At 47.8% G+C, this 115,343-nt stretch carries 107 protein-coding genes (2 of these 107 cut by a window edge); 41 read left to right on the top strand and 66 right to left on the bottom strand.

Features of this window, described 5'->3' with window-relative positions:
• Nucleotides 1–1,395: the 3' portion of a GMC family oxidoreductase gene (locus GCE9029_RS13575; RefSeq protein WP_062663785.1), read on the top strand. Its footprint begins 219 nt before the window's first position; 1,395 of the gene's 1,614 nt are visible here — the last part of the coding sequence; its start codon lies off the left edge, out of view; its stop codon occupies nucleotides 1,393–1,395.
• Between the two features lie 118 nt (nucleotides 1,396–1,513).
• On the opposite strand, the gene GCE9029_RS13570 is transcribed toward GCE9029_RS13575, so the two are convergent.
• The 8 genes from GCE9029_RS13570 to GCE9029_RS13535 form a co-directional block, all read right to left on the bottom strand.
• The gene (locus GCE9029_RS13570) at nucleotides 1,514–2,281 is read right to left on the bottom strand and encodes an IclR family transcriptional regulator (protein WP_062663783.1); all 768 of its coding nucleotides are present in this window, start codon (nucleotides 2,279–2,281) and stop codon (nucleotides 1,514–1,516) included.
• 390 nt (nucleotides 2,282–2,671) lie between these two features.
• On the bottom strand, nucleotides 2,672–3,367 hold the full coding sequence (locus GCE9029_RS13565) for an ATP-binding cassette domain-containing protein (RefSeq protein ID WP_062663778.1): 696 nt from the start codon (nucleotides 3,365–3,367) through the stop codon (nucleotides 2,672–2,674).
• On the bottom strand, nucleotides 3,367–5,085 hold the full coding sequence (locus GCE9029_RS13560; RefSeq protein ID WP_062663776.1) for a branched-chain amino acid ABC transporter ATP-binding protein/permease: 1,719 nt from the start codon (nucleotides 5,083–5,085) through the stop codon (nucleotides 3,367–3,369). The genes GCE9029_RS13565 and GCE9029_RS13560 overlap by 1 nt, the downstream gene beginning before the upstream one ends.
• Entirely contained in the window at nucleotides 5,063–5,914 is an 852-nt protein-coding gene (locus tag GCE9029_RS13555) for a branched-chain amino acid ABC transporter permease (RefSeq protein ID WP_062663775.1), read from the bottom strand. Before GCE9029_RS13555 ends, GCE9029_RS13560 begins: the two co-directional genes overlap by 23 nt.
• Nucleotides 5,915–5,931: 17 nt before the next feature.
• Nucleotides 5,932–7,098: a substrate-binding domain-containing protein gene (locus tag GCE9029_RS13550; protein WP_062663774.1), complete on the bottom strand. Its 1,167-nt coding sequence runs from the start codon at nucleotides 7,096–7,098 to the stop codon at nucleotides 5,932–5,934.
• Nucleotides 7,099–7,129: 31 nt separating this feature from the next.
• On the bottom strand, nucleotides 7,130–8,536 hold the full coding sequence (gene iaaH, locus GCE9029_RS13545) for an indoleacetamide hydrolase (protein ID WP_062663773.1): 1,407 nt from the start codon (nucleotides 8,534–8,536) through the stop codon (nucleotides 7,130–7,132).
• A 417-nt stretch (nucleotides 8,537–8,953) separates the two neighbouring features.
• Nucleotides 8,954–9,412, bottom strand: a complete 459-nt coding sequence (locus tag GCE9029_RS13540; protein ID WP_062663768.1) for a MarR family winged helix-turn-helix transcriptional regulator — start codon at nucleotides 9,410–9,412, stop codon at nucleotides 8,954–8,956.
• Between the two features lie 2 nt (nucleotides 9,413–9,414).
• Complete coding sequence (locus tag GCE9029_RS13535) at nucleotides 9,415–10,377, bottom strand: MBL fold metallo-hydrolase (RefSeq protein WP_062663767.1); 963 nt, start codon at nucleotides 10,375–10,377, stop codon at nucleotides 9,415–9,417.
• A 301-nt stretch (nucleotides 10,378–10,678) separates the two neighbouring features.
• On the opposite strand from GCE9029_RS13535, the gene GCE9029_RS13530 reads away from it, so the two are divergent.
• The gene (locus GCE9029_RS13530) at nucleotides 10,679–12,349 is read left to right on the top strand and encodes an FAD-dependent oxidoreductase (RefSeq protein ID WP_062663766.1); all 1,671 of its coding nucleotides are present in this window, start codon (nucleotides 10,679–10,681) and stop codon (nucleotides 12,347–12,349) included.
• Nucleotides 12,346–12,531 (top strand): DUF2783 domain-containing protein, encoded by a 186-nt coding sequence (locus GCE9029_RS13525; protein WP_062663765.1) that lies wholly within the window; start codon nucleotides 12,346–12,348, stop codon nucleotides 12,529–12,531. Before GCE9029_RS13530 ends, GCE9029_RS13525 begins: the two co-directional genes overlap by 4 nt.
• An 84-nt stretch (nucleotides 12,532–12,615) precedes the next feature.
• Here the strand turns inward: GCE9029_RS13525 and GCE9029_RS13520 are convergent, their stop codons facing one another.
• Genes GCE9029_RS13520 through GCE9029_RS13505 form a run of 4 tightly spaced genes read right to left on the bottom strand, consistent with a single transcriptional unit; the run spans nucleotide 12,616 to nucleotide 16,284 of the window.
• Nucleotides 12,616–13,404, bottom strand: coding sequence for a response regulator transcription factor (locus tag GCE9029_RS13520; protein WP_231870101.1), 789 nt, complete (start codon nucleotides 13,402–13,404; stop codon nucleotides 12,616–12,618).
• Between the two features lie 22 nt (nucleotides 13,405–13,426).
• On the bottom strand, nucleotides 13,427–14,728 hold the full coding sequence (locus GCE9029_RS13515; RefSeq protein ID WP_062663762.1) for a TRAP transporter large permease: 1,302 nt from the start codon (nucleotides 14,726–14,728) through the stop codon (nucleotides 13,427–13,429).
• Entirely contained in the window at nucleotides 14,721–15,275 is a 555-nt protein-coding gene (locus tag GCE9029_RS13510; protein WP_062663760.1) for a TRAP transporter small permease, read from the bottom strand. The genes GCE9029_RS13515 and GCE9029_RS13510 overlap by 8 nt, the downstream gene beginning before the upstream one ends.
• Nucleotides 15,265–16,284, bottom strand: a complete 1,020-nt coding sequence (locus GCE9029_RS13505; protein WP_062663758.1) for a TRAP transporter substrate-binding protein — start codon at nucleotides 16,282–16,284, stop codon at nucleotides 15,265–15,267. Before GCE9029_RS13505 ends, GCE9029_RS13510 begins: the two co-directional genes overlap by 11 nt.
• A gap of 346 nt (nucleotides 16,285–16,630) precedes the next feature.
• On the opposite strand from GCE9029_RS13505, the gene GCE9029_RS13500 reads away from it, so the two are divergent.
• Together GCE9029_RS13500 and GCE9029_RS13495 are read left to right on the top strand one after the other, a co-directional pair.
• The gene (locus GCE9029_RS13500) at nucleotides 16,631–16,870 is read left to right on the top strand and encodes an aldehyde dehydrogenase family protein (RefSeq protein ID WP_062663756.1); all 240 of its coding nucleotides are present in this window, start codon (nucleotides 16,631–16,633) and stop codon (nucleotides 16,868–16,870) included.
• A 10-nt stretch (nucleotides 16,871–16,880) separates the two neighbouring features.
• A complete protein-coding gene (locus GCE9029_RS13495) occupies nucleotides 16,881–17,303 on the top strand; it encodes a hypothetical protein (RefSeq protein ID WP_062663755.1) in 423 nt (140 codons plus the stop codon).
• 48 nt (nucleotides 17,304–17,351) lie between these two features.
• Here the strand turns inward: GCE9029_RS13495 and GCE9029_RS13490 are convergent, their stop codons facing one another.
• The 8 genes from GCE9029_RS13490 to paaK all read right to left on the bottom strand — a co-directional run bounded on the left by GCE9029_RS13490 (nucleotide 17,352) and on the right by paaK (nucleotide 23,373).
• Nucleotides 17,352–17,687, bottom strand: coding sequence for a DUF3088 family protein (locus tag GCE9029_RS13490; RefSeq protein ID WP_046303176.1), 336 nt, complete (start codon nucleotides 17,685–17,687; stop codon nucleotides 17,352–17,354).
• A gap of 237 nt (nucleotides 17,688–17,924) precedes the next feature.
• Nucleotides 17,925–18,548, bottom strand: a complete 624-nt coding sequence (locus tag GCE9029_RS13485; protein WP_062663754.1) for a hypothetical protein — start codon at nucleotides 18,546–18,548, stop codon at nucleotides 17,925–17,927.
• Nucleotides 18,549–18,690: 142 nt separating this feature from the next.
• Nucleotides 18,691–19,350, bottom strand: a complete 660-nt coding sequence (locus GCE9029_RS13480; protein WP_062663753.1) for a hypothetical protein — start codon at nucleotides 19,348–19,350, stop codon at nucleotides 18,691–18,693.
• Nucleotides 19,351–19,539: 189 nt separating this feature from the next.
• Nucleotides 19,540–19,863, bottom strand: a complete 324-nt coding sequence (locus tag GCE9029_RS26535; RefSeq protein ID WP_062663752.1) for a hypothetical protein — start codon at nucleotides 19,861–19,863, stop codon at nucleotides 19,540–19,542.
• The gene (locus tag GCE9029_RS13470) at nucleotides 19,863–20,216 is read right to left on the bottom strand and encodes a DUF6864 domain-containing function (protein WP_062663751.1); all 354 of its coding nucleotides are present in this window, start codon (nucleotides 20,214–20,216) and stop codon (nucleotides 19,863–19,865) included. Before GCE9029_RS13470 ends, GCE9029_RS26535 begins: the two co-directional genes overlap by 1 nt.
• A gap of 172 nt (nucleotides 20,217–20,388) precedes the next feature.
• Complete coding sequence (locus GCE9029_RS13465) at nucleotides 20,389–20,985, bottom strand: phenylacetic acid degradation protein PaaY (RefSeq protein WP_062663750.1); 597 nt, start codon at nucleotides 20,983–20,985, stop codon at nucleotides 20,389–20,391.
• 24 nt (nucleotides 20,986–21,009) lie between these two features.
• Nucleotides 21,010–21,939 carry a phenylacetic acid degradation operon negative regulatory protein PaaX gene (paaX, locus tag GCE9029_RS13460; RefSeq protein WP_062663749.1) on the bottom strand — a complete coding sequence of 310 codons (930 nt, stop codon included), beginning with the start codon at nucleotides 21,937–21,939 and terminating at the stop codon, nucleotides 21,010–21,012.
• Between the two features lie 147 nt (nucleotides 21,940–22,086).
• On the bottom strand, nucleotides 22,087–23,373 hold the full coding sequence (gene paaK, locus GCE9029_RS13455) for a phenylacetate--CoA ligase PaaK (protein WP_062663748.1): 1,287 nt from the start codon (nucleotides 23,371–23,373) through the stop codon (nucleotides 22,087–22,089).
• Nucleotides 23,374–23,616: 243 nt separating this feature from the next.
• Between paaK and paaZ the strand changes: the two genes are divergently transcribed.
• The 10 genes from paaZ to GCE9029_RS13405 are packed head-to-tail and all read left to right on the top strand — an operon-like array spanning nucleotide 23,617 to nucleotide 33,950.
• Nucleotides 23,617–25,665: a phenylacetic acid degradation bifunctional protein PaaZ gene (gene paaZ, locus GCE9029_RS13450; protein WP_062663747.1), complete on the top strand. Its 2,049-nt coding sequence runs from the start codon at nucleotides 23,617–23,619 to the stop codon at nucleotides 25,663–25,665.
• Between the two features lie 2 nt (nucleotides 25,666–25,667).
• Nucleotides 25,668–26,471 carry a 2-(1,2-epoxy-1,2-dihydrophenyl)acetyl-CoA isomerase PaaG gene (gene paaG / locus GCE9029_RS13445; protein ID WP_082804353.1) on the top strand — a complete coding sequence of 268 codons (804 nt, stop codon included), beginning with the start codon at nucleotides 25,668–25,670 and terminating at the stop codon, nucleotides 26,469–26,471.
• 2 nt (nucleotides 26,472–26,473) lie between these two features.
• A complete protein-coding gene (gene paaI / locus GCE9029_RS13440) occupies nucleotides 26,474–26,917 on the top strand; it encodes a hydroxyphenylacetyl-CoA thioesterase PaaI (protein WP_062663746.1) in 444 nt (147 codons plus the stop codon).
• Complete coding sequence (gene pcaF, locus GCE9029_RS13435) at nucleotides 26,914–28,116, top strand: 3-oxoadipyl-CoA thiolase (protein WP_062663745.1); 1,203 nt, start codon at nucleotides 26,914–26,916, stop codon at nucleotides 28,114–28,116. Before paaI ends, pcaF begins: the two co-directional genes overlap by 4 nt.
• A gap of 30 nt (nucleotides 28,117–28,146) precedes the next feature.
• Nucleotides 28,147–29,115 (top strand): 1,2-phenylacetyl-CoA epoxidase subunit PaaA, encoded by a 969-nt coding sequence (gene paaA / locus GCE9029_RS13430; protein WP_062663744.1) that lies wholly within the window; start codon nucleotides 28,147–28,149, stop codon nucleotides 29,113–29,115.
• Between the two features lie 11 nt (nucleotides 29,116–29,126).
• Entirely contained in the window at nucleotides 29,127–29,414 is a 288-nt protein-coding gene (gene paaB / locus GCE9029_RS13425; protein WP_002538723.1) for a 1,2-phenylacetyl-CoA epoxidase subunit PaaB, read from the top strand.
• Between the two features lie 12 nt (nucleotides 29,415–29,426).
• Nucleotides 29,427–30,185, top strand: a complete 759-nt coding sequence (paaC, locus tag GCE9029_RS13420; protein ID WP_062663743.1) for a 1,2-phenylacetyl-CoA epoxidase subunit PaaC — start codon at nucleotides 29,427–29,429, stop codon at nucleotides 30,183–30,185.
• A gap of 3 nt (nucleotides 30,186–30,188) precedes the next feature.
• Nucleotides 30,189–30,728: a 1,2-phenylacetyl-CoA epoxidase subunit PaaD gene (gene paaD / locus GCE9029_RS13415; protein ID WP_062663742.1), complete on the top strand. Its 540-nt coding sequence runs from the start codon at nucleotides 30,189–30,191 to the stop codon at nucleotides 30,726–30,728.
• Between the two features lie 15 nt (nucleotides 30,729–30,743).
• Nucleotides 30,744–31,841 carry a 1,2-phenylacetyl-CoA epoxidase subunit PaaE gene (gene paaE / locus GCE9029_RS13410; protein WP_062663741.1) on the top strand — a complete coding sequence of 366 codons (1,098 nt, stop codon included), beginning with the start codon at nucleotides 30,744–30,746 and terminating at the stop codon, nucleotides 31,839–31,841.
• 24 nt (nucleotides 31,842–31,865) lie between these two features.
• Entirely contained in the window at nucleotides 31,866–33,950 is a 2,085-nt protein-coding gene (locus GCE9029_RS13405; RefSeq protein WP_062663740.1) for a 3-hydroxyacyl-CoA dehydrogenase NAD-binding domain-containing protein, read from the top strand.
• 189 nt (nucleotides 33,951–34,139) lie between these two features.
• On the opposite strand, the gene GCE9029_RS13400 is transcribed toward GCE9029_RS13405, so the two are convergent.
• From GCE9029_RS13400 to GCE9029_RS13385, 4 genes are all read right to left on the bottom strand, one after another.
• Nucleotides 34,140–35,468 (bottom strand): outer membrane beta-barrel protein, encoded by a 1,329-nt coding sequence (locus GCE9029_RS13400; RefSeq protein WP_231870100.1) that lies wholly within the window; start codon nucleotides 35,466–35,468, stop codon nucleotides 34,140–34,142.
• Between the two features lie 215 nt (nucleotides 35,469–35,683).
• A complete protein-coding gene (locus GCE9029_RS13395; protein WP_062663738.1) occupies nucleotides 35,684–36,703 on the bottom strand; it encodes a phenylacetaldoxime dehydratase family protein in 1,020 nt (339 codons plus the stop codon).
• Nucleotides 36,704–36,753: 50 nt separating this feature from the next.
• Complete coding sequence (locus GCE9029_RS25685) at nucleotides 36,754–37,698, bottom strand: PD40 domain-containing protein (protein ID WP_063856890.1); 945 nt, start codon at nucleotides 37,696–37,698, stop codon at nucleotides 36,754–36,756.
• A 13-nt stretch (nucleotides 37,699–37,711) separates the two neighbouring features.
• Complete coding sequence (locus tag GCE9029_RS13385) at nucleotides 37,712–38,788, bottom strand: carbon-nitrogen hydrolase family protein (RefSeq protein WP_062663737.1); 1,077 nt, start codon at nucleotides 38,786–38,788, stop codon at nucleotides 37,712–37,714.
• A 256-nt stretch (nucleotides 38,789–39,044) separates the two neighbouring features.
• Between GCE9029_RS13385 and GCE9029_RS13380 the strand changes: the two genes are divergently transcribed.
• Nucleotides 39,045–40,007: an AraC-like ligand-binding domain-containing protein gene (locus tag GCE9029_RS13380; RefSeq protein ID WP_062663736.1), complete on the top strand. Its 963-nt coding sequence runs from the start codon at nucleotides 39,045–39,047 to the stop codon at nucleotides 40,005–40,007.
• A gap of 194 nt (nucleotides 40,008–40,201) precedes the next feature.
• Here GCE9029_RS13380 and GCE9029_RS13375 read toward each other — a convergent pair whose 3' ends face one another.
• Together GCE9029_RS13375 and GCE9029_RS13370 are read right to left on the bottom strand one after the other, a co-directional pair.
• Nucleotides 40,202–41,401 (bottom strand): acetate/propionate family kinase, encoded by a 1,200-nt coding sequence (locus GCE9029_RS13375; RefSeq protein ID WP_062663735.1) that lies wholly within the window; start codon nucleotides 41,399–41,401, stop codon nucleotides 40,202–40,204.
• 231 nt (nucleotides 41,402–41,632) lie between these two features.
• Nucleotides 41,633–42,094, bottom strand: coding sequence for a TetR/AcrR family transcriptional regulator (locus GCE9029_RS13370; RefSeq protein WP_002538662.1), 462 nt, complete (start codon nucleotides 42,092–42,094; stop codon nucleotides 41,633–41,635).
• 459 nt (nucleotides 42,095–42,553) lie between these two features.
• Between GCE9029_RS13370 and GCE9029_RS13365 the strand changes: the two genes are divergently transcribed.
• Together GCE9029_RS13365 and GCE9029_RS13360 are read left to right on the top strand one after the other, a co-directional pair.
• Nucleotides 42,554–44,200 carry an AMP-binding protein gene (locus GCE9029_RS13365; RefSeq protein ID WP_062663734.1) on the top strand — a complete coding sequence of 549 codons (1,647 nt, stop codon included), beginning with the start codon at nucleotides 42,554–42,556 and terminating at the stop codon, nucleotides 44,198–44,200.
• 214 nt (nucleotides 44,201–44,414) lie between these two features.
• Nucleotides 44,415–44,705 (top strand): DUF406 family protein, encoded by a 291-nt coding sequence (locus GCE9029_RS13360; protein ID WP_062663733.1) that lies wholly within the window; start codon nucleotides 44,415–44,417, stop codon nucleotides 44,703–44,705.
• A 62-nt stretch (nucleotides 44,706–44,767) separates the two neighbouring features.
• On the opposite strand, the gene GCE9029_RS13355 is transcribed toward GCE9029_RS13360, so the two are convergent.
• A complete protein-coding gene (locus tag GCE9029_RS13355) occupies nucleotides 44,768–48,823 on the bottom strand; it encodes a response regulator (protein WP_062663732.1) in 4,056 nt (1,351 codons plus the stop codon).
• 231 nt (nucleotides 48,824–49,054) lie between these two features.
• Between GCE9029_RS13355 and GCE9029_RS13350 the strand changes: the two genes are divergently transcribed.
• On the top strand, nucleotides 49,055–49,939 hold the full coding sequence (locus GCE9029_RS13350) for a DMT family transporter (protein ID WP_197475364.1): 885 nt from the start codon (nucleotides 49,055–49,057) through the stop codon (nucleotides 49,937–49,939).
• A gap of 28 nt (nucleotides 49,940–49,967) precedes the next feature.
• Here GCE9029_RS13350 and GCE9029_RS13345 read toward each other — a convergent pair whose 3' ends face one another.
• The 3 genes from GCE9029_RS13345 to GCE9029_RS13330 all read right to left on the bottom strand — a co-directional run bounded on the left by GCE9029_RS13345 (nucleotide 49,968) and on the right by GCE9029_RS13330 (nucleotide 52,776).
• The gene (locus tag GCE9029_RS13345; RefSeq protein ID WP_062663731.1) at nucleotides 49,968–50,576 is read right to left on the bottom strand and encodes a DNA-J related domain-containing protein; all 609 of its coding nucleotides are present in this window, start codon (nucleotides 50,574–50,576) and stop codon (nucleotides 49,968–49,970) included.
• A gap of 372 nt (nucleotides 50,577–50,948) precedes the next feature.
• Entirely contained in the window at nucleotides 50,949–52,067 is a 1,119-nt protein-coding gene (gene gcvT, locus GCE9029_RS13335; protein WP_062663729.1) for a glycine cleavage system aminomethyltransferase GcvT, read from the bottom strand.
• Between the two features lie 76 nt (nucleotides 52,068–52,143).
• Nucleotides 52,144–52,776, bottom strand: coding sequence for a helix-turn-helix domain-containing protein (locus tag GCE9029_RS13330; protein WP_062663728.1), 633 nt, complete (start codon nucleotides 52,774–52,776; stop codon nucleotides 52,144–52,146).
• A gap of 617 nt (nucleotides 52,777–53,393) precedes the next feature.
• Here GCE9029_RS13330 and GCE9029_RS13325 point away from each other — a divergent pair.
• The 5 genes from GCE9029_RS13325 (at nucleotide 53,394) to GCE9029_RS13305 (ending at nucleotide 63,328) form a co-directional block, all read left to right on the top strand.
• Nucleotides 53,394–54,794 (top strand): L-serine ammonia-lyase, encoded by a 1,401-nt coding sequence (locus GCE9029_RS13325; RefSeq protein WP_062663727.1) that lies wholly within the window; start codon nucleotides 53,394–53,396, stop codon nucleotides 54,792–54,794.
• Nucleotides 54,795–54,909: 115 nt separating this feature from the next.
• Nucleotides 54,910–55,287, top strand: coding sequence for a glycine cleavage system protein GcvH (gene gcvH / locus GCE9029_RS13320; RefSeq protein WP_062663726.1), 378 nt, complete (start codon nucleotides 54,910–54,912; stop codon nucleotides 55,285–55,287).
• A 15-nt stretch (nucleotides 55,288–55,302) separates the two neighbouring features.
• Nucleotides 55,303–58,167: an aminomethyl-transferring glycine dehydrogenase gene (gene gcvP / locus GCE9029_RS13315; RefSeq protein WP_062663725.1), complete on the top strand. Its 2,865-nt coding sequence runs from the start codon at nucleotides 55,303–55,305 to the stop codon at nucleotides 58,165–58,167.
• Between the two features lie 380 nt (nucleotides 58,168–58,547).
• Complete coding sequence (locus GCE9029_RS13310) at nucleotides 58,548–60,773, top strand: methyl-accepting chemotaxis protein (RefSeq protein WP_062663724.1); 2,226 nt, start codon at nucleotides 58,548–58,550, stop codon at nucleotides 60,771–60,773.
• Between the two features lie 497 nt (nucleotides 60,774–61,270).
• Nucleotides 61,271–63,328, top strand: a complete 2,058-nt coding sequence (locus GCE9029_RS13305; protein WP_062663723.1) for a hybrid sensor histidine kinase/response regulator — start codon at nucleotides 61,271–61,273, stop codon at nucleotides 63,326–63,328.
• Nucleotides 63,329–63,371: 43 nt separating this feature from the next.
• Here GCE9029_RS13305 and cqsA read toward each other — a convergent pair whose 3' ends face one another.
• The 11 genes from cqsA to dctP form a co-directional block, all read right to left on the bottom strand.
• Complete coding sequence (gene cqsA, locus GCE9029_RS13300) at nucleotides 63,372–64,556, bottom strand: alpha-hydroxyketone-type quorum-sensing autoinducer synthase (RefSeq protein ID WP_062663722.1); 1,185 nt, start codon at nucleotides 64,554–64,556, stop codon at nucleotides 63,372–63,374.
• A 313-nt stretch (nucleotides 64,557–64,869) separates the two neighbouring features.
• Complete coding sequence (locus GCE9029_RS13295; protein WP_062663721.1) at nucleotides 64,870–65,868, bottom strand: alpha/beta hydrolase; 999 nt, start codon at nucleotides 65,866–65,868, stop codon at nucleotides 64,870–64,872.
• Between the two features lie 107 nt (nucleotides 65,869–65,975).
• A complete protein-coding gene (otnC, locus tag GCE9029_RS13290) occupies nucleotides 65,976–66,611 on the bottom strand; it encodes a 3-oxo-tetronate 4-phosphate decarboxylase (protein ID WP_062663720.1) in 636 nt (211 codons plus the stop codon).
• Nucleotides 66,612–66,628: 17 nt separating this feature from the next.
• Entirely contained in the window at nucleotides 66,629–67,891 is a 1,263-nt protein-coding gene (gene otnK, locus GCE9029_RS13285; protein WP_062663719.1) for a 3-oxo-tetronate kinase, read from the bottom strand.
• 2 nt (nucleotides 67,892–67,893) lie between these two features.
• Nucleotides 67,894–68,565, bottom strand: a complete 672-nt coding sequence (locus GCE9029_RS13280; RefSeq protein ID WP_062663718.1) for a GntR family transcriptional regulator — start codon at nucleotides 68,563–68,565, stop codon at nucleotides 67,894–67,896.
• Between the two features lie 40 nt (nucleotides 68,566–68,605).
• A complete protein-coding gene (locus GCE9029_RS13275; protein WP_062663717.1) occupies nucleotides 68,606–69,706 on the bottom strand; it encodes an isocitrate/isopropylmalate dehydrogenase family protein in 1,101 nt (366 codons plus the stop codon).
• Nucleotides 69,707–69,718: 12 nt separating this feature from the next.
• Nucleotides 69,719–70,015, bottom strand: a complete 297-nt coding sequence (locus tag GCE9029_RS13270) for a putative quinol monooxygenase (RefSeq protein WP_063856889.1) — start codon at nucleotides 70,013–70,015, stop codon at nucleotides 69,719–69,721.
• 17 nt (nucleotides 70,016–70,032) lie between these two features.
• Nucleotides 70,033–70,158 carry a hypothetical protein gene (locus GCE9029_RS26930; protein WP_269449276.1) on the bottom strand — a complete coding sequence of 42 codons (126 nt, stop codon included), beginning with the start codon at nucleotides 70,156–70,158 and terminating at the stop codon, nucleotides 70,033–70,035.
• Nucleotides 70,159–70,166: 8 nt separating this feature from the next.
• A complete protein-coding gene (locus tag GCE9029_RS13265) occupies nucleotides 70,167–71,480 on the bottom strand; it encodes a TRAP transporter large permease (RefSeq protein WP_062663716.1) in 1,314 nt (437 codons plus the stop codon).
• A complete protein-coding gene (locus GCE9029_RS13260; protein ID WP_062663715.1) occupies nucleotides 71,477–71,977 on the bottom strand; it encodes a TRAP transporter small permease subunit in 501 nt (166 codons plus the stop codon). Before GCE9029_RS13260 ends, GCE9029_RS13265 begins: the two co-directional genes overlap by 4 nt.
• A gap of 55 nt (nucleotides 71,978–72,032) precedes the next feature.
• Nucleotides 72,033–73,067, bottom strand: a complete 1,035-nt coding sequence (gene dctP, locus GCE9029_RS13255; RefSeq protein WP_197475362.1) for a TRAP transporter substrate-binding protein DctP — start codon at nucleotides 73,065–73,067, stop codon at nucleotides 72,033–72,035.
• Nucleotides 73,068–73,599: 532 nt separating this feature from the next.
• Here dctP and GCE9029_RS13250 point away from each other — a divergent pair.
• Nucleotides 73,600–74,004, top strand: coding sequence for a DUF4332 domain-containing protein (locus GCE9029_RS13250; RefSeq protein ID WP_062663714.1), 405 nt, complete (start codon nucleotides 73,600–73,602; stop codon nucleotides 74,002–74,004).
• 66 nt (nucleotides 74,005–74,070) lie between these two features.
• Here the strand turns inward: GCE9029_RS13250 and GCE9029_RS13245 are convergent, their stop codons facing one another.
• Nucleotides 74,071–74,754, bottom strand: coding sequence for a class II aldolase/adducin family protein (locus GCE9029_RS13245; RefSeq protein WP_231870099.1), 684 nt, complete (start codon nucleotides 74,752–74,754; stop codon nucleotides 74,071–74,073).
• A gap of 628 nt (nucleotides 74,755–75,382) precedes the next feature.
• On the opposite strand from GCE9029_RS13245, the gene GCE9029_RS13240 reads away from it, so the two are divergent.
• The 4 genes from GCE9029_RS13240 to GCE9029_RS13225 all read left to right on the top strand — a co-directional run bounded on the left by GCE9029_RS13240 (nucleotide 75,383) and on the right by GCE9029_RS13225 (nucleotide 77,520).
• The gene (locus tag GCE9029_RS13240) at nucleotides 75,383–75,607 is read left to right on the top strand and encodes a hypothetical protein (RefSeq protein WP_062663712.1); all 225 of its coding nucleotides are present in this window, start codon (nucleotides 75,383–75,385) and stop codon (nucleotides 75,605–75,607) included.
• On the top strand, nucleotides 75,607–75,951 hold the full coding sequence (locus tag GCE9029_RS13235) for a hypothetical protein (RefSeq protein WP_062663711.1): 345 nt from the start codon (nucleotides 75,607–75,609) through the stop codon (nucleotides 75,949–75,951). The genes GCE9029_RS13240 and GCE9029_RS13235 overlap by 1 nt, the downstream gene beginning before the upstream one ends.
• A 99-nt stretch (nucleotides 75,952–76,050) precedes the next feature.
• Nucleotides 76,051–76,878 carry an AraC family transcriptional regulator gene (locus tag GCE9029_RS13230; protein ID WP_062665665.1) on the top strand — a complete coding sequence of 276 codons (828 nt, stop codon included), beginning with the start codon at nucleotides 76,051–76,053 and terminating at the stop codon, nucleotides 76,876–76,878.
• A 33-nt stretch (nucleotides 76,879–76,911) separates the two neighbouring features.
• Entirely contained in the window at nucleotides 76,912–77,520 is a 609-nt protein-coding gene (locus tag GCE9029_RS13225; protein ID WP_062663710.1) for a LysE family translocator, read from the top strand.
• 47 nt (nucleotides 77,521–77,567) lie between these two features.
• On the opposite strand, the gene GCE9029_RS13220 is transcribed toward GCE9029_RS13225, so the two are convergent.
• Nucleotides 77,568–78,674 carry a M20/M25/M40 family metallo-hydrolase gene (locus GCE9029_RS13220; protein ID WP_062663709.1) on the bottom strand — a complete coding sequence of 369 codons (1,107 nt, stop codon included), beginning with the start codon at nucleotides 78,672–78,674 and terminating at the stop codon, nucleotides 77,568–77,570.
• 687 nt (nucleotides 78,675–79,361) lie between these two features.
• Between GCE9029_RS13220 and GCE9029_RS13210 the strand changes: the two genes are divergently transcribed.
• From GCE9029_RS13210 to GCE9029_RS13200, 3 genes are all read left to right on the top strand, one after another.
• On the top strand, nucleotides 79,362–80,156 hold the full coding sequence (locus GCE9029_RS13210) for a transcriptional regulator (RefSeq protein ID WP_062665663.1): 795 nt from the start codon (nucleotides 79,362–79,364) through the stop codon (nucleotides 80,154–80,156).
• The gene (locus GCE9029_RS13205; protein ID WP_062663707.1) at nucleotides 80,153–80,617 is read left to right on the top strand and encodes a hypothetical protein; all 465 of its coding nucleotides are present in this window, start codon (nucleotides 80,153–80,155) and stop codon (nucleotides 80,615–80,617) included. Before GCE9029_RS13210 ends, GCE9029_RS13205 begins: the two co-directional genes overlap by 4 nt.
• Before the next feature lie 159 nt (nucleotides 80,618–80,776).
• A complete protein-coding gene (locus GCE9029_RS13200; protein ID WP_062663706.1) occupies nucleotides 80,777–82,246 on the top strand; it encodes an aerolysin family beta-barrel pore-forming toxin in 1,470 nt (489 codons plus the stop codon).
• Nucleotides 82,247–82,314: 68 nt separating this feature from the next.
• Here the strand turns inward: GCE9029_RS13200 and GCE9029_RS13195 are convergent, their stop codons facing one another.
• Both GCE9029_RS13195 and GCE9029_RS13190 read right to left on the bottom strand, forming a co-directional pair.
• On the bottom strand, nucleotides 82,315–82,914 hold the full coding sequence (locus GCE9029_RS13195; RefSeq protein ID WP_062663705.1) for a glutathione S-transferase family protein: 600 nt from the start codon (nucleotides 82,912–82,914) through the stop codon (nucleotides 82,315–82,317).
• A 12-nt stretch (nucleotides 82,915–82,926) separates the two neighbouring features.
• On the bottom strand, nucleotides 82,927–83,586 hold the full coding sequence (locus GCE9029_RS13190) for a glutathione S-transferase family protein (RefSeq protein ID WP_062663704.1): 660 nt from the start codon (nucleotides 83,584–83,586) through the stop codon (nucleotides 82,927–82,929).
• A 122-nt stretch (nucleotides 83,587–83,708) separates the two neighbouring features.
• On the opposite strand from GCE9029_RS13190, the gene GCE9029_RS13185 reads away from it, so the two are divergent.
• Nucleotides 83,709–84,566 carry a LysR family transcriptional regulator gene (locus GCE9029_RS13185; RefSeq protein ID WP_062663703.1) on the top strand — a complete coding sequence of 286 codons (858 nt, stop codon included), beginning with the start codon at nucleotides 83,709–83,711 and terminating at the stop codon, nucleotides 84,564–84,566.
• A gap of 62 nt (nucleotides 84,567–84,628) precedes the next feature.
• Here GCE9029_RS13185 and GCE9029_RS13180 read toward each other — a convergent pair whose 3' ends face one another.
• From GCE9029_RS13180 to GCE9029_RS13160, 5 genes are all read right to left on the bottom strand, one after another.
• A complete protein-coding gene (locus GCE9029_RS13180; RefSeq protein ID WP_062663702.1) occupies nucleotides 84,629–85,252 on the bottom strand; it encodes a LysE family translocator in 624 nt (207 codons plus the stop codon).
• Between the two features lie 87 nt (nucleotides 85,253–85,339).
• On the bottom strand, nucleotides 85,340–87,271 hold the full coding sequence (locus GCE9029_RS13175) for a diguanylate cyclase domain-containing protein (protein ID WP_062663701.1): 1,932 nt from the start codon (nucleotides 87,269–87,271) through the stop codon (nucleotides 85,340–85,342).
• Nucleotides 87,268–87,831: a YfiR family protein gene (locus tag GCE9029_RS13170; RefSeq protein WP_063856887.1), complete on the bottom strand. Its 564-nt coding sequence runs from the start codon at nucleotides 87,829–87,831 to the stop codon at nucleotides 87,268–87,270. Before GCE9029_RS13170 ends, GCE9029_RS13175 begins: the two co-directional genes overlap by 4 nt.
• Nucleotides 87,828–89,990 carry a TonB-dependent receptor plug domain-containing protein gene (locus GCE9029_RS13165; protein WP_062663700.1) on the bottom strand — a complete coding sequence of 721 codons (2,163 nt, stop codon included), beginning with the start codon at nucleotides 89,988–89,990 and terminating at the stop codon, nucleotides 87,828–87,830. The genes GCE9029_RS13170 and GCE9029_RS13165 overlap by 4 nt, the downstream gene beginning before the upstream one ends.
• A gap of 340 nt (nucleotides 89,991–90,330) precedes the next feature.
• Nucleotides 90,331–90,864 carry an NUDIX domain-containing protein gene (locus tag GCE9029_RS13160; protein WP_062663699.1) on the bottom strand — a complete coding sequence of 178 codons (534 nt, stop codon included), beginning with the start codon at nucleotides 90,862–90,864 and terminating at the stop codon, nucleotides 90,331–90,333.
• A gap of 151 nt (nucleotides 90,865–91,015) precedes the next feature.
• On the opposite strand from GCE9029_RS13160, the gene efpL reads away from it, so the two are divergent.
• Both efpL and GCE9029_RS13150 read left to right on the top strand, forming a co-directional pair.
• A complete protein-coding gene (efpL, locus tag GCE9029_RS13155; RefSeq protein ID WP_062663698.1) occupies nucleotides 91,016–91,591 on the top strand; it encodes an elongation factor P-like protein EfpL in 576 nt (191 codons plus the stop codon).
• Between the two features lie 293 nt (nucleotides 91,592–91,884).
• Nucleotides 91,885–93,420, top strand: a complete 1,536-nt coding sequence (locus GCE9029_RS13150) for a trypsin-like serine protease (RefSeq protein WP_062663697.1) — start codon at nucleotides 91,885–91,887, stop codon at nucleotides 93,418–93,420.
• 34 nt (nucleotides 93,421–93,454) lie between these two features.
• Here the strand turns inward: GCE9029_RS13150 and GCE9029_RS13145 are convergent, their stop codons facing one another.
• The 6 genes from GCE9029_RS13145 to GCE9029_RS13120 all read right to left on the bottom strand — a co-directional run bounded on the left by GCE9029_RS13145 (nucleotide 93,455) and on the right by GCE9029_RS13120 (nucleotide 100,536).
• Nucleotides 93,455–94,168, bottom strand: a complete 714-nt coding sequence (locus GCE9029_RS13145; RefSeq protein ID WP_062663696.1) for a DUF3726 domain-containing protein — start codon at nucleotides 94,166–94,168, stop codon at nucleotides 93,455–93,457.
• Nucleotides 94,165–95,871 carry a hypothetical protein gene (locus GCE9029_RS13140; RefSeq protein WP_062663695.1) on the bottom strand — a complete coding sequence of 569 codons (1,707 nt, stop codon included), beginning with the start codon at nucleotides 95,869–95,871 and terminating at the stop codon, nucleotides 94,165–94,167. Before GCE9029_RS13140 ends, GCE9029_RS13145 begins: the two co-directional genes overlap by 4 nt.
• 98 nt (nucleotides 95,872–95,969) lie before the next feature.
• On the bottom strand, nucleotides 95,970–97,541 hold the full coding sequence (locus tag GCE9029_RS13135; protein ID WP_062663694.1) for a BCCT family transporter: 1,572 nt from the start codon (nucleotides 97,539–97,541) through the stop codon (nucleotides 95,970–95,972).
• Between the two features lie 92 nt (nucleotides 97,542–97,633).
• The gene (locus GCE9029_RS13130) at nucleotides 97,634–98,620 is read right to left on the bottom strand and encodes a membrane dipeptidase (RefSeq protein ID WP_062663693.1); all 987 of its coding nucleotides are present in this window, start codon (nucleotides 98,618–98,620) and stop codon (nucleotides 97,634–97,636) included.
• Between the two features lie 22 nt (nucleotides 98,621–98,642).
• Nucleotides 98,643–100,091, bottom strand: coding sequence for an aldehyde dehydrogenase family protein (locus tag GCE9029_RS13125; RefSeq protein ID WP_062663692.1), 1,449 nt, complete (start codon nucleotides 100,089–100,091; stop codon nucleotides 98,643–98,645).
• Between the two features lie 40 nt (nucleotides 100,092–100,131).
• Entirely contained in the window at nucleotides 100,132–100,536 is a 405-nt protein-coding gene (locus GCE9029_RS13120; protein ID WP_062663691.1) for a RidA family protein, read from the bottom strand.
• 134 nt (nucleotides 100,537–100,670) lie between these two features.
• On the opposite strand from GCE9029_RS13120, the gene GCE9029_RS13115 reads away from it, so the two are divergent.
• The 4 genes from GCE9029_RS13115 (at nucleotide 100,671) to GCE9029_RS13100 (ending at nucleotide 104,013) form a co-directional block, all read left to right on the top strand.
• Nucleotides 100,671–101,564: a LysR family transcriptional regulator gene (locus tag GCE9029_RS13115; RefSeq protein WP_062663690.1), complete on the top strand. Its 894-nt coding sequence runs from the start codon at nucleotides 100,671–100,673 to the stop codon at nucleotides 101,562–101,564.
• A 79-nt stretch (nucleotides 101,565–101,643) separates the two neighbouring features.
• Nucleotides 101,644–102,072, top strand: a complete 429-nt coding sequence (gene trxC / locus GCE9029_RS13110) for a thioredoxin TrxC (RefSeq protein ID WP_002538596.1) — start codon at nucleotides 101,644–101,646, stop codon at nucleotides 102,070–102,072.
• 154 nt (nucleotides 102,073–102,226) lie between these two features.
• Nucleotides 102,227–102,607: a hypothetical protein gene (locus GCE9029_RS13105; protein WP_002538595.1), complete on the top strand. Its 381-nt coding sequence runs from the start codon at nucleotides 102,227–102,229 to the stop codon at nucleotides 102,605–102,607.
• Between the two features lie 17 nt (nucleotides 102,608–102,624).
• Nucleotides 102,625–104,013 (top strand): class II fumarate hydratase, encoded by a 1,389-nt coding sequence (locus tag GCE9029_RS13100; protein ID WP_062663689.1) that lies wholly within the window; start codon nucleotides 102,625–102,627, stop codon nucleotides 104,011–104,013.
• Between the two features lie 136 nt (nucleotides 104,014–104,149).
• Here GCE9029_RS13100 and GCE9029_RS13095 read toward each other — a convergent pair whose 3' ends face one another.
• The 7 genes from GCE9029_RS13095 to GCE9029_RS13065 all read right to left on the bottom strand — a co-directional run bounded on the left by GCE9029_RS13095 (nucleotide 104,150) and on the right by GCE9029_RS13065 (nucleotide 108,180).
• A complete protein-coding gene (locus GCE9029_RS13095) occupies nucleotides 104,150–104,395 on the bottom strand; it encodes a hypothetical protein (protein ID WP_002538593.1) in 246 nt (81 codons plus the stop codon).
• Between the two features lie 76 nt (nucleotides 104,396–104,471).
• Nucleotides 104,472–105,653: an alpha/beta hydrolase gene (locus GCE9029_RS13090; protein WP_062663688.1), complete on the bottom strand. Its 1,182-nt coding sequence runs from the start codon at nucleotides 105,651–105,653 to the stop codon at nucleotides 104,472–104,474.
• A 131-nt stretch (nucleotides 105,654–105,784) separates the two neighbouring features.
• Complete coding sequence (locus tag GCE9029_RS13085; protein ID WP_062663687.1) at nucleotides 105,785–106,129, bottom strand: VOC family protein; 345 nt, start codon at nucleotides 106,127–106,129, stop codon at nucleotides 105,785–105,787.
• A gap of 107 nt (nucleotides 106,130–106,236) precedes the next feature.
• The gene (locus tag GCE9029_RS13080) at nucleotides 106,237–106,608 is read right to left on the bottom strand and encodes a nuclear transport factor 2 family protein (protein WP_231870098.1); all 372 of its coding nucleotides are present in this window, start codon (nucleotides 106,606–106,608) and stop codon (nucleotides 106,237–106,239) included.
• 192 nt (nucleotides 106,609–106,800) lie between these two features.
• Entirely contained in the window at nucleotides 106,801–107,274 is a 474-nt protein-coding gene (locus GCE9029_RS13075; RefSeq protein ID WP_062663685.1) for a GNAT family N-acetyltransferase, read from the bottom strand.
• 22 nt (nucleotides 107,275–107,296) lie between these two features.
• On the bottom strand, nucleotides 107,297–107,680 hold the full coding sequence (locus tag GCE9029_RS13070; RefSeq protein WP_062663684.1) for a Rid family hydrolase: 384 nt from the start codon (nucleotides 107,678–107,680) through the stop codon (nucleotides 107,297–107,299).
• Nucleotides 107,677–108,180: a GNAT family N-acetyltransferase gene (locus GCE9029_RS13065; RefSeq protein ID WP_062663683.1), complete on the bottom strand. Its 504-nt coding sequence runs from the start codon at nucleotides 108,178–108,180 to the stop codon at nucleotides 107,677–107,679. Before GCE9029_RS13065 ends, GCE9029_RS13070 begins: the two co-directional genes overlap by 4 nt.
• A 434-nt stretch (nucleotides 108,181–108,614) precedes the next feature.
• Between GCE9029_RS13065 and GCE9029_RS13060 the strand changes: the two genes are divergently transcribed.
• On the top strand, nucleotides 108,615–109,646 hold the full coding sequence (locus GCE9029_RS13060; RefSeq protein ID WP_062663682.1) for an extracellular solute-binding protein: 1,032 nt from the start codon (nucleotides 108,615–108,617) through the stop codon (nucleotides 109,644–109,646).
• Nucleotides 109,647–110,031: 385 nt separating this feature from the next.
• Here the strand turns inward: GCE9029_RS13060 and GCE9029_RS13055 are convergent, their stop codons facing one another.
• A complete protein-coding gene (locus GCE9029_RS13055) occupies nucleotides 110,032–111,183 on the bottom strand; it encodes a porin family protein (protein WP_062663681.1) in 1,152 nt (383 codons plus the stop codon).
• Nucleotides 111,184–112,033: 850 nt separating this feature from the next.
• Between GCE9029_RS13055 and GCE9029_RS13050 the strand changes: the two genes are divergently transcribed.
• Entirely contained in the window at nucleotides 112,034–113,752 is a 1,719-nt protein-coding gene (locus tag GCE9029_RS13050) for a hypothetical protein (protein ID WP_062663680.1), read from the top strand.
• Between the two features lie 67 nt (nucleotides 113,753–113,819).
• Here GCE9029_RS13050 and pcp read toward each other — a convergent pair whose 3' ends face one another.
• Entirely contained in the window at nucleotides 113,820–114,458 is a 639-nt protein-coding gene (gene pcp / locus GCE9029_RS13045; protein ID WP_062663679.1) for a pyroglutamyl-peptidase I, read from the bottom strand.
• A gap of 8 nt (nucleotides 114,459–114,466) precedes the next feature.
• Nucleotides 114,467–115,343, bottom strand: the 3' portion of a protein-coding gene (locus GCE9029_RS13040) for a DUF979 domain-containing protein (RefSeq protein WP_062663678.1). Its footprint extends 29 nt past the window's final position; the window shows 877 of its 906 coding nt (coding positions 30–906); its start codon lies beyond the right edge, outside the window; the stop codon is at nucleotides 114,467–114,469.

Genomic DNA, 115,343 nt, shown 5'->3' with positions numbered 1-115,343 from the left:
GGTATCAATTCTCGCCAATTGCAGTGGCCAAGAGGGAAAGTGTTAGGAGGTTCCAGTGCTCTGAATGGGCTGTTGTATGTTCGAGGACAAGCGGAAGATTATGATCATTGGGCAGCGCTCGGAAATCAGGGGTGGTCGTATCAGGAGGTGCTTCCCTACTTCAAAAAGTCAGAAGATCAGGAGCGCGGTTCCAATGATTATCATGGTGTAAATGGCCCACAGAAAGTCAGCGATTTGCGCTTACGCCGCCCGATTGCCGATCACTTCATCAACGCCGCGACCGCGTTGGGTATTCCCTATAACCCTGACTGCAATGGCGAAGTTCAAGAAGGTGTCGGTTACTTCCAACAAACCGCATATAAAGGCTTCCGCTGGAGTACAGCAAAATCCTTCTTGCGTCCCGCTAAGCATAGGGAAAACCTGGATATTCTCACCAATCACCATGTATCAAAAGTGCTCTTTGAGAACAAAGCTGCCACCGGCGTTGAAGTACTCAAAGAGGGTGCTAAAAAGCAAATTATGGCCAGTCGGGAAGTCATTCTTAGCGCAGGTGCCATTGGCTCGCCACAGTTACTTCAGCTTTCAGGAATCGGTCCAGCTTCTCTGCTTAACACTCTTGGCATTGCGATTGTTCATGACTTGCCTGGTGTAGGTGAAAACCTGCAAGACCACCTTCAGGTGAGATTGGTCTTTAAAACCAGCGAGCGCACACTCAATGACGAATTGAATAGTCTGACGAAACGAGTGATGGTGGCGCTGCAATACCTCTTTAACCGAACAGGTCCACTCACTCTGGCAGCAAGCCAAGTTACCATTTTCACACAGTCCGATACGAGCTTAACGCGTCCAGACATTCAGTTTCACATGCAACCGCTTAGCGCCGACAAACCCGGAGATGGCGTACACCCCTTTTCAGCGTTTACAGCGTCAGTGTGTCAACTTCGACCTTATAGCCGCGGGAGTGTAAAAATCACGTCGACAGATCCCTTAAAACATCCAGCCATTCAGCCCTGCTATCTGTCTGATGAGCGCGACCAGACTGTGATCATCAATGCAATTAAAGTCGCAAGAAAGATAGCGAGTACGCCTCCACTTTCAGAGCATGTGCTAAGCGAATATGTGCCGGGTGAAAAATTCCAAACCGATGAAGAATTGTTGGCAGCAGCCAGAGAATTCAGCCAAACCATTTATCACCCAACCAGTACCTGCAAAATGGGGGTTGATGAGATGGCGGTAGTAAACCCAAGATTGCAGGTTTATGGCGTTAAGAACCTACGTGTTGTAGATGCTTCAATCATGCCGGAAATTGCATCAGGTAACACAAATGCACCCACTATCATGATTGCAGAAAAGGCCTCTGATATGGTTTTGGAAGACCATGGTCTCGCGCAATAACCGGCTGTTTAGACCGCGTCGAAGAAAGTGTTCGTCATCAGGAATGGGGAGAGTCTGCTGGCTGTTTGGTTTCAATTTACCCTTTTCGCTCACCAGACTCTAAATTAGCGAGTTGTACTCAATCTTCGACGATGCCAAATTCTGCAACGGCTAACCGCTGGGCAGCACGGCGAAGCAGTGGCAAATACTGTCTTAACTCTTCTGTTGTTTTACGCGCAGAAGGTGCATGAACGGCGACAGTAAAAGCGACGCGGTTATCGTTGTTTATCACGGGAACTGCTATTGCCACCATATCATCAAGAAACTCGCCAGAGTCCACACCCACGCCATCTTCGGCTATCTTCGCCAAATGCGCTTCCAACTGAGTGAGATCCGTGATGGTTTGCGAAGTCTCGCGAGTCAGGTTCATGCTTTTTAACAGTCGTTTGCGCGTCGCTACTTTCATGTCTGCAAGGAACAGCTTACCCGATGCTGTGCAATGCAGAGGGTAATGCGCACCGACAGGCAAATGAATGCGATATGGCCAGTTAGTCTCAACACGTTCCAGATAGAGAATTTCATAGCCATCCAAAATCGTCAGATTACAGGTCTCACCTATCTCATCAGAGAGTTCTTTCAGAATGGTATAGCGATGTGCATTGATAGAAGAATTTTTAAGAGTGGCTCTGGCCAAATCTAACAAACGAGTGCCGGCGGTGAAGCGCTTTCCATCAGGTTCGCGCTGCAACAATCCATCCTCTTCCAGTTGTTGCGCGATGCGATGAACGGTTTGTTTTGGTAGCTCTAACTCTTCAGCAAGATAGACACTGGAAAGTGGCTTTTCGGCTTTCACAATTGTTTCAAGGATATGGAAGCCACGAATAAGCGTTGATTGCGTTTCCTTCATTCTGCTCCTCCGTTTGTTGTTTGTTCTTTTTAGGAACGCGAGAAATGAAATATAAAACTATCTTGATTTTATTAATTGGCGATGAAATCTTCCAATGCAGCTCTAATAATTGAGACATTGAGTCCTGAATATTTTCTTACTCGTATGATTAGGGGTAGCAGAACCTCCATAAAGAAGACTCTTGATTAGGCATCTCGCCGTTAGACTTCTCCAAAACTAGAGACCTCACTATTTTTTGAACTGACAAAAAAACCACTGACTCTCATCAGCGGCTTTTGGTGAAATAACCAACTCTTCGTTGGCTAGGTGCCTACTCGTAAGTTTCTAGTATTTTGTAATGTTTCACTTATTGAAGAACAAAGAAGGCCAACTTTAGTATTGATGACATCACTAAATAAGAAGCTCACTGACAATACGCTCCCTTAAATTTGGAGAAGCAGGGAAAAGAGACTTCAACTCACCATGGTCCATCATCCAACAGGCATCAGCGATCTGCTCAATCAGTGATAGATTCTGCTCTGCCACAATAAAGCTTCTTCCTTGTTTAGCTTGTTCGAGAATAACCTCTCCCATTCGCTCGATATTTTCGGGCTGTACCCCCTCTGTTGGCTCATCAAGTAATGTCATCAATCCATCTTCGACGACAGATCGGCAGAAAGAGACCAACTTCCTCTCGCCACCCGACAATTTTCCAGCCTGTACATCATAGCGCTTTTCTATGATAGGAAAGGCTTCAAGAAGGCGGTCTACGAGTGAGCTTTTACCCCATTTTCCTGTCAAAGAAAGGTTATCCCGAACAGTCAATCCACTAAATACTGACTGTTCTTGCAATCCATGGCTAATTTGCTTTTGCTGTCGCTCAAAAGCATTCAAGCCCGACAGATCTTTTCCATTAAGGCATATATGACCTTTGCCGGGCGCCAGAGCTCCCGACAAGAGTTTCATTAAAGTGGTTTTTCCCACACCATTGCGACCAGCAAGGCACACAACCTCTCCTTTCCCGATTGAAAAGTTCACATCCCTGACGATCGTAATATCTCCATACCCACCGGAAAGACCTTTCACATCCAGAATTTTGTCTGACATTACTTGGTTCCTCCTGTGTATATCGCTCGTACTTCCTCGTTCTCACGAACAAAATCAAAGCTGCCAAAACACAACATAGAACCTTGATTCATCACCAGCACTTCGTCAGCCAATTTCTCCACCACTTGCATGTCATGCTCGATAATCACACAAGGTTTCCTCTCTCTGGCGATGTAATTTTTGATGATGTCGATGAGCGTTTTTGTCTCGACAGGTGAGAGTCCCGCACAGGGTTCATCCAGCAATAACAAGTCAGGTTCAGCAAGACAGGTCATCGTAAAGTCCAGCATTTGACGTTGCCCTACCGATAGCGATCCGGCCAAGACTTCACCCTGTTCAAGAAATGGCATCGCTTCGTAAAGCGCGTTTAAAGATGCAGAACGTTTTCCGTATTTGGCGACTCGGAATAATGATTTCTTATTCGAACGGCTCGCCCACATCGCCAAATGAATATTCTCTTCAACGCTTAACGATGGGAACACACAGGGAATTTGCAATTTCCGACCTATACCCCGGCGTGCAGCATCATAAGGCTTACGTGGACTAAAGCGTTCTCCATTCCATACAAGCGTTCCGGAAGAAAGCGGCAGCACGCCAGTCATAGTGTTGAATGCCGATGTTTTTCCTGCGCCATTGGGACCAATTAAGCACTGAATACCTTTTCCGCCTAAACGCATCTCCAATGAACTGAGGATATTCACCGGTCCGATAGACACTGAAACATCGTTAATGGCTAGCGTCACCCGTTTTTCTGACGAGCCAGAAACCGCTTCTTCTAACTTGTCTTCCTCAATACGCTTTTTCGTCGCGGGCAACCAACCTAGCAAACCCTTTGGTAAAAAGAGCACCACAACAATGAAAATAGATGCGACTATCACTTCCCAATAAGGGAAGGACGCTTTCAACTCACTGGACACCATTCCCATCACCAAAGCACCAGCAATAGGACCAACTAGCGTAAAACGTCCTCCCACTGCAGCCCAGATAACAAACTCTGCCGAAAGGAAAAAGCCCAGAGCCTGTGGCGTAACGATGCCCTGATGGACACTGTACAACGCGCCCGCCAACCCAGAAACCGCTGCGCTTATGGCAAAGACAATACTTTTCAGTTGGTCACTTTTGTAACCCAGCAAGTCAACACGCTGTTCATTATCACGGATGGCATTAAGCAAAAGTCCGAATGGCGTGTTTTCTAAATACTGAAGGGACAAAAGCACAACTGCCACTGCGCCTGCAATCACCCAATACAGGTTTTCGTAACGATCTGTTCCTGGAATGTCATTAATGCCATTAAGGCCGTTAAACCCGCCTGTGACACCATCAAAAACCAGTGCTAATTGCGTTGCCAACATGGCAACCGCCAGTGTGATCAAAGAAAAATAGGGGCCGGAACTCGAAGTACGTGAGAACACCAGTTTTCCCAACGCGAAAGCTAACAGCGCCGGTACCAGAAGTGCCAAAAACAGTCCTTCTACGACACTGAACACCGATGCCTGCTCAACATTCACATAACCATAAAGATACGCGCCCAATCCAAAGAAAGCGGCTTGGCCAAGCGGCAAGAAACCAGCCTGTCCCCAACAAGACGCAACGCCCAGTGCTGCGAGTCCGAAGATTAAATAGAGACCAACCTCATATGCAGTAAAGCTATCGATAAACAGAGGCAGTGCGAAGATAAACGCGAGCGCGTAAAAATTAACGTTGCGAAATGATGCCATTGGGTTTCCACCATAAAAAGAAAATCGACAGCAGAAGCACACCTGTATAGCCGACGACCTTGTCGAACAGGTTGGAGAGGGACTGATCTAAGCCGCCAATCATGCTGCTTCCCAGAATCAGGCCTTCAACGCTGCCGAGGCCGCCAATCACAAGGGCGAAGAATGAGGAGAGCAAGTAATCCAGCCCCATGTAGGGGTCGACCCTCACCAGAGGTGCAATCAATGCACCGGCGAACCCTGCCGTACTGACACCGAAAACAAACGTGTAAAAGGCAACGCGTTCAGTGTTTATTCCCACCGCCTGCGCCAGTGCAGGGTTGTCTACCATCGCACGAATTTTGAGGCTGGCAGGGCTTTTTCTGAACCACAGGTAGATGCCTGTCATCAAGGCGGCAATCAAGACCACCAAGAGCAGTCGATAAACGGGGTAATCAACACCAACAACATCGACGGTGCCTGGCAAGTATTGAGGTACGTTTTGGTACTCCCTACCAAAAAGGGCTTCAATCCCTTTTCGGATGAGCATGGCAACACCCCAAGTAGCCAACAAGGTGTCAAACGGGCGCTGATAAAGGTGCCTGATGAGGCCCTTTTCCATTAGTGCACCGACTAAAGCACTCACAATGACAGCCAACAAAAGGCCCGCAGGCCAAGGCAGTGACCATTGACTTGCGAGCAGCGCGCTATAAGCGCCAAGCATGACAAACTCGCCATGCGCCATGTTCATCACACCTAGTAGTCCGAAAACAGCAGCAAGGCCTGTTGCAACTAACGCCAACACTGAGAGGCTGTAGATGACGTTCAAAATATACAAGGTCAACACATCCATGTGCGTCACTCTCTCCTTTAACTGCAGGTACTGCCGCTAGGCACGTTTTCAAAGGTTTCAACAACGCGGAATCTGCCGTCTACGGCTTCCGCAAGATAGATATCTTTATCAACATGTCCCTTCGTCAACGTCATGTTCCCACGAGGAGAAGAAAATGACGCGCCCTCAGAAGCGCTGGCAATTTTTTCAGCCGCTACGCCTTTTGCTTCGTTTGCCAAGGCTTTGAAGAGATAGACACCGTCATAGCAGGACTCACCTAATGCATTGAGTGCAGGTGCATCACTGCCAAACTTTTCGTAGTAGCGCTCAGCAAATGCGGCGGCTTTTGGCGAGTTAATGTTCTGAAAATAACCTGATGAAGAGTAAAGTCTTGCAGCATTTTCTGCCCCAATACCTGCTAGGGTATTTTCTTCTATTAAGGTGCCCAATCGCAGGGCTTGCTTGTCCAAACCGAAGTTTGCAAATGCGCGGTTAAAGCTCACTGATGCACCACCAACCAAAGTGATCAGTACTGCATCAGCGCCACTGGCTTTGATTTTTGCCAAGCTGGAGTCGAAGTTATCGGCTGAAAATGGCAGATATTCCTCGCCAACCACGTCACCACCTGCTGCTTTAATGTAATCTTTCGCCGCAGCATTCGAATCACGTGGCCAGTTGTAATCATTACCAATCAAATACCATTTACTGACCTTGTTATTTTTTGCTAACCAAGGAATGACCGGCGCCAATTGCTGAGCAGGGGTCTCACCGAGTACATAAGTTCCCTCTGCGCATTCACCACCTTCATAGATTGGCGTATAGATGTAAGGCACCTCGCCTTTGAACAAGTTGGTGAGTGCACCTCGCACAGCACTGTCATGCATGCCAATAAACGCATCCACTTTTTCGCCTTTGTACAGGCGCACCGCATTTTTCAGCGCCTCGGAAGGAGAACCGCCAGCATCGGCATAAAACACTTCAACCTGCTTGCCTAAAATGCCACCCGACTTATTGATTTCTTCAACCGCCATTTCTGTGCAGTTTTTACAGGAGGGGCCAAAAAGACCCGCGGGGCCTGACTGGGGAATCATCACACCGAGTTTAACTGTCTCCGCAGCGAGAGCCCGGGTTGAGACAAAAGTCGGTGAAATCGCTGCCAGCAGCGCAGCACTCATCGACGAAGTTAAAAATTCGCGTCTTTTCATTGTTGTGTTCCTTACATCTATGAAGAGTGGATCAGGGGCGTTGCGTAAAGTTGAAGACTGATTCCAGCGCTTCCGCGATCGATAGCAACCGCTCATCGCTGTTGAAAGGTCCATCAATTTCGATACCAACAGGCAAGCCGTCATGGGTTAGGCCAATGGGCAGGCTTATTCCTGGAATACCTGCATTGCTGCCTGGATCGGTGTTATGAATAAAAGTTGGAAAGGTAGGTAGGCGTTCGCAATTAAGCTCAACGGTTTCATCATCACCAATAGGTGTGGCGGGCAGCACAGTGGTTGGGAAGATGACAGCATCCACGCCTTGCTTCGAGAAATAGTCTGCGTAGGTTTGTTGGAGTTTAGGACGAACCACATTAATAGCGTCTCGATACACGGATTCTGGCATCGCGCCATCAGACATCAGCGAAGCCATCAATCCACTCACGTCAGGGCTTAAAGCATGGTCAGCGACGTCTTTAATACTGATATGTGATACATGAGCGGTAAGATAGGCAGGTAAGTCCTGCATAAATTCATAAAGCGCAATCGGGAAACTGCAGGCTTCATCAAGTTCACCAACATTGGGAATATCCGCCTCTACCAAGGTCACTCCCGCATCAGAAAGTTTCTTTAAGGCATCTTCAGATAATCTGCCTACTTCAGGGTCTAGATTGTCGAAGAAATAGGCTCGGGGAACACCCAGCTTGATAGAAGAAAGACTCGCTACTTCATCAATGGCGGAGTCGTTTTTACCCGCCATGATGGCATCCAAGATTCGGCAATCCTTGACAGTATTCGCCATTGGACCTGCCGTATCCCGGGTATGGCTGACAGGTACCAGCCCTTCTGATGGATAGCGCATCATAGAAGGTCTAAAGCCAACGATCCCACAGAGTGCAGAAGGTAACCTTACGGAGCCTCCTGTGTCCGTTCCAATGCCTGCTGGCATAATGCCAGCTGCAATCGCCACAGCGACACCACCGCTGGAGCCGCCAGGGATCCGCTCGGTATTCCACGGGTTTTTCGACGCGCCGCTATATCCATTGTTAGTCGTAATACCAAAGGCCAGCTCGTGCATGTTTCCCATGCCACCCACTAAGGCACCACTGCTCAACAGCCGCTCAGCCACGACGGAAGCACTGCTGATGTTTCCCGCTAATGCTTTAGTCGCAGCAGACGCAGCGAGAACGCCAGTCTGAATGTTATCCTTGAAGCAAAGAGGGATGCCATTGAGCCCTTCACCTGCTTTTCCACTCTGGTCAACGTCCCTCGCTGCCTTTCGAAGCATCTCCCAGTCAACCGTAATAAAAGCGTTAAGGTGGTTCAGACTTTCTGCGCGCTCGATAACCGCGTCGATGTAGGATTCGCAGGTTAACTCACCCGATTTAAATGCTGCCTGCAGCTTTTCTAACGTAAACGGTACATCTCTCTTATCCGTCATCTCTTGCTCCTGAGAATTATGCTTCCTTTCCTTCTCAGCATGAGACGAGCACGAAAAAACCGCCATCCTCAACAATGAGGATGGCGGCAGAGACGTGAACTCAATGACTTCTCAGAAGGGGTTTCTGCATTGCGGATTGTCAGCGCTGGATTATGGGCAAAGAAGTTGTGTGGCATGATGTGTACCGTTTTGCATTTCTGCGGTACATACTTACACACAAGAATAGGACGTTTGATAGTTAAGCAAAAACATGGACCCTAGGGGCTGTTGACCTTTGGTGGTTAAATTTTGTTCTAACCATAAGCATTTTAGGCGCGGCGAGGTGTGTGCCGCCTAGTCATTCTAAGCAAATACACCTCAACAAAGCATAAAATCCCCACAAACTGCTGCAAAATCATCACCAAAGGTCAACAGCCCCTAGCCTTTCATTTTCTCCAGGCGGGCATCCAACTTTTCCATCACGCGAAGGAAGTCGCGGTACTCAACGGTATCAAGTACATCAATAAGCTCAGCTTCCCAATCCAGCGCTTTGGGAGCGATTTTCGCATAGAGATCACGGCCTGACTCACTGAGCGAAAGGAAAGACGCACGATTGTCTGTGCTGTCTTTTACCTTCAGCAAAAGGCCTTTTTCTTCAAGCAATTTGACCGCGCGGGAGACCCGGGATTTGTCCATAAAAGTGAGATCACCGATGTCTTTGGCGTTCAGTTTTTCGTGCTCAGCCAACCGAGCAAGAATCCGCCATTCGGGAATAGAAACATCAAACTCTTCCCGATAGATTTTCGAGCAGGCGTTGCTGATACCATCAGCCAAATTCACCATCCGATAAGGAAGAAACTGGTTGAGCATTAATGTGCGATGTTTTTTCTGTGTCATTCCTAATCCTGTAAAGCGTCCCAGACTTCCCTATCTTTCTCTGCGGTCCAGATTTCGGGCCAGTCCTTACCTTCAAATTCGTCCCATAATCGTTTTACATCAAACGGTAAGCAATGCTCAAATATAGGCCATGCGCCAAACTTAGGAGCGAGCAATGTGTGGGTTTCCTCGAATGCTTCTTTCAGTGTTCCACCGCGCTTATGCACTGCTCCGACGGTGTCCAACATACCCGTTAAGAAGCCGCGGGTTTGCTCAATCGCAGCATTGACTGCATCGTTACCCCGCGCCACCGCGCCACGTCCTCCGACTAATATATCAGCTTGATATGATTTCACTTTATCCAGAGTTTGAGATGACCAGTCAAAGTGGAAGGCATCCCCAGTGTAAAGTGCTGCCTGGGCCTCAACCAAGTCCCCTGCAAACAGTATTTTTTGCTTAGGCAACCAAGCAACAATGTCTCCCGCAGTGTGCCCTCGGCCACAATGTTCAAGTATCAAGCTTCCGCGATCACCACCGAGCGGGATTTCAATGCGGCTGTCAAATACAACGTCCGGGTGTGTTAAACCCGGAATGCCTTCCGGCTCTCTGAACAAACGAGGCATACGCCCGAATTCACTTTCCCAATCCTGCTGGCCACGCTCTTCAATAAGCATTTTCGTGCTCTCATGCGCAATGATGGTTTCCGCGTCAAAAGCTGATGCACCTAATACCCTCACCGCATGGTAATGAGACAAAACCAAGTATTTCACGGGCTTGTCCGTATGCTCTCTCAGCATCGTCAGCCAGTCCTGAGCAGCTTTGGGTGTGGCTCTTGCTTCAAAGGCGATAATGAAGTCTTCTGCTTCTATCGCGCCTACATTGGGATCACCCTCTGCCGTTAACGCGTAAACGCCTTCGGCTAATACCTCAAGTGTTTCCTGTTTTTCACCTAAATCAGCAGATGAAGCAAATGGTTTGGTTGCCATGGTAGGTTCCTTTAACGTGATTTGATTCCTAAAACCAACATAGCAAATAATCTCATGCGAGAATTTATAGATTACCCTAATATCTTATAAATAGGACTCAGGGATACACGACCTACAAATCAGCACCTGTAAGTTATGATAGAAAAATAGCTTACATTCAGAACTATAACCACATCACCACGATAACACTTGACGACAAACCGCCAATTACTCTCATATTCGATACACCGACTTGCTTGATCCCTCATCAAATCGCGCATTAAATTTAATCTCATGAGAGAGCAATATTAAATGGATATTTATGTTATCGACGTATACCAATCCGGTTTATTCCTATTCGATGAGTAAAGACCAGCAATCAGACACAGTGACTCATCACAAGGTCGTGATTATCGGTGGCGGGCCAGCGGGCTTATCCATGGCTATTGATCTTGCAAAGCAAGGAGTCGAGTCCGTCGTACTCGATGACAACAACACCGTCAGCGTAGGGTCGCGGGCCATTTGCTTCGCCAAACGAACACTCGAAATCATGAATCGGTATGGTTGCGCAGAGCGGATGGTTTCAAAAGGCATCACATGGAAAAAGGGCAAGGTTTTTTTTGGTAACGAAAAGGTCTATGAGTTCGACCTACTACCTGAAGAACACCATAAGCTCCCAGCCTTTATCAACCTCCAACAATATTACTTTGAGGAATATCTGGTCGATGTGATTGAGACGCTATCAGAGGTCGATCTTCGCTGGAAAAACAAGGTTCAGGTTGTTGATGCGCAAACAGACATCAACCTTCTAACCGTCGACACACCCGACGGCACTTATCAGATTTCCTGCGATTACCTTATTGTTGCGGACGGCGCAAACAGCCCTATTCGCACCAAGCTGGGTTTGGAAAGTAAAGGACAGGTTTTTCAGGACAGATTCCTGATCGCTGATGTGGTCATGAAAGCCGATTTTCCTACTGAACGCTGGTTTTGGTTTGAACCACCCTTCCACCCTGAGCAGTCCGCATTATTACATCGTCAGGCCGACAACGTTTGGCGCATCGACCTGCAACTCGGGTGGGATGCAGACCCCGAATGGGAAAAGAGGGAAGAGAACATTCGCCCCCGTATCGAAGCCATGTTGGGGTCAGACAAAAACTTCGACCTGGAGTGGGCAAGTGTGTATACCTTCCAGTGCCGGAAAATAGATGACTTCATCCATAAACGGGTGATTTTTGTCGGTGATGCAGCACATCAAGTCAGCCCTTTCGGTGCACGCGGCGCAAACGGAGCAGTCCAATCTGTTGAAAATTTAGCTTGGAAGCTATGCCGGGTACTGAACCAAACGGCCTCTCCCTTGTTGCTTCGTACCTATAATGATGAGCGACAGTTCGCGGCAGAAGAAAACATCCTCAACTCTACCCGCGCGACCGACTTCATCACCCCCAAAAGTATCATGAGCAAGGTGCTGAGGAATGCGACACTAGAACTGGCAAAAAGCTACCCTTTTGCCCGCCCACTGATTAACAGTGGCAGATTATCGACACCCTGCACATACCGCAATTCAACGTTAAATACGCCCGACAAAGACACATTCAATAATGTGTTGATTCCGGGTAGTCCGATTCTAGATGCGCCTGTAAACAAACACGAAGTTGCTTCCTGGCTGCTCGATTGGGTGGGCAATCATTTCGTAATCATGATTGCAGAAGGTAGTACAGAACAGGATAAGCTTCTGGCTGAATTGGCAAAGATAAGCGACTTGGAAGTACTGCTAATCAGTCGCGACCAAAAATCTGCAAGCGTCCGAGGGATCAATAAACTGACAGACAAACAGGGATTGCTCCACCAGAGATATGACTTATCTGAAGGCACGGCTTATCTCTTTCGCCCTGATCAGGTGATCACCGCACGCTGGCGACAGCCGGCAATTAACGACATAACAGAAGCCATGCAGCGCGCACTTGGTCACCAACTGGAGAAAGCACAATGAAATTGAATATCGAGCCGAACTTCACCGATGGAGATGCATTCTATGCAGCACTCGCCAACATTTATAACTCTCTTCCTCCGGAAGAGGTCATGACGGTAAACGCCAAGTTGGTGTTGCTTCTCGCCAACCATATCGGCGAACAAGAAATTCTGGAACAAGCCATACTCTCTGCAACCCAATAATTGCCCGAGCCGCCTCTTTTAGATGCACCTTATACCCAAACAACCTAAGGAAAGAATCAGGTTGTTTGGGTATATCCTTCTCTATCAATGAGTCAGTACTTTGTGAATCAGTTGCGTTCTCCCCCTCACATTGAGCTTTTCAAAAAGATGCTTTATGTGAGTCCTTACCGTCGTGAATGAGACATTATATCGTCGGGCTATTTCCTTATCAGACAGCCCCTGTATCACCGCCAAGCACACGTCCACTTCACGCGCGGTCAGGTGATACTCTTCCACCAGAAAGTCTTCATCCATCCCCGATGATGCATTGATATCCGGGATAACATCGGGTCTGACATCCTCTTTCGAAAATGCATTAGGTCTTGCGTGCTTCATGGCATTGGTGAAAGCTGTGCCCATTGCACTAACAATTTCCACATCTCTTTTGGTGAAGTCATTGCGTCTGCGACTTCTCCAGATCCTGATGTCGCCGATGTTCTGGCGACCATCATGGGCATGGAAGTTTAGACCATACGTCAGTCCATCAATAGACAGGAAGTCGTTGAAGAACTCCGTCTGTTTCAACGCACTGTGTGGCATGATTTGACTCACTGCTGTTGCCTGTTTACGTTGCTGAAGCTTGGGCGTAATAGGATCGTGATACTGAAAATAGCTTTCATAGTGGGAAAGATTGTCGTCAGACATATTTATCGCCACGCGATGAGAAAAGCCGCACCGCGGCCCGTCCCATACATAGGAAGCAAAGTAATCAGCATCAAGAAGATCCAGCAAGCATTTACCCACTTGCTGGCGCATTTCCGAGCATTCCATGCCCGCATTCAAACACTCTGCAATCTGGAATACTGCATGAGTTTCTCGCATAGACAGGTTCACAACGTCCCCCTGTTACACAAATTTATCCATAAAGAAAATTAGGTAAACCCAGCGCCAAAGCGGGGATGAAAATAATGGCGAAAAGCCTCACCATATCTGCAACCCAAAATGGCATCACACCGCGAAATACCGTGCGATTATCAAGGTCCTTGAACATGCCGCTCAGCACAAAAACGTTCATGCCAACCGGCGGCGTAATTAAGCTGATCTCCGTGACCACCACAACCACAATGCCGAACCAAATCAGGTCAAAGCCCATACTTTGAACCACAGGGTAAAACACAGGAACGGTCAACAGCATCATCGACATACTTTCGAGCACAGTGCCAAGCATCAGGTAAATCATGATGATCATCAAAAACACTAGCATGGGCTGAAGATCCTGAGTGGTCAGGAAATGCACCAATCCCTCAGGAAGACCCGCACGGTTGATAAAGTTTGAGAATATCAACGCGCCCAGCACGACAAAGAATATCTTTGCGCTCATCACCGCCGTTTCAAAAAGGACTTCCTTCAGCAGCTTTTTGGTAAGCAGGTCACGCAGATAAACGATCACCAAGGCACCAAAACTCCCGATACCTGCGGCTTCGGTGGGTGTGAAAACCCCCAGATATATCCCACCCATAATGATGGTGAACAAAGAGGCGATACCGGCAATACCTTTATAGGCCTCCCTTTTCTGCTGAGACGTCATTTCATGCCCACGGGGGCCGGCCTCTGGCGAGCGCCAGACTACGTACTTCACCGCCGCCAGATACAATAGAATCCCCATCACCCCTGGCACGAAGCCTGCCGCAAACAATTCACGGATACTTTGTTCCGTCAAAATACCGTAGATAATCAAAGCCACGCTGGGAGGAATAAGGATGCCAAGCGTCCCCCCAGCGGCAATACAGGCAGACGCCAGGCTGTCGGCATAACCGAACCGACGCATTGAAGGGATAGCCACCTGACCCATGGTTGCTGCCGTCGCCAGACTAGAGCCACAAATCGCGGAAAAACCGCCGCACGCCGTGATGGTCGCCATGGCCATACCACCGCGGTGGTGTCCCACCAGCGCATTAGAAGCCCGAAACAATTCAACAGACATCCCTGATCGGCTGATTAAGTTACCCATCAAAATAAACAAGGGGATCACGCTCAACGCTGGGTCTTGTAAGGTATCGACAATTCGGCGGGCACTGATCGTCAAGGCAGCAGTGAAATTGAAATCTAGTAAAGAGGCATATCCTACGACGCCTACCAGTGTCATGGCGTAAGCCAAAGGCATTCGCAGAACACACAGCAGCAAAACAATCGTGAGTCCAATCAGGGCACTAATCATGACGCTCACCCTCCAAGGACTCAACATGGCTATCTAAGGTCGCCGTTGAGCAGATCCCTCTGAACAAAAAGGCAAAAGCGCTCAGCAGCAAGCAGAAAGCAATCGCATACATCGCCCAAGAGGCCGGAATTTCTAGGTACTCTGTTACCAATTGCTTTCTGTCAGCACGTGCTGCCAATTTATAGACGCTCATCGCCAGATAGATGCAGCCAATACTGAGGCCAAAGGAGTAAATCCTTTCAACCCATTTGACAAACGCAGGACTTATCGCATCCGTGAGTAAATCCACCCGGATTTGATCATCTTTAAAAACAAGTAATGGCAACATCAGCATGACCAATACCAACAGCATGAAGCCAGTCAATTCGCTGCCACCCAAGATAGGAGTGCCGAGAAGGTATCTGCCCAACACATCAAGGACAGTTAATAACATCATGCCTATCAGTGCCACAGCACTTGTCCAACGCATCAAGGGAAACAGGTAACAACATCCTTGTTGGAACAATGACCAGTAGTGCTGGCCAATGCCTGTTTTATTACTGACCATTACCGACCTCATATGCGTGAGCCTCTTCGCGGATTGCTCTCAAAGCAGCTTTGGCGTCCACATCACGATCTTTGACCGACTCAACCCAAGCCTGATCTAAGTCGCGGGTGACCGCAGCGAAATACGCCAAATCCTGATCAGATGCATCAACAATCTGGTTCCCTTTTTCGCGGGCGACACCTTCTGCGTAGTCGTCAGCATCAGCCCATGCTTTCGCCGCCATTGCGGATAGTTTCTCGCCGGATACCGCCATAATGGCGTCTCTGTCTTTTTCAGACAGCCCATCAAGCGTATCTTCGCTCAGAAAAATACCGAAACTGCCCAAATACATGCCATGAGGCAGCTTCAGTGTATAAGGTGCAACTTCATGGAGTTTCAGTGTCGTTTTAGTCGACATCGGGTTAAACACACCATCTACAACACCTTGCGTCAGCATTTCATAGATTTTGTTAGCAGGCGCTGCGACGCCGGTAACACCGAGGCGCTCACCGATTGCAGACTGAATGCCGCCACCCACACGGATTTTTTTGCCTTTGATATTCTCAAGGCTCTCCAAAGGTTCACGCATATGGATCTGGCCGGGGCCATGAGTAAAAACGCCCACTAATTCAACGCCAGCATGTTCCCCTGCCTCAGCAAGGTAATCCTCATGAATCCGCCAATGGGCGACAGATACCGCTTCTGATCCGGCATTATGGTTAGGTAATTCCGCGAGGCTCGTCAGTTTAAACTGACCAGGGAAATAACCGTGGTAAGTCCAGGCACCATCTACTGCGCCATCTTCCACCAAGTCAATCAGACTGTTGGGACTTCCAAGGTCATAGACCAGAGCAATCTTAACGCGCCCTTCAGTCGCTTCTTCAATCCATTTCCCCCATGTTGGCAACACGGTTTTATTCATCGCCGCTGCTGGGGAAAGCCATGTGGCAATCTTAAGTTCGACCTCTGCCATCACACTCATAGGCAGGAAAAGCAAACCTACTGCTACTCGCCAAAACACTCGTTTCATTACAACCTCACAATCCGTTACGATACACATAATGACAATATTTAACATATAACGTTACATGTCATAACAACAAACTAACATTACGATAAATGCGTTGATTCTCGTTCTTGAAACAGCTCCGCACACAACGCTTTAAAAACATAAAGTTAGAGACAAAAGATGTTAGTGGTAGACGAATAAAAGACAGAAGAGTGATTGAGAAGCACAGTACTGAAACAGCTAGACAGCCGACAGGATGTAAACTTTTTGTGATAAATAACGAAGGCAAATAGCATGGCGACTTTATGCACTCTAGCCTTGATGACTCGAATTTTTTCGATAGACCCAAATTTCGAACCATAAAAATATGAGTAACCAGGCTGCCAATGACAGCAGTTCAGGCCTCGGCGGTTCTGATTGGTCTTCAGACACACAAGCCGCAGCAAATGTGGCTAAGCGCCTCGAATGTGGCTCAGTCTGGATAAACCGCCACGGCATGATCCAACCCAACGCACCGTTTGGCGGAGTCAAAAGCTCAGGTCTGGGTGTCGAATTTGGAGAAGAAGGATTAGCCGAATACACCGATATTCAGGTGGTATTTAACTGAAGGAGAAATCATGTCTGCTTTTGAAAACGCAACCGAGTTCTTTCATGCTTGTGAATCAGGCAAGGGTTGGGAGGCCTGCAAAGGCTTCGCTGAACCCAACGCCGGGTTTGATTCCCAAGCGTTCGCACTCACTGACATTCAAACACTGGAAGACTACATCCATTGGATGCACGGTATCACCAACGGTCCTATGGCGGGCAGCCATTATGAACTCACCACCTCTGCATTTGACGATGACAAAAGCACCGCGATTTTCTTTGGTACCTTTTTCGGTATCCACAGTGGAGAAGGTGGGCCTGTCGCGGCCACAGGGAAAAAGTGTGCAAGCCATTATGTGTATGTGATGCAATTATCTGGTGAAGGCAAGGTCACGCATATGACCAATATCTGGAATGATGGCTGGGCGTTGAAAGAGCTTGGTTGGACGCAGTAGGAAACCGAAGAGCCGCCGGATAATAAGGCGGCTCTTGTTGTTGAACCATTAGTGCTTTTCAGGCAGGTCAAAACGTTCGATAAAGTACTGGATAATGTCATCGGTCTTATCAATATGACGCATACCCGTATGTGCTGACACCGAGAACTTCTCCGACCCAAACTGGTCGCCTTCATTTAAGACCAAATTTGGACAAACTTGATTTGTCTCCCCCAAAAATACCGGGAGATCGCCACGTGGCTTCTGGAAGTCGACATACCTAACTTCTACGTTATGGCGGATTTCTGGAAACATCGCCATCAATCCTTCAACCCGCATACAGTAAGGGCAGAAGTACTTTTTCCCACCGTCGTTAAAGTCTCGCTTAAGCAAATACAAAATCATGATGGCCCTCCTTGGTAACAGCATAAAAATACATAATACGTATTTTACAAATTTTGTTTCGATTCAAAACTGATAATCATACCAAGTCGCGATTGATGAGAGGGTTAAGTTGCGACTTAGTGGCAAGAGGACACTATGAAGTAGATGGTTTTGTTATAGAGGATTGGCTGCTAACGCAGCCAAAAGAAGGCTATTGCCTATTCAGCGGAGAGGGACTCATATGTGTTAACTGCATTTCTACCACACCATCGAATCTAGGGCTGTTTTAGTTCTTATAGCAAAGCTGCCCTTCAGGATGTAACTTTCAAGTAAGAATGAAGCTGTCAGTAAGATCCACGACAAGAAAAAAATAACAGCCATAGGTTCAAGCTGAATTAGGTTACTTAGATACCCTGCCTTTAGTATTTTAACTAATGAAAAAACCACAGGTGATAGAAATCCAATTGCCATAATTGGTTTAATGATATGCCCCGCACCACCCGCTGCTTTGATTAAAGTGAATAATGCTAGTGTGGATAAAGGACTAAAACTCCATATGCTATTTAAGTGTTTACCTTTGTCCTCAGGGTATACAGCCACATGTAGTTCTTTAATTTTTTCAATATAAACTTGAGTCCCTAGGAAGCTGAGCGTTCTACATACGAAACAAAAAACGCCAATGACAAACATAGTTACCAAAGCCATTGATGCCTCAAGAACTAAGCCATTGATCTCGATATTCTTGTTAGTTAGGGCAACAAGTGATGCCAAAGAGAAAAACAAAAAAGCAGACACTGAATACTTTTCTATTCGAGACTCTAGCACTCTTAACGATGTAATCGCTTCTTTCAACGAATACTCTTCAACTGTAATTTCTGCCATGTTCCCTCTTATTAAGCTAACGCCGAATTAAGGTGTGAGCAACGCTACTATGAGACTTAACCACACCACCATAGACACAAAACCCAACGATGGAATGAAAAATGCCAAGCGTTGGGGATCACTCTTAAATGCTTTAACTTTTCTATTTACAGTTACTGATTATATACCTCAACCAAGGGAAAAAATTTTCGTCCTTCATCGATATATCAAATAATTGCCAATATCCCTTGTCACCAATTACTTCGTAACGCCCCCTGAATTGGATGATTCCTTTATCAGGAAAAAACTCAACAAAAGAAATTTCTGGAGCAGATTCATGGATTTTATCGCACAAAAATTCAACATCGCTTGGAAACTGGTAGAAGAAGCGCTCTGTTGCTGCTAAAAACAACTCAACAACATCGATATAATCTTCAACTTCATTCCTAGTCGGTATGTAATAATCATGTTCAACAGCATTACGTACCTTGTTTAATTTGGACAATATTCTAGGGCTAACAATCCCACACTTATCAAAGAAGCGTAATCTAGTAGGAAAATTAATATTCTTACCCTGTTTTGGTAAGTGCTCTATACCAAATGCATCTGTCAGAATTTCCACTTGATAATGAAGAGCACGTTTCGCATTTGATAAAGCGTTTACAAGACATCTTGGCTCATCATTTGACTCTATATCTCTATTGGAAAACTTTAAATAATCTGACGGCAGCAAACCTGAAGGTAATGAAAGCTTATACCACGAAGGGCTATAATCTTCTCTAAGTTCTGAATATAGTTCAGGAAGAATAGAGTTAAGTTCCACTAGGAATCCTTATTTTATTAATACTCTTCCTAATCTATCACACCTTAGTTGAATGGAGAAAGTTAACGCCCTGTTAAGGTGTGAGCAACGCATTACCGAAGCCGCTGCATACCACCTTAAACACCAAACACAACGCATAGTAAAAATGCCACGCGTTGCGAATCACTCTTAAACAGTTTGTTAGCTTTATTACTCACCTTTACCAAAGGCATAACCTAGAGCGAGGGTAATTATAGGAACAAATACACTCCAAATCTGAACTAATGAATCAAGTAAGCTCTCACCACTGGCAACCTCAAAAAACGAACGAGCAAATAACAAAATACTAATTCCGGTCGCAACATAAAAGCTCCATGTAATAGTCATCCAGATAAAGGAATCTTTAGCATTTTTTCCTGTACCTATATGATCAGCTATTTTTCCTGCGATTGGTTTGTCAGTCAGACTACCAGCTTGTGCATTACTAGTAGAGGTATCTGTATCTTGGCTAGGCAACTTAATCTGTCCGTCCATTACCCCTCCAAAACCATAAAGGTATAGCCAAACTGCCTCAAATTTCCTTGCACTGTATTTACAAACCATGTGGCAAACAAACGCTTCCCACCAAGAGTGCCTATTTCTACTGGTTCAAGCTTTCCCTCACCCAAAGAGTTTGAAAAGTTATGTAGGTTAATGATCAACTCTCCATTCACCACATCCGCGGTAAACTTGGTATCTTCACTATCAGAAATAAATCGGTATTTAATCACTAGGTTTGCCAAATCAAACTTAACTTCTGTTCCTGTCACATGGACAACACCTGACGCAACAACCGTATAGCCTGACGTAGATACTTTTAGTGGATATGTAACATTTTGTTCAACCACAGTTTAGCCTTTGTTCTATGAAATTTTCCTACGTCGGATGTTATCACTTTCACAAACTCACTCCAGACATTTTTAAGAAAGCTAACAGTGTATTAAAAGACAAAATGTCGGAATCAAACACGACACTTTGTCTTTTAATAACAATAACGATTCGTTTCCAGTCATAGAAACTCTAATCCGCAAACTTCGGCTTGATGCTTTCATCAATCACCATCCGCTTTCGGTCTGCTTCAACCGTTTTTAACGGCTCGACTTGCTGCATAGTCGCAAGGCAACGTTCGGTGAGTTCTATATAGCCATCCGTGCCTAGACTCTTCCATGTCACTTCTTCTTCTCTCAGTTCACGAATGACTTTGGCAGGGCTGCCAAGTGCGAGCATTTTTGAGGGGATATGTTGTTGGGAGGCCACAAGGGAGTGAGCGGCGACGATACTATGAGCACCAACCACCGCGCCGTCCATGACCACGGTATTCATGCCAATTAGTGCGCCTTCTTCAATAATACAGCCGTGTAATATGGCGCTATGTCCGATATGACCGCGCTCATGAACCACGACATCGATACCGGGGAAGGCGTGAATCACGCAGTTGTCTTGCACATTGGCGTTGGCTTTGATGTGTATCCGGCCAAAATCGCCCCGTAAGCTGGCAAAAGGCGCAATATAGCTGCCCCGCTCTACAATGACATCACCGATTAAAACCGCTTCCGGGTGAACATAAGCACCCTCTTCTACCACAGGCGAAATACCGTCCAATGCATAACAGGGCATGACTACTCCTTAGTCTGTTTAGTGTCAGTTCAGCGTGATGCCTCCAAAGCGTTCACAGAACTGTTTATCTGCTTTTGGAAGAGGCCCATCCGCCGCGCGGGCAACAGCATCGACGTGTTGCTCGGCCGGATACGCCACCAGATTATAGATATTGTGTGTCAATGTCCTCGCCGCTTTACCTGGCCAGTTTCCCGGCAATAACTCTTCGGGTAATGGCGGGTATTTCAATAGCGCACGACGATAGATGTGGATCAGCAGTGTGCGCACTTGAAAGGCTTGTGCAGGCTCCAATTGGTCACCGTTTTCCAGCAACGACAGAACTGGCCTGAATTGGCTGAGTAGGGTATGAAACCTGTCTTCCACTTCTTCCAGTTGCCACAGCTTTGCCACCAGCGATTTCAAGTTGGCTTCGTTACCTTCCGAAAGGTCACAAGAGGCGGCTTCGAACACCAGCGCTTTATCGTTCAGCTCATGTTTGCTCAACAGCTGTCGTGTCGCATCTTTGTCTGCGCGCGGATACAGCATGACGGAGGTCGAAAGAATTGCGTAACCTGCCGACTCCAGTTGCTTTCTTGCCTCCATCAACTCACTGCCACTGAGTGAGGGCAACGCTATCATCTGCCACTGGCGGTTCCACTCAGCATCATGTGCACTGTATATCCGCTCTTCAGCTGCCGTGAATCGGTCCATCGCTTCTTCAGTCACGTGATAGAAACTGTATCGACCACTGCGTTCAGCCGTCAGCCAGCCATCTTTGACCAAACGAAACACCGAAGTTCTGACAAATCGGTCAGACACATTGAACACACTTAACAGCTCAATCAGGCTGGAAAGACTGATTGAGCCACCGCGACGGGCAAGAATGTCACCAAAGACCGTCATGATGAGCGAGGTGCCGCTGACCGAGTCAGCGGCGAGAATGTCAGAAAGCAGCTTCCCTAATTTTTGGTTCATACGTTGTTATCCATAAACATAGCGCTTTGTTATTTTGTACCTTAACGGCACTTTTCTTCATGTTACACAATCACAACAAAACAGCAAAAATATGAATCTGTTAATTAGGGTCTGTCGCGTTCTTGCATCGATTCTCTGCTAACGCTTCTATCGCTTATCGAGCACTCGCTTGGCCTTACCCTCTGAACGCGGCAACACGCCGGCTGGCACAACTTCCACTTTGGATGAAATGCCAATAAAGGTTTTCACTTTGCCTGCCAGCTCATTCGCCAAACCATTTAACTGAGAACCATGAACTTCAGGTTGCTGTTCCACCCTTATTGTCACGCAGTCCATATTGCCCTGCTTAAACAGCTCAATCAGGTAATGGGGTGCCAGGCCACGGGTATTACAAATTTGTTCTTCTATCTGGGTGGGGAAAACATTCACACCTCTAATAATCAGCATGTCATCGCTGCGACCGGTGATTTTCCCCATTCGGCGCATGGTGCGCGATGTGCCGGGCAGAAGGCGGGTCAAATCACGGGTACGATAGCGGATAATGGGCATCGCTTCTTTGGTGAGACTGGTAAATACCAACTCCCCTTCCTCGCCATCTGGTAATACTTCGCCGGTTAATGGGTCGATAATTTCCGGATAGAAATGGTCTTCCCAAATGGTTGGGCCATCTTTTGATTCCACACATTCCTGCGCCACACCTGGGCCAATCACTTCAGATAAACCATAAATGTCTACCGCATCCATCGACAAGCGACGTTGCATCTCTTCACGCATGGCTTCTGTCCAGGGCTCTGCACCAAAAATACCTACCCGCAGGGCAAGTTTTTCTGGGTCCATACCCTGCCTCGCCATTTCATCCGCGATGTTAAGCATATAAGAAGGCGTCACCATAATGATGTCTGGGTCAAAATCCCGAATCAGCTGAACTTGCTTCTGGGTTTGGCCGCCACTCATTGGAATCACAGTACAACCTAACCTTTCCGCACCATAGTGGGCACCTAGACCACCCGTAAAAAGTCCATAGCCGTATGAAATATGCACTTTGTCTTTGGGTCTGCCACCCGCTGCGTAAATAGAACGGGCAACCACATCCGCCCACATATCTACGTCGTTTTGTGTGTATCCCACCACCGTCGGTTTGCCCGTCGTACCACTTGAAGCGTGAACGCGAACCACCTGCTCCATTGGCGTACAGAACATGCCGAATGGATAGTTATCGCGAAGGTCAGCTTTTGTGGTCATAGGGAACTTACTGAGGTCAGACAGTGTTTTCAAATCGTCTGGATGGACACCATGGGCCTTGAATTTCTCGCGATAAACCGGCGAGTTTTCATAGACGTGGTTCAACGTGTTTTTAAGACGTGATAGCTGAAGTCCGCGTAACTCATCAATGCTGGCATTTTCAATCGCGTGCATCCCTACCTTACTGCTCATCTTGCTCTCTCCTTTCAAGGCTTTACTTCCAGCTCCATCGCTTTTCAAGGTTCACCTCTTAAAGCGTAGTCGCCAATTCGATTATTTATTCATGTTACACATTATTGATCATTTACATTTATTGTGTATCATAAAATTTAACCATTCATAAACATTTTTATTAAACCTCGACAACAATTGACCGCTTTCGCAGGGATTGATTTGGGTCGAACGCAAATGCGAACACGTAGAAGGACACGTGACATGAAGGCAAAAAGTTTTGTTTACGGCACATGGCATGAAGGAGCTACAGAAGGGGTTTCTGTTGCCAATGCCATCACGGGAGAGCCGATTTGTTCTGTCTGCTCTGACGGCATTGATTTTGCGAAAGTAGTGCGATTTGGCCGTGAAGTAGGCGGCCCTGCGCTGCGTGCGATGACCATTCATGAGCGAGCAGAAATGCTAAAAGCACTGGGTCTGAAGTTGCTGGATAATAAAAAGCGCTTTTACGATATCTCTCAATGGACAGGCGCAACCAAAGCCGATAGCTGGGTTGATATTGAAGGTGGCCTTGGCACCATGCTGAGCTACTCAAGTATTGCCCGCCGCGAACTGGGCAATGAGCCTTTCATCGTTGAGGACAAAGCCCTGCCACTATCTGCAGATGGTTCATTTGTTGGCCAGCACATTCTCACACCAAAACCCGGCGTTTCAGTTCACATCAATGCCTTTAACTTCCCTTGCTGGGGCATGCTGGAAAAAATTGCTCCTAGCTTGATCGCAGGCGTGCCCGTGATTGTTAAACCCGCCACACAATCGGCTTACCTGACGCAAGCCATGGTCGAGGATATGGTCGAAAGCGGTCTTCTTCCTGACGGCTCTCTCCAGCTTATTTGCGGAAGCGTGGGCGATCTGCTGGATCAACTGGGCGAACAGGACAGCGTGACTTTCACAGGCTCAGCTTCTACCGGCCAGATGCTTAAAGTGCATCCGAATATCGTTGCCCACAGCATTCCATTCAATATGGAAGCAGACTCGCTGAACTGCTGCATTCTTGGGGAAACGGTGAGTGAAGACGATCCAGAGTTCGAACTTTTCATCAAAGAAGTCGCAAGGGAAATGATGGTCAAGGCGGGCCAGAAATGCACCGCCATCCGTCGTGCTCTAGTGCCACGCTCTAAAGTCGATGCGGTCAGCGAAGCGCTAAAAGCACGGCTTGCCCGCGTGGCGATGGGCGACCCTTCTATTGAAGGCGTCAAAATGGGTCCTCTGATTGGCAAAGGCCAGCGGGACGATGTGGCGGCTCAGGTCAGCACACTTTGCGAGCAAAGTGATGTGCTTTTGGGCGGTAACGACGCGGTGTTGGAACTTGTCGGTGATCACTGTTCTCAAGACGCATTTTATCCGCCGACCGTATTGCTTTCTAAAGCCCCAACCGAAGAGGGCTCTGTCCATAGCGTCGAAGCATTTGGTCCTGTTTGTACACTGTTGCCCTATGACGACGTGTCCCAAGCGGTTGCTATCGCTGCTCTGGGTAAAGGCAGTCTGGTCGGTTCAGTGGTGACCAACGATGCGTCAGAAGCCTCAGAGCTTGTGCTGAAAGCAGCGGCCTACCATGGCCGTATGCTGATCCTGAACCGTGACAATGCCAAATCCTCAACCGGACATGGCTCCCCGCTCGCACCGCTGGTTCACGGTGGTCCCGGACGCGCTGGTGGCGGTGAAGAGTTAGGTGGCGTCCGTGCCATCAAACACTATATGCAGCGTACCGCGTTGCAGGGTTCACCCACCATGCTGACCGCGATTACCCGCGAGTACACCGCAGGCGCTGAGAAAACCCGAACGCCAGTACACCCTTTCCGTAAGTACTTTGATGAACTGCAAATTGGTGAAAGTCTGACCACGCACAGACGCACGGTCACTGAAGCTGACATCGTGAATTTTGGTTGTTTGTCTGGCGATCATTTCTATGCCCACTTCGATGAGATTGCCGCTAAAGATTCACTGTTTGGTCAGCGCGTGGCTCACGGTTACTTCGTGCTTTCAGCAGCCGCAGGCTTGTTTGTCGATCCCGCGCCAGGGCCGGTACTTGCCAACTACGGCTTAGAGAATCTGCGCTTTATTGCTCCAGTCGCGATTGGCGACACCATTCAGGCTGACATTACCGTGAAGCAGAAGATCAAGAAAACCCGACGCCCAGATGAGGAACGCGCAACGGGTGTGGTGGTGTGGGACGTGTTGGTACGCAACCAGAATGACGAGACCGTCGCGGTGTACGACATCATGACTCTGGTCGAGCGTCAGGAGGGCTAAGTATGAAGAAGCCAATAAACTTCATCACCGTGCTTTTCACCGTCCACAATGGTGTCGCGACCTTGGTGCTGAACCGGCCGGACTCGCTCAATAGCTTCAATGCACAAATGCATGAAGAAGTAAAAGCCGCCATCCGAGAAGTGCGTGAAAACAGTGAGATCCGCTGTTTGCTTATCACGGGTAATGGCCGGGGCTTTTGTGCCGGACAAGATCTGAATGATCGCGCCGTGAATGACGCCAGTGCCCGCGTTGATTTGGGCGAATCTGTCGAGCGCAATTACAACCCATTAATTCGCGCCATCAGCACGCTCAATGTTCCCGTAATCTGCGCCGTTAACGGCGTAGCCGCTGGCGCTGGTGCCAATATTGCCATGGCGTGTGACATTGTCTTTGCTGCCCGCTCTGCCAGCTTTATTCAGTCTTTCGCCAAAATCGGACTGATCCCGGATTCCGGCGGCACCTGGAACCTTACCCGCGCACTTGGCCTGCCCAGAGCAAAAGCCTTGGCGTTGCTGGGTGAAAAGCTTCCGGCAGAGCAAGCCGAGACTTGGGGAATGATTTGGCGCTGTGTTGACGATGAAGCCTTGATGGAAGAAGCCAATGCGGTAGCAGAAAAACTCGCCAGCCAGCCGACTCTTGCTCTCGCCAATATCAAACGCCTGTTGAATGCATCGTTTGCCAACACGCTCGACCACCAGCTTGAGCTGGAAAAAGAGACCATGCGTAACCTTGGCTATTCAAAGGATTACGCCGAAGGCGTGGCTTCCTTTCTTGAAAAGCGTACACCGCAGTTTAAGGGGGAATGAGCATGGATGCGGACCAAATAGCGCAAGCCTGCGCGCAGCAAATGTTCAGCCATGACAATGTCTCCCGCACCATGGGTATGGAAATCGTGCACATGGCCTGTCGGCAAAGTGAAGTCACCATGCGTGTCACCGCGGAGATGCTGAACGGTCACCAAACCTGTCATGGCGGCCAGATTTTCAGCCTGGCGGATTCAGCATTTGCTTTTGCCTGCAATTCAGAAAACGAATCTGCCGTGGCCTCTGCCTGCTCTATCGATTTTCTGCGCCCCGCTAAAGAAAACGATGTACTCACTGCACGGGCGCAAGCCCTGCATCAAGGCAGAAGAGTCGGCATCTACATCGTCAATATTACTAACCAGAACCAGGAGCTCGTCGCCATTTTCAAGGGCAACTCAGCACGCCTGAACCAAGCCGTACTCCCACCAGATCAAAGGAGTGATTCATGAAGCATGCTTATATCTGCGATGGCATTCGCACCGCATTTGGCCGCTACGGCGGCACGCTCTCCGCAGTGAGAGCCGATGACCTAGGCGCAGTGCCTATTCGCGCTCTCATGGAGCGTAACCCGCAACTTGATTGGTCCCAGATTGAAGAAGTCTTCTATGGCTGTGCCAATCAGGCCGGTGAAGATAACCGCAATGTGGGCCGCATGAGTGCCCTTCTGGCAGGCATGCCAGATTCTGTCCCCGCCACCACCATCAACCGCCTTTGCGGTTCAGGTATGGACGCCGTCGGCACAGCAGCCCGCGCCATTGACTGTGGAGAGATTGAACTGGCGATTGCCGGCGGCGTGGAATCTATGTCCCGCGCTCCCTTTGTGATGAGCAAAGCGCAGACCGCTTTTTCCCGTCAGGCAGAAATTTTCGACACCACCATTGGCTGGCGCTTTATCAACGACAAAATGAAGAAACAGTACGGCGTCGATTCCATGCCTGAAACAGCAGAAAACGTCGCAGAATATTTTAAAGTCAGTCGTCTCGATCAAGATGCCTTTGCCCTTCGAAGCCAACAACGTGCTTCCAATGCACAGGAAACAGGCGTTTTTGCCGCTGAAATCACACCAGTGATGATCCCACGCCGTAAGCAAGAACCGCTTTGTTTTGAGAAAGACGAACACCTGCGCACCACAACCGCTGAAGCACTGGCGGGATTGCCCACGCCCTTTCGGGAATTTGGCAGCGTCACCGCTGGCAACGCGTCAGGTGTGAACGATGGTGCGGTTGCCCTGCTGCTTGCATCAGAAAGTGCCATTGAGAAGCACGGCCTTAACCCCCGTGCTCGCATTCTTGCTATGGCAACGGCTGGCGTACCACCTCGCATCATGGGCTTTGGCCCCTCTCCAGCAGCCAAGAAAGTGCTGAAACTGGCGGGCCTGACTCTTGACGATATCGACACCATTGAGCTCAACGAAGCGTTTGCCGCACAGGCGTTAGCGGTAACCCGCGACCTTGGCCTGCCGGACGATTCACAAAAAGTGAATCCCAATGGCGGAGCTATCGCGTTGGGTCACCCTTTGGGTGCCAGCGGTGCACGACTTGTGCTTACCGCCCTGAACCAACTTGAACGTACGCAAGGCAGATATGCCCTTTGCACCATGTGTATTGGTGTCGGTCAGGGTATCGCCCTCGTGATTGAACGTGTTTGACTTTCTGCACCTGAAAACGGAGCAATGATAATGAAAAAACTAAGACAGGAAGCCCAGGAAAAAGCACTGCTGGAAGCCTTTCAGCAAAAGATTGATCGTGAAGAAAAGATCGAACCAAAGGATTGGATGCCGGAAGCCTATCGCCAGAATCTGATCCGCCAGATTTCCCAACACGCGCATTCAGAGGTGATTGGTGAACAGCCAGAAGGCAACTGGATCACCCGCGCGCCATCACTGCGCCGCAAAGCCGTGCTGCTCGCCAAGGTGCAGGATGAAGCCGGTCACGGCTTGTATCTCTATAGCTCTGCAGAAACGCTCGGAATCAGCCGCGCAGAAATGATCGAAGCACTGCAAACCGGAAAAGCGAAATACGCCTCTATCTTCAATTACCCCACCCAGACCTGGGGCGACATTGGCGCTATTGGCTGGCTGGTTGATGGCGCAGCTATCTGTAATCAGGTTTCCTTACAGCGCACCTCATACGGCCCTTATTCCCGCGCCATGATCCGCATTTGTAAGGAAGAAAGTTTCCACCAGCGTCAGGGCTATCAAATCATGCTGGCACTCGCCAATGGCAGCGATGCGCAGCGCCAGATGGCACAAGATTCACTCAACCGCTTTTACTGGCCATCTCTGATGATGTTCGGCCCGCATGATGCAGAATCTGCGCACTCAGCACGTTCAATGCAATGGAAAATAAAACGCGAAACTAATGACAGTCTTCGTCAGAAGTTCATTGACCAGACTGTGCAGCAAATTGAGTTTCTTGGGTTGGAACACCCAGACAAAGCGATTAAATGGAATGAAGAACGCGACCATTACGACAGCGGCGAAATCGACTGGGAAGAATTCTACAACGTCATAAATGGCAACGGTCACTGCAACCGCCAGCGTATTCAGCATCACGTGAATGCCCACGAAGAAGGTGCTTGGGTGCGTGACGCGCAGAATGCTTACGCGGAAAAAGTCAAACAACGTCAACAACATGCTGTGGCTTAAGGAGAAGCGGTATGACTCTGGAAAATCTCGAACTGTTTGAAGTCTTTGTTCGCGGTAAGCGCGGCCTTGACCATAAACACGTTGGCAGCCTTCATGCGGAAGATGCCGCTCACGCATTGCAATATGCGCGAGACTGCTACACGCGCAGAAGTGAAGGTGTGAGTATTTGGGTGGTTCGCTCGGCTGATATTTCTGCCTCACAGGAAGATGACAACGAAGCTTTCTTCGACCCGTCAGACGACAAACCATACCGCCATGCCACCTATTACCCACTTCCGAAAGAAGTGGGCAACATGTAAGGAGGCTTGGAAATGGAACAACAACAAGATTTGCTCCGCTACGTGCTGAGCCTTGGCGATGACGCATTAACGCTCGGACACCGTTTGTCCGAGTGGGCGAGCAATGGGCCTTTTCTGGAAGAAGACATTGCACTGGGTAATGTCGCACTGGACTACATTGGCCGTGCACGCATGTTTTATGGCTACGCTTCAGAACTGACCAATGGCGACAAAAGCGAAGATGATTTTGCCTTTCTTCGGGGGGAGCGAGATTACATCAATCACCTCATCAACGAGCTTCCACGTGGTGACTTTGCGTTCACCATGGCAAGGCAACTTATCGTCGACATCTACAGCCAACTGTTTATGACCCAGTTGCTGGAATCCAGCGATCCAGTGTTGTCAGCAATTGCTCACAAGTCGATTAAAGAAACCCGTTACCACCTGATGCGCAGTAAGGACTGGGTCATCAAACTGGGGGACGGCACAGAAGAGAGCCACCAGCGCATGCAAATGGCCTTCAACGATTTATGGGGTTATATCCCAGAGATATTTGAGCCGGATGACACAGAGCAGCGATTGGTTGCCGCTGGCATAGCCGTGGATACTTCTGCTCTTAAAGCCAGTTTTGACGCCCAGTTAAGCCGCGTTTTGGAAGAAGCCACGCTTGAGGTTCCAGCTGATGAATGGGCAGTGCGTGGAGGCCGGAAAGGCTATCACACGGAACATCTCGGTCATTTGTTAGGCGTGATGCAAAGTGTACACCGCGCTTATCCCGGTTGTGAGTGGTGAGGTATGGAAACCATTCCAGTAACACCACATGCCCGGTTTGAGCGAGTGAAGATGCGGGCAGAATCTCCGCTGCCAGACGTTTGGCAGTTGCTGGACGAAATCGCTGACCCTGAAATCCCGGTGCTTTCTATTTGGGATATCGGGATCCTGCGTGATGTCAGCGAACAGGACGGTAAGCTCCTTGTCACCATCACCCCCACGTATTCCGGCTGCCCGGCGGTGGAGACGATCAAGGAAGATATCCTGGCTCTCCTGTCTGAAGCCGGTTATGGCAGCGTTGAAGTCAAAACCGTGCTTTTCCCTCCTTGGTCAACCGACGACATGTCAGAGTCTGGCCAACGAAAGCTGAGGGAATATGGTATTGCACCGCCCTCAGATGCACCTGATGGCTGCCTTCGACTGACTCCCAAGCAAGGAGTGCGCTGCCCTCACTGCGGTTCATCAAACACAACGAGGATCAGCGAATTCGGCTCAACAGCCTGTAAAGCGCTATTCCGTTGCGAGAGCTGTCATGAGCCTTTCGATTTCTTTAAATGCTTGTAGTAAAGGGAATTGACCATGAGTGAAACCAATTTCTATTCATTAAAAATAAAACATACGCAGCCCCAGACTGACTCTGCTTTATGCGTGACATTCGACATTCCCGACACGCTTAAAGAAACGTTTAGCTTTGTTCAAGGGCAGTTTCTGACATTGCGCGCCGACATAGATGGGGAAGAAGTTCGACGCGCGTACTCGATTTGTTCCGGTGCCGATGAAGGCGTATTGCAAGTCGCGATCAAACGCGTGGATGGCGGTAAGTTCTCCAACTTCGCCAATGACACGTTTGAGGCAGGTCTTACGGTTGATGTTATGCCGCCACAAGGCAGCTTCTATACGGAACTCGACGAATCCAACCAGCATCATTACATGTGCATCGCCGTCGGCAGCGGGATCACGCCGATTTTGTCGATCATCAAAACCGTACTTTCTCAGGAGCCCAATAGCCGTATCACCTTGATTTACGGCAATCGTCAGAGCAACACCATGATGTTCGCTGACACCCTGGGTTATCTGAAAAACCGCTACATGACCCGATTCAGTTGGATAAACATCATGAGCCAGGAAGATCAGGGCTCAGACCTGTTATCCGGCCACATTGACGTGAAGAAAGGTGCCGCACTGCAAAAACATCGCCTGATTGATATCAACAGCACCGACCATGCCTTTATCTGTGGCCCTGAATCCATGATGGCGGAAGTCTCCAGAGGGTTCCGTATTGAGGGGCTTTCTGATGACCAAATTCACTATGAGCTTTTCTCCTCGTCGTCTGAAGATGCGCAAGTTGCGCTGGAAAAAGCCAAACAGCGTGTCGCCAACTATGGCGAAGAAAAAATGAGCAAAGTGACCGTCACCGCTGATGGGCGCTCTATCACCTTCAAGCTGGCGACTGTGGGTGAAAACATTCTCGATGCAGGCATCGAGAATGGCATGTCACTCCCCTATTCATGCAAAGGCGGTGTTTGCTCCACCTGTAAAGCCAAGCTGGTGAAAGGAGAAGTCGAGATGGATATCAGCCACGGCCTTGAACAACACGAGATCGATGCGGGTTACATCCTGACCTGTCAGGCACACCCCCTTTCTGATGACGTCACCGTTGATTTCGACCAGCGATGATTTTGACCAATGTAAGGACACATTATGTTTCTTTCTGACACTGTTAACCTTGTCATTGAAGACGGGGTTGGCGTCATCCGGGTAAACAACCCACCGGTAAATGCCCTTTCCCATTCCGTTCGCTCTGGCATTTTGGCCGGACTGGAACAGGCAAATGCCAATCCAGATATTTCCGCCATTGTGATTGGCTGTGACGGCAACACCTTTATTGCCGGCGCTGATATCAAAGAGTTCGGCCAAATGCCCAAAACACCTCACCTTCCTGATGTGTTGCAGGCGATTCGAAACAGCGTGAAACCCGTGACGGCTGCACTTCATGGCACCGTGCTTGGCGGTGGTTTCGAATTGGCACTGTCATGTCATTACCGGGTTGCCATGATAGGCACAAAGGTTGGCTTGCCCGAAGTGAACCTCGGCCTTATACCGGGTGCCAGCGGCACTCAGCTTTTGCCCCGTTATGTAGGTGTAGAAAAGGCCCTTTCAATGATTACATCCGGTAAAATGGTATCGACAGATTCATTAACGGATCTTATCGATATGAAGGTCGATGACGGCAGGTTAGGACAAGCCTCTTCACCGCTACCCGAGCACGCCTCTCTGGTTAACCAAGCATCGATTCTTTTCTCCCAAAGCACAGCTAACGACGTCTTTGTTGCGCCGGACAAGCGGGATATTCCGGATTCTTTCGAAGAGAATATCTTCGAAAGCTGGCGTAAAAAACTCGCCCAAAAGGCCAAAGGTCAGCTCGCTCCTCAAAGAGCCATTGATGCCATTGAAGCTACCACTAAGCTTCCCTTTAACGAAGCCTTGGCACTGGAAAGAACCCTGTTTCTGGCCTGCCGGGATTCCGAACAATCCAGTGCGATGCGCTATGCCTTTTTTGCTGAAAAACAGGCTGCTTCCGGGCATGCCAAATCGACGTCTAGCGACGATATTCAATCGGTCGCCGTCATTGGTGCAGGCACTATGGGAGCTGGTATTGCCATCGCTTTTGCAAATAGTGGTTACAGCGTCACTTTAGTGGAAACCAATGAAGATCTGTGCGTCTTGGGTTTAGAGCGCATTCGTCACCAATATCAGAAAATGTATGATCAAGGCCGAGTGTCAGAAGCGCAAAAAGAGCATGCCCTCTCGCTGATTTCTGGCACCAGTGATTATGGCAACCTTGCTAATATTGATTTGGTGGTCGAAGCAGCATTTGAAAAAATGTCGGTGAAGAAGATCATTTTCTCTTCTTTAGATGCAGTCTGTAAGCCGTCGACCATCTTCGCGACCAATACCTCCTATCTGGACATTGATGAGATAGCCACCTCTACCACCCGACCCGAGCAAGTCATTGGCATGCACTTTTTCAGCCCCGCGAACGTGATGAAACTGGTTGAGGTGGTCAAAACCCGTTCGACATCCGAACAAGCTGTCAGTGCAGTCATGAAGACCGCCAAGCGATTGGGCAAAGTACCAGTTTGTGTTGGGGTTGGCTTTGGATTTGTTGGCAACCGGATGTATGCCGCTTACGGCCGGGAAGCCAATATGCTATTGCTGGAAGGTGCAAGCCCGGAACAAATAGATTCGGCGATGGAATCCTGGGGCATGGCGATGGGACCGTTGGCAGTGAACGACATGTCCGGTATCGATATCGCCTACAAAGCGCGCCGCGAGTACCCACCGATTTACGATGATCCCGCCTACTTTCTCGCAGCCGACACCATGGTTGAACATGGACGACTCGGCCGAAAAACGGGTGTGGGCTTTTACCGTTATGAAAATGGTAAGAAAACCAATGACCCAACGACAATGGCACTGATTGCTATTGAAGCAGAACGTTTAGGCATTGAAGCCAGAAGAATCAGTGATGAGGAAATTCAGAACAGACTGGTGCTTGCATTGGTCAACGAAGGAGCAAATTTACTAGAAAAAGGAATTGCCAGAAACAGTGAAGATATAGATACCATTTGGCTAAATGGCTACGGATTCCCCCGTTTTCGTGGTGGCCCTATGTATTACGCTAAAGCAACAGGAATAAATAACACTATTGAAAGTATCAATTATCTTTATCGTGAAACAAATAAAGCATGGTGGCAACCCTCTGAGAAACTAGAAACTATTTAAATTCATCTTACGCACTAATAACTCCATTTTCCCCGCATTAATTTGCGGGCTTTTTTATGCCTAAAAAAAGACCTTAACTAATGTTAAGGCCAAATACTAGGAGTGTAGCTAATATTCCGTACTAAATGCTAAGTACCAAGTGCTAAGGATTAACCAGTAAAAACTTTCCTATATTTTAAAACGGAAGGCTTAGAAATAAGCAACCGCATTGAGCAGTGCGATAAATTGATCATCTGATGTACCACCAGCAAACAGCCCCGCACCATTGCCTTTATAGGTGTCATAGCGAAGTTCAGGACGGATCTTGAAGTGTTGATTCACACTCCAGTCGAGATTTGTCGTCACGGAGTAAACGTCACCACCTGTTGCACCGACTGAACTCCACAGCACATTCGCTGCATTCTCATCATCAAACCATTCGGCACGGGCTGCGAAGAAGAGGTTATCGTCCAGTTTATATCTCGCGCCCAGATTCAACCCCATCCAGTCACTGTCTTTTGTGATAAATACAGGTGCCGCTGCTACATCGCCACCTTCCTGAAAGCCATAAACAAACTCTGCAGCCAACTGCAGGTCTGGATTGACAGTTTGGATCAGCGTGGTAGATGAGTGAAAACGGTCGAGCTTCTCATCGGTAGAGCTAACAGCAATGTAGGGTGAACCGCCTTTGGCAGCACCAAATGCATCGCCTTCGCCATCACCGTAGATAAACTCGAAATCTAACCAGGTTGCTAAATCCGGGCTACGCCAGCGCGCTGCACCGATAAAGGTTGGACGCTTTTCATCCCAGTTATTCCAGCCCGCCACCAGACCGGCATCAAAGCTCAAAAGCCCAAAGTCTTCATCCGTCGGTACTTTAATGCTGGCAAACGCACCAACGTGTTTTGAAGGGCCATGTTGCGTGGCGTAAGTGTGCGTGACAAACCAGTTAGGCGGCGTAAAAGGAGCACCGACTTCATTGCCGATGAAAGTGAAGAAGCTACCTACCATCAATGTCATACCATCTAATACTGGCAGGTATGCATCAATGTAAAACTGCGGAATGGCGAGTTTGTTGTCATCATCGTTATCGAAGGTGTAGTCGTCAATGCCTGCAGTACGAAAAAACTGAATATCCTGGCCGTACATGGCTGTCACGTTGAAATCAATTCGCGCTTCACCAACCGGACCTGGGAATGGTCCTACCCGACTCAAGACGTTCTGAGCCGGTGCAAAAGCACCAGTCGGTAAACAACCCATGCCCTTACACAACATTAAGCCGATTTGGTTTAGGCCTACACCGTCTTTCTGGTTTAAAAAGGCACCGTTGCTGATATTGCCATCGCCAATCGTGTCTGAAGCATGAAGTGCCGTCGCTTCTGCCCAGCCCGCGACAGTGATTTCATATTCATCTAGCGCGTTGTTTGTCGCTGCACGAAACAGCGAGCCGCCAGCAGGCTCAGCATTCGCCAACCCCACTGTAGGTACCATTAATGCCAAAGAGACTGAAAGTCCAAATATATTCCTTGTTAATCTCATACTGCTTTCCTTTTATGGTTTAATTGTCACATCTAACGGTGATAATTTTCCTTGATTTTTAAATTCATTTAATAGCCAACCAAAAGAATAAATAGACGAAACCAGTCCCCGTAAAAAACGGAGATTCATGGTATTTTTTATTATTTAAATAGAGTGGACACTGAGGCCTAATTGGACAATCCTCAAAATTAAGGAGAATTGTCCAATTTATACATCTATGACAATTTAACGCCTGATAATAAACCCGTTCCTTCAGTACAATTAATATATTCCCCATACTGAGAGCCAGCAGGTAATACAGATACTTCGTGCCAAAGTTGTAGCTGAAGATCAGGTCCATACTTGGGGGCAATTTCAAGGAAAGTATTAAAAATCGCCACATGAGTAGGATGGCTTTCAGACCATGCCTCTAAGTCTGACATCGTGCGGAAGAAGGCAAGACCAAACGTGCACTCCTGCTTACCTTTAAAGGGCAAAAACTGCGTCATATAACGGCAGCTATAACAATTGACCTCATCACCTTCATCACGCAGGAAATTCATACCCGCTTTAAGCACTGGTTCAATTTGATTTAGGTACTCTTCCCTTTGGGTTCCTGTAGTGTTACTCCAATCCTGACCAGATCGAATAATGCAAAGGTTCTCATGTGCACGAACCACAACACGATTTCCATGCTGTTCAATCACTTCCAACGTCTGATCCGCTTCAAAAGGGTTTTCAGCCGAGAGCGGAATACGATCCCGCATCCCTCCCCAATAGCCATGACGTTCAATAGGGCCTTCGATGTCCTTGCGTATCTGACTAAAGCCATGGTTGTGTAGCGGGCCAGAGAACAGGGTCTCAAGACGTTCAAAAGGTACATTGAACACCTCCCGGAAAATGCCGAACTCCCACTTATCATCTGAATACAGCTCCCAGAATAAGGTAACAGCATCGCTGTGAAGCCAATCTGCACAGGATTGCGCATCCATCCAATAGATAATCGCAATGGTTTGGCTGTACCCGTCTTTGTCTTCACAGGTTGCGAAATCACAGACATCCGCTTTTTGGGCAAGGCTATTCAGTGCACCGACAAACTCACTAATTTGAGCATCAGACTTGTGCTGACAGCCGATAATACACATGCTTACATGTTGTTGATTTTCAGAAAATACTGAACTCCATGCAGGTACAGGTGGCTCCCAACCCGGTGGCATCCTAAGTGGCAGTTTTCTACCCGTCGTATTCCTTGTCATTGCAACTACTCCTTTTGTAACCAAACAATCACTTCGCTGGTTATTTGCAATTAGTCGATTGATTTGGCTTGCCAGATATCCAGGCCGCCAAAACCTCCTTCGCGATCGGAGACGAAGTTGAGGATGCTCCCATCTTCAGTCGCAGATGGCATATGCTCTTCTGCAGCAGTGTTGATCGATCGGCCTAAGTTTGTTGGTTTAGCGAACTTGTCAGGGCCATTATCTCTGCTTGCGAAACGCCACAAATCACTACCGCCCTCACCACCAGACGGGTAGTTGGCCCAAAAGTAAGCATGGTCTGGATCAAGGTGTGCATCCATAAATGGGGTGCTCACGTCCATGACGATCACTTCCCTCTGTTGGTTCGAGTCTTTCTTTGCCAAATCAAACTCGACTTTTTTAAAGTCCAATGTCATGGGATCCGGGGTTGTAGAGGAGGTAAAATACAAAGTGCCATCTCTCCATATAGGACATGAGTCATGCCCTTCCCCATTGACGCCGCCATCTTCCAAACAACCCAAATGTGTTGATGGTCCCCAGCCTTGGTCATCGTTTACGTCTTTTCGATAACTGATGTAGAGATCAAGCTGGCCGCATCCGCCTGCTCGGTCACTCGCAAAGATCAGGTAGTGGCCATCAGGGGAGAGAGAGGCACTATGGTCACTGGCCGTTGAGTTCACCGTGTTAGGTAAGCGAACAGGCGGTTCCCAATCACTGTCCACACTCTTTCGATGACTGATATAAATGTCGTAGAGAGTCGCTCCTCCAGCTTCAGCCATTACCCAGTGGTCCTTAATGCTTGTTTTTGACAATCCTCCTGGACGGTTCGACCCAAACAAAAGCGTCAAACCATCAGGTTGCATTACAGCCCACCCATCGTGATATTCGGTGTTAATCGTTGAGCCCGCATTTTTCACTTGCCAGTCTTTCACTTCTGCCGCAGCACTTTCTAAGCTAAAGAGGCTCAAGGCACCCAGAAACAACTTCCATTTCATATTGGTTTCCCCTCTATTTTCCGCTCACAAGCGCCTTAGCTTTGTTAAACAAGCTAGCTCCTTGTTTTCCTTCTGTCCCCTCGTTATTACCCTCGATTTCTGGCAAGGACTGATTGAAGACTGCCTCAACATTCAAATCTCCGACTTCTACTACGGCATCTCTTTTTTTTCGGTCAATCAGTAACTGAGTGGCATCCTTTTTCGCATAGTGGCCCGCAGGGTCAGCGACGGCTTTGGCATAAGGGATCATGCTTAGATCAATATCTGCTATCACCAAACCCTCTTCCGTTTCTCCGATTTCAGAACCTATCGACTGCCCATCCGGTGCATAGATTTTGGTGTAACCACCACCGACCTGACACATGGCTTCTTTTTCGGGATCCCCCTGACAAAGCATTTCCTGCTGAGCTTTGCTAACGGTGGCGCACGGCGCGATGACGTAACAGCCACCTTCCACGGCATATATCATGCTGGCAGCATTGTTCACCGCATCACCAAGGGCATATGCCATTCCCCGATAAAGGGAGAAATTCGGCCATGCCGCACAGTGGATCTGTTCATTCTGTGCGTACATCGCATACTTAGAGAGTGGCTGTAGATGTTCCCAACAGGAAAGTTGTCCAACGCGGCCAATAGATGTTTCTTTTACCGCCAAGTCACTACCATCACCCTCGCCAAATACTGTACGTTCGACATGAGTGGGCTTGAGTTTTCTTCTACGGCTGATGATTTCGCCATCTTCCCCGTAATGCCATTGTGATATATATAAGCTACCGCCATCGCGCTCACTCACGCCGATAGAAACCTGAATATTGTTTCGACGCGCCGCTTCAGCAATTGCTTTATCTTCCTCACTACCTGCTTCAATGCTGTTGTCAAAATAGCGACCAACAAACTGCATTTGCCAAGCAACGGGGCCAAGCCAAATGTGGTTCGGGTAACCGGGAAGCCAGGTTTCTGGGAAGGCTACCAATTTGCACCCTTTGGAGGCAGCTTCTTCGATATACGCTTCAACGCGCTGTATCCCTTCAGCGAGATTTAAAAAAGACGGTGCTGCCTGTACCGCAGCGACTTTAAATACTTCCGACATCGCGCATTCTCCTTCTTAGCGTGTAGTCATGTGGTTTAGCCATCAAACTCATAAGTGGTGCCTGGCACGTGATGAAAACCAGGACCTTACGGCGGGGCTTTTAAAACACTAAGAGGCGAACAGGAGGATTGCTTGCGCAAGAGGGCGGCCCTATTTGTCGTAAAAGGCAGCGAGCGACCCGACTCATATTTGAGACAGTGTCAATTTTGGATTTGGTGTTACAACATAAAGGTAGGGATTAAATGAGAGAAGATGGATGAGTAGTACCTTCAAAAGGTTCACATACGACACAAACGATTGCCAACCAAGCGAAAAGTTCGCTTTTTGGCGGGAGTCGGTGTGTGATGCTTATGTCAATTTAGGTTGCGAAGCCCTATCCCGAAAAGACTTTAAGGGAAGAATTGAACTCTCCAAACATGACGTTATTGATCTTTCTTTTGTGTCTGGGTCGAAACATAAGGTCATCAGGCGCGCGGAAGACATTGGACGCGCTGCGGAAGCAGAATTCTTGTTAAGTATCCAACTCAATAACCGTTCTATTATCGAGCAATGTGGACGGGCAGCTCCGCTCTCTCGCTACGATTTTACTCTCTACAGCAGCACAGAAACCTACTCCATTGATCTCGAAGAAGATTTCAAACAGTTAGTCATCAAGTTTCCAAAGAAGGCACTATTGAGCCGGCTCCCCGATGCCAATATGCTCACGGCTATTCCGGTGAACGGCGCTTCGCAATTGGGCAGTTTAGTTGCTACCACGGCATTGAATATTTCTTCACTTATCGACAGCCAAACCACGGATTGTAAACTCCTGCTGCAAGAGACATTGATAGATTTGATTGCCACGTCGTTAGCACCGCTTCGAGGTTCACGTGTCGAATTGTCCCAACCTGAGCAGCAACTGCTGATCCGTGCCAAGTCTTTTATTCTCGCAAATCTGCAAGATGCCAGCCTTAACCGTGAAGACATTGCGAATAGCCTCGGGCTGTCAGTGCGTCGCCTTAGCGAAGTATTTACGAAAAATGGGGAAACGGTGTGTAGCTTTATCCGAGAGAGCAGAATGCAGAAAATCGCCAGTGACTTAGTGGACGAACGCTTTCAAAAAGCAGGTATAAGTGAAATCGCATTCAAGTGGGGGCAGAACAACCTGCAACATTTTTCTCGCACCTTTCGTGACCAGTTCGGTTGCTCTCCAAGAGATTACAGGCAAAGGAAACACTAACCAACTTAACATCAGAGTAAAATGCTTATCAGATTTCCCCAAGTCTTAGCCTTTTAAGTTCGAAAAATGACTGTAGTGAGAGACAAACTCCCATATTTTTCATAGTGCCATCTATAAACAGAAGACCAAAACCAAACAAAAAAAGCCGCTGACTCTCATCAGCGGCTTTTCGTATTCAATTCAGCTATCGAATATTAGTTTGCAAATTCAGCAGCTTGAGATGCAATCACGAATTCTTCGTTCGTTGGAATAACAATCGCCACCGCGCCCAGAAGCTCCGATTTCGCAATGATGCCGCCATTACCAAAACGTGCAGCTTCGTTACCTGCTTCGTCTTCAACAAAGCCCAAAAGCTTTAGGTTCTTGAGGATTTCACGACGGATAGGTAATGAGTTTTCGCCGATACCACCAGTAAAGATGATCGCGTCGATGCTATCAAGTGGGATCATGTACGAACCGATGTATTTGGCTACGCGGTAAGTGAACACCTCAAATGCCAACTTGGCACCTTCATGACCACTTTCCATTGCTTCCAGAATGCCACGTGCGTCAGATGTCAGGCCCGATACACCTAGGAAACCTGACTTCTTGTTCAGCGCTTCAAACACTTGTTCCTGGCTCCAGCCTTTCTTCAGCAGAAATTCGATGATACCTGGGTCCAAGTCACCACAACGGGTACCCATCATCAAACCAGACAGCGGAGTGAAGCCCATGGAAGTATCAACAGACTGGCCATTGCGAACGGCACACACAGACGCGCCATTGCCTAGGTGAACAGAAATGAAGTTTGCTTCTTCAACTTGTTTGCCCAGCTGTTTTGCTGCTTCGCGGGTAACAAAGTAGTGGCTGGTACCGTGGAAGCCGTAGCGACGAATACCATAGTCTGTGTAAAGCTCGTTAGAGATTGCACCGGTAAATGCTTTTTGCGGCATAGTTTGGTGGAAAGCTGTATCGAACACTGCCACCTGAGGCAATGCAGGGAAAGCTTTCATTGCAGCGCGGATACCCATCACGTTTGCTGGGTTGTGTAGCGGAGCCAAATCGCTCAACGCTTCAATTTCAGCCAACACGTCTTCATTCAGAAGCGTCGCATCAGCAAATTTTTCACCACCGTGAACGACACGGTGACCGATTGCAACCAGTTGGCTGCCAACATCCATGCTCTCCACCAGCTCAACAATAAGGCTTACTGCTTTCTCGTGATGGTTACCACCCTGCTCCAGCATGGCTTCTTGCTTGTCTTGACCTTCGCGTTTCCAGCTAATGCGCGCATCTTCAAGGCCGAAGCATTCGCCCAGACCAGACAGAATGGCTTCTCCGGTTTGTGCGTTCATCAATGCGAATTTAAGAGAGGAACTGCCCGCATTAAGGACAAGTACTAGTGAATTGCTCATGAAAAATCTCGTTGGCAAATGGGTGTAAGACTCGAATTCGAAAGCCCATTATTAAATTAATTTTGAACAATTCAACTTAAATTTGAATGAGGCGCGCTTTTTTGACTTTTTACTGTTTCAGATCAAAAACGGGCCGCTAACGCGCAGAAAGCCAGCACTTTAAGGAAATTTTGGCGGAACAAAAAAGGCTCCCTGATGAGGAGCCTTTTCTTCGAAGAAATGGAATATTGGCTAGGCCATGGTAAGCAGGGATTTGCCCAGCAGCCACTCCAGATCTTTCTCGAATTCTTCGCCGTAACGATTGCAGCATACATCATGTAATTTTCTGCTCGCGTGGCTGGTAAACTCAACAGCGTTTTCCGACGAAACTGTATGTAGAAAAAAGAGGCGGAGAACAGCAATGAAGCGATTGTCTGAGCGAAGTGCAGTCAGCCAACTTTCTATAAAAGAACGCTTGTCGCCTTCAAGATCCAGCCTGTCAATCAGAATACCCAACAGCCTATCATCAAGGCGCGTGATGAAATCCGTTTTCTTTGGGAAGTGATGGCTGATTCCTGTCCTTGAAATCCCCGTTTGCTGACTTAGCGTGGTGTAAGACATCTTGTCGTACCCCAAGGTAACCAGTTGATCGACCACTGCATCCAGAATTAACCTGATGGTTACTTCTGTATCTTCTTTGCTTCTCTTTGGCATAGTTTTATCCCTGTTTTTTGGCTTCCGTAAGCTTTAACAATCAAGACATCACTACTACCGCTGTTAACGCTATTGTTGGTATGTATTTCACGTATGTAGAGCTTGATTATGTTGAAAGTAAAAAGGGTTTACCGACTACCGACCCTTAACGTAACAGTCTTAAAGATAGTACACAGGTGTAAAATGTGAGCCAATTAAGCGTAAAAAAAATGAGAAGCGTGAAGAGTGCTGCATAAGGTGGACCAACAAGTGTTATCAGGGTGTAACACGCTGAAACGCAAATGCTATTCTTGTCAGTAAATCTGCAACGCTCAGTGTTACAGCGTTACATGCATCAAAATTTGAACAAGCGTTTGAATGAATAGCTTGACCAGCGTCTATCAAGACACCTAATTTAACAAGCTAGTAACATACAATTAAAAATAAACTCTTTTCCCTACTGTTATACGGGGTCCTTTTATGGCTCAACAAAAACCATATCTACAAATGCTGCGCTGGGCTGAAGAACGCCCTAACGAAATCTTCCTGAGACAGATCATTAACCGCAAGTTTAACGATTTCACATACTCCGATGTCGTAGACCAAGCGTTACGTATCGTCACTGCACTGCGCGGTATGGGTCTCGAGCCAGGAGACCGTGTTGCTCTCATCTCTAAAAACTGCGCTGAATGGTTCACCGCTGACCTTGCCATGATGCTCGGCAGCTATATCAGCGTGCCGATTTTCCCGACCGCGGGTTCTGAAACTATTTCTCACGTGCTTGACCACAGTGAATCGAAGGCTCTGTTCGTTGGTAAGCTCGACGACACTCAAGCCCTGAAAGAATCTTTAGTAGAGCGTTCAGACATCCCAACCATTGCCTTCCCTTATCCAACCATTAATTGCGGTTACGACTGGAAAGACTTGGTGGCGCAAAACGACCGCGCAGACGTGAAGCCCGATCATCAAGACGATGAGCTGATGTCTATCGTTTATACCTCTGGTACCTCTGGACTGCCAAAAGGTGCAATGTTGACTTATGGTGCGCATGCTTGGTCCGCACAGCAGTTGATTAACCACATTGGTATGCGTGAAGGCGAGCGTTTGTTCTCATACCTGCCACTGGCGCACATCACAGAGCGCGTATACATCATGGCAACAGCAATGAATGCTGGTATTTGTACCGCCTTCCCAGAGTCTCTCGATACCTTTATCGAAGACGTGAAGATGCATCGCCCTACTCTGTTCATTTCTGTACCTCGTTTGTGGACGCTGTTCCAACAACGCATTCAAGAGAAACTGCCGGACAGCAAACTCAACATACTCCTTAAACTGCCGATCATTTCTGGCCTGATTAAGAAGAAAGTGGCAACCAACCTTGGTTTGGATCAGGCTCGCGTCTTGGGGTGTGGTTCTGCACCTGTTTCAGCAGCGTTGCTTCGCTGGTATGAAAAGCTGGGACTAAACATTACCGAAGCCTGGGGTATGACGGAGTCCTACGCGTATAGCACCCTTAACTACCCATTCCGCAGTGACAAAATTGGCTCTGTGGGTAACGCAGGTCCCGGTGTAGAAATCAAAATTGCAGAAGACGAAGAAATTCTTGTTCGCAGCCAAGGCTTGTTCACCGGCTACTACAAAAATCCTGAAGCCTCAGCGGAAACCATCGTGGACGGTTGGCTGCACACTGGTGATATTGGCTTCTTAGATAATGAAGGCTTTCTTACCATTCAAGGCCGTAAGAATGACACCTTTAAAACAGCAAAAGGTAAATTTGTCGCGCCTGTGCCTATCGAGAAACGCTTGTTCGAGCTGAGCAACATCGAAATGATGTGTCTTGTGGGCTCTGGTATGCCTGGCCCTGTGCTGCTCGCGTTACCTCATCACTTCCCAGACTTTGACCGCGAGCGCTATGAGCGACGCGTGAAGCATGTGATTGAAACCATCAATGGCGAATTGGAATCACACGCAAAAATCCGTGGTGTATTGATGATCAAAGAACCTTGGAGCATCGAGAATGGATTGCTGACACCAACCCTCAAAATCCGTCGTCATTTGCTCGAGAAAAAGTATCACGATATTGGTGCAACCTGGCCATCAGGCACACTGGTTCAGTGGGAAGAATAATACCCTTGGACAAAACGAAAAGCGTGGGTTTCGCCCCACGCTTTTTTTTGTTTTCGTCTTTTGAAATTGAACAAGTAATCTAAGCTAGCTTGATTAAAATTCTTTGTTAAAAGCCCTACTTTTTGCACGCCTAAATGTAGTAATATTACTTAAATTCCAACATACAGACGCCTTAGGACGTTTCCAAAGCGCGCTGCTATTGAGAGAGAAAGCGATGAGCCAAGAAGAATACCAAGTATGCGATGCATGCGGTGTAACAGCGGAAATGGGCTTTGTTATCGGTGAAGGTGATGAAGTTGCAGAAGTAGAGATCTTCGCAGAAGATAAAGCGACTGCTGTTGCTGAATTTCAACGTTATCTGGATCTGGCAAAGCAAGTAAACGAAAAGGTTATCCATGACCTCAACGAAAATGCCGAGCTTTCATTGAGTCCACTCACAGTAAAATTGAAGTTCGAATGCAGTGCTGAAAAGCTGATTTTCGAACTGCGCAGTCGCTCACTGTAAATCGCGTTCAAAAAAGCCGCGTCCACACGCGGCTTTTTCTTTCCTGCAATTCGCTCAGCAAATCAGAATAATTCAGGTGTTTCATCTACCTCATCGACACCCAGCGATTCAATCACCGCTTCTAGCTTGCTTGCCGCGGCCTCGTATTCAAACTTACGAATCGCATCTTCTACACCCGAAAGATCCACATCCATGCTCTTCGAGTTCTCTTTGATACCTGTGATGAAATCGACAGCCTGCGTATCAAAATTATTCAGCAGGATTTTTAGCTGTTCAAGTTCAATACGGAACTCTCTCGGTGTGTACCCTGCAAACGCCTGTACCTCGTCTGCTTTCTCTTTTTCCGGCTCTGCACCTGGAATGTAAGTATGGATCTCCTGCAGGCATTGCTCGATTTTATCCACCAGTGAGGCTTCCATCTTGAGATCAGAACCCGCTTGGTCTTCCAAATTACCCGCCAACACTGCTAGACCTTTAGCAGAGACATTTGCCGCAGCACCTTTAAGGGAGTGCGCAAACAGTTCCACGTCTTCCCGTTCATCGTTCGCGAGCTGCTCACGGATTTTGTCTATCACAGCAAGCTTGGTTTCCGTGAATGCCGTGATGACTTTCCAGTATGCTTCTACATTACCGCCGATCCGGTTTATGCCCTCTTTTGCATCAAGTACCAAGGGATCAATATCGTCCAGATCAGGAATCGAAGGCTCGTCATCTTTCTTGCCATTCAGTGCAACGGAAGATTTCACCGCTTCTTTTGAAGCCGATGTCCAACGCTGAATCGCACTGATCAACTCTTCCACATCAATGGGTTTGGAAACGTGGTCATTCATCCCCGCTTCCTTACATTGTTTGACGTCTCGTTCCATGGCATTCGCGGTCATGGCAACAATGGGCAAGCTGGAAAGAGATTCAATTTCACGGATCTTGCGGGTCGCCGTTAAGCCATCCATAACAGGCATTTGCATATCCATCAGCACAATATCGAAGTCCTGATCCTGTGCCATATCCAACGCAATCTGGCCGTTATCAGCCACCTCGATGGTCGGATTAAATTGCTCCAAAATACCTTTCGCCACTTCCTGGTTAATCATGTTGTCTTCTACCAGCAAGATTTTCAGCCCGGTAAAGTCGACTTCTTCGCTCTGCTCTTTTTCAGCTTCGCGGCAATTCGCCAGTTTCATTTCTTCTCTGCCGAAGGCTTCCATCAGCGCATCAAACAACGAAGAGGGGTTGATCGGCTTCACTAAAGACGCATCAAAAACTTTCTGCACTTCTTCATTGATCAGCCCAGAGTCCTCGCCATAGGCACTGGCAAGGATAACCTTCGGCATCTTGTTCAGAGGCTTGTCGCGAATTTGCAGGGTGGCTTCATCACCATTAATGCCCGGCATTTTCCAATCCATGACAACCACATCAAAGCCGTCGTGGCTATTATCTGCGGACTCCACTTCGTAAACCGCTTCTTCACCATTCGAAACCGCCGCCACTCGCAGGTCAAGGTTATCGAGCAGCGCATACATGATGTCGCGTGAGGCTTGGTTGTCGTCGACCACCAGAACACGTTTATCATGCAGGATTGTGGAACGCGCCACCTGTTCTTTGATACTCGACTCGCTGCGACCACAACGGATAGTGAAAGAGAAAGTAGAGCCTTTGCCCGGCTCACTTTCCACCCAGATCCGGCCACCCATGAGCTCAACAAAGCTCTTGGAGATGGTGAGACCCAAGCCTGTACCGCCGTATTTTCGGGTAATGGAACCATCAGCTTGTGAGAAAGACTGGAACAGACGGCCAAGCTGCTCTTCGTTCATACCGATACCGGTATCCTGAATATCAAACTGAACTTCGATAATCTCGTTTGCGTCGCTAACTTTGCGGGCACGAATGATAATTTCGCCCGTTTCGGTGAACTTCACTGAGTTACCGGTCAAGTTGATGATGATTTGCCCCAAACGAAGTGGATCACCGACAAGGTCATCAGGAAGGTCAGGGTCGATATCGAAGATAAGCTCCAGATCTTTCTCTTTCGCTTTCACCGATATGATATTGCTGATGTTGTCCAATACTTCACTAAATCGGAATTCAATGTGTTCGACGGTCAGCTTACCCGCTTCAATTTTCGAGAAGTCCAGAATGTCATTGATGATACCAAGCAGTGATTTACCTGCTTTCTCAATGTTGCCGACATAGTTACGCTGCTTATCGTTTAAGTCGGTCAGCAAAGCCAGGTGAGACATACCGAGAATCGCGTTCATTGGTGTACGGATCTCATGGCTCATGTTGGCAAGGAACTCGCCTTTCGCCTTACTCGCTTCTGTGGCCTGATCTTTCGCTGCAATCAGGTCAGATTCGAGGCGTTTCTGCGTCGTAACATCAACGAACAAGCCTACAATACCGAGAGGATCTCCATCACCGCCGTAGTAGGTCGCTTCATACACAGTAAGAATTCGCACATCGCCGCTCGCATTGGCCAGCTCAATGTCATAAACGGTCGAGCCCGGGTTATCGAGCAGTTCTCTTTCCTTCTCGGTAAACATGGTGGCAACGTCACTGGCAAACAATTCCTGCGGCGATTTGTCGACGACATCCACATAGAAAAGGCCGAGGAAATCAGTAAACGCATCATTAACGCCAATGTAAGTGCCTTCGGTATCGCGGAAATAGGTTGGGTTCGGAATCGCATTGATGATTTGCTGATTGAGTTTGAGCTGCTCAGAGACGCGCTGTTCTGCTTCCATTTGAAGCTCAGCATTGAGCGTGAGCTGAATGCCCACCGCCAAGTCTTCCTGAACCTCATTGAGCCAGTCGATTTCCTTGTCAGAGAGCAATCTCACCGAACCTAACTCAAGTACACCCACCATCTCGTTGTTCACAATCAGTGGAATGAAATACATCTCACTCAGGGAAAGTCTGCCAACAGGCAAGGTGAGCGCGAACTGATCTTTATCGTTGCGTATTCTCAGTACTTCTTTGGTAACGAGAATGGTGCGGTGGAAAGAGACCGTTTCTTTTTGCATCTGTTCAGATTGCTCGTCGACACCAACCCCCCCAACAAGGCTCATGTTGTCCCCACGAACAACATAGAGCGCCACATACGGCAGTTCCAAGCGCTGGGAGAAGAAGTTCGCGACCTGAAATCCAAGTTCACCCATGCCAGAACAACCACGAATCAAATCAGAAAACGCTTTAACCTGACGGCTGAACTCGAAGCGTTCTGCAATTTCACGTAATACTTCGTTTTGCGCGTAGGCGAGATCCTTCAATTCGCCTTGTTTGTTCACATCCAGCTTGAACTCAAACTCTTTGTTGCGAACTTTGTTGACGATAGTACTGCGAATATTGTCGAGTGGTTTGAGGAATCGATACCAAAGCAGAGTCGTCGTTGTCAGTACAGCTATAAGCAGCATAAAGGCCATGGTAATGGTAATTCCATCCATGTTTGCGCGTTGCTGCTTGAGCGCGTTTAATTCTTCCGTTGTCTTCTTATCAATCGCATCGTAGAACGCCCCAATAGGACCCATGATTTTGCTTTTGGCATGAATATAGTCCGGACCAAACAGCATCTGCTGCGCAAGCTCGGGGTCTGGAATTACCCTTTCAATACCGCGGGCTGTGCGCTTTCGCCCCTGGATCAAATCCATGGCAGTTTGCTCAATGCCAATCAAGTCTTGTGAGCGGGAAAGCGCCTGAGTCAGAAAAGACATATGGGATTCACTGATCCCGGCATCACGTAAACGGCTCAACAATGAGGGATGATCTGGGCGGATAGGGATTTCAGGCTGAACCACTTCTTTATCGGGGTCAGACATCTGCGCCCAGTAGTCAAAGTTGTAACCGCTTGGCAACGGTAGTTGACCGTCACGGACCGCTTTCACCTGCTCAAACAGGTAGCGCCACCGGTTGTTCGTGGTCACCGCATAGTTGCGAGCAAACTGGGTCAGGAGATCAGAACTTTGTTTTAATTCAATCGCCAGTCGATATTGCTGATAACGCTGCTCATAAATGGTGTTGATTTGGTTCGTTAACGTATCAGACCGCAAATGCGCAAGGATGATTGCTACGCCGAGAAACAGGATTAATCCCATCAACGCGAAAAAGATGTGGCGTATAGATCTCATTTTGTCTCCAAATTCTCTTTATGGTGACACTCTTATCAAATAAGAGTAGACCCCACTTGCTGCTTGATAAAGTGAGAGGGGACAAAACCTGTTTGCACTTATTGACTTAACTAAGAATAAATGGGCTACTGTCATCGAATGAAAATTAAACAAAGTGTTTCTGTTACCAACCAGCCCCTAGGGGCTGGTTTGCCTGTTAGGAATTGGGCTTAAAAACAAGGAGAAACCGGCGTGACACCGATTTTCAAAGGCACGACAGCCATGTTGGTGGGGATCACGATCCTCAGTGTTGATGCGCTGCTCATTCGGTTGATTGAGGCCTCCGGTTGGACATTGTTGTTCTGGCGTGGACTGCTGTCTGCCCTCATCATTGCTACTTTTATGATGGCGACCCGTCCTTCCCAGACACTTTCAGCACTTAAAAAGCCTTCGAAAGCGCTGTTGATAGGCTCGTTTGCATTCTCCATTTCGACGGTTTGCTTTGTTCTTTCCATCGACCATACACAGGTCGCCAGCACCCTTATTATCATCAACATCAGCCCGCTGATATCTGCCCTGCTAGCTTTTCTCATTCTCAAAGAGAGGGTTGATAGTCGAACCCTCATCGCCATCGTGGCGGCAATGGTTGGCGTCGGTTTCGTTTTCTACGGAAAGGCGATGCCCACGGCGTCCTTTGGTAATTTGATGGCGCTGATAACAGCTTTTATGCTGGCAACTTACTTTGTGATTTTGAGGAAAAGTAAAAGTGCTAATGCCCCGCTTTATCTGGTTCTTGGTGGGCTTTGTACTTCAATGATCTCACTGTTTGCTGGTGCAGAGCCTTTTTCACTGACTCTCCAGGAGTGGAAATACACCTTGCTGCTTTGTGGCGTCGTGGTGCCTATTTCGTTTGTTCTGATTTCAATCGGGCCTAAATACCTTCCTGCAGCACACGCAAATTTGTTCATGCTCCTTGAAGCGATTCTTGGGCCATTGTTTGTTTGGGCCGTATTGGGAGAAGTTCCAAGTAACAATGTGCTGATTGGTGGTGGGATTGTACTGTTGACCTTGGTGGTGTTTACGCTGTCTGCAGCCAAAAAACATCACGCATTAAACAAAAAACCCAGCTCGGTATAAGCTGGGTTCTATAAATATCCGCTTTCTATCATAAGCGCAGACTCTGCCAAGCTTCACACATGGTGCGGAATGTGGCGGCATCCCCTTCGGGTCTGTCTGGGTGCCATTTAAGGGCCATCTTGCGCCATTGGCGTCGAATTTCTGAATCCGAAGCATTCTCAGCCAACCCTAGAGCTGCCAGCGCATTTCGACGCTCAACGGTCGTTTCACTGCAGTGACCCACATGCTGCTGATAGCGTTTCCAAAATGAACTCAATAGTTCGCGAACGTCTTCCGTTTGCGCATCATAGTTATTCCAATCCATGTAGTAGCCGCGAAGAGGGTCGTCGGTGTTCACTTCATGTTGAACAAAACCCGTTCCCGCGCCTCGCCACATGAGGCGGATGTCCATCGACTCTACTTGTAGCCATTGCTGGGGCAGCAGCATTTCCTGCAATTGGTAGAGCGCGTTCATGATAAGAAAATTACGCTTGAACAAGTCCAGTTGAGGGTCATCATCAAGATGGTCCATGATGGTATTTTTCTGTAGCTCAGCCATCAAATAGTGCACTTTCCAGCTTTGGTTTGACGCTTCCAGTACACTCAAAATCGGCCAGATCAGAGGGTTATCAATATCATCCCGTTGTTCCGCAAGCATACAACTCTTTCTCCTATCGACCTCATGTCGTACATATAAGACATTAATCCATAATCCCGTGAATCGCCTGCTTTATTGACGCTTTCTGCACGAATTCACAGACGCTTGCTTTCCACACCCAGAAATTTACATTCTTACTGATAGAAAGCTCACTTAAACAGAGAGCATAAGTGATGCCAGTTTTGAGACGAAAAGTTAAATAATCCGACACGAATTTCGGTCTATTCTCCAGCCTACTGACAAATAAAAGAAAAAGGCCGATGACAAGCACCGACCTTTCTTAAGCTGCTCACATTGCTGAATTTTTACCATCACCAATGCGGTTTGCCGCTTTCTCAGAATGCAAACATTTTCTTGATATTTTTCAGCCAATTAGCCGCGGTAGTAACGCTGTGGCACAAACGGCATTTTTTCGACAGTCATCGGCAACTTCTTACCGCGCACTTCCGCAAAGACTTCTGTTCCGATAGCTGCATTCACAGTAGAAACGTAACCCATGGCAACAGGTTGGCCTTTGGTTGGACCAAATGTGCCACTGGTCACAATACCAATCTCGTTGTCGTCTGCATCAAACAATACTGCACCTTCACGCACTGGCGCCTTGCTTGAACCCAGCAGGCCAACACGCTTGCGGGAAACGTCTTTTGTTGCGATTTGATCAAGGATGATGTCTGCGCCCGGGAAACCGCCTGCACGCTCGCCATCTGCACGACGTGGTTTACTGATTGCCCAAAGCAGACTGCCTTCTACTGGCGTTGTAGTGGTATCAATGTCATGCCCATACAGACAAAGGCCACACTCAAGGCGCAATGAATCGCGAGCGCCCAGACCAATCCACTCGACTTCTTCTTTCAGCAGCAGTCGACGTGCAAACTCCTCAGCTTTGTCTTCAGGAACAGAGATTTCGTAGCCGTCTTCACCGGTATAGCCAGAACGGCTGACCAGACATTCAATGCCTGCCAGATCCATTTTCGCGGCATCCATGAACACCATGTCAGCAACCGCTGGGTTCAGCGTCGCCAGCACAGCAGCAGCTTCAGGGCCTTGCAGTGCCAGCAGAGCGCGGTCTTCGATAACCTCAAGCTCAACATCTGCCGGAATGTTTGCACGCAGGTGTGCAATGTCTTGCTCTTTACATGCGGCATTAACAACCACAAACAGGTGGTCGCCAAAGTTAGTGACCATCAGGTCATCCATCAGGCCGCCCTGCTCGTTCGTAAACAATGCATAGCGCTGCTTGCCTTCTGGCAGATCGATAATGTCTACCGGTACCAGAGCTTCCAGTGCTTTCGCTGCGTTCTCACCGTGTAGGCGCAATTGGCCCATGTGAGAAACATCAAACAGGCCCGCGTGTTCACGGCAATGAATATGTTCTTTACGCACACCCAGCGCGTATTGCACTGGCATATCATAACCAGCGAATGGAACCATTTTCGCGCCCATTTCGATGTGAAGGGCGTGCAGTGGGGTTTTAAGTAGATCCTGAGACATGTTTCACTCCATGATCACGGCGCTTGCCGACTTGCTAAATAATCATCCGCGGTATCTGCGGGGATAAAATCCAATCTTAAGATGCCGTAACCCATAGGATCTGGGCATCTTCTTCACTGAGCGAGGTGAGCATATGCCCCATCGCAGCATCGTAATACACGCTGTCGCCCTCATTCAGTTCAATCGCTTCGTAGAACTCAGAGTAGAAGGCAATGCTGCCTTCCAGCACTAAAAGAAATTCTTCACCATCGTGGCGAATCCATTCGTCATACTCTTCAAACGAACGAGCACGCACCCGGGACTTGAAAGGAAACATCTTTTTGTTGGTGAGCTGGGTCGCCAACAGTTCATGTTCATAAGTGCCCGTCGGTCTCGATTTCCCTTCTCCCGCACGGGTAATGTCACGACGGCCTGTCGCCTGACGTGATTTTGGCGGAGCGAATAACTGTGGGATGTCGATCTTCAATCCAACTGCCAGCTTTTGCATCGCCTGAAACGTCGGGGAAATCTGTTCATTTTCAATTTTTGAAAGTGTGGAGCGCGCAAGCCCGGTTAGCTTACTGGCTTCCTCCAGCGTCAAACCGCTTTTGGTTCGGATCTCTTTCAGCCGTTCACCCAAACGCAGCGGCGAAATAGGCGCATCCGCCTGCACACTGGCTCGTTCAACGGTTACTGACGGATACACGTCCTGTGCATCTGACTCTGACATAGTTCGATTCTCACCTTGCAATTACTGGGTTCAGTCCATAGGGGCTGTTCTAGTGGCCGCCATTCTTACACAGACAACGCTGCGACCAACACGAACAAGTTAACACTTTTAACAAAAAGTTTCCTATTGGAAACTTGAGTGAATCTTCACCACTCACCAAGACGTATGATAGTTGGGTTTCTTTCCATCCGTCCAACTACTGACTTTTTCACAAAAATCCACCCTAAAATCCAACTTATCCCAAGCCATTGATATTAAATGAATTGATCGTTGGGCAAGGATTTAGCGTTTGCAATGTTGCGTGTAAAAGAGTAAAAAAGCAAACGTTTGCGCAAGGTAAGTATTTTAAGAAAGTCTGATATTGAGCAAATTGTCAGAACTGTTCGCGAGATCACATCAAGAGTTTCCTATAGGAAATTTTGTTTTGCAGGGCGCAAACACGTTTTGTATGTTACGCAAATGTTGAAGTTCAAATAACAATAAAACGCCACGCTTGCTATACCCAAAGTAATAAGCACTTCAACGTGACAACTGGGCAAGCGATGACGGGATAGTCATCAACCGGCACCCAAGCCAGAACGGTGGTGCGTAACCTACAAAAGGCAAGGAGACGTGCAATGAGTCATAGCATGTTTGACCTGTTTAAGATTGGCGTTGGGCCATCCAGCTCCCACACAGTGGGTCCCATGGTCGCCAGCGCAAGATTTGCTGCAGAATTGCGCGATAAAGAGATACTCCACAATGTGGAAACAGTGACAGTCGAGCTGTATGGCTCTCTGGCACTGACTGGGAAAGGTCACGCCACGGATGTGGCATGTGTGATGGGCTTGATGGGCGAATGGCCTGATAGCGTCAATCCAGACGATATCCCAACCATGACCAACATGGTGAAAGGCAGCAAAGAACTGCCACTAGACGGACACCGCTTTGTTCCTTTTGACTGGGACACTGATCTGGTCTTCCACTTCGACAAGGTACTGCCAGAGCATCCAAACGGAATGACACTGACAGCGAAGGGAGACAACGAAGAAGTATTGCTTTGTTGCACCTACTTCTCAGTTGGAGGCGGTTTCGTCGTAGAAAAAGGTGAAACTGATGCCCTTGCATCAGATTTTACGCCACCGTTTCCTTTTAACAGCGCGGTGGAACTGCTCGAACATTGTGGAAAGCAAGAAAAGAGCATCGCCGACATCATGTTTGCCAACGAGCTTGCCCGTGCCAAAGCACAGGACAAAAAGGCATCCATGAAAACGGTCAACGAACAGATTGATGCTATCTGGCACGTGATGAACGCCTGTATTGAGCGTGGCATCGAGCAAGATGGTGTATTGCCCGGAGGGCTCGCTCTGAAGCGTCGGGCAAAAAAGCTACACGATTGCATTATCAAGAAAGACTTGGACGGCCTGCCCCTCGACACCAATGATTGGGTCAACATGTTCGCCATGGCCGTTAACGAAGAAAATGCAGCGGGTGGCCGCGTAGTAACAGCGCCGACAAACGGAGCGGCAGGCGTGATTCCTGCTGTGCTGGCTTACTACAACAAATTTGTGTCACCCAACAATGTGGAAGGCATAAGAACCTTTCTTGCAGCCGCAGCAGCGATTGGTTCTTTGTACAAGACCAATGCATCTATATCCGCAGCAGAGGTTGGTTGCCAGGGAGAAATCGGCGTCGCTTGTTCGATGGCAGCTGGCGGTTTAGCCGCCGCCATGGGTGCGACCTCGGCACAAATAGAAAATGCTGCGGAAATCGGAATGGAACACAACCTGGGACTGACGTGCGACCCTATTAACGGTCTGGTTCAGGTTCCCTGCATAGAAAGAAATACCATGGGTGCAGTGAAGGCAATTAATGCCACCAGACTCGCACTTAATGGCGATGGAGAGCACCACGTTTCGCTCGATAGCGTGATTAAAACCATGCACGAAACAGGACTCGACATGATGAGCAAGTACAAGGAAACGTCCCAAGGCGGACTGGCAACCAACGCAATCGCCATCAACGTTGTTGCCTGTTAATAGAGCACTTGCCAGACAGGAATACTAGACGGGTTCGGAGCAGCCCCCGGCCCGTAAAATTTTTATGCTGCAAGTAGCAGCGACGATTTAACTCGTTTCACACGGAGAAGTAAAAATGGATGCAACCCTGAAATTTGCTGAGAGCCACGAGTGGGTAAAAGACAATGGCGACGGTACTGTGACAGTAGGTATCTCTGATCACGCACAACAACTGTTGGGTGACGTGGTATTCGTTGACCTGCCAGAAATTGGCACCGAAGTTGAAGTCGGCGAAGGCTTTTCACTCGTAGAATCTGTAAAAGCAGCATCAGACATTTACGGCCCGGTAAACGGTGAAGTGGTTGAAGTTAACGAAGATCTGGAAGACAGCCCAGAACTGGTTAACGAAGCACCATTTGAAGGCGGATGGATTGCGAAAATCAAGCTGGCTGACGACAGCAACCTTGATCATCTGATGAACGCTGAAGCTTATCAGGCAACTATCGAAGACTAATTCAGGACGAAGGTCATGACAGAATCACGCTTACTTGATCAACTGCAGGCTGACAACGAGTTTGTCACCCGTCATAACGGCCCGCGCGAATCCGACCAGCAAGCGATGCTGAACACAGTGAATGCCACCAGCCTTGAGCATCTCATTGAAGAAACTGTGCCAGCAGCTATTCGCCTGCCACAACCTATGGATCTTGATGCGCCACTGAGTGAAGTGGCTATGCTAAGCAAGCTAAAGGCTATTGCGAGCAAAAACGTCATCAAGCGCAGCTTTATCGGTCAGGGTTACTACGGCACCTACACGCCAAATCCAATTCTCCGTAACGTGTTGGAAAACCCAGGTTGGTACACAGCGTACACGCCATACCAGCCAGAGATCTCACAGGGTCGCCTTGAATCGCTGCTGAACTTCCAGCAAATGGTGATGGACCTGACAGGCATGGAGCTGGCTAATGCTTCCCTGCTTGACGAAGCAACGGCTGCCGCCGAAGCCATGACGCTATGTAAGCGCGGTGGTAAGAGTAAGAGCAACACTTTCTTTGTGGCAGACGACGTTCACCCGCAAACACTGGACGTGATCAACACGCGCGCAGGCTTTATGGGCTTTGATGTAGTGGTGGATGCAGCAGATAACCTGCCGCAGCACGATGTGTTCGGCGCACTGCTCCAATATCCTGGCACGACGGGTCAGGTTCGCGATCTGACAGACCTTATTGCCGCGGCACAAGCCAACAAAACGCTGGTAACGGTAGCTGCTGACCTGCTGTCCCTCACCTTGCTGAAAGCACCGGGTGAAATGGGTGCAGATGTCGTTATTGGTTCTGCACAACGCTTTGGCGTGCCTATGGGCTTCGGTGGTCCACACGCTGCATTCATGGCAACACGTGACAAACTGAAGCGTACTATGCCTGGCCGTGTGATTGGTGTGTCTATCGACTCGAAAGGCAACCAAGCACTTCGCATGGCGATGCAGACCCGTGAGCAGCATATTCGCCGCGAGAAAGCGACCTCGAACATCTGTACTGCACAGGCACTGCTGGCAAATATGGCTGCCTTCTATGCGGTATACCACGGTCCAGAAGGCCTGAAGAAAATCGGTCGTCGCGTACATCACCTGACGGCATTGGCAGCAGCAGCGTTTAACCACGCTGGGATCGCGCTGGCATTCCACGATTTCTTTGACACCATCACGCTGAACACCGGTGATCAAACCGACGCGCTTTTCCAAAAAGCGCAGGATGCTGGCTTCAACCTTCGCAAACTGGATGGACAGTTGGGCGTGAGTTTCGATGAAACCACCACGCTGGAAGAAGTCACCGCACTGGTAGCTGCACTGACGGACGAAACAGACGTGGCGCAATATGCCTCTTCTGTAGAAGCGGACGAGTATGCGGCAATTCCGGAATCATGCCGACGCACCAGCGATTACCTGACGCACCCTGTGTTCAACACTCACCAGAGTGAAACCCAGTTGATGCGTTACATGAAGAAGCTGGAAAACAAAGACTTCTCCCTGACGCACGGCATGATCCCGCTCGGCAGCTGTACCATGAAGCTAAATGCCGCCGCAGAGATGATCCCAGTGACCTGGCCTGAATTTGGTGCCCTGCACCCGTTTGTTCCCGCTGACCAAGCACTGGGTTATGGCGAGTTGGCGGAATCACTGAACAAGATGCTGTGCGAAATCACTGGCTACGATGCAATGTCCCTGCAGCCTAACTCAGGCGCACAGGGCGAGTATGCGGGTCTGATTGCGATTCAGCGCTACCACGAAAGCCGTGGCGAAGCTCACCGTAATGTCTGTTTGATCCCAAGTTCTGCACACGGCACCAACCCAGCATCTGCAGCCATGGTTTCTATGAAAGTCGTAGTTGTAGGTTGTGATGACAACGGCAACATCGATGTTGACGATCTGAAAGCGAAAATCGAGAAACACCGCAACGATCTGTCTTGCATCATGATCACCTACCCTTCTACGCATGGTGTATACGAAGAAGCGGTTCAGGAAGTGTGCGAACTGGTTCATGAAGCGGGCGGTCAGGTTTATCTCGATGGTGCAAACATGAATGCTCAGGTTGGTCTCACCAGCCCAGGTTTCATTGGTTCAGACGTTTCCCACTTGAACCTGCACAAGACTTTCTGTATCCCACACGGTGGTGGTGGTCCAGGTATGGGTCCTATCGGTGTGAAATCACACCTAGCACCATTCCTACCGGGTCACGTGGTTGAAGGTACTAATTACGCAGTTTCTGCTGCGCAGATCGGTAGCGCTTCTATCCTGCCAATTTCATGGGCATACGTTGCCATGATGGGTGAGCAAGGCCTGACGGAAGCGACTAAGGTTGCCATCCTGAGTGCAAACTATGTGATGGAGCGCCTGCGTCCTTACTACCCGGTTCTGTACCGCGGTACTCACGGTCGCATTGCGCACGAATGTATTATCGACATTCGTCCAATCAAAGATGCGTCTGGCATCTCTGAGGAAGATATTGCGAAGCGTCTGATGGACTATGGTTTCCACGCGCCAACGATGTCCTTCCCGGTTGCAGGCACACTGATGATTGAGCCAACAGAAAGTGAAGACAAAGCTGAGCTAGACCGCTTCTGTGATGCGATGATCGCTATTCGCGAAGAGATCGCTAAAGTGCAGGATGGCGAATGGCCACTGGAGAACAATCCGCTGGTTAACGCACCACACACACAGAATGACCTCATGGCTGCCGATTGGGAGCGCCCTTACAGCCGTGAGTTGGCTTGCTTCCCAAGCGCACAATCGAAAGATGCGAAGTACTGGCCGACAGCTAACCGTGTCGACAATGTTTACGGTGACCGCAACCTGATTTGCTCTTGCCCGAGCATTGAAAGCTACATGGAAGACTGATCGTCAAAAGATTGTCCTAACCAGTAAAGCGAGCCAAATGGCTCGCTTTTTCTTTTCAAATTTTCCGCGCAAGGTGAAATTGTATTTATTGAACAAGGTTCACGCGCTTGAAAATTTTCATTGGCTGTCTAGAAATGCAACCAGTTGAAAAACAGTCAATTAGTAGAAATCACCTATTCTAAGACCAAAATTAACCATTCAAAAATGGTGTCTTTTGTCGACATATTTATATGGATCACAAGGCATATCCGTGATGATAATCACTATCATTTAGTGGAAGATAATAATTCCTAACACTATTTTCATTTCATAGAGCACACTTTCTCGTTATTGATACAGAGTTGAATAACAAATAAATAACATTGGCTAGGGGGCGGATAATGAAGCTGAAACAGAAAATGTTGTTAATCCTTTTAGGCATAGGGCTAATACCCGCAGCCATTGTGTCTGCGTTTTCTTTGCAAATGGCGAGTGCATCCCTCGAAGAGCAAACATTCAGTCAGCTCGAAGCGCTCCGCGAAGTGAAGAAGGATGCGGTCAAGAGATACTTTGACAGCGCAGCAGCACAGCTGACAACAACCGCATCGTCAGCATCTCTTGCTAACAGTGCTAAAGGCATGATTGATGCGTATCGAACCGTACCCACAGAAATTGATGCGAGTGAAATATCTGAACAACAGCTTATCGCTTACTATCAAAAAAAACTTATCGCGCCTACGCAGAAAAAATACGACTTTAAGTTAACTGTCGATGCATCTTCTTTGGTTGAACAACTCAGTACGTCAGCTAAATACCTTCAATATGCCTATCTCGTCGATAATGAAAACGACAACAAAGCCGTCATGTCGACCAGTCACTTTGGCCTGCGCTATGACTTCCACCACAACGCGATTCACGATTACCTTGCTTCTACCAAAGAGAAATTCGGTTACTACGACATTTTCCTGATCGATATCGAAGGCGGAAATGTGGTGTATTCCGTGAGCAAAGAAACAGACTTTGCAACTTCACTCAAACGTGGACCTTTTTCAGAAAGTGGTTTAGCAGAAGCCTATCGGCAGGCGCTAACCGCCAAGAAAGGTCAGGTTGCCTTCATCGACTTTGCCAAATATCTGCCATCTTTCAATGAGCCAGCTGGATTCATTGCTACGCCGATATTCGACAAAGGCGAGGCCGTCGCCATTCTCGCCTACCAATTTCCGATAGATCGTCTCAATGCCATAATGGGTGAGCGCGCAGGTTTAGGTGAAACAGGAGAAACCTATCTCGTTGGCAGCGATAACCTGATGCGCTCAGACTCTTACCTTGATCCAGTTAACCACTCGGTCATAGCCTCCTTCTCAAACCCCGTGAAAGGCGCAGTGAAGACCCAGGCCGTCACTCAGGCTTTGAATGGTATTTCAGCGGTTCAGACCATCATGGATTACAACGGCAATCCCGTTTTGTCTGCATATTCTCCCATCTCCATTCTTGGTGCCGAATGGGCAATTTTGGCAGAAATAGACGTTGCTGAAGCTTTTGCTTCTGTCTCTACACTTCGCAATTCCGTGCTGATAACTATTTCTATCGCATTAGCCATCATCGCTGGTGTTGCAGTCTATTTCGCCAACGCTATTACCCGACCGCTGGGTGGTGAGCCCAAAGAAATGCAGAAGATCGCAGATACTATTTCGAAAGGCGATCTGACGTTGAGTTTTGCGATTGATGATTCCAGCAGCGGCGTTTACCGCTCAATGTATGATATGACCAACAACCTAAAAGCTCTGACGGGAAGCGTTGTTAAAGCAACCGAGCAACAATCCTCAGCGTCTTACCAGCTATCACAGAGCACCCGCGATACCCTGCAGAATATCGAGCGCCAGAACAGCAGTACCCTTCAGGTTGCTACTGCCATGGAAGAAATGACCATGACAGCAAACGAAATTTCCAACAATACATCTGAAACGGCTCGGGCTGCCACTGAAGCGCAAGAGTTAATTAAACAGAGTAATCAGGTTGTCAGTGATGCATCCAACCGTATGATGACCTTAGTGTCTGACCTGAAACAGGCTAAAGACAAAACCAACATGTTGGCTAAAAGTGCTGATGACATTTCAGGTATCCTGGTCACTATCGGCCAAATTGCCGAACAAACCAATTTGCTGGCACTCAATGCCGCGATTGAAGCCGCCCGTGCTGGCGATCAAGGGAGAGGTTTTGCTGTGGTTGCAGATGAGGTCAGAAGTTTGGCGCAAAGCTCTCAGAATGCCACTGAAGAAATTGCCAGCCTTATTAACTCACTGCAAAAGGTTTCTGACGAAACCCGCAAAGCCATGGAAACTGGCGCACAGAATGCAGAACAAGTGGCCAACCAGGCATTGGAAAGCACTGAGCGATTAGAATGCGCCGTTGCGTCAGTGGAACGCATTGCCGATATGACAATTCAGATGGCGAGTGCCTCGGAACAGCAATCAACAGTCGCCGTCGACATCAACAAGAATTTAGTCGACATCAATTCCATGTCCCAGAACACAGCCTCTGCGATGCATCAAATCACAGAGGCAAGCACTGAACTGACGAAACTGGCCAAAACACTGGAACATCACACCAGCCAGTTTTCTATCTAAATCCCTCTGGGCTTTCCCCTCAAAAGCCACTTGCGAGCAAGTGGCTTTTGCTATTTCCAAACATGCTGATGATAGTCGCGTCCAGGTTGGTTGTACGCAAATACATTCCACAGACGGTCTATTTCCCGCTCGAATATTACCGAAATTTGAAGTTAAATCCTTGCCTTTCAAAAAAAACGAAACTTGTACAATTAATAAGACATCGCTATTACAAACCATTGTATAAAGTTTTTTTCAAGGACTGCCTCAGCGTCTAATTATTTTTGAGAAGATTCAATCAAATGAAACTGATGGCATAGCAACAAATTATGATAACTCAGGGACTTGGAAAGCGACTATTATATTCCAAGAACCGAGAATAAAAATTCGAAACTGGCAGGTGAATTAACCAACTTTCTATTCAATTTTTATTTAAAGTATGAAAAGAAAGTTCACCACACAGAAAATAATAAGGCTGGTAACGAAACGTTTGGACTAGGACAGCAATTATCAAAAGTATGGAAGCGGCATTTCGCAAGGTATACCAGTACGCTGAGCCTAACCTGACATTGGTGGGCTGGATGGGGCTAATTGGGTTCCCTCTGTATTATTTCATCTGGACCTACTTTCTCCCACAAACATACGAAAACCTCTCATTGCGGCTGTTCTGCTGCCTGTTTTTCATTGTTGTTCTGGCAAGAAAACGCCTAAAGTCGCCACTTCAGGAATACATGCATTGGTTTTACCAGTTAGCCATTACCGTTGTCCTGCCGTTTTTCTTCTTTTACATGCTACTGATGAACAACTGGTCAACAGTTTGGTTATTGTCATTTATGGCAGCGATTTTCCTCCATATTCTCTTAGTGCACATCACTTGGGTGATGTTTGTACAGACCCTATTAGGGCTAAGCATGGCGGTGCTTTGTGCTTGGGCATCACGAGGGTATCACCTTGAATTCACGATGGACTGGACGTATATGCCTGTGTTCCTTTTCATCTACCTGTTTGGCAATATTTTCTTTTTCCGAAACCAGCAAGAACACGAAACCAAGGTTTCTATTGCAAAAGTCTTCGGTGCTGGCATCGCCCATGAAATGCGTAATCCACTGAGTGGGCTGTGCTCTACCATCGATTTAATCCGCTCCACCATCCCGGACCCTTCTGACAGCCGCAACAAGGTTTACCAGCTTCAGGAAGAAGACGTGCAGTTGCTGCGGGAAGTCAGTAACGATGCTATGAACATGATCCGTGCAGGCAATGAAACCATCGACCTGTTACTGACTTCGATAGATGAAAGCCGCGTTTCCCGTTCAACATTCAAAAAGCACAATACCCGAGCCGTGTTAAGCAACGCGATAGCGAGCTTTGGCTACAAAAACGTTGCTGACAAAACATCAATTGCGCTTCGCAGCACCCATGATTTTGAGTTCCTTGGCAGCGATACGCTGCTGAAATATGTGATTTACAACCTGTTCAAGAACGCCTTCCATCACCGCAGCAGCGAGAACTTCACGATTGATGTTCTTCTAGAAAGCGACAAGTACGAAAACCGCATTATCGTGCGGGACAATGGTCAGGGTATTCCAAGAGAAATTCTCGAAGCCATCTTTGAGGACTTTTATACCACTGGAAGAACAGGCAATTACGGTTTAGGTCTTCCCTTCTGCCGTAAAGTGATGCGTTCGTTTGGGGGAGAAATTACTTGCGAATCTAAGCTAGGTGAATGGACCGCTTTTACCCTCACCTTCCCCAACATTGAGTCCCCCATCGTTGACGACATCAAGCATAAGCTCATCAAGCTTAAATCCATGCTGGTTGTCACCGATGAAGCCGATCTGATTGCTCGCGCCGCCAAAATCAGCAAAGATGTCGGGTTTAAACTTCAAACCCTCAATGTGCTGCAAACCCTTCAAAAACGCGATTTTGAATTCGAGTATGATGTCATTGTCGTTGATCTGGAGAGCGTGAAGGCCAACGGTGATGTGCTGAGTCACATTGAGCCACTGTTGTCTTTTACTGAAGCACAGGTGGTTTATCTACACAATGGTCCAGCCAACCATCATCAATCCCACGCGGTATACCAACCGACCTGGATAGAAACGCTAGTGTGGCGCATCAACACACCTGCTGTGATTGAACAGCTGTTCTTTGACACAGTGGAAATCACCACAACCCGTCCTATTGCGAACAACGATGCCAAGATGCAACAAACCATCATGGTCGTTGATGACAGTGAAACATTACGGCAATTCACCTCGATACTATTGGAAAAGCAGGGCTTCAAAGTCGTTCAATGTCCAAACGGAAATAGCGCATTAGAAACACTCAATAACGATGCACAATGCATAGATTTGATCCTGATGGATATTGAAATGCCTATCATGGACGGGCTGGAAACTTCCCGCAGAATTCGCGATTCCGAACAGCAATATTCTAACATCCCGATCATCGCGCATACGGGTGACAACTCGAAACCGACACTGGATAAGATTCTCGATTCCGGTATGTCCGACTTCATCGTCAAACCTTCAGACCAGCGTAAGCTACGGGACAAAATCACCAATTGGTTGCAATAAAAAAGCCCCTATTGGGGCTTTTGCTAATTTCTGGGGTATACCGTTAGTAGAAATTCAGATCAGGACGATCGTAGGCCGCCTGACACACCGTCAACACTTGATCAATTTCCCGGTTGCTCATGTCCGCGCTCAGGGAAAAACGGATGATGGCTTTATTTTTCGGCGTTGCCGGTGCACAGAACACGGCACCGAAGACGCCATTGGCTTCCAGAAAATCACGAACATGCTCAGTGTTTTGTTCATCCCCACATTCCAGGGAAATGATTTGCGAATCACTGCGGATCTTGAAGCCGATATTTTGCAAGCCTGAACGGAGTGAATCTGATATCTCAAACAATCGCCTTCGCTTCTCATCGGCGTTTCTTATCACATCAAGCGTAGCATCCAGACGCGCAATCTCTTGCGGCAAAACCGTCGAGCTGAAAATCGCCGGGAAAGAAACAAACGGCAGTGCCGTGATCAGTTTTTCCGGGCCCAATACAGCGCCTGCACGGTAGGCAAAGGCTTTGGCAAGACTGGTAGTGACAAAATCTACCCTGTCCCGAACACCCATCTCATTGACCAGACCTGAACCATTTGGGCCATGCGTACCCAGTGAGTGAGACTCATCGACGACCAAGGCACAATCGAACTCTTCAGCCACTTCGTAGATGGCGGGAAGAGGAGCAACGGTGCCAATGGTGCTGTAGACAGAATCCACCAAGATAATACCAGGTCCATGCTTTTTAATTTGGCGTTTCAGATTATTCACACTGTTATGCATAAAAGGAATGATTTGCGCGCCTGCAATACGTGCTCCTTCCCACAACGACATGTGGGCAAAGAAATCTATATAAACCCGGGTTTCAGGTTCACAAATCGTTTGCAGCAAACCTATGTTAGCCGCCCAGCCAGATTGCGATAACACACAGCCGTCCATGCCGACAAATTCAGCCAGCCGGTTTTCGAAATCAGGTTTATGTTCTTCATCCTGAAGAAATACTGCTGACATCACGACATTTTCTTTGGAAGCCGCAATGGCATTCAAATGCGCCGATTGAATTGAATCATTCAGACTCAGTGATAAGTAATCGTTACTTTGCATGACGACCGAACCTTCTCCCGGCCGACTGCTGACTGGTAGCGGCCGCGAATTTTCATACGGCTCCGTCATATCTCGCAAAAACGAATTGAGACGTGTTTCGATAAAAGAAGGGAGTTTTTTTGTAATAGTTGATTGATTTTCCATAGCCAAGCCTCTTCTTGTTAAAGAAAAACGCCGAAATCGGCGTTTACTTTTAAGCGCAAGCGAAATTGATTGTTAGCTCGCCAGTAATACCCAAAGCAAACTAAAGAGCCGTCTATGAAAAGTGGTTGGCTACTTTTTGCTGCCTGAATATATGGCTGATTATGAATGAGGCTTGACTTGTCATAATTTTTAAGTTTGCGAATTTTCACAATTAATTTATGAAAGCATGTGTATAAAACGATAGGCACAGCAAAAAAAGGCGCACTCTTAAAAAGCGCGCCTTTCTAAAATTAAATGAGAATTTAAACGAATTTTATATTTTACTCTCCTGAAATACACCGCCAATATATCGCAATCCCCGATATACCTGCTCAACCACTTTATCTGTATGTCCGCCAATAAAAACGTGGGATGTAACGTTGAGATCAAGTCTCTCAAACGTCTTTATCATGGTGTTGAAGTTATCTAATATTGGTTCTCCCACAGACTCCCCTTCGTTATCACCAATCTCGGTATAGATGGGTAAGTCGCGGATCCGGTCAACTTGTCTCATCGCAATATCGGAAAGCTGGAAGTCCTCCAATTCCGTCACAATGTCGTCGATATCTTTTGAAATATAGAGAAGCGGGTTGTTGATATCTGGGGCAATTGCACGAATGATGGTCAGGTAGGCATAAATAAACCACTCCGGTTCACCACCATTAATAAGCTTTTCCAACTCGCCCTGAAAGAATTCCGCATGCTGCTGATAGTCATGCCTTTTCATCATCATACCAGCTGGGCTCAAACCCACACAGGTACGGTATAAAGTAGGATTTTCCATGGCAGCCAGCATGGCGCCAAAACCACCCATTGAGTGACCAAGAATCGCCATTTTTCCGGGCAGGGTGCGGTAACGGATATCGATTTCCTTAACAACATCCATCGTTAAGTAATCCAGAAAGTTTCCTGAAATTGGGGAGTTGATGTACCAAGAACCATTGAGTGAACTGCGACCATCAACGGCAACGACAATAGAAGGCTCCAAGTCTCCTTCGTTAATCACTTCATCCAGAATGTCATCCAGCCCAGCTTCGTCATTCAGCCCCTCATCAAACCAGGAGTTTGGTTCACCTTCGTAGCCATGCAATACATAGATCACGGGAAAGATTTTATTTGAGTCGGCGTAATAGCCAGCTGGGAGATAAACAATGATCTCCCTGTTGGCATTCTCTCCCGCCAAATTACCTTTTAGTGAAGGAGCATCGAAACTAAATTGCTCTAGTGTGCCAGCAGGAATGACATCAGGGTTTTCGTTCGCAAGTACAGTCATGAAATACACACTTAATCAATTGGTAATGTATTGATTTCAGCACATAAATTTCATTTTTCATGTTAAGTACACTGCAATGCGAACTAGTTAACAGTTAGTGACCGTAATTAGCCGAACACTTGGTTAAGCTCGTTGACCTCATCTGTTGAAAGAAAACGAAGCTCTTCATTTGGAATAAGGTTAAACAATTTGGCAGTTTCCTCTAATTCTTCATAATTGTCTCCGGCATCAAGTAGGTCTTTTCCATAAACAACAGCACCATGGTTCGCCATTAAAATCGCGCGATGCTTAATGGCTTTTTCTGCCAACGCCGGGGCTATTTCTTCTGACCCTGGCCTGAAATATGGAATACAAGGTAGCTGCCCCACTCTCATTACGTAATAAGGTGTGAAAGCTTGAAGTACATTCTCGGTATTAATATGTTTCTTGCATGAGAGTGCTGTGAGATGTGTGGAGTGCAGATGGACAATCGCTTTCGCTTCCGGTGCGGCATGATAAATAGCGCGATGAAAATCGACTTCCTTGGAAGGTCTATCTCCCGAAAGGTGCTCCCCTTCCATAGTGACTACTGACAACGCTTCTGCTACCAATCTACCGAGGCTTGCGCCAGTCGGTGTTGCCAGAATCCTGCAGTCATCTAAACGAATAGAAAGGTTTCCAGCTCCACCTGTTGCATATCCACGCAGGAAAAGGTCGCGTCCGTAGTTCACCATTTGCGCTCTAAGTTCTGCTTCGTTTTTCATTGTCTGCTTTCCCTACCCTATTCCATGCTCTCTTGCGCGGTGATAAAAAAATCCCGATCGCCGAAATTCCCGGATTTAAGTGCCAGCGAAACCGTGCCATCAAATGACTGAACCCAAGGCACACCAGGCGCAATTTCACGGCCGATACGCACACCATCAAGGTCAAATGCCTGAGTAACAGTTCCTGATGTCTCTCCACCTGCGCTGACAACTGCGCCCAACCCCATTAGTTTCAGATGACTAATCAGCAAATGGAACATTTGCTCAATCGCAGAAGAGGCCTTGTTACCATGCTTCTTTTGGATTTCTGCCAGTTCACCGGGCGGCACTGTCGCGTATACCATTGGAAACACCCTTTGATTTTTGTTTTCCAGCACCCACTCGGCAACTTCCATAAAATAGCGATTTTCATTCAGACACTTTTCAACATCGACCTTAAATGACGGTGCAATAGACTGATAAGCCTCGACTTGTTGGTTCGTCATTTCCGAGCAACTGCCAGACACTACCAAGCCAAAATCCGGCTTGTATGGGGTGAAAGCAGCAACTTCAAAAGGAAGTTCACTTGAAACAGATAGCGCTTTCGCTATGGCTCCCGCCAAGCCCGAACCGCCCGTTGCTAGTGGCAGATTGCAGAATGCTGCACCCAAGGTGTCGAGATGCATTTCATTCAACGCATCGCAAACGAGGTATCGACCACCGCCGCTTCTTGCTTTTAAGCTCTCCTCAACACAGGCCATATGACCTTGTTCAACAATCCCAAAAGGCAGCAATGTCGATCGACCCGCTGACTGAGAGTCCATCAAGCGAAGCAAGCTCGCGTCTCTCATAGGTGTAAGTGGGTGATTGCGCATACCCGATTCATTGAGCAAAACATCATGAACAAACAGGTAACCTTGATAAACGGTGCGCCCATTTACGGGGAGCGCAGGACACACAACGGTGAAGTCGCTATTCAACGCATCCAATAATGCGTCCGTCACTGGGCCAATGTTGCCTTGTTCTGTGCTGTCAAATGTTGAGCAGTACTTGAAGAAAATATGCTCACAGCCCTGTTTCTTGAGCCATTCCAACGCATTGAGAGACGCTATAACGGCGGATTCAGGGGGAAGCGCACGTGTTTTCTGTCCAATCACAATCGCTTCAGTGCTTTTCAAATGAGAAGACATATCGCCCTCTGGCACGCCATTGAATTGCACAGTACTCAGGCCATTTTTAACGATAAAGCTGGCCGCGTCGGTTGCCCCTGTGTAATCGTCTGCAATCACACCTAATTTCATTTCTACCTCGAAGTGACATCTATCAACCCCGCGATTCCTTTCAGCAAAGCCACAAGCTCTCCGGAAGAACGCTTCCGGTGCAACTCATGAATATTTAAGGCTTCTTCAAAGTCGCCATTTTCCATCGCTTGGAATGTGCGGGTATGTTCATCGGTCGATTCTTTCGGGATGGCGCGGACTTTAAACGTTAACAGACGAATACGTTGAGATTTGTCCAGCATGTGCTGGGTCAGTGACGCCAACGTCTGATTGCCGCAAAGTCGGATCAAGGCCAAGTGGAAGCCGGTATCATGCAGCATCCATCCCTCTTTGTTTTCCTCTTTCAACGCACGGTTGAGCTCTTCAACATGAAACCTCAATGCTTCCCAGTCCTCACCCTGACAGTGTTCGCTTTGAAGCAGTCGGATAGATTGAAGCTCCAGCGCGGCTATCACCTCGTAGATCTCTTTGAGTTCTTCCAATGAAATGGGTTTGATGAAAACACCACGCCTTGGCACCATGTCAACCAGTCCTTCCTGAGACAACCGAATACAGGCTTCCCGAAGTGGCGTACGTGATATTTGCAGCCGCTCCGCCAGTGCTTCTTCAAGGTAGTAGTGACCTACCTCGAGTTCATTGGATAAAACCATTTCACGTAATGTGTGATAAGCCGTTTCTGTGAGCTTCTTTTTCATGCTTTTCCTTTTTGTAGCTCAACGCACGCGCCTTGCGCTGTTACGTCTCTTCGATGACGCCCGATAGCTTATTCGCTATCGCACCGGAGATCTGTTTCAACCCCGCGCAACCACCTAATTCAAAGGGAACAATGTTTCCTGTGCCGTAAGCAGCTTCAACTGCTGCTTCCAACCGCTCTGCAGCGAGAAGAGCGCCTTCGCAGCCATGCTTCTCACCGAGATATTCAAGCATCATCTTCCCTGACAGAATCATGGCAGTGGGATTAGCTTTCCCCTGTCCGACTATATCCGGCGCAGAACCATGACAAGGCTGGAAAACCGCATGGGTATCTCCGATTTCGCCGGAAGGTGCCATGCCCATTCCTCCCATCAAACCAGCCGCTATGTCTGATAAGATGTCACCGTACTGGTTTTCGGTCGGCATAACATCGAATACCCATGGTCGGCGTAGCAAGTCCAGCGCAGCAAAATCAACATACTGATGTGACGCTTCAACATCGGGATATTGCTCTGCCACGCCATAAAACCACTGTCTGGCGCGATGCTGGGAAGACAAGACGTTCGCTTTGTCGATATGCGTAACAAGGTTCTTTCCTTTGCCTTTTTTCTGCCGCTGTTGTGCCAGCTTGAAACTGAAATTAAACAGCTTGTCGCTGATGGTTCGGGAAATACGCATCAGATTGTGGGCATATTCTTCGTCATCCAGCTCGTGGCCACGGGGGAATGCAAACAAGCCTTCAATCGACTCTCTGACAATCACAAAATCCAGCTCATTACTGCGTGGGTCTTTAAGCGGCAGAGGCAACCCTGGCAGGGTCTTGCAGGGCCGCATACCCGCATACAACTGCAGCCTTTTTCGTAAGTCATGCTGCGGTCCAATTTCTGTACCATCTGGATACCGAATATCGGGGTGTCCCATGGCGGACAGAAATATCGCATCCGCTGCCTTAGCTTCCTGAAAATGACTCTCTGGAAACGCGTCTCCTGTCTCTGCATAAAACTCTGCACCGGCAGGAATTTCGGTAAAACTAATTTCAACGCCACATTGATTGGCAGCTTCCTGAACCAACTCCAATGCTGGCGGTGTCACTTCTTTTCCGATGCCATCACCGGGCATCACTGCGACTGAAAACGTCGTCATCTCACTTTCCTTTTATTCTTCCTGTAGCGGCCAAATTTCTTCGAAGCACTGGACTTTTTTGTTATCCAGCTTTCCAATGCACGCTTGTTCAAAAGAGAAAAAATGCGCCGTCACTAAATGGTGTTCAAAGGCCTGACGAGAGTCATATTTCTCATACAGAAATACCTGGTTATTGGCATTGTCGGTGCAGACATCAAATTGTCTACAACCTGTCTCTTCTTTTGAAAGTGAGGCGTTTTTTTTCACCAGCCTTAAAAATGCATCGTAAAATGCGCCTTTCACATCGAAGGTCACCGTGACTACATACATCGCTTAATACTCCTTCACTAAAGCGAGCCTTGAGAGCCGAGAAACAAGAACAGGAACATGGCGTTAACCAGCAAGAAGCCGATCACCTCCGGCCACCAGCCAAATTCATACACTTCAGGGTCCTTTCCATTTGATGTTTTCATTGCCACTCCTACTTCGTGAGTCCCGGTAGCCAAAGTGCCAATTCAGGGAAGAACAGCACAAGCATCAATCCAATCAACTGCAGTCCAATAAATGGCAGCACTGCCATGAAGATTTCCTGTAAAGTCACGTCTTTCGGCGCCACACTTTTCAGGTAGAAGCAGGCTGGACCAAATGGCGGGGACAACATATAGATTTGGATGTTCATGGCGAACAGGATGCCGAACCAAACAGGGTCAAACCCTAAACTGGAAACCACCGGGGTAAACACCGGCACGGTGATAAAGACAATCGCAATCCAGTCCAGGAAAGTGCCAAGCACCATCACAATGGCCATCATCAACGCAATAATCGCCAGAGGCGGAAGATCCAATCCGGTCAGTAATCCATTCAGGAAGCTGGTGCCTCCGATAATGTTGTAAATACCCACCAGAGAAACCGCACCCACGATCAACCAGATGATGGAGCCTGTCGTAATCACGGTTGACCAAAGTGCTTCTCTGATATTCGTCAGTGTCAGCTCTTTACGAAGGGCAGCAATGAGCACAGCACCAGCCGAACCAATCGCGGCAGACTCAGTGACCGTTGCGATTCCCATATAGATCGAGCCAAGAACAGAGCCAATCAGAAGTACTGGCAATACCACACCTTTGAGGTAAACCAAGCGCTGGCTGAGCGGTAATCTCGCTTCCGGTTTATCGTAAACCGGACCTAAAGCAGGATTAAGGTGGCAACGCACCAGTACGTAAGTGACATACAGGGAAGCGAGCAATAGTCCCGGCACCACACCGGCGGTAAATAGATCTTTGACTGAGACCCCGGCTTCAGCACCGTATACAATCAGCACAACGCTAGGTGGTATTAACGTGGCGAGCGAGCCCGATGCAGCAATGGTTCCAATCGACAATTTGCGGTCATAACCAAGGCGGAACATTTGGGGAAGCGCAATCAATCCAAGTAGGACAATTTCACCGCCGACAACACCACTCATCGCCGCCAGTACTACGCTGACAAAGACAGTTTGCACTGCAATGCCTCCGCGCATTTGTCCGCCGAGAATCGCCATACTGTTGAAAAGTTCTTTCGCTACCCCCGAGCGTTCAAGAATATTCGCCATAAAGACGAAGAACGGAACCGCGATAAGCGCGTGCTTTTCGAAAACATGCACAACGTTACTGGAGATAAGGATCAGACCGTCTGGTCCAAAATTCAGTAGTGCTGTCGCCACAGAAACAAGTAACGTTGTTGCACCCAGTGGCACACCTATCGCCATTAACAGGAACAAGCTCCCGATAATGGTCAGCGTGATCATTTCAATGCTCATTGTTCTGCCTCCTCATCAAAAGAAAGAATGAGGTTTGCCAGAAGCTGAATGAAAAACAGCACACCAGCACACAACAAAAGTGCTTTGAAATATGTGGGTAACGGCGGGTTAAACGCACTGCCCGAGCGTTCAATGTTGTTGATCGCGTGAATCGCTGGGTCAAACGCTGCCCAAATTAGGCCGGCAACAGCGAACAAACTAATCACCAAAGCCAGACGCTGCATCCACTTCCACACTGATTCGCTCACTACAAGTTCCATCACTGTCACCGTGATGTGCCTTTGCTGTTGAGTAACAGCACCAGCACTGAGCAACCAGGCAGAGCCACAGAGCGCCATGATAATTTCAAGGTTCCATGACGTCGGGCTGTTAAAGACATAACGTGCAATCACCTCTGTTACCGCCAACACAATCGCCACGGCATAAAAAACACCGCTGGATTTACCGATAAATACACTGGCTTTGCTGGCTGTATTTGCGAGTTTCACTAAGTTCATTTATTACACCAAACCAATAGTCTTATACAGGGAGCCCGAGGCTCCCCGCCCACTGCTAAAGCAGTCCGTTTTCCCGCATGAACTTATAGTGAGCCTCAAGCGCAGCTTTGGCTTCGGGCGACTTGGTGGCAGTATCTTCCCAAGCCCCTTGAGCGATACGGCGGAATTTGTCGCGCTCAGCCTGAGGCCAATCAATCACCTCAATGTTTGGATCTGCTGTATCACGTGCAACGAGAGATTTGTCCTGATCATCCAAAGCGTTGAGCAAATCGCCATACGCCATGTAAAACCATTGTTTGAGCGCATCCTGCTGTTCAGGAGTGAGTTTGTCCCACTTCTTTTTACTCACCGTAAACTGGTGCACCGCCATGGAGTGAATTCCAGGGTAGAGAGGATACTGAGCAATTTGGTGAAAGCCGTTTTTGTCGTTGTTCACATAAGCGGAGGCATCTGCGGCATCCACTACACCTTTTTCAAGCGATGTGAAAACGTCAGAAAACGGAATATTGACAGGGCTCGCGCCAGCAGCACGGAATACTGATGCAGCCAAGCCCTCTGGTGATCGAATTTTTACGCCCTTGAGGTCATCAACTGAGCGGATAGGCACTTTTGAAACCAAAGCTTCTTTTGATACGGCACCGCAGCCAACGACATGAATTCGTCCAGGTAATGTTTTGTCCCATAAAGTCTGTAGCGCTTCTGCGCCACCGCCATTGCGGCAAAACTCCTGCACTTGTTTTGGAGAGTCGTAACCTGCTATCAGATCGCCAAGAATTGCGAACGCCGGATTGCGGCCACTGAAATAAGCGATAGAGGTGAGATCACCACCAAGAATACCTGCGGCTACGCCTTCTGGTGTCTCGTTTCGCGGCATCACAGACTTAATCGGAAGTAATTCAATGCTTACTTCACCGTCGGTCATCTCCTCAAGTTTCGGTAACCAATTCTCCTTCAGGTAACCAAATGAGTAACCGCCGGATTGAGTAGACGTTTGTACTTTAAGTGTTGTTGCCGCTGACGCTGTGCCAGCGACACTCCCCAACGAGAGAGACATCCCTATCGCCATGTAAATGAAGCTACGTCCTAACATCGTGAATCTCCTTGTTTGGTAGCAACCACGTACCTCGAAAGCACGCTTCATTTACATCCTAGTAACAATTACAATCCCTCTCAATGTATACATTAATATTTTTATCAATAGCAGGAATTGATCACTTTGGAATGAAAAATTTCTGATTAAATAACTAATAATGAGACACAAAAGACATATATCCTCACTTATGAGGCGCTCATTCTCTTATTTACTATCAGGAACATCTTGATAAGCAATGCTTTATGTATACGTTAATTTCAGTAATCTGATAATATTGCTCACTCTCTGATTGAAATTTGTTGAATCACGGTTTTGTTTAACTGAGTCGCCAGATTTCTACTTTTTCCTCAAGTACCAAAATCAGGACACTTCTTTCTGCTCCGGCCTGAGTCGATAGATATACCCAAACAACCTGAAGCTGCAGGATTCAGCGAGTTTGGGTATTAGCCTGTATTTCCCGCTCCGAAATTTCTCTCTTTTCACTGGAGAAATGCAGGCCTCTCGCTCATTGATTAAGGAGAAAGAGCAAATGACTAAGCTTGTTGATATCGAAGGTATTGGTGAAACCTACGCTGAAAAGCTCAATGCGATTGGTATTGCAACCATTGAGCAGCTTCTGGAAAAAGGTGCTCAGCCTTCAGGCCGTAAATCCATAGCGGAAGAGAGTGAGATCAGCAGAAAACTCGTGCTGAAGTGGATTAACCGCGCTGATCTGGCCCGAGTGAAGGGGATCAGTACGCAATATGCCGATCTTCTGGAATTCGCAGGTGTCGATACAGTCCCTGAATTAGCACAACGTAATGCGGAAAATCTAGCAGCCAAGATGGCTGAGGTGAATGAAGAGAAAAACTTAGTTCGCCAATTACCAGGTGAAAGCAAAGTTGAAGACTGGATTGCTCAGGCAAAAGACCTTCCTCGCGCGATCCACTATTAAATACAAAAAAGAAGCTGGCGTTGATGCCAGCTTCTTGACTTGGATCCTTTTGAATATTTAGAGATATTAGTGCGCAAATACCGCGTTAATTTCCGCGATCTCTTCGTTACTCAAATATCGAAAGTTATCATTGGCTGCCTGCATCCTTAGCGCGGCTGTTTCTTCCAACTCTTCAACATTACAGAGTGCATCTTCGAGATCTTCTCCCATTACCACCAAACCGATATTATCAATTAAGACCGCATGATGGCTTTTGGCTTTTTCGGCAAGAAAGCGGGATCCAGAAGATCTAAATAGTGGAATTTTAGGAAGCGTTGTTGTTCTCATTGCCACGATTGGAGAAAGCGCTGGTAGTACATTCTCATTGTTAAGGTTTTCTTCAGAGATTAATTTAGAGATATGTTTTGGTGTGATTGTGAATATAGCTTTGTGTTTTGGGTTGGCGTTATAAATATCTAAATGATGCTGAAATTCCCATTCCGGCAAATCGCCTGATATGAGGTCCCCTTTTAGAGAGACCACAGAGAAGTGCTCTCGCCCAAGCTTTCCCATCCTCAGCCCTTTGGTGGTAATGACGACAGTCCCGTCTTCCATCTGCGCTGAGAGGTTTCCTCTTTCCCCAACATCATGTCCTTGCAAAAAGAGTTTACGACCGTAATTTACGAGCTTATTTCGCAGATCGCCTTGCCCAAACATTCCACATCTCCAAAAAATTCGCTTCCAGTGCACAGCTGCGTTTTCATTTGTCATAGGTTCAGGGTGTTGATTATTTCCATAAGGATCTAATCACTGCTCTCTGAACAATACACTTCAATTCAAATTAAGATCCTTTTCATGGACTAAGTAAAAAAAGGATCCAAATCACCGCCAAGAAATGATCCCTTTCCTTTTGGAGACAGTGATAATTACTACATGGCTGAATTCATTTTTTGTTGTTTCCTCGCCACACCTTGATATTTTTTATCAATTTAAGGATCGCGCAACATAAAACGCGATCTAATCTAGATTTATTTTATTAATGAGACTTCTATCAACATTTATTTCGTCATATTCTTCAGATAATCCTCTCTATTCTCATCGAAGAATCTCATTTGTTTTTCTCGATGCTCACGCTTTGAGAATTTTAACAACACAAAATCAGCCAGAAATTGATCGTATATTAACCAGCTTTAATAGGATCCAAGCCAAAGACGATCCTCATCACCAAAAAAGCTGACAGGTTGGCGAAAAAGAAGGCATTTAGAGCTCAATACTTCGAATGGTTTCACACTTTCACCTGTCCGCCTTCATTTCTCCAATCAGCCTGAAGTAGGCTGATATTCAGTGTGAACGGCGTTTTCACAGGGCTTCAGAGTGAAAACAACTAAGGAAGGTACATATGGCAGAACAAGAGAACAAACTTTACTGCAGTGATTGCGGGAAACTGACTGCCCACACACTGGTGCAACTTGAACCACGAAAAGCTGAACCCGATGCCACTTTATTTCAACGCGCAACAATCGTTCTTTCTAACTCTATGGATCTGGTGCTTGGCAGCTCCTATCAACAATGCGATTGTTGTGGCTCCACATTTGGGCATACAGATAGCATCGGCGGCATTTAATGGATTTAGACAAACTCAGCCAACACCTCAGGGAAAATGGCTTTAACGCAGTATTAAAAGACGGCAAGGTACGTGTGAAATGGGGATGGAGTACTTTGCCCGTCAACATTGAAAACGATCCCGCCACGGGGATCCTTGCCATCAATTACAACCAACTGGCTCAACTTTGTTTGATAGGCCTTTTTTCGTTTATGACCTTCGCTTCCTTTAGCTGGGGATCATTTCTATCGTCAGGCGCCTATTTTGCCATCGCGATGGTCTCTCTCGCCAATCTCTTACTCACAGAATCGAACGCGAAGGAGCTTCGTCAGCATATTCGCCAAATGGTGATACCTACCGAATAGCGCGATAAATAGAAAAATCGCGCAATTTTGTTCAAGTTTTCGTTTCCTCTCCCTTCTATATTTTGCAAAGATGTTAAAGAGATGGATGAGGGAACGGACGTGGACACAGACAATCGCTTCCAGTTTGTAAACAGTGAGCACCTTGAAGGTGTAGCTGTGCTTGACGCAAATATGAGCGACTTCACTTACGACAAACACGCCCACGAAGAGTTTTCTATTGGTGTGACCCTTAAAGGCAGGCAGGATTTTTTCTGTCAGAGCGCTTTCCATAGAAGTCCTGAAGGCGGCGTTATCCTATTCAATCCGGAAGATGTTCATGATGGAAGTTCGGGAGGAGACCAAAACCTCGAGTATTTGATGCTCTATGTCCACCCAGACAGCATTACCGCTCAAGTCAAAGCGCTTGGCGTGAAGGCACCATCGGCGCTGCGAATCAAAGGCTGCTTACTTAACGATGTTAAACTCCGCAATCAGGCGTTGATCCTTTCCAGCCTAATTAAAGATCCCTCCTGCCATCGTATTGAGCAGGAATCTGCACTCTTTAACCTCTCACATACTCTGGTGTCATTAGCTGGCATGCTAGATGAAGTCACGCCAACAAACCGCAGAGATACCTTGCTAATACGCGCCAAAGATTTTGTGCAGGACAACCTCGCTAAAGATATCGCCATTGATGATCTTGCTGATGCTGCCAACATGTCAAAGTATCACTTTATCCGTCAGTTTCGGGCGCAGTTTGGTATTACGCCTCACCAATACGTCATCAATTGTCGTATTAATGGTTCTCGCAAAGCGCTGGAAAGCGGACAGTCCGCAAGCGATGTTGCTCAGGAATTCGGTTTTGCCGACAGTAGCCATTTCAATCGAAGGTTCAAGCGCGTCTATGGTATGACGCCAAAGCAATACCAGCTTCAAATCTCTAACTAAATTTCCCTCTCTGATTTCTGAAAAGGACTTCCTATGTTCGAACTTTGGGCATATGCCTTTGGCATTATGTATTCTCCGGGCCCTGTGAATCTTCTTGGCCTGAATGGCGGACTTCAAAATCGCACGCGAGAGGATCTTGGTTTCTTCGCTGGCGTCGCCACCGCAATGCTGATCCTCTTCATTTCAATGTCACTGATTGGCGGTACGCTGGTTTCCACGACCTCCCTTCCTTATATCAGTGTTATTGGTTGCAGCTATATTCTTTACATCGCGTGGAAGTTGGCAAAGGCGAAAGTGGATATCAATGAGAGTTCACGTAATGAAAGTATGATGACGTTCCGCGATGGATTGGTGCTGCAATTGCTTAACCCCAAGGGCATCATTGCGACGCTCCCCATTGTGACGATTCAGTTCCCTGCTGCTGACATCCACGGGATAGAGAGTCTGTTCTGGATTGGGATCTTGACCATACTGGCTTTTGGCGCTCCCGCCTCCTATTCGCTCATCGGAAGCCTGCTTGGCAAGCGCATCGCGAACCCCGTTTATTTCCGGGTGTTCAATATCAGCATGTCCATTCTGTTGGTCTACGTTGCATTAGACATCGCCCATCAGCAAATTTATCTCCCTTGGTTTGGACAATAAAAGCAGGTAAAAAAACCGCCCGAAGGCGGTTTTTATTTATCAGTCGATTAACGCGTCACGTAGGTACGCACAAATTCACTGATAGCAATCAGGTCTGCAATGGCGATGAACTCTTCTGTCGTGTGCACTTTCGCCATCCCAGTAGAGAGGTTCACGGTTTTCAAGCCTTTCTCGTTAAAGATATTCGCATCTGAGCCGCCACCTGTTGGTTTAGTCATCGGCTCGATACCATTGGCTTCGAAAGCTGCTTTGATGGCCACAACGTGCGGATCGCTGTCTGCAATCTGGTAAGCGTTGTAAGAGCGGGTAGAATCAATCTCGATACCAGCGCCGTGTTTTTCCGCCGCGGCTTCGAAGGTTGAAACCATATGTTCAACCTGCTTCGCCAGCTTGTCGTCATTCAGTGAGCGTGCTTCTGCTTCTATGTACAGTTCAGGCATGACAATGTTTGTCGCCTGACCGCCGCGAACCACACCGATGTTAGCCGTGGTTTCTTCGTCGATACGGCTCAGATTCATTTGGCTGATCGCATCAGATGCTACAGTCAGAGCATTGATGCCCGTTTCAGGCGCAAGGCCAGCGTGCGCCGGTTTTCCTTTTACGGTGATTTTCAGGCTTTGCTGACCAGGCGCAGTCGTAATAATGGTGCCAATTGGACCGCCTGAATCCAGCACGATCGCTTGCTGGGATTCAATTTTGCTCATGTCGAAGTGTTTAGCACCTTCCAAGCCCAGCTCTTCATAAACGGTAAACGCAACTTCGATGGTCTTATGCGCTTCCCCATTTTCCTGAATGGTGCGAACCGCTTCCATAACAGCAGCAATACCAGATTTGTCATCGCCACCCAGAATCGTGTTGCCTTTGGAGCGGATAATGCCTTCTTCAATAACCGGCTCAATGCCATTACCCGGTGTAACGGTATCCATGTGGCTGCTGAATACAGTGCTTCCTTCCAGTGAGCCCGCCAGTTTTCCATAGATATTGAAACCGTTAGTAATATGCTCAGGTACTGGAAGCTTGCTGACTTCAAAACCCATCTGACCCAGTTGTTCTGCTAGCGTTTCTGCCATGGCTTTTTCGTTGCCAGACTCGCTGTCAATTTTCACCAGCTCAATAAAATGCTCAACCAGTCTTTCTTGATTAATCTTTGTCATCGGAGTGCGACTTCTTTTCTGCGGGATGAGGCAACACCTTAAACCTAAGCAGCAGAACATTTTGATGGGCTACATCAAAGAAAAGGCCGATTTGGTTGTCTATCCGCCGAAATCTTCCAGTTATCAGGTCCGTCGTTACCAAAAACCTCAACTTGCTCCTTACGCATCGGTTTTGTCCATCAAGGCCATCGAAATATCCCTCTTAAAAACAGAAATATTAATGACTAGAATAACATGCAGACATAAGAACCTTTTTTATATCAAGAAGTAGATTTTAGGAATGACATAAAAATAACAAAACCATGACAATTTAGCAGAAAGAGAATCCATAAAAAGAGTGTCAAGAAATTATTCAAACACCTCTTCTCGAATATATGCAAGTAATGGCACTCAGTTAAAACTGCATTCGACCCATGCAACCGATTACACCCAAACCACTGATAAAGAGAAGATAATAGATTCACATATCGCCTAACGCTTTTTCAAACACTTAGGGGGATTATGTCATGACCACTTTATTAATATATTAGTTAACAATGGAATTTAAATATAAACAGGAAACATAGAGTATATTTTTAACGTTGTAAATTTCACTTTAATAATCCACTAAAATCCCATATAGATATCCTTCAGGGAGATTCTATTTCTTATGCATTTGTCAAATTTACAATGCAAGCAGGAATGCAAATGATAAAATTTGATCCAGTAGAAAACCGGATATTTACTGATACACGAAGTGTGGGTATTGGTCACCGGGAAGGACTGATTCTAGAGTTACTGCTAGAGCGCGCGCCGGATGTGCTCGAGAAGCAAACAATTATTACCCACGCTTGGGGAAACGTCTGTGTGGGTGATACCTCACTGGCCAAATCCATCAGCACTTTAAGGCACGCTTTTTTAAAACTTGGTGTCAAAGAGAGCCCAATCGTTACGGCTCCAAGAGTGGGATATCGCGCACTACCGGGCAGAGTACAATGCATTGAGATTCCATTGGAAAGTACCCTCGAGCACAGCCACTCAGAAGCATTACCCAATCCAAACAAGGATCTCGATTCCTTGCCCGAGCAGCAACAAGTAGCTTCGGAGAGCAATCATCAAAATCATCAGATCCCCATCCGCCCGAGCTATATAAAAGCAGCACTCAACGCACTCTCTATCGCCTTGGCATTTGCCACACTTGCCATTCTCTCCGTCAAACTGGATTTCGCTCCCTGGCCAGCCCCCCACTTAGCATTAACCAAACAGCATGTTGGTGAATTGGTGCTGATTAAATCCCCGTCTGTAAAACTCTCGCTGCCTCTCAGGCGATTACTCGCTTCAAACCAGTGTGATTGTGTCGTTTTTGTCGGGCTCGGAGGTGGTGAAAATGAGCTTTCATGGTTCCATCGCCAAGCAAAAGACGCCATCAACCTCACTTATCGCTCGGGGCAGTTTCCCGTCGTCGCAGCTCAAATCAAACAATTTGTGGAGCAAAGAAAATGAAAGTCACCATTGCTTTTCTCGTTCTTAGCACCAGCGTGTTTATCGGTGTACTGGCCTTACCCTGGCAACAACAATTAATGTCTGGTCATTACCAGCACTTCCTCGTGCAAGTTCATCCCGATCGCAGTACTACCATTGCCAAAGGCCAGACTGCTGTTGATGGTCGTTCCATCATCCATGTTTCAAGCATAGAAGATGGTAGTACTGAACAAACCAGTCTGGTGAAGCTGACGGGACACCTAGCATCAACACTCGATTCCAGTTTCCTTTTTCAATGTGATGTCGAATTGGTCTATGTCGATAACCTAAACAAGACCACCAATTTTTTGCATGCGACGCCTTACTTGTTTTTCGAAGAGGGAAGCTGTCTGGCAAAGCTGGATGTCATCTACGAAGATCCAGAATTCCTGCTCATCAAGGATGAAGTCTCCGCACATACCCAGTTAATTACCCGTTTATAAAGCAAGAGTAAGTTTGAAAACACAGTCGTAATACAATGATTTTATTGGCGATTACTTTTCATTGTTTTTCAGTTAGCACCTCCCAAGAGCGGTGCCATGCTGACTTTGCGTTACCAATAACGCAGGAACACAACATCTAAAAACAATGGAGAAAAAGCCATGCCTAGAGTCACCCTATCGCTGATCACCCTGTCTTTGTTTTCAGCGTTTTCTACACCCAGCTTTGCGAAGATTTTTCCTGATCAGCTTGTTGTCGACTACCAAGGAGAAGATGTATGTCGCTCTGGTTATCGTCCCATCACACGCAGTGAGGCCACATTACATCGCGACTATCTGCTGTCGAAAATGGGTCAGTGGCAAATTACCGGTTTGAAAGATGACTGGGTCATCATGGGGACTGGACATGAAGGACGAATAAAACAGGATTTACCCAACTACAGTACGTGGTGCCATCCAACCAACACGGGAAATACAGGGATTCCTGACGTGGCGAAACATACTTTGCCTGAAGGAGAAGAAATCGATATTCAATACAATCTGGTTTCGGATGAAGGCAAGTTTATCCGCCCGCTCAGCAATCTAGCCCACAACCTTGGGTACGCTTGGGTCAGCGGAAACAGTAGCCCTTATGTTGGCAGAGACATGTCGGTCCGACAGGAAGGTGACAAATGGGTAATTCAAGGCAACAACCGTGGCTCATGTGACGGGTACCGGTGCGACGAGAAAACGGCTATCAAAGTCAGCAACTTCAATTACACACTGAACAGTGATGATTTCTGGCACGGTGATGTGACTGAGTCCAGCAAGCAGTTGGTGAAAACCGTGTATGCAACGGCTAGAAACCGCAGCGACATCGCACAGCAGGTGGTCATTGACCTCAAAGTGGATGAATCCACTAACTGGTCGAAAACCAACACTTATGGTTTCTCGCAATCCGTGCAAACCAAAAATACGTTCCAGTGGCCTTTGGTCGGCGAAACAGAATTGACGATCAAACTGGAAGCTAACCAAAGCTGGGCGAACACCAATGGTGGTGCGACCTCAGAAGCGGTCACACTTCAGGCTCGCCCTATGGTACCTGCCAATTCTGAGATTCCTATTCGCGTGGAGCTATACCGTTCAAGTATCTCCTACCCTTACCGATTCAGCGCAGACGTGAGTTATGATGTCGAATTCGACGGCTTCCTTCGCTGGAGTGGTAACGCATGGCACACCCACCCAACCAACCGTCCTACCCACAAACATACTTTCACCATGGGGCGCGCCAGTGAACCGTCCGCCGATATTCGTCACCAGTGGAATATTCGCCACATCCCGGGCGCATCACAATGGTGGGATTGGAGTTGGGCCATTCAGGAAAATGGCTTACAGAACATGCAGAGCGTCACCAGCCAAAGCCTTCGTCCGTTCGAGGCTGTTGTTTCCGGTGATTTCTATGCAGAATCCCAGTATGCAGGCACCATCGATATTGGGCAGGCACAACCTATCTCTGAGTCGCGTCGCTCTAAACGCAGTGTGACGGAAACGCTTCGTCAGGGTGATATTGAGCTGGAAACCAATTTGGATACTGATGAAATGCGTGTGCTCGGCTTTGGTGAAGTAGAGATCAGCATTCAAGCTGCGCAGTAATGGATATTGTGAATTGAATGAGAAACCGCCGCATATGCGGCGGTTTTAATGTTGGATTTGTCAGAGCTTCAATCGGGCATTCCGACGTAATGCTCACTGTCGGCGATAGCATTTATCCAACGCAGAATGTTTGGATAGCTTTCCAAGCTGAACCCGCCCTCGTGCGCCACGTGTGTGTAAGCGTACAACGAGATGTCTGCGATCGTCATGGTATCACCAACAATGAAGGCTGATTTTCCAAGCTGCTGATCCATCAATTTCAGTGCTTTGTGTCCACCAGCCTGTAGGGAGTGGTATTCATCAAGCCGCTCTTCAGGCATTCCCTGGTATTTCTGAATGAAGCGGGCAACCGCAATAAATGGCTCATGCGAGTATTGTTCAAAGAAAAGCCATTCGTAGACTTTGGCTTTTAAGAAGTTATCTGTCGGCAGATAAGAGGTACCTTCTGCAAAATAGCCCAGAATGGCATTTGATTCAGACAATACACGGCCATCATCCAAAACGACTGCGGGTATCTTCCCATTGGGGTTCACCGCCAGAAATTCGGTCGTTTTCGTCTCGCCTTTCAAAATATCGACATGCAGCCAATCGTGCTTAATCTCCAGAAATGAAAGTATCAGTTTCACTTTCAGGCAATTTCCGGACTTCATATCTCCGTATACAAGCATTCCGTTCTCCTATTACTCAGCCACGTCTGTGCCCACTTCTCCTTGCGGCACCACAACCGTGTTCAGTTTGGATTCTTGAATCCATTGCTTCATCGCGACGCTACCCAACACTTTTTCCATGTAGCGCTGCGCTTCAGCGGACACAGAAACCCCATAAGTCAAAAAGCGCAACGCAACAGGCGCATACATCACATCAGCAATCGAGAAATCACCAAACAGCCAGCCACCTTTATCACCAAACTGTGCCATTTGCTCAGTCCAGATCTCATCTATGCGCGCGATATCCTTTAAGCACGCATCTGAAGCTGAAACGTTGCGGCGCGCACGGATGTTCATTGGCATCTCCCCGCGAAGTGTCGTGAATCCAGAATGCATTTCAGCAGAAAGTGTACGCGCCTTGGCACGCTGAGCGACGCCTTCAGGCCAGCCTTTTCCGTTGAGATATTGTTCATTAACGTACTCACAGATAGCCAGAGAGTCCCAAACAGCAACATCTCCATCCACCAGCACAGGAACCTTCCCAGCACCAGAGTGTTTTCCGACCTCGGTGTAAAAAGCATCCGTGAACAAATCGAGATCAACTTCTTCAAAATCAATATCAAAGCCGCGGAGAACCAGCCAGCCACGTAGTGACCATGTTGAGTAATTCTTGTTGGCGATTATCAGTTTCATTAGGCTCTCCTTTCCCTTTGCTTTTTGTTGATGTGAACGAGTATGCTCAGAAGCAGGACAGGTTTCTAACGCATAGTTTTGATACCTAGTATTCGCTTTCATGATGCAAGGACAGATCGGGAATGGATATCGATTCACTGCGAAGCTTTTTAGCCATCGTGGACACAGGCAGTTTTACCCGTGCCGCCGCACAGATTCACCGCACGCAATCTGCCATCAGCATGCAGATAAAAAAACTGGAGGAAGAGCTCGGCAATCCGCTGTTTGATAGAGATAAAAGGCCACTTACCGTCAGCCTTGCCGGACAGCGATTGGTTAGTCACGCCCGAAGGCTGGTAGCCTCACACGACGAAGCATTGGACGCTTTCAAACGCGAAGACAACGCCCGACCTATCCGTATTGGATGTCCTGACGATTATGCAGAATCGCTGCTGCCCGAGCTGCTTGAAGCTTTTCGACAGCAACTCGGCAACGTGACCTTTAATGTGCTTTGCGCTTCCAGCGTTCGTTTACGTCAACGCCTCGACAGCGGTGATTTGGACTTAGCCATCGTCACCCGAGCCCCAGATTCTGACGAAGGTTGGCTGTTAAAGCATGATAAAGGCGTCTGGGTATGTGGTAATGACCCTACACTGGTGGAACGCCGACCCTTGCCATTAGCTTTGTTTGATAAAAGCTGTAAGTTCCACACCACCGCACTCGATGGACTCGGCAAGTTTGGTATTGATGTCGATTTGGTCGCCTTCACCACCAGTGCTTCAACCTTGGTGGGCTTGGTACGAAGCCAACAAGCACTTTCCGCGATGGCGACGGGAAGCGTACCACCAGATCTGAAGGTGCTTTCAGGCGCTAATTTACCGCCGCTCCCTGCCATTGATATTGTGATTGTTTCAGCGACCCACTCACATCCAATGATTACGCCATCTGTGATTTCCTCCATTTCACATCAGTTCACGGCTTCTCAGACCAAAATTGCTTAATGGGAATCAAAGGAACAAAAAAAGCAGCCCTTAGGCTGCTTTTTACTTTCGAATTCTTAAACTTACCGGCTGACAGCCAAATAGGCACCCGCACCAATCATTATGGAACCGGCACTTCGATTCATGCGCTTAATGGCTTTCTCAGTTTTCAGCAGTTTGGCGGCTCTGTCTGCACAAACAGCAATCAGCATCGCGCCACTCATCAAAGCAAAACCTGCCAGCACATTCGCCAACACCACATCACCCATACTCAGAATCGTCAGGTCCATAAAGGTCGGCAGGAACGCGATATAGAACAGGATCACTTTCGGGTTCGACGCTGAGATCAAAACACCCTGCATATAGTCAGCCATCACACCTGAAGATTTCTTGGCTGGCTTTTCAGAAAGCTCGGCCACTTGTGGCAACGCCTTAAACATCTTGTAGCCAAGGTAAATCAGGTACGCCGCGCCCACATAACGAATGATGGTAAACAAGGTCGCGTAGTTTTCAGCGATCGTTGCCAAACCAAAACATGCCAGCGTAAGGTAAATAAGATCACTTGTTACCATACCTGCAGAAATCGCCACGCAATCACGCCAACCTGTAATCATCGCACGAGCCAGAATCGCAAAAATACCTGGCCCAGGAGTGATAACAAAAATGAAGATGGCGATGGTGAAAGTAATCGCGCCTTCCAATGTCATTTCAACGTCCCTTATTGTTGCTCTTTTGACCGACACTAACAAAATGCACCGGTCGCCTCGAGTTGAGTTTCGACTGAGTTTCCATATTCACACTAGCTTTGTGGTTATTGCATTTTTCTCAGACATTGAAAAGCGGTTTTTACCATTGGCTTTCGCGTCATACATGGCCTTATCAGCCTGCTCAATAACTTGTGCCAGCGATGACGGATCATTCGCTGACCAATAACGTACACCAATACTCGCACTCACCTTTGGTTTACAGTTATTAATCACAATTTCATCGCTGAGCTTTTCGAGAAGTCGATTGGCAACGGTATCGACTGGCACATTGCCATAAAGCGCAATCAAGAACTCGTCTCCAGATAAACGGGACACAAAATCACGACGTGAAACTGATGACTTCAGACGCTCAGCGACTACTTTCAGCAGTTCATCACCGACCTGATGACCAAACTGATCATTCACCGACTTAAACCCATCCAGATCGATAAACAGCACATGCATGTCGCGCTCTTTGTCATGGTCTTGCGTCAACTTATCCAAAGCATGAGCACGGTTCGCCAATCCCGTCAGCGCATCATGGTTTGCTATGTAGTTGAGGCGTTTAATTTCCATTTCCGCCGACAAATCAACAATGGTAATCACGAAGCCTTCAACACGACCGCGATGGTTGGTCAGCGTCCGTGCGACGACCTGACAAGGTATATCAATACCACCATGACCAGACAGCATACGATGCCACTCCATGTTTCCAGTCGTGAGCAAGGTTTTGAGCTCCGCATAGCTTAGTCTGTAGGAAGCATCTGTCGACATTGTGTGCCATGAGTGATGGACCCCGAAGGTATGGATACACGCCGCATTCTGCGTCTTGATCGTTAAATCCCTAGACATCACGAGTGTCGCATCCTGACTCTTATCAAAGATAAGTTCAGCGAGTTTCCGGCGTTGCTCGGCCTCACGTTGATCCGTCACATCATCAAACTGCACCAGTGAATGTTGTGCTGCTGCCATCGGCTGCGTACTGACCTGAAACACTTTACCTGTTGCGGTATGAGTCAGTTCAATCCCCCTCATTGGCTGATGTTTATCGATAGCGTGAGAAAGAGCATGAACCCGAGACACTGGTTCAAAGGTTCTCAACAACTTGGTCAGATTACGTGGTGAACAGTTCACACGACGCAGCAGATATTCTGCGGCCGGGTTGAAATAGGTCACTACATCGCCGGGCGCTATAACCATGACGCCATCTTCCATCGTATCGAGGACTTCACCGATATATTGGCTCTTGTTCTCCAACTGATTCAGCGTCTGTTTGAGCTGGTAATCGCGCTCGGACAGGTTTGAAATCAGATCGTTAAAACAGGCTGTCAGCTGTCCCAGCTCATCCTTGTGCTTAACCGGAATAGCGCGACCAAACACACCCAACCTCAGCATCGAAGACATCGACTGATGCAGTGACGCCAGTGGGTGTGATACCAAGCGGTGAAGCATTTGTGCAAACACGAGCGCCAACAAAGAGAGCAAGCTGGTTCCTGCCGTTAAGTATCCAACCAGGAAATGTCGCTCTTCCTCAATGGCTTCTCGCGAGACATACACCTCGATGAATCCCAGTATTTCCTGTCCGAGTACAATCGGCTTCTTCACACGCTCGAAGTTAGTATCACTACACATAATCGACGCATCTGTTGGATGGCAATCGGATGGCAAATCCATCACTGAAGCAAACTCAGTACGATTCGATTTAAGTACTCGCGCACCAATCAAATCCGGATCAACACGGAGGGCTTCTAATTGCTCGAACGCGGTGCGTTGATCTTCAAACGCCAGCGCTGCAGTCAGGTTAACCGCAGCTGCATTGGTCAGAATCTCAGTGCGGCCAATCAAGCTTTGTTCCATTTTGTCTTCTGCGATTTTCTCAATGGCAAAGCCAAGCAGGACAACGCCTGAAGTCATCAAAAGCCAAGTTGGTAACACCAGTTTGATTCTGAGAGGGAGGTTATTCAGCCAACGAAGAATCATGCCTTGTCCTCCCCTTCTATCACTGCAATGGAAAGTAATTGAGAACGCAGGGAAAATGGAGCGCCCGCCAAATTGCTTCTACTGATAAGAGGTTTAATGCGGTTGTTCACGCGGACAAACGCCATCATGCCTCCCGCCCTAGTGAAACGACGACCTTCCCCTACCAGAAGCGCGTTGGGGAATGACGCTTTCAAGGCAGAGACTTGATCCGCTTCATTTGTGGTGGTGTAGACGATATGGCATCCCGGAGTCGGTGTTTGTTCATTGCGGATTTGGTGAAACACAGCTTGAGGCTTGCTGAGCGCGATTTCCTCGAGCTTCTTACTGACACCATTGTCTGCATCTACGCAGAAGTGATATTGAGACGACATACCATGCGAAGCCTTCCAGTCGACCAGCATGGCAAAACGGAATAGGTAAACGGCTTTTAAATCATCATCTCGGATGTCATGTGCACGAACGCATGTGCTGATTGCAAAGACAATCAAAGCCGAAAGCCAGAGCGCGATTGCTCTGGCTTTATAGCTGTAATAAAAGTGGTGGATTGACCGTTTCATCATGGAAGCTGCCAATCTATCTCTAGCCAGTATTGAGTGCCGTTGTCGAAGCCACCGTAGCTAGCAGGGAACTCGTTCACTTGATCGTTGAATAAGTTCTCTACCGAGAAGATGAATTCAGGGAAGTTTTTGCCAGGTGTCCAACCTGCTATAAAGTCCCATGTCAGCACTTCTGGCCAGCCATATTCTTCTTCACTTCCCACCAGCTCATCCGGTTTGGAAGCAGCGACGTAGTTCAGAACATTACTGACCCAAAGATCTGGCGTGATATCCCACATGATTTGGGCATTGGCAAGATGCACTGGCTCGTTTTCGTAGCTGCGAAGTGGCCCTTCACTGCTGCTACAAACATCACCATGACACTCAGCTTTAATCTTACGGTACGAGTAGCTGGCGTTAATTTGCAAATCGCTCGATGGCTGCCATTTCATACTCAACTCACCCCCATGGGTTCGTGAGCTCAAAGGAGCTATCTGCTTATACTTGTATACATCGACGATTGTTCCGACGGTGCCAGGAGAGGAGTTTTCCCAGATGTAATCGCGATCAGCACTTTCCAGTAACCAAGCAGGAATATCGGTCTCTTCACTCAGGAACAGGTTGGCATCAAACTGCACCGTTTTATCCGCCCAAAAACGGTAGCCCAGCTCAAAAGTTTCCATTTTAGGCACAGGCATGTCTTCACTACCCTGACGCTCAATAATCTGCATATAGTCAAAGGTATAAGGCAGGCAATTGCCTGGATTCCCTGCTTCGCAGAAAGTCACGTTGCTCGCATAAGCATTCTGATGAAAATCGGTCGTTCTCCCCTGCCGTGCAGGCGTAATAACAGAGCGACCCCAGCCAGCCCAAATTCGCTGGTTATCACCTAACTCCTGCATCAAACGCACCTGCGGCTGAGCAAAAGTATCTTCGACCAGATTGAAGTATTGCCAGCGGTTACCCAACATCAGTTGAGTGGTATCTGTCATTGGATAGGTGTAGTTGAGATACAAGGCAACGCTTTGGTTAGTGAAGCCCGCTTCATCCGTCACTCGAACATAGGGATATGTATACTGCTCATGCTGCGAATAAGGGCGGAAATACTCGTCAACCAAACGATAGTTGAGCCCCACCATAAAGTGACCACCAAACACATTGTTATCTGTATAAGTGGTTTCCGAATCGAAGCGGGTGAAGTACGCATTGCGATCATTGCCATTGCTACTGCTGTACGTCAGCCAAAACTGCTGTTCCCAGTGTGTATCTTCACTCAAATCCTGAAGGTATTTGATACCTGCGAAGTACTCTTCTGCGAGCATTTCAGTATCAAACGCAACATAGTCGTCGACATCCTGGCCTGGAAACAGGAAGTGAGGTTGATAATTCAGCCACTGGTAATCCTCGCGCGAGCGAATGCCACCTACCTGGAAGGAAATGGTACGGTCAAGATTCTGGTAGTCGCCACGCATACCGAAGCGTTCCGTGTAAACGCGGAAATGCTGCTGCTCTTTGACGAGTTCTTGGTCCGTCGTCCATGGCATATGCTGAACAAACTCGGCATAACCGCTCAGGAAAAAGTTATCGGCGACTTCGCCACCGTGACGAACCTGATATTCCTGATAGTGGTAATTACCGACAGAAGCAGAAACGCGCTTTCTTGGCGCATCTTCGGCATCCAGAGTGATGATGTTAACTACGGCATTTGCGGCGTTTCCACCCCAAATCGTTCCCACTGGCCCGAGCACCACTTCAATACGATCGATATTGTCCAAGCTTACCGGGATCAAGTCCCAATCAACTCCTGAGAACATGCCATTGAAAACGCTGCGTCCATCAACCATTACCAACATGGTATTGCTCAACGCTTCGTTAGTGGTGCGGGCCGCAATACCCCAGTCATAATTGGAGAATTTCGCCACGTGTAAACCCGGAGCTAACACCAGCACGTCGGCAACTGACCTTGCACCAGAGCGCTTGATCTCTTTTGAAGTGATCACATGAACCGCCGCCGGAATATCGGCAAGACTCAGTGAAGTGCGCGTTGCAGAAACCACCTTGGTGTCCGACAAAGATTCGAGCGGCATATCTAACAGCGCGTCAAGATCGACATCGGCCAAAGAAGGCAATGAAAGAGGTAGGCTTAAACAGGCAGCCATCGCGGCTCGGCGGGCTTTAAGCATTTCGCATATTCCAGAAAATCGTTACCGGCTCAACGCCGTAAAACTGCATCCGTTGGGTGACAAACCATCCGTGATTTTTTGGATTCAAAAAGCGGTGGGAATGCTCGTTGAATTACAGTGTACTTTTACCGGCATTATACGTGCGACAGGTGGGATAAAATAGCAATTTGGAAAGCAGAAAGTAGGGTTTTTAGCGCTCTCAGAGGCATATCTCATTGCAAGTCAGATAAATGACGCAAAAATCAATGATTGCGTCATTTATCTGTCGTTATCAGGATTTTACAGTCTTTATTTTTCAATCAGTTAGTGATCGACATCATTTTTTCGATAAAACCAGAACTCAAACCAGTTTTTTCAGTTTTGCTAACCCATAAGCAGCAACCGTGACGTTATCCTTTATCTCCCCGTCTACGATCATGCGCTCAAACTCCTCAACAGGAAAAGGATGCGAAATCAGGTCTTCTTCTTCCGCATCCAGCGACTTGCCCACATCAGTCAAACCGCTTGCAAGATAAATGTGGCAGGTTTGATTTAAAAACCCATAGGCAATGTAATGCGCGCCGACATAAACCATCTCTTTGGCATCCATTCCCGTTTCTTCACGAAGCTCACCTTTTGCCAATTCAAGATGATCAGCATCCGGACGAGATTCCCACGCGCCTTGCGGCAACTCCCAACAACGCTTTTGGACGGTATAGCGAAACTGCTGGACTAGGTGAATCTGTCCATTATCAATCGCCATTATCACGGCGCAATCAGGCTTATCCACCACACCATAAATACCTTCAGCACCGCTTGGGCGAAGGATCTTGTCTTCACGAACCGTCATCCATTTGTTCTGGTAAACCACTTTGGTATCGAGTTGTTTAATCATTGTTCCTGCTATTCCGTTCCTGAATGGGCCTCAAGGGTAGATCACCAAGCTTAGAGTGCTTCTATTTCTGCACCAATGATACATTCAGTCCCTTGCCAAAAATAAGATTCGTGATATTTTTCGCATCAGTTATTCAACTGGAACAGTGACCATGCCAAAGGCAAGTGAAATTAAAAAGAACGCCGTTATCGAACACAACGGTAAAGTACTGGCAGTTAAAGACATTGCTAAGCTGACCCCGAGCGGCCGTGCGGGCAACAGCCTTTTCCGTATGCGTTTATATGATGTAGCAACCGGCGCAAAAGTTGACGAAAGCTTCAAAGCAGACGACTTGATTACCCTGGCGGATTTCAGCCGTCACCCAGCTGACTTCTCTTATGTGGATGGCAGCGAGTACGTGTTCATGGATTCTGAAGACTACACGCCTTACCACTTCAACAAAGATGATATCGAAGAAGAACTACTGTTCATCACAGAAGAAACCAAAGGCATTCAGGTACTGGCTGTGAGCGGTAAACCTGTGGCTCTGGAATTACCTTCTGCAGTAGATCTGGTCATCACCGAGACTTCACCTTCTATCAAAGGTGCGTCCGCAAGCGCACGTACCAAGCCAGCAACACTGACCACAGGTCTGGTTGTTCAGGTACCAGAATACGTGGCACCTGGTGACAAAATCCGCGTTAATACCGCAGAGCACAAATTCATGAACCGCGTAGATTCCAAATAATTCTTACCGCGTTTCCGAAAGCCCCTCCCGGGGCTTTTTTATTCGTATTTCTGTCCCAGTTCTCCTGAAAATCCTTCCGCTTTCGCAAGTGATAATTTGATTTTCATTTGACGATTCCTCTCCTTATCACGAAATTTGCAATACCAATCAATAGCGAAAATTAAGAGTCACTCGCAAATAAAAAAGACTCTTACATTGCAACTTGTTAGCAAGAAAAGGGCATTGCTTCCTTTTAGGGGAGCATAACGCTCGCTTTGTAAATCAAGGAGCAAACATTGAAAAACAAAATAACAATGGCGCTTGCCATGACATTGATGTCACCTTGTCTATTCGCTGCTGAGACGATCAATCAAAATCCTGCTGAAGTATCGCCACGTATCGTCGGTGGTGTGGATGCCAACCCAGCGGAGTGGAAGTTCTATACCCAGATTGTGAATTCGAACAGTAACCGTTCGTTCTGTGGTGCCAGCTATATCGGTGATGGCTTTGTCCTGACTGCCGCGCATTGTGTTGACACCGATGCCCCAAATCACATCGCCGTTAAGATAGGCGGCTACCGCTACAACGGCACTGATGGTGTGCGGGTTAATGTTTCAGAGATCTATATCCACCCCAATTTCAACACCCGCAATCTGGCCAATGATATTGCCTTGCTTAAACTGGCCAGCGTGCCTGCGGGAGTAACGCCGGTTGAAATTGCTGATGGGTCGCTTTACCAGTATGTGTCTGACGGTGATTTACTGACCGTTGCAGGACTGGGCCGAACCTCTGAAGGTGGCAGCTCACCGACAGTATTGCAGGAAGTGGACGTGCCTTTGGTTTCTGACGCAGCCTGTCGTCAGGCGGGTGGCAGTTACACAGCAGTGGGCGATGTCTCATTCTGTGCGGGCGTGCCGCAAGGTGGCATTGACTCGTGTCAGGGTGACAGCGGTGGCCCGATTGTTATCAACCGTGGTGGTGTCACTACACAGCTCGGTATTGTCAGTTGGGGCGTCGGGTGTGCGCGTCCGAACAAATACGGCGTTTACAGTGATATCGCTGCACTGCGTCAATTTGTGGATGGCATCGTGCATGGTGGCAGTGACAAGGTACATATCACCTATAAAGAAAATGAAGTACTGGCAGACTTTATTGTTGGCGAACCGAAGCAACACACATTCACGATTGCAAATACCGGGTTCGCGCCAATCACAATTGATCGCCTGAGCGTGACAGGTTCCGGCGTAGCGACGCAGCCAGTTATCTCTAACGACCGATGTTCTCAATCCACTCTTCTGGGTAACGATGTGTGTCAGGTCTCGATTGAATTCGGTGCCACGAAAGCAGGAACTGCTTCTGCCGCTTTGAGTTTTGAAATTGATAAAACCACGACGGTTTACACGGCTAATGTTTCAGCCACGGCCAAAGACTCAACGGGCTTTTGCCCAACCGATTGGCAAGATGGCAATGTTTATCTCCCGGGAGACACTGTCACTTGGGGAGGAAAACTTTGGCGGGCCAAGTGGTGGACACAAGGTGAGCATCCATCCACCAGCGGCCAATGGGGTGTCTGGGAAGAAGTTGGCATTGCTGACTGTGGCCCAGTCAATCCTGTTGAGCCTCCAGTACAACCGCCGGTTGAGCCTGAACCACCAGTGACACCAGAGCCGCCGGTTGGCTCGGACAGCTATGTGGCAGGCACTTCATATTCGGCCGGCGATATTGTCACTAATGGCGGTTCAACGTACGAATGTAAGTCTTGGCCTTATAACCTTTGGTGCGGTGCAACCCCAAGCGCCTATGAGCCGGGTGTCGGTACCAACTGGCAAGACGCTTGGATTCTGCGGTAATTAAAATTACCCCGATGTTTTCATCGGGGTAATTTTATTCACCCGCACCTCGCATTGAGCGCTCACTGTCTTCAACCAGCAGCCTTGATGCGTAGTGTTTTAACGCCTCCCAATTACTCAGGCGAATTCTAATTCCCTGCTCCCATGCGGCACTTGCCGCTTCATTTTGTTCATGGCCGGAAATCGTTGGCACTGATGCACTGTTCGAGGCAGAAAATGGAGCCAAGCTTAATTCTATCTGCATGCTGTTTTCCTCGAGACCCAGATCCTTTTGAAGGTAAATATCAGGATATCGGGAACCCGCATTCAGAATGCACTCGATATCATCCGGCGAGTCATTCCTGTGCCAGCAAACACGCACTGATAGCCCTTTTCCTGCCAGTTTAAGAAGCTCACCAAATGCCAGCCAACGATTGCGGCAATCTTTGACTGACATCGACACCCGTGGGAAGCCAATTAACCTTTCAACTGCCACATCAATCAAAGCGGGCAAGTGACAAAACAAACTGCCACCATGAAGGCTCACGAGGATATTGCCATCGATGATATCGCACCGCGGAGCACGCGCTTCTTGCTCTTCATCTAGGGTAGGTAAAGCCTCGACAAACATCGAAACGCCACTCAACCCTGCCATTTCCAGATCAACCACAGTTTCTGCGATGGTATCTGATTCACCATGGGGGTGGTTTAACGCATCAAAGGCCTTAGTGCATAGCCCCACCAATTCGTTGTGAGAGACCTGGATCATAGCGCCTCCCTTTGCTCTGAAGACGAGGTTAAGACAGGAAACAGCCAAGAGTCAGTGTCTGCACTATTACCCAACTCTGCAAAAATTGGAGCACCTTGGAACAAGGTCACTCTCACCCAGCGGTCAGAGCGGGGATCGAACTTAGTCGCTCCAAACATCGAAAGCTTGCAGCGAAGCAGGTGCATGGGCAGGACATTTTTCGCCAGTACATTGATTTGAATATCCCCCATGGGGCAATTGCCAAGCGTCCAAATACGACGGGCAATCATTCTGAAACGCGTATTTTCCAGCAGGAACTCAGCCAGTGATGTGGTTGAATCCACTTGTTTTAGCGAGTGGTAGAATCTTGAAGCCTGCCTGCCGACATCAAGCCCCAGCTCTTTTTCTTCCCCGGGTTCTTCACCGCGCACCGCCATGCGAGGCTCTTCTTTATCCTGTGAGCGGTACCAAAACCAGTACTGATTATCTGCTTTAGAAAAATCTATTTCCAATGCCCAGCGATAACGCGTTTCCAGCAGAGAAATCATGGTCGACACTTTAATGCCCGGTGTCAGTGACAAAGATTCATCTGCATTCATTTCATTGCAAAAAGGATCGACAATGTCTGGGAATGTTTCGAGTAAACAAGTGACCAGAATTTCCTGTGTTTCGAAAGAGTATTTTTCCGCCGTAGAAATGGCATCAACCCAATATGACCCATCGCTGGAAAGCATCACAATGTCCTGCTCCAGGGAAGGAAGTTCATCCACACTCTGAGCGTTTAAGCCTTTCTGATGCGCGTCAATGGTCACCACTTCTTTCAGGTGTTTTCTGGCCTTGTGTAACAGAGACAACACCCTCACCGCGCTCTTTCCGCAGACTGATTGCTGCGACACTGCCGCCAAAGCCATTTCCCGGTGAGTCAACCAATTATCTACCACTCTTGGATGGCGAATAAGGTAAGGTGCCATGCCCAAACCCGTGGCATTGCCCACACCGATATAGCGCTGTAACTCAGGTGACAAGGTAGTCGCATGAACGCCGCCTTTTTGCTTCGCCAAAAAATGAACCCAGTCCAGACTGAATTCGCGAAGCATATAAACCGCACACATTTGCGCACTGAATGAGAGACGGAAATCCGGGTTTTCATTCAGCGTTTCAAAGTCCGCAATCCCAAATTTACCATTCCCATAAACAGCAGTTGTACGGAGGATGTACCCCACATTTGCGATTTCCTGAGCATTGGGTTGTTGCCCAACCGACAACGCATCGATCAGATGCTCAAACACACGCACGCTCTTGTTGGCACGGGATAAAACCAGCACTTGCGTGGTATTTCTGCCAGCTTCCTGCAGCGGCACATTTTGACGCAAGCGATCCAGCTCTCTCTGATCAACCCGTCCCTTGACCAGCGCCATGGTCACATCCCACTTTTCCGCAATGACACGATCATTGCGCTCTTCATCAGCAATAGCCGTTGAAAAAACGACAAGTTGATAAACCCCATTTGGCGTCAGCAGCTCATAGACCGCTGTACCAAACCCTTCTGCAGCAATGTCCCACTGAACGCATTCAATTTTCCACTGCTCAGACTCCATCTTTCTCAACAAACTACGCACGAAGCTAAGACGGGTTTGGTGCATCGCACCCAATCGATAAGGATCCATCACCACAGCTGGATCACGCAGCATAGTGACACTTTCCATAGCAGTTTTTGCATTCATGAAGCCACACCTACAAACGCTTAGCATTGTTGATTATTGGGGGGACAGCGTTATTCATGCTGTCCCATATTTGCCTCGTTACTTTCTAATCGCGACCATCAATCCAAACCCTGCTCTTTCGCCATTTGCAGTGCGATTTTCGGACCGTTCCACAGTGACGGCAGCAGGATGAGTGATACCGGTACCGCAGTGATAACAATGAAGGATTGAAGTGCAGACACGCCGCCAGAGCCCAGGGAGATAAGAATGATGGCGGTAGCCCCCATCATGACACCCCAGAAAGTGCGCATCAGACCATTTGGGTTGAGGTCGCCGCTAATCACCACACTGATGGTGTAAGTCATGGAGTCACCCGTAGTAACAATGAACACCGTGGTGAGGATGAGGAACAGAATGGAAATCAGCATGGGGAAAGGCAGTTGCTGAGTGATTGCAAGCAGTGACGCCGGCAGGTTAAAGCCTTCGAAGGCCTTACTGACCGAGCCAGGTTCCGCCATTTCAAAAGCCAGACCCGAGCCACCCACAATGGTGAACCAGAAGCAGGTGATAAGCGGCGCAATAATGCTGATCGTGGTGACCAGTTGACGGATCGTTCTGCCACGGGAGATACGCGCAATAAAGATGGCCATCATCGGGCCATAGCCCAGGAACCAGCCCCAGAAGAATACGGTCCACCAGCTTAGCCAGCTCATATCACCGCGGAAGGTAGCCATAGGGATGAAGTTGTCGACCATGGTGCCTACGCCTTGTAGGTAACCATTGATAATGAAATCAGTCGGGCCAACCAAAAGGATGTAAGCCATGAGGCCTACAGCCAGAATCACGTTGTAACGACTCAGGATCTGGATACCACGGTTGACGCCACTCAATGCTGAGATGGTGTAGATAGCGATTGCACAGAGGATAATGATGAATTGGGTCGTGAAGCCATCAGGTAATGCGAACAAAGCGTTCAGTGCATAGCTGATTTGCAAGCCGAGAAAACCAATCGGGCCAATGGTTCCCGCTGCAACCGCAATGATGCAGCAAGCATCAATCAAGGCACCAAACATACCTGTCATTGCACGCTCACCAAATACCGGGTAAAGCAGAGTACGCGGCTTGAGGGGTAGCCCTTTGTCATAGTGGAGGTGCATCAGCACAATAGTGGTCAGGGTGCCGAGGATAGCCCAGGCAAGGAAACCCCAGTGCATGAAAGATTGTGCCAATGCATTAAATGCCTGACGCTGAATATTGCCTTCAGGCACGCCATACAGTGGAGGAGGATTAACGAAGTGAGCAATCGGCTCTGCCGCCGCCCAGAAGACACCGCCGCCGGCCAAAAGGGTACAAAGAATGATTGCCAGCCATTTAAAGCCTTCCATCTCAGGCTTGTCCATCGCACCTAAGCGCACCTTTCCGGTACCCGGGCTGAATGCCAAGGCCAGACCAATCAAAAACGTCGCCAGCAGTAGCAACTGCCAGTAAGGGCCAAAGAAGGACACGCTCCAACTGAAGCCAGCATTGACCAGTGAAGACAGAAGCTTGTTATCAACAAGCGCTATCACCACAAACAGCGTGAGAAATCCGCCGCTCATCCAAAAAACCGGATTATCAAGACCCAGTTTCACCCAGACACTTTGTTCCTTGTTTACAGTGCTTGTCTTCTCTGCATTGAGTAATTCAGACATCATCTGTCTCCACGTTGTCATTAGCCCCTGAACCTTCGTCCAGAAACTTTGCTCCTTGTGAGCGGTTATCCCGCTTCGCGAAATGTTTTGATTTATTCCGACCTTAAGCCGTCTTCCAAAAAGGTGAGCCAGTTACGGCCGAGTATCCCTGCCGTTTCCTGTTCACTGAATCCAATCTCGCGTAATCCCTGATAAATATTTTTTAGCCCGCTGGTCTCCGGGAACCACGGCAAAGCCGCAGGCCAGCCAGCGTTTGAAGCCGAGCCTTCTCCGTAATCGAGGCTTTTCGACCATCTGCCATTTCGCATCCATTCGAGAACACTTTGTGGCTGGTTTTGGCAAAGGTCACTACCAATAGCGAGGCGTTCTACATCCACCATTTCAGCGGTATCGGCGACCATTCGACAAAAGTCTTCCAAGCTGCAATCACTGCCGCCAGGAAGGTGGAAAGGGTAAAGACTGAAGCCAAGCAAACCGCCTCTTTCGCATAAGGCTCGGATCACTTCATCCGACTTATTGCGAAGCGCTGGGTGTGCACGCTGCGGGTTGGCATGGCTGATACAGATAGGGCGAGAGGACAGATCAATCGCTTCCAGCGTTGAACGCTCAGAGCTATGAGACATATCGACAATCATGCCAACACGGTTCATTTCCGCGATAGCTTGCTTGCCAAAGCGGGTCACACCGCTGTCTTCCTGCTCGTAACAACCCGTCGCCAGCAAGCTCTGGTTGTTATAGGTCAACTGCATGATCAAAAGACCAAGCTTACGCATGACCTCAATCAGGCCAATTTCATCATCGATAGGCGAACAATTCTGGGCACCGAAAAAGATGCCAACCTTGCCTTCGCTTTTCGCCTTGAAAACGTCTTCCATGGACAGAACAGGCATGATCAGATCGCTGTTTCGCTCGAAATGTAAGTTCCACTCGGCAAAACGGGTCAGTGTTTCACGTGCATTCTCGTGGTACACCAAGGTCACGTGAATCGCAGTGACACCGCTTTGTTTGAGCGATTCAAAATACGCTCTGTCCCAATGGCAGTACTGCAATCCATCGATGATGATTTCGTCATGATACATAAGCTGTCCCTACCCTGTTCAATTAGTAAGCGCGCTGGTAAGCCGTTTTTACGATGGTGTAGAAATCGCGTGCATATTGGCCCTGCTCACGCGGCCCAAAGCTGGATTCCTTACGGCCGCCAAACGGTACGTGGTAATCAGTACCTGCCGTTGGCAGGTTCACCATCACACAACCGGTTTGGGCTTGCTGTTTAAAGAGGGCGCTGCTGCGAAGGCTGGATGTCACAATCCCCGCAGTCAGGCCAAAACGGGTTTCATTCACTTTGGCGATGGCCTCTTCCAGAGAGCCGACACGCTGAACACAGGCCATAGGAGCGAATAGCTCTTCCTGATTGATGTCCCAATCATTCTGGGTATTGATGAACAAGGTCGGTGCCATGTAGTAGCCGTCGTTTTCAAGTGTTAAACGCTCACCACCAGTGACAAGTTCCGCACCCAATTCATGGGCTCTCTCCACCCATTTCAGGTTTGAAGAGAGTTGGCGCTCATCGACGACTGGCCCCATAAACACGCCGTCTTCCAACGCATGTCCAACTTTCAGTTGCTGCATACGCGCGGAAAGTGCTTCAACGTAAGCATCATGAACGTTATCAAGGACGATAAGGCGGGAGGACGCGGTACACTTCTGACCTGTCCCAGAGAATGAGCCGGCTATGGTTGCTTCTACGGCGATGTTGATGTCCGCGTCTTCGGCAATAACAAGGGCATTCTTACTGCCCATCTCAAGCTGGCAGCGAACAAAGTTAGGCGCCGTCGCTGCTGCTACTTTTCGGCCTACATCTACTGAACCCGTGAAGCTGACAGCATCGATTTCGCTGCTGTGGATCAGGGTATCGCCCACTTCAGAGCCCGACCCCAGCACCAGGTTAAACACCCCTGCTGGCAGCCCTGAACGATGAATGATGTCTGCCAATGCCACGGCACTTGCCGGTGTCAGGTTGGCAGGCTTCCAAATTACGCTGTTGCCAAATGCCAGCGCTGGCGCGATTTTCCAAGAGGCGGTCGCCGTCGGGAAGTTCCATGGCGAAATGATCGCGACCACGCCGACTGCTTCACGAGTAACTTCGACCTGAACGCCGGGACGCACAGACTCGGCCATTTCACCCATTTGGCGCAGCACTTCCGCCGCGTAGTATTGGAAGAATTGCCCCGCACGGTAAATCTCCCCACGACCTTCAGCAAAAGGCTTGCCTTCTTCACTGGAAAGCAAACGCCCCAAATCATCACAGCGAGCAATCAGCTCATCGCCAATGGATTGCAGTACTTTCTGTTTTTGCTCCAACGGCGTTTTCGCCCACACTGGTTGTGCTTCACGGGCACAGGCAATCGCCTGATAAACCTGAGCTTGGCTGGCTTGCGCAAAGTCCCCCAAAGACTCGGAAATGTTAGATGGGTTAATGTTGGCAACCGTGCGCGTTCCCTGACACCACTCCCCACCGATGTAGAGTGCGTTCTCTCTGTTCAGGCTCATCCTTAACTCCTTGATCTCATTATTATTTCAAATTCATTCGTTATTGGGGAAGCGCGGCGTAGACAACCAGTTCCACCAACATACCTTCCCTCGCTAAACCCGCCACCACCATGGCCGCACGGTTGGGGTATGGCGCATTAAAGTATTCGCCGTACACCTGATTGACGGTTGCAAGGTAACTACGGTCGGTGACGTAAATCAGCACTTGCAGGACCGCTGAACTGGTCACGCCTGCGCTTTCAAGCGTGTGCATCAGGTTATCCATGGTTTGACGGGTCTGTGCTTCAATGCCGCCATCCACCAGCTGACCTTGGCTATCAATCGGGATTTGAGCAGTGTAGAGCGTGCCGTTATGCCCTATCGCCCACTCAAGGGGCGCTTTTGAGGCAAACAGATCTGTTTTAATCACGGATTTTTCTGCAGGGTGATTATCTTGAGGCAACATTGAATTCAGACTCTCTTTGTCAATTTATTAACAATTGATTAAAGTCTGCCTTACAATTCTTGATAAAACGAACGGTTAATTTTTTTCAATTGTTCAGTTTTATTTATCACTTTTCAGAGGGAGATTTGGAGCACATGGATATCAAGCTGCAGCAGTTGAAACACTTTTCTCTGGTGGCAGAACAGCGTGGTTTTCGCGCTGCGGCTTCAAAAGCCAATCGTTCACAGGCTGCACTGTCTACCTCGGTAAAAGAACTTGAAAGGATACTGGGGCAATCCCTGTTTGATTCCGGACACAAGGCTAAGCTCACCCCTTTTGGCGAATTCTGTCTTCCTAAAATCAATCAGTTCCTAAAGCTCTATGATGAGCTGAACTCTGACCTCTGCGCTGCCGCCGCAGGCCAGTTAGGTCAGGTTAGAATTGCCAGCGTTCCTTCTGTCGCCGCCAAATTAATCCCTACCATTCTTGCAAGCTACACAGAAAATCATCCGAATGTAGATGTCGCTCTGGTGGATGACAACGCAGCCGGTGTCGAAGCAAGGTTACTCGCAGGTGAAGTAGATTTGGCGCTGGGAAACTGTCTTCATATTCAGGATGAACGCATTGAATTCACACCGTTGCTGGCCGATCCTTTGGGTGTCGTGTGTTTGAAGGACCACCCTCTAACGCAGCAGGCAAGAAACATCGAATGGCAGGATTTGGTGGCGCTTCCTTTTGTAAAAAATGGTACCTGTACGCTGCTTGAGCCAACACATGCCAATGTGCTCGCTGCCAATGCACGTTACAGCGTCGAAAATATCACTTCCCTGTTTTCCGTTTTAAAGCTTGGGATAGGCATTACTACCCTGCCTAAACTCGCTTTCCCAGATGATGAGAAAGATCTCTGCTGGCTCCCTCTAACAACACCTTATGTGGAAAGACAAATTGGTATCTTACGGCTGAAAGATCGCTATTTTTCACCGCAGGCTTGTGAATTTTACGAACTGTGCAAAACACGACTTGCTGATGATAGGAAAAACCAATCCTAACGATAGGAGAAATGAAATAGCCTCAGACACCAGATACGAATAACCTACACCTAAGCAAATCAAAGGAAAGGTTTTCAAAATGAGTACATTAACCGTGCGTTGTCCACATTGTAATAAGCTGAATCGCATTCCAGCTGAGCGCGTTGATGAGAATCCAAGCTGCGGTATTTGTAAGTCTTCGCTGCTAACAGGAAAACCGATTGAAGGCACTGATGACAATATGGACGCACTGCTCGCTTCTGGTAAGCCTGTGGTTATTGATTTTTGGGCACCTTGGTGTGGCCCATGTCAGGGATTCGCGCCAGTATTTGAGGCCACCGCAAAAGGTAAGCAAGAAGACGCTATCTTCGTGAAAGTAAACACGGAAGAGCAGCAAGCGTTGGCAGCGAAATATCGAATCCGCAGCATCCCGACCATTATGGTGTTCAAGGATGGCAAGATGGCCCAGCAAATCAACGGTGCGCTGCCACAAAATGAGTTCAACGGCTGGTTATCCCAGACTATCTAACTCATTTCACTATCCATACCGAGGGGCGCTAAAGCGCCCCTTTTTCGTTTCGATTGCACCGAAACCCTCAATAACGACAAAAACCAAGGGGTTGTTATCAAAAACATTAAATGATAATAATTATCATTATCCAGAAATAAATCAGGGCCGGTACATGATCGACAGAACGTTTTTATACACAGAGTATTTTCAGTCGTTGGAAAGGTTTAATAGTTCAGACATTGTCTGGGGCTATGAGCCTGATGTGGTTTACCACTTCATTCAGTCTGGTGTCACGCTCGCTTCCTACCATGAGTTAGGCGCAGAAAACGAAAGCCCGCTGCTCGCCGAGCTGTATCTGCGTCAGATTTATTTCGCAATGATTGAAGCCATCCGCGACCCCGAGCGATCACAGCAATTCCGCCACGTGTGCCTGAACATGATTCACGAGCCTCTGATTGCTCTCAAACGGTTTTATAAACGCCGCCATGGCGGGGAACAGAGATTCCTCTCACTACAACTCGAATTACAACGCCTTCAGGCACCATTGGATTAAAGGCAAAAGGACCCTGTATGACTACCCAAGAATTCAGAACAGAGAAAGACAGCATGGGGGAAATTCGCGTTCCTGCCGATGCCCTCTACCAAGCACAAACTCAGCGCGCTGTCGACAACTTCCAGTTCAGTCGACACACCATGCCAGCCACTTTTATTCAGGCCTTGGCATACATTAAGCAGACCGCTGCTATCACCAATGCACAGCTGGGTTTGCTGCAAGGTGACATTGCTGAATCAATCTCTGACGCTGCCCAAGAGATCATTGATGGTGAACACCTAGATCAGTTTCCTGTCGATGTGTTTCAAACCGGTTCGGGCACCAGTTCTAACATGAATGCCAATGAAGTGATTGCGACGCTCGCCAGCGCCAAGCTTGGCGATGTTGTTAGTCCAAATGATCATGTAAATATGGGCCAAAGCAGCAATGACGTTGTCCCTACGGCTATTCAAGTTAGCGCCGCCTTAACGATTGAAAAGCACCTTCTACCATCTTTGGCGCATCTCTCCCATACACTGCATATGAAGCGCGAAGATATCGGTGCCGTAGTCAAAACAGGGCGCACTCATTTGATGGATGCGATGCCAGTGACCTTTGATCAGGAACTCGGTGGCTGGCAGTTCCAGGTTGAGCATGCCAAACAAGGCATTGAGCGCTGCCTGGAAGCCGTTAAGGCTCTCGCTCAAGGTGGAACTGCCGTTGGTACGGGTATTAATGCAGATCCACGATTTGCCTCTGCCTTCGCCCATAACCTTTCGCAAGCGACAGGCACGCAGTTTGAAGCCAGCGAAAACTTCTTCTTCAACCTCAGCAGTCAAGACGCCATGGTTGCCTTGTCTGGCCAACTCAAGACGGCTGCTGTCGCCATTATGAAGATTGCCAATGATCTACGTTGGATGAACTCCGGTCCATTGGCAGGATTAGGAGAAATTGAGCTTCAAGGCTTACAACCAGGCTCTTCCATCATGCCGGGCAAAGTTAACCCCGTGATTCCTGAAGCCGCAGCCATGGCAGCAGCACAGGTAATTGGCAACGACGCCACCGTCACCGTGGCTGGCCAATCTGGCAACTTCCAGCTTAACGTGATGCTTCCGGTGATTGCTCATAATGTGTTGGAGAGTATTGAACTGCTCAGTAACAGTTCGCGTGCACTCGCAGACAAAGCCATTTTCACGTTCACGGTCAGGAAAGAAAATCTGGATGTTGCGCTGGCGAAAAACCCCATTTTGGTCACGGCACTCAACCCCGTGATTGGCTACCTGAAAGCGGCAGAAATCGCCAAAAAGGCATACAAAGAAGGTCGAGCCATCATTGATGTTGCGAAAGAAGAGACAGATTTAGACAGAGAAACGTTAACGCGCTTGCTCGACCCTACCCAGCTCACCCAAGGTGGGTTGGCAGAATAATAACTCAAAGCACTACCTTCACTTGCTGAAATACCGGAACAGCAGTTAGACTCCGGACAACAAACGCCCTCAATTGAGGGCGTTTGTTGTTAGGGGCTGTTGATCTTTGGTGAAAGCGAACTTCCTACATCAGGAATTAATGCTTTTTCGGTCCGTAACGAACCAGATCTTTGCCAGTCTCAAACACTTCAGGGGTTACGTCGCGCGCAAGGATCAGTTGATGTTTATCATCCAGCACCGCGAGAAACGGTTGACCCGTTGCATTGTTGGTTGCCAGCGCAACACCCGCTACACCCGTCAGTCCCAGACCACCGCTTTCAATGGCGATAAGGAAGGTTTCCAGCTCTTCGAGGGTGCTGATGATATCAATTTTGTCAGTCATAAATTCACAGTTATTGTGGTTTGAATAATGCGCAGGATTATTCCATGCTGCACACGCCATTGGCAACGAGACGCGCTTACTTTGTCACGGTTCCAATGGTTTTTGCTAACTCTGAAAAATAGGGATTCCACGTCAAACGGGCATGGATTTTACCTTGTTCCAGATAGTCATAACTGGAATACCAAAGTTCGTCGCTATTAGGACACGCTTTTTCCGCTTCCTCACTCTGACCGTTGTCACAAACCAATTGGCTACCATTTTTGCCGTAGTAGTCATTGGTTGGAGAGAACAACACACTCATGTGAGAAAACGTACTGATTCGTTGCTCTGGAATGGATGAAGCCAAAGAGATAATGCGTGTGTCTCCTGTGATTTCCCCGTCCCCGTACCATACAAACCGACTTTGAGGATGAAGAAAGCTTGATTTAAACAGGTCAATGGTTTCAGCGGAATCCAACACGCTGTCGCTCTCGCTGATGACAATCAGTACAGGCTTGCGATATGGCTTTTCTGATAGCTGATCATTCACTTCACTGACCGATTCAGAAAACAAAGCTGCACCGTTTGTGGCCAAGGTCGCGTAACGGGTGTAGTTGTCTTCATGCGGATCAACATCCAGCCAATCTAGGAAATAGTTGGCCACTGGGGCAATCACATGAAGAGAATCTTTTGGTGCCATGGCCGGAGAGAACAACAGCAGACCATCAATATCATCATGTTGAGCAGCATAAGCCGTTACGAGGTTTGCACCCGTCGAGAAACCGCCCAACCAAACTTCATCGACATCGTTTGCAAGTAGCTCAGCATGGTGCTGAACCACCCGCTTCCAATCATCAAAGGTTGGCAGTATCAGGTCACCGGGACGCGAGCCATGACCGGGAAGTAAAACGGTTCTAACCAGAAAGCCCTGCTCAGAGAGAGCGTTGGCAATATCTCTGAAATAGAATGGAGAATCACCAAGCCCGTGCACAAAAAGTACGCCTTTAGTCGGCGTGACTTGGTCCTTTGGAGCAAGCTCAAACGGCGTATTTGCATCAATTTCTGTTTGCTTATCGTCCGTCAAAAAGACCCGGTTTTGCTCCAGCCAAAGTTTGGTGTCCTTAACATATTCCTCAAACGACGTTTGCTCATACTCAGGCAATTTCTCTGATGTGCGATATAGAGGCTCATCAGGTGCCAGCAAACAGCCTGTTGTCAGGAATGCTCCTGCCAACACAACAATTGCCGGCTTCAAATAGTTTGAGTATCTGGATTTCATAACACCTCTTTGGGGATAGAGTTAGCCACCTTCGTTGCTATAGAAATCAATTTAACTGATGCGATGTAAAAAAAATGTGGAGCGCAGGAGTCCTTCTCATTCAGAAGAAAGATATCCGCTCTATCACTTTGCTAAATTTGCCAAAAACCGTGCTCAACAGAGCTCAGAATGTAAATGGCAAATTTCCCCTTGCCGGGGATTTCCATTGGAGGAACGGCAACTTCAGCGCCATTCGCTTCAACATCTGCAATCGCTTTTTCAATGTCTTCCACTAACCAGTATGGGCGCACAACCGGAGTTTCATTTTCGCGCAATTGTCCTCTGACACCAACCATCGTTCCATCCGCCAATACACTCGTTCGAGCACCGCCAAGTAACGGTTCCGGTTCACTAAAGGTGATCTTATTAGTCGCCTCGTATGCCTTACATACTGATTCAGCATCAGTAGTGACAATTTCCAGATAATGTACTTTCATGATTTTCCTTTCGTTAGCCGATTGTGCTGAGCACCTTAATTAAAACGTGAATAAGTAGTCATCCTTTACCACTTAAATCATCTCATTATCACCATGAATCCCAGTTATTAGTTTGGAATAGGTAAATTGTGAGCTTTTAAGAAACTCAGCTTATCCCAATAACCACGCTGGAAAACGATGAGTCCATCCTCAAACTGGAAGAATCCACAGCCACGCAAACCGATCGGGTCTTTCCATTCCAACATTGCCCAATCACCATCTTGGAAAATGTTCTCCACAATACAGACCATCTCAGCAGCAGAAAACTCATTGGCGAACATTTGTTTGATTGCTGATTTACCAACAACTGGTTCGTTGGCCACTTGATGGTTCACTGCGCTTTCCGCATAGAACTCAGCAATCATTTCAGCATCACCTTTGTTAAAGGCGTCTACCCACTTTTCAATAAGTTGTCTTGGTTCCATTGTCATCTTACTCATTAAAAACTAAAACAATTCCAATATGTTCTGACCTGACAATTATTGCAACATAATGTTCTGTATAACCCCTAATGATTGATACATTTGCTCTAATTCAGTGTATTAGGTACGGCAACGCCCAAAGTGATGAGCTTTGGGCGTTGGGTTTGAATGCTGCTGAGAGACGAATAAACGCAATAAAATCTGACGTTGTCAGATTACATCCCAGCGGAAAAATGGGCGCTCGCCATCCATTCGCTCGATACAAGCTCCGATACGGTTATAGAAATTATGCGCTTTTTTATTGTAAGGGCTGGCTGTCCAAGCAATATGGGATGCCAAAGATTCTCGAGCCAGGTCGTACAGAGATTTCATCAATACATGCCCGTAACCTCTCGATCTTCTCTCATCAACCACTAAGAGGTCATCAAGCCAAATTAGTGGCTCCCCACTGAACGAGGAATAGCGGTAATGAAATAAAGCGAATCCAATCACTTCTCCATCGCTGGATTCCAAAAGTAAAGCATGAGCATACCGTTGCTTCCCAAACAGTGTACGTTCTATTTTTTCAACTGAAGTTGAGATTTCTCCATTGAAGCCTTTCATGCTTCGATCAAACTCAGCTTTTAACGAAATCAGAGCCAGTAGTTTGGATGAATCCTCTTTTACGGCATTCCTTACGATCACTTTTATTCCCTCGATACTAAATCTAGCGCTTGGCAACAATTCTCATCTCTACCAACGCGTTCTCAGGAATAAACTCCGATACACCAATGGCAGACCAAGCAGGATATGGCGCTTTGATATACTCATCCTTAACCCTAGAGAATACATCGATGTTCTTTTTTAGTTCGATGTGAAATGTGGTCATTTCAACAATATCTGAATAGCAGAGCCCTGCCGCATTCAGGTATATACCCAGTTTGTAAAACGCATCGTGAAACTGCTCTTCCGGGTCTATGCTGATTGGCTTGTCTTTTCTTGCAGCAGTCACACCGGAAAGATACACAGTGCCATCGGCATCGATCACTGGTGAAAAATGCCAATCATCGAAGTAATGCTTAAATTCTTCTGGGACGATTGATTTCTTCATGACACCCTCTTCGTCATCAGCACATCAATAATTGTGGTGCCTTCAAACTCTTCCGAAACAAAACCATCTGCATTTTCAAAACCATGCTTCATGTAAAACTGAATGGCTGTTACGTTGTTATTCAGCACGTATAAATGGATCGTTTCTACGCCGCTATCTCGAGCTGTATTTTCCAAATTGCGCATAAATAGGCTCCCCGAACCCTTTCCATAATGGGTTGGACAAAGGTACAACTTACTCAGCTCAATAATCTCTGTGGCATCGGGGTGGGGTCGATAAGACATAAACCCAACCACCGTGGAGGCACTTTCCGCAATAACGACAAATTCAGCATTCGTTCGTATAGTTTCCTGCCACTCTTTAATACGGGCTGAGAGCGTATAGCCTTTGATATAGTTCTCTGGCATTAACCCCTCGAATGCGACTTCCCAAGAGTCGACATGAATTTTTGCTATTTTCTCCGCGTCAGAAAACACTGCTTTTCTTAGTTTTATCTCCACCTTTTCTACCCTGATACCTGACCTTTTTAAGCGACATAAGGTATCACTCGCTACAATCGCTTACCCACAGGTGACACACGTAAAACGTAACTTCCCAACATGCCTCGCAAATGCCAAAAAGTCCCAATGAAATCCGCTCCTTTCCCACCATTGGGAGTGCTGTCTTTTTTGATTCTTTTCTGCAAGTCAGCATTACAGAAATTGTCTTGTTCTTTTCCCTTAAAGCGAATAGTAGCGTTCGGTCGCCTGAATCAGTTGCCAGCACTGGGTTTCGGCTGTAATATCGCGCCGATTTTTTCGGGCTCGGATGTCTTTCTGACCGCCCAACCGACGAGATTCTCTGAGTAAAATCAGATGTTAACGCGGGGATGACGATGTATCCCTGGAGTATTAATGCGCCCTATCGAGGGGGCCTTTGGAGGTGGAAACCGACAATGAAAAAATGGTCTTCAATTCTGGCCAGCGCTGCATGTGCAGCCGCTATCTTCACCACACCAGCACAAGCTGCTGATGATCAACTGATTTTCGCGAACTGGGGTCCTTACATCTCAACAGAGCTGTTGGAACAATTCACCCGCGAAACCGGCATCAAGGTTATCTACTCAACGTACGAGTCGAACGAAACCCTGTATGCGAAAATGAAAACCCACCCAGACGGGTATGATCTTGTGGTGCCATCAACCTACTTCGTAGCAAAAATGCGCGATGAAGGTATGCTCCAGAAAATCGACCATTCTAAGCTCAACAACTTCACTGAGCTGGATAAGAACTACCTCGACAAGCCGTTCGATCCAAGCAACGATTACTCCATTCCTCACGTGATTGCGATGACAGGTCTGGCAGTGAACACTGACATGTACAACCCAGAAGATTTCGACAGCTGGGCAGATCTGTGGAACCCAGAGCTCGAAGGCCAAATCATGCTGATGGATGACACCCGCGAAGTGTTCCACATCGCGCTGCGTAAGCTGGGTTACTCAGGTAACTCTACCGATCCAAAGCAGATCGATGAAGCTTACGAAGAACTGAAGAAGCTGATGCCAAACGTGCTGGTATTTAACTCGGACAACCCAGCGAACCCTTACCTGTCTGGTGAAGTAGGTCTGGGCATGCTGTGGAACGGCTCAGCGGCTGCAGCACAACGTGAAGGTCTACCGATTGAACTGGTATGGCCTAAAGAAGGCGGTATCTTCTGGGTAGATAGTCTGGCAATTCCAAAGAACGCGAAGAACACGGAAGCGGCTCACAAGATGATCGACTTCCTTCTGCGTCCTGAGATTGCGGCAAAAATCAGTGCTGATAACGGTTACCTGACTGCGGTTGAGAAATCTAACGCCGCCTACAAAGACAACCCAACCTTGTTCCCACCACAAGAAGACATTGACCGTGGTGAGTGGCAAGACGCCGTTGGTGACCTGACTGAGAAGTACGAAAACTACTTCCTGCGTTTGAAAACTGGCGAATAACTTCTGAGTTTGAGCACAAAGGCCACCCTCTCGGTGGCTTTTTCCTTACTTATTTTGCGTAAATTCAACCTAAAGAAAACGTCTCACCTTTTAAATTAGCAATCTGTTTAAAACGCTATTCCCTTCAAAATTTCACTTAGCGATTACGCTTAAATGAAAGCGGTTTCTTCTATACACCCCAGATGCAGTCGTTACGTTTATTCCCAAGCCAACCAACGGGAGTTACAAATGTTTTTCTTGGGGTGTTTTTTTTCGAATTGAAAAAGTGGCGTCAAGCTCTAAGCCAAACTTAACGCCATCAGCACATATCAACCAGCGACCTCTCAGCGCTCATTTTATTGTGCTCAACAAACCAGGCGTGGTTTAAGGGAACTGTTTGCGGCGATCAGAACGTCACCACGGCGCCTAAGGCATAAGTGTTGTTCTTCTCAGTTTTTCCTTCATTGACTTCCGTGCGGTTGTATTCAGCCACCAATGTCAGATTGCTGTTGACCGTGTGGAACCAAGCCACTGCTTTGTTTTCATACTCCAGCGTTTTCTTACCATCCGACTCTACTTCTGTGTTGCCGTAAGACAGCACAAATCGCTCACTATCAAAGGTGTAAGAACTTTGTAGCAAATACCCGTCCGATTTGGTTTTCTCATTACTCACGATAGTATCCAAACCTGCAACATCACCCAGCCCAGTTGTGCTGAAGCCCGAGGCATTCAACGCTAAACCTCCGAAGCCAACTCGGACACCACCACCGAGACCATCCGAATCAACAGTGCCATTACTGTCTTTCGAACTTTGAGTCACGCCATTGATGTAAGCTTTGAAGTCAACAGCATCAAAATTGCCGGTATATGTCACTTCACTCTCAAAGCGAGGACTGTCTTCTGAGCTATTGGCACTTTTCTTGTTCGGATCCATCACACCCACTGCGATTTGGAAACCAGACAGATCAGGTGTGCGATAAGTAATTTGAGCTTTCGGGAATGGATAGGTGTAACCCGAGCCAATGTTACCGAAAGAAACGTTTCCACCGTCAATAAGGCCATAGTAATCACTGCTTTGGCCGTGACCGAGTAGCAACTCATCAGTCAGAATATTACTGCGGGAAAACAAGCCGAAGTCTTTACCCAGCAATACCTGGCCCCAATCAGCGTCGATGGTGGCGTAAAACTGTCGGACATCAATGCCTGATCGGGTTCCCAATCCTTCCGCTCCACGGTTTGTGTCGGTGTCATTCAACGTCACCCAAAATGACGAACGTGCTCCAATCTTGAGGTCATTTACCTCGGTTTTGAAGTTAAAGCCGATGTAATTCGGCAAGAAACCTACACGAACACGGGACTGATCATGACTGATTTTATTGCTGTTCGGATCATTGAAGTCAGACAAACGATCAGAGCTCGAATTGGTATAGAAGACGTTGACCAAAAGATCAGTGGTAACAGAGTTAGTGTCATCGTCATAGAGTGTCACAGCGGCAGTTGCGTTTGCACACATCATCGCCAAAGTCATTGGTGCAAATTTAAGCGCATGCTTATTCATTAATGGGTACTCCTTACTCATTTTTGCACAAGGCTAAATAACACCACTGCAATTTCTGTAAATTACAGTGAACACTCATCGTATATCGATGCTAATAACCTAATAATTAAGAGTTAGGATGAAATAAACCCCACTTTTGAATGAGCGACCAACATCGGCAAGAAATACCATCAATCGATAATTGTGCACCAGAATTCTATGCACAATATATTCAATTGGCCGAATATACTGAATAAGTGCTTCCAAACAATTCGTGGAAGGGAAAAGGCTTGCCAACAAAATACCCAAGGGCATTGCCTACTTTACGGTCTGTTGCTTAGAAGAGCACATTGCGAGTTTTCTGAAGCTTCAGTGCCCCAGATAACACCTCGCTCACCAACCCCCTAAGAAAAATTTCGAAGAAAGCGCATCCAACTTGGCAGATCTCTCGTCTTACTCCTAAGAACGGATAAAAAAGTTTTTCTGAGTTGTCATCGAATTTTTCACTTTGGATGTAAGTAGAAAATCATACTTCTGAAGATATTCTCTCAGGCAAAAAGCACACCACTCTGAATTTTACTTTTTAATTTGCAGTGACTTATCTGTGCGATACTTTTCAATGAAAATCATTATCAATGGGATATTTATTCAAAATAATCATCACTAAAATAAGACCTAATTTAGTTATTAGGAAATTAGTAAGTTCAGAATTACACGGCGTCTCATTATCGCATCATAAAAATATTTACTCCTTCTCAGATACTCCTTTTCGAGTAAAGCAGTAAGACCTTGAATTCAAAATAACCTTTTAATTTTTATGGTTAATCCCCAAGCAGTTTTACGTTTCAGCTTGGCGAAAAAGGAGCTTCGTATGCGACATCGTTTCACACTGATTTCATCACTTATCGCGTTCTCAACGCTCACTGGCGCACAGGCATATGCCGCGTGTCCGGGTAATGTCTATTCCATCAATGGCGGTCGAGGTGAAGTGGGCCTGCTTTTGGATATTCAGGAAGACAAACAATTAACTGGCTACAGCAACCCTGGAACCCGAGCGTTGCTGGAGTCCCGTACATTATTCAGCAGTTCAGCAATGACTTACGACCCAACAACCAACCGTACCTACTACGCGAGCGTTACCCGCCCGACAGCTTATTATGTGGAGGGAGTTGAAAGCGTGGTGTCTGCCGACGAGCTGAAGAGCCTCTCTCTTCATGAGAAAACATCGCTACCAAACCAACTTGCTTACTATGACCACAGCACGCAAACACACACTGTGCTTGCGAATGTACCCGAAATATTTCGAATGGCATTTGATCCTGTCTCGGAACAACTGGTTGCATCAGACGGTGATAGGATCTTTTCTATCAACCCCAGTGACGGTGTTGTCACCCAGCTCTCCACATTCAGTGACGGTGTGAAGTTTGGCGGATTCAGTTCTTGGGGTGACTTTTTATTCTACGACGGAGAGTTGCTGTTCATTACGAATACACGCACCTTTTCAGTCAATCCATCTTCCGGTGAGGTGTCACTGAAGTCTTTCCACTACATTAATTTTGTCACTGCAGCGACGCTCGACCAAAATGGTCAAGTCATCATTGCAGCCAAAAACCAGAACGTCACCAGTAACATCAACAGTACCTTTCTTTACCGACTCAATCCGGATTCAGGCGAACGGGTGAAGATCGGCCTATTTCCTGCCCGCATCAATGCGTTGGCGACCAACACTATGGAAGAACACACCTGCTATGACAAAACCATTTTCCCTAGCGAGAAAATCGTCAATGTCACTGGTGTTGGTAGTGACACTGTCACTGAGGGCGAAACTGCGAAACTGACCGTAAATTTCGACACTTCAACCAAAGCGACCAAAGACATCAACCTTGCCTTGGTTGACGGTACTGCGATTGGTGGAACCGATTTCGAGCGTGAAGTAAAAGTCATTTTCTCTGATGACACGAGCGTCAACATCACATTGAATGCCGATGGAACCGTGGTTACCGTGCCTGCTGGCGTCTCCAGTTTAACTGTCGAAATCACGACGATTGATGACACTGAAGACGAAGAATCAAAGTCTGCAAGCGTTTCTGCTTGGTTTAAAGATGACGAAAGCGATAAAGCGAACGGATCATTGACCATTGAAGACAACGATGAGCCACTGGTACCCACAGTGTGTACTACAGACCAACGTGTTCAGGTAAGAACAAGTGGCGCTTATGTGTTTGTTGATTGCAGCAACGGCCGACTGGGTGGTCCTTCTATCAGCGCACAGAACATCACTAAACGTGTAAACTGGTCAACCAACAGCTACGGTGGCGGCAACCAAAGCGACTGGAATACGCAAATTGGCGTCACAGAGGTAGGCGACTTGAAATCCATGTCTTACTACGGCAGCGGATCAAACAGCTCAAATGTCTGTTCAAATGGCGGCACGTCAGGCACTCGAATCAACACAACGATTTCCGGGAGTATCAAGCTCAACGCCAACGGCGATACCGTTTGCCAGATTACATTGAACGAGACCTTCTGTGACGGCAGAGGTGGCTTGCGATACCAAAACTCCAGCAGTTCAACGTGTGAGTACTATTAAGTCCCTCATATTCGCAAAGAGCCGACATTGTCGGCTCTTTTCTTATTAAACTATCAGTGGCTCAGGCTTAGCAAATCTGCCCTGCTCCTACTGATATGTCTTTCTTGTTATCGATGGTTGCCTGTGCAGCCAAACGAAGTCCTTCAACGATAATTTCTAAGGACATTGAAGGCTGGTCAGTCGCGGCAGCCTGCTCTGGCAATAAAGGAATATGAATGAAGCCATGACCGATATCCGTATCACGCAAAAAATGCTGAATACCGTAGAACACATGGTTACAAACAAAAGTACCTGCCGTATTTGAAACCTGACATGGAATGCCACTTTCCTGCAGCTTATGGGTAATCGCTTTGATTGGCAGCGTACTGAAGTATGCGGCCGGGCCCTCTTCATAGATAGGCTCATCAATTGGTTGATTACCGCCGTTATCAGGGATGCGGAAGTCATCGATATTAATCGCCACTCGCTCAGGCGTAATCGCGTTGCGACCTGCCGCCTGACCAACCGTAATCACATAGCTTGGCTGGTGAGTTTCAACTGCAGCACTGATCGCTTTCAACGCTTCGAAACGTGTCACCGGCACTTCACAGGTCACAATCACACCGCCGTCGAGCTCAACGCCATCAAGCTTTTTCACGGCTTCCAGTGCTGGGTTGATAGATGCACCACCAAATGGTTCAAAACCCGTAATCAGAACTTTTTTCATCGCTTTCCTCAGAATGCAAAGCTGTACATAACAAATATGTTGAATGCCAAGATGATCAGCCCTGGGATCACCTGCATAAGAATAACATGGTGCTTGTTTTTCAGTTCAAGCAATGCTGCTGGCACTATGTTGAAGTTTGCCGCCATTGGCGTCATCAGGGTACCGCAATAACCTGAAAGCATGCCAAGCACGCCAATAATTGCGGCATTCCCACCGTTTTCCAATACCAGCAGTGGAATGCCAATACCTGTTGTGATCACAGCGAAGGCCGCAAAGGCGTTACCCATTACCACGGTGAAAATCATCATGCCTGCACAGTAGGCAATCACATTCACCAGCAACATGTTTTCCGGGATCATCATTTTCACGATTTGCGCGACGGTATCACCCACACCCGCTTGGTTAAACAGATAACCCAATGCAGCGAGAAACTGCGACAAGATCGCGGCCCAGCCAATAGAATCAATCAGGCGACGACCTTCGTTCAGGCTATGTATCGGCTGACTCTTTGTCATGACCAACGCCACAATGATTGACGCAATCGAAGCAATACCCAGGCCCACCAGCGCGCCCAGAGAAGTAAATTGGCTGATTGCAACGGTTCCCACTGGCACAATCGCCGCTGGGATAAAGAGTTTGTTTTTCAGCACAGACGCGGTTTTCTGACGCTCTTCTTCGTTGGTGGTTTTGTAATTGCCCACACCCATAAATCCGCCAGCAGCCAGCGCGGTCAGCGCCAGTACCATCAAGCCTGTCACCCAGTTCGGTATCGTCGCGCCGAAGATAAAGGTCACACCGTAAATTAACCAGAAAAGGCCGGTGCCGACGCGTTTGGGGTTGTCTTTGTCCAAAAAGGTTTGAAGTGAGAAAGCCAGCAACAGCAAA

This window comes from Grimontia celer, from assembly GCF_900055185.1.
In the GTDB taxonomy this organism is placed as follows: Bacteria; Pseudomonadota; Gammaproteobacteria; order Enterobacterales; family Vibrionaceae; genus Enterovibrio; species Enterovibrio celer.
This window is presented reverse-complemented; position numbering and strand designations above follow the sequence as displayed.

Bases quoted from the DNA above. Each gene is read 5' to 3' on its own strand.
- paaK (WP_062663748.1), bottom strand. From the start codon at position 23,373: ATGAGCAGTAAGGTAGGGATGCACGCGATTGAAAATGCCAGCATTGAT.
- GCE9029_RS13090 (WP_062663688.1), bottom strand. From the start codon at position 105,653: ATGAAATCCAGATACTCAAACTATTTGAAGCCGGCAATTGTTGTGTTG.
- GCE9029_RS13160 (WP_062663699.1), bottom strand. From the start codon at position 90,864: ATGATTAAACAACTCGATACCAAAGTGGTTTACCAGAACAAATGGATG.
- paaB (WP_002538723.1), top strand. From the start codon at position 29,127: ATGACTCTGGAAAATCTCGAACTGTTTGAAGTCTTTGTTCGCGGTAAG.
- GCE9029_RS13225 (WP_062663710.1), top strand. From the start codon at position 76,912: ATGTTCGAACTTTGGGCATATGCCTTTGGCATTATGTATTCTCCGGGC.
- GCE9029_RS13100 (WP_062663689.1), top strand. From the start codon at position 102,625: ATGACTACCCAAGAATTCAGAACAGAGAAAGACAGCATGGGGGAAATT.
- GCE9029_RS13375 (WP_062663735.1), bottom strand. From the start codon at position 41,401: ATGAGCAATTCACTAGTACTTGTCCTTAATGCGGGCAGTTCCTCTCTT.
- GCE9029_RS13355 (WP_062663732.1), bottom strand. From the start codon at position 48,823: ATGAGATCTATACGCCACATCTTTTTCGCGTTGATGGGATTAATCCTG.
- GCE9029_RS13125 (WP_062663692.1), bottom strand. From the start codon at position 100,091: ATGAGCCTGAACAGAGAGAACGCACTCTACATCGGTGGGGAGTGGTGT.
- GCE9029_RS13245 (WP_231870099.1), bottom strand. From the start codon at position 74,754: ATGACAAATGAAAACGCAGCTGTGCACTGGAAGCGAATTTTTTGGAGA.
- GCE9029_RS13560 (WP_062663776.1), bottom strand. From the start codon at position 5,085: ATGGCATCATTTCGCAACGTTAATTTTTACGCGCTCGCGTTTATCTTC.
- GCE9029_RS13540 (WP_062663768.1), bottom strand. From the start codon at position 9,412: ATGACACAGAAAAAACATCGCACATTAATGCTCAACCAGTTTCTTCCT.
- GCE9029_RS13200 (WP_062663706.1), top strand. From the start codon at position 80,777: ATGCCTAGAGTCACCCTATCGCTGATCACCCTGTCTTTGTTTTCAGCG.
- GCE9029_RS13085 (WP_062663687.1), bottom strand. From the start codon at position 106,129: ATGAAAGTACATTATCTGGAAATTGTCACTACTGATGCTGAATCAGTA.
- GCE9029_RS13170 (WP_063856887.1), bottom strand. From the start codon at position 87,831: ATGATGAAACGGTCAATCCACCACTTTTATTACAGCTATAAAGCCAGA.
- GCE9029_RS13405 (WP_062663740.1), top strand. From the start codon at position 31,866: ATGTTTCTTTCTGACACTGTTAACCTTGTCATTGAAGACGGGGTTGGC.
- GCE9029_RS13500 (WP_062663756.1), top strand. From the start codon at position 16,631: ATGAGTAACCAGGCTGCCAATGACAGCAGTTCAGGCCTCGGCGGTTCT.
- GCE9029_RS13115 (WP_062663690.1), top strand. From the start codon at position 100,671: ATGGATATCAAGCTGCAGCAGTTGAAACACTTTTCTCTGGTGGCAGAA.
- GCE9029_RS13525 (WP_062663765.1), top strand. From the start codon at position 12,346: ATGAAATTGAATATCGAGCCGAACTTCACCGATGGAGATGCATTCTAT.
- GCE9029_RS13210 (WP_062665663.1), top strand. From the start codon at position 79,362: ATGATAAAATTTGATCCAGTAGAAAACCGGATATTTACTGATACACGA.
- cqsA (WP_062663722.1), bottom strand. From the start codon at position 64,556: ATGGAAAATCAATCAACTATTACAAAAAAACTCCCTTCTTTTATCGAA.
- GCE9029_RS13385 (WP_062663737.1), bottom strand. From the start codon at position 38,788: ATGTCGGAAGTATTTAAAGTCGCTGCGGTACAGGCAGCACCGTCTTTT.
- GCE9029_RS13270 (WP_063856889.1), bottom strand. From the start codon at position 70,015: ATGTATGTAGTCACGGTGACCTTCGATGTGAAAGGCGCATTTTACGAT.
- GCE9029_RS26535 (WP_062663752.1), bottom strand. From the start codon at position 19,863: ATGGACGGACAGATTAAGTTGCCTAGCCAAGATACAGATACCTCTACT.
- GCE9029_RS13380 (WP_062663736.1), top strand. From the start codon at position 39,045: ATGAGTAGTACCTTCAAAAGGTTCACATACGACACAAACGATTGCCAA.
- GCE9029_RS13510 (WP_062663760.1), bottom strand. From the start codon at position 15,275: ATGGTCAGTAATAAAACAGGCATTGGCCAGCACTACTGGTCATTGTTC.
- GCE9029_RS13070 (WP_062663684.1), bottom strand. From the start codon at position 107,680: ATGAAGAAATCAATCGTCCCAGAAGAATTTAAGCATTACTTCGATGAT.
- paaD (WP_062663742.1), top strand. From the start codon at position 30,189: ATGGAAACCATTCCAGTAACACCACATGCCCGGTTTGAGCGAGTGAAG.
- GCE9029_RS25685 (WP_063856890.1), bottom strand. From the start codon at position 37,698: ATGAAATGGAAGTTGTTTCTGGGTGCCTTGAGCCTCTTTAGCTTAGAA.
- GCE9029_RS13530 (WP_062663766.1), top strand. From the start codon at position 10,679: ATGTTATCGACGTATACCAATCCGGTTTATTCCTATTCGATGAGTAAA.
- GCE9029_RS13275 (WP_062663717.1), bottom strand. From the start codon at position 69,706: ATGACGACGTTTTCAGTCGCAGTGATGCCCGGTGATGGCATCGGAAAA.
- GCE9029_RS13365 (WP_062663734.1), top strand. From the start codon at position 42,554: ATGGCTCAACAAAAACCATATCTACAAATGCTGCGCTGGGCTGAAGAA.
- GCE9029_RS13550 (WP_062663774.1), bottom strand. From the start codon at position 7,098: ATGAAAAGACGCGAATTTTTAACTTCGTCGATGAGTGCTGCGCTGCTG.
- GCE9029_RS13280 (WP_062663718.1), bottom strand. From the start codon at position 68,565: ATGAAAAAGAAGCTCACAGAAACGGCTTATCACACATTACGTGAAATG.
- GCE9029_RS13250 (WP_062663714.1), top strand. From the start codon at position 73,600: ATGACTAAGCTTGTTGATATCGAAGGTATTGGTGAAACCTACGCTGAA.
- gcvH (WP_062663726.1), top strand. From the start codon at position 54,910: ATGGATGCAACCCTGAAATTTGCTGAGAGCCACGAGTGGGTAAAAGAC.
- GCE9029_RS13145 (WP_062663696.1), bottom strand. From the start codon at position 94,168: ATGATCCAGGTCTCTCACAACGAATTGGTGGGGCTATGCACTAAGGCC.
- GCE9029_RS13095 (WP_002538593.1), bottom strand. From the start codon at position 104,395: ATGACTGACAAAATTGATATCATCAGCACCCTCGAAGAGCTGGAAACC.
- gcvT (WP_062663729.1), bottom strand. From the start codon at position 52,067: ATGTCTCAGGATCTACTTAAAACCCCACTGCACGCCCTTCACATCGAA.
- GCE9029_RS13535 (WP_062663767.1), bottom strand. From the start codon at position 10,377: ATGGCAACCAAACCATTTGCTTCATCTGCTGATTTAGGTGAAAAACAG.
- GCE9029_RS13190 (WP_062663704.1), bottom strand. From the start codon at position 83,586: ATGAAACTGATAATCGCCAACAAGAATTACTCAACATGGTCACTACGT.
- GCE9029_RS13105 (WP_002538595.1), top strand. From the start codon at position 102,227: ATGATCGACAGAACGTTTTTATACACAGAGTATTTTCAGTCGTTGGAA.
- GCE9029_RS13240 (WP_062663712.1), top strand. From the start codon at position 75,383: ATGGCAGAACAAGAGAACAAACTTTACTGCAGTGATTGCGGGAAACTG.
- otnC (WP_062663720.1), bottom strand. From the start codon at position 66,611: ATGAAAAACGAAGCAGAACTTAGAGCGCAAATGGTGAACTACGGACGC.
- GCE9029_RS13325 (WP_062663727.1), top strand. From the start codon at position 53,394: ATGAGTCATAGCATGTTTGACCTGTTTAAGATTGGCGTTGGGCCATCC.
- paaX (WP_062663749.1), bottom strand. From the start codon at position 21,939: ATGAACCAAAAATTAGGGAAGCTGCTTTCTGACATTCTCGCCGCTGAC.
- paaC (WP_062663743.1), top strand. From the start codon at position 29,427: ATGGAACAACAACAAGATTTGCTCCGCTACGTGCTGAGCCTTGGCGAT.
- GCE9029_RS13195 (WP_062663705.1), bottom strand. From the start codon at position 82,914: ATGCTTGTATACGGAGATATGAAGTCCGGAAATTGCCTGAAAGTGAAA.
- GCE9029_RS13495 (WP_062663755.1), top strand. From the start codon at position 16,881: ATGTCTGCTTTTGAAAACGCAACCGAGTTCTTTCATGCTTGTGAATCA.
- GCE9029_RS13570 (WP_062663783.1), bottom strand. From the start codon at position 2,281: ATGAAGGAAACGCAATCAACGCTTATTCGTGGCTTCCATATCCTTGAA.
- GCE9029_RS13140 (WP_062663695.1), bottom strand. From the start codon at position 95,871: ATGAATGCAAAAACTGCTATGGAAAGTGTCACTATGCTGCGTGATCCA.
- gcvP (WP_062663725.1), top strand. From the start codon at position 55,303: ATGACAGAATCACGCTTACTTGATCAACTGCAGGCTGACAACGAGTTT.
- GCE9029_RS13360 (WP_062663733.1), top strand. From the start codon at position 44,415: ATGAGCCAAGAAGAATACCAAGTATGCGATGCATGCGGTGTAACAGCG.
- paaE (WP_062663741.1), top strand. From the start codon at position 30,744: ATGAGTGAAACCAATTTCTATTCATTAAAAATAAAACATACGCAGCCC.
- paaZ (WP_062663747.1), top strand. From the start codon at position 23,617: ATGAAGGCAAAAAGTTTTGTTTACGGCACATGGCATGAAGGAGCTACA.
- GCE9029_RS13260 (WP_062663715.1), bottom strand. From the start codon at position 71,977: ATGAACTTAGTGAAACTCGCAAATACAGCCAGCAAAGCCAGTGTATTT.
- GCE9029_RS13055 (WP_062663681.1), bottom strand. From the start codon at position 111,183: ATGAATAAGCATGCGCTTAAATTTGCACCAATGACTTTGGCGATGATG.
- GCE9029_RS13565 (WP_062663778.1), bottom strand. From the start codon at position 3,367: ATGTCAGACAAAATTCTGGATGTGAAAGGTCTTTCCGGTGGGTATGGA.
- GCE9029_RS13080 (WP_231870098.1), bottom strand. From the start codon at position 106,608: ATGAGTAAGATGACAATGGAACCAAGACAACTTATTGAAAAGTGGGTA.
- GCE9029_RS13505 (WP_062663758.1), bottom strand. From the start codon at position 16,284: ATGAAACGAGTGTTTTGGCGAGTAGCAGTAGGTTTGCTTTTCCTGCCT.
- GCE9029_RS13330 (WP_062663728.1), bottom strand. From the start codon at position 52,776: ATGTCAGAGTCAGATGCACAGGACGTGTATCCGTCAGTAACCGTTGAA.
- GCE9029_RS13395 (WP_062663738.1), bottom strand. From the start codon at position 36,703: ATGACAAGGAATACGACGGGTAGAAAACTGCCACTTAGGATGCCACCG.
- GCE9029_RS26930 (WP_269449276.1), bottom strand. From the start codon at position 70,158: ATGAAAACATCAAATGGAAAGGACCCTGAAGTGTATGAATTTGGCTGG.
- GCE9029_RS13400 (WP_231870100.1), bottom strand. From the start codon at position 35,468: ATGAGATTAACAAGGAATATATTTGGACTTTCAGTCTCTTTGGCATTA.
- dctP (WP_197475362.1), bottom strand. From the start codon at position 73,067: ATGTTAGGACGTAGCTTCATTTACATGGCGATAGGGATGTCTCTCTCG.
- GCE9029_RS13060 (WP_062663682.1), top strand. From the start codon at position 108,615: ATGAAAAAATGGTCTTCAATTCTGGCCAGCGCTGCATGTGCAGCCGCT.
- pcp (WP_062663679.1), bottom strand. From the start codon at position 114,458: ATGAAAAAAGTTCTGATTACGGGTTTTGAACCATTTGGTGGTGCATCT.
- GCE9029_RS13120 (WP_062663691.1), bottom strand. From the start codon at position 100,536: ATGTTGCCTCAAGATAATCACCCTGCAGAAAAATCCGTGATTAAAACA.
- pcaF (WP_062663745.1), top strand. From the start codon at position 26,914: ATGAAGCATGCTTATATCTGCGATGGCATTCGCACCGCATTTGGCCGC.
- GCE9029_RS13235 (WP_062663711.1), top strand. From the start codon at position 75,607: ATGGATTTAGACAAACTCAGCCAACACCTCAGGGAAAATGGCTTTAAC.
- efpL (WP_062663698.1), top strand. From the start codon at position 91,016: ATGCCAAAGGCAAGTGAAATTAAAAAGAACGCCGTTATCGAACACAAC.
- GCE9029_RS13345 (WP_062663731.1), bottom strand. From the start codon at position 50,576: ATGCTTGCGGAACAACGGGATGATATTGATAACCCTCTGATCTGGCCG.
- GCE9029_RS13165 (WP_062663700.1), bottom strand. From the start codon at position 89,990: ATGCTTAAAGCCCGCCGAGCCGCGATGGCTGCCTGTTTAAGCCTACCT.
- iaaH (WP_062663773.1), bottom strand. From the start codon at position 8,536: ATGACGGATAAGAGAGATGTACCGTTTACGTTAGAAAAGCTGCAGGCA.
- GCE9029_RS13490 (WP_046303176.1), bottom strand. From the start codon at position 17,687: ATGATTTTGTATTTGCTTAAGCGAGACTTTAACGACGGTGGGAAAAAG.
- GCE9029_RS13185 (WP_062663703.1), top strand. From the start codon at position 83,709: ATGGATATCGATTCACTGCGAAGCTTTTTAGCCATCGTGGACACAGGC.
- otnK (WP_062663719.1), bottom strand. From the start codon at position 67,891: ATGAAATTAGGTGTGATTGCAGACGATTACACAGGGGCAACCGACGCG.
- GCE9029_RS13310 (WP_062663724.1), top strand. From the start codon at position 58,548: ATGAAGCTGAAACAGAAAATGTTGTTAATCCTTTTAGGCATAGGGCTA.
- GCE9029_RS13295 (WP_062663721.1), bottom strand. From the start codon at position 65,868: ATGACTGTACTTGCGAACGAAAACCCTGATGTCATTCCTGCTGGCACA.
- GCE9029_RS13370 (WP_002538662.1), bottom strand. From the start codon at position 42,094: ATGCCAAAGAGAAGCAAAGAAGATACAGAAGTAACCATCAGGTTAATT.
- trxC (WP_002538596.1), top strand. From the start codon at position 101,644: ATGAGTACATTAACCGTGCGTTGTCCACATTGTAATAAGCTGAATCGC.
- GCE9029_RS13485 (WP_062663754.1), bottom strand. From the start codon at position 18,548: ATGGCAGAAATTACAGTTGAAGAGTATTCGTTGAAAGAAGCGATTACA.
- GCE9029_RS13050 (WP_062663680.1), top strand. From the start codon at position 112,034: ATGCGACATCGTTTCACACTGATTTCATCACTTATCGCGTTCTCAACG.
- paaA (WP_062663744.1), top strand. From the start codon at position 28,147: ATGAAAAAACTAAGACAGGAAGCCCAGGAAAAAGCACTGCTGGAAGCC.
- GCE9029_RS13555 (WP_062663775.1), bottom strand. From the start codon at position 5,914: ATGGATGTGTTGACCTTGTATATTTTGAACGTCATCTACAGCCTCTCA.
- GCE9029_RS13515 (WP_062663762.1), bottom strand. From the start codon at position 14,728: ATGATTAGTGCCCTGATTGGACTCACGATTGTTTTGCTGCTGTGTGTT.
- paaI (WP_062663746.1), top strand. From the start codon at position 26,474: ATGGATGCGGACCAAATAGCGCAAGCCTGCGCGCAGCAAATGTTCAGC.
- GCE9029_RS13265 (WP_062663716.1), bottom strand. From the start codon at position 71,480: ATGAGCATTGAAATGATCACGCTGACCATTATCGGGAGCTTGTTCCTG.
- GCE9029_RS13130 (WP_062663693.1), bottom strand. From the start codon at position 98,620: ATGTATCATGACGAAATCATCATCGATGGATTGCAGTACTGCCATTGG.
- GCE9029_RS13465 (WP_062663750.1), bottom strand. From the start codon at position 20,985: ATGCCCTGTTATGCATTGGACGGTATTTCGCCTGTGGTAGAAGAGGGT.
- GCE9029_RS13220 (WP_062663709.1), bottom strand. From the start codon at position 78,674: ATGACAAAGATTAATCAAGAAAGACTGGTTGAGCATTTTATTGAGCTG.
- GCE9029_RS13135 (WP_062663694.1), bottom strand. From the start codon at position 97,541: ATGTCTGAATTACTCAATGCAGAGAAGACAAGCACTGTAAACAAGGAA.
- GCE9029_RS13180 (WP_062663702.1), bottom strand. From the start codon at position 85,252: ATGACATTGGAAGGCGCGATTACTTTCACCATCGCCATCTTCATTTTT.
- GCE9029_RS13305 (WP_062663723.1), top strand. From the start codon at position 61,271: ATGGAAGCGGCATTTCGCAAGGTATACCAGTACGCTGAGCCTAACCTG.
- GCE9029_RS13150 (WP_062663697.1), top strand. From the start codon at position 91,885: ATGGCGCTTGCCATGACATTGATGTCACCTTGTCTATTCGCTGCTGAG.
- GCE9029_RS13175 (WP_062663701.1), bottom strand. From the start codon at position 87,271: ATGATTCTTCGTTGGCTGAATAACCTCCCTCTCAGAATCAAACTGGTG.
- GCE9029_RS13205 (WP_062663707.1), top strand. From the start codon at position 80,153: ATGAAAGTCACCATTGCTTTTCTCGTTCTTAGCACCAGCGTGTTTATC.
- paaG (WP_082804353.1), top strand. From the start codon at position 25,668: ATGAAGAAGCCAATAAACTTCATCACCGTGCTTTTCACCGTCCACAAT.